The sequence below is a fragment of the Dietzia sp. ANT_WB102 genome (assembly GCF_008369165.1).
Lineage (GTDB): Bacteria > Actinomycetota > Actinomycetes > Mycobacteriales > Mycobacteriaceae > Dietzia.
Genome location: NZ_VOBA01000001.1, coordinates 2,399,447 through 2,512,140, shown reverse-complemented (window position 1 = coordinate 2,512,140; position 112,694 = coordinate 2,399,447). Strand labels below are relative to the sequence as shown.

108 protein-coding genes, 2 tRNA genes, 2 pseudogenes and 1 riboswitch (2 of these 113 running past the window's edge) are annotated in these 112,694 nt (G+C 67.4%); of the genes and pseudogenes, 49 read left to right on the top strand and 63 right to left on the bottom strand.

The window, feature by feature from the left end:
• The 16 genes and pseudogenes from FQ137_RS11595 to FQ137_RS11520 form a co-directional block, all read left to right on the top strand.
• On the top strand, nt 1-1,183 hold the 3' portion of the coding sequence (locus tag FQ137_RS11595) for a glutamate decarboxylase (RefSeq protein ID WP_149292517.1). Its footprint begins 218 nt before the window's first position; the window shows 1,183 of its 1,401 coding nt (coding positions 219-1,401); the start codon falls outside the window, past its left edge; the stop codon is at nt 1,181-1,183.
• A gap of 473 nt (nt 1,184-1,656) precedes the next feature.
• A pseudogene (locus FQ137_RS11590) lies at nt 1,657-2,391 on the top strand (pseudouridine synthase); the annotation flags it as partial.
• A complete protein-coding gene (gene cmk, locus FQ137_RS11585; protein ID WP_149292515.1) occupies nt 2,388-3,107 on the top strand; it encodes a (d)CMP kinase in 720 nt (239 codons plus the stop codon). The pseudogene FQ137_RS11590 and the gene cmk, both read left to right, overlap by 4 nt.
• Nucleotides 3,104-4,561 carry a ribosome biogenesis GTPase Der gene (der, locus tag FQ137_RS11580; RefSeq protein WP_255584069.1) on the top strand — a complete coding sequence of 486 codons (1,458 nt, stop codon included), beginning with the start codon at nt 3,104-3,106 and terminating at the stop codon, nt 4,559-4,561. Before cmk ends, der begins: the two co-directional genes overlap by 4 nt.
• A 71-nt stretch (nt 4,562-4,632) precedes the next feature.
• Nucleotides 4,633-4,706 (top strand) — tRNA-Pro (locus tag FQ137_RS11575).
• A gap of 159 nt (nt 4,707-4,865) precedes the next feature.
• Nucleotides 4,866-6,005: a hypothetical protein gene (locus FQ137_RS11570; protein WP_149292514.1), complete on the top strand. Its 1,140-nt coding sequence runs from the start codon at nt 4,866-4,868 to the stop codon at nt 6,003-6,005.
• A gap of 116 nt (nt 6,006-6,121) precedes the next feature.
• Complete coding sequence (gene secA2 / locus FQ137_RS11565) at nt 6,122-8,389, top strand: accessory Sec system translocase SecA2 (RefSeq protein WP_255584166.1); 2,268 nt, start codon at nt 6,122-6,124, stop codon at nt 8,387-8,389.
• Entirely contained in the window at nt 8,386-9,150 is a 765-nt protein-coding gene (locus FQ137_RS11560; protein ID WP_149292512.1) for a CDP-alcohol phosphatidyltransferase family protein, read from the top strand. The genes secA2 and FQ137_RS11560 overlap by 4 nt, the downstream gene beginning before the upstream one ends.
• Before the next feature lie 47 nt (nt 9,151-9,197).
• Nucleotides 9,198-9,602 carry a glycine cleavage system protein GcvH gene (gene gcvH / locus FQ137_RS11555; protein WP_149292511.1) on the top strand — a complete coding sequence of 135 codons (405 nt, stop codon included), beginning with the start codon at nt 9,198-9,200 and terminating at the stop codon, nt 9,600-9,602.
• Between the two features lie 121 nt (nt 9,603-9,723).
• On the top strand, nt 9,724-10,143 hold the full coding sequence (locus tag FQ137_RS11550; protein ID WP_188064989.1) for an FHA domain-containing protein: 420 nt from the start codon (nt 9,724-9,726) through the stop codon (nt 10,141-10,143).
• Complete coding sequence (locus tag FQ137_RS11545) at nt 10,140-10,874, top strand: MerR family transcriptional regulator (RefSeq protein WP_149292509.1); 735 nt, start codon at nt 10,140-10,142, stop codon at nt 10,872-10,874. Before FQ137_RS11550 ends, FQ137_RS11545 begins: the two co-directional genes overlap by 4 nt.
• An 81-nt stretch (nt 10,875-10,955) precedes the next feature.
• Nucleotides 10,956-11,456, top strand: coding sequence for a bifunctional nuclease family protein (locus tag FQ137_RS11540; RefSeq protein ID WP_149292810.1), 501 nt, complete (start codon nt 10,956-10,958; stop codon nt 11,454-11,456).
• 248 nt (nt 11,457-11,704) lie between these two features.
• A complete protein-coding gene (locus tag FQ137_RS11535; protein WP_149292508.1) occupies nt 11,705-12,346 on the top strand; it encodes a MerR family transcriptional regulator in 642 nt (213 codons plus the stop codon).
• Nucleotides 12,347-12,380: 34 nt separating this feature from the next.
• Nucleotides 12,381-12,477: riboswitch (glycine riboswitch) on the top strand.
• Between the two features lie 178 nt (nt 12,478-12,655).
• Nucleotides 12,656-15,535, top strand: a complete 2,880-nt coding sequence (gene gcvP / locus FQ137_RS11530; RefSeq protein WP_149292507.1) for an aminomethyl-transferring glycine dehydrogenase — start codon at nt 12,656-12,658, stop codon at nt 15,533-15,535.
• Nucleotides 15,536-15,584: 49 nt separating this feature from the next.
• Entirely contained in the window at nt 15,585-16,409 is an 825-nt protein-coding gene (locus tag FQ137_RS11525) for a hypothetical protein (protein WP_149292506.1), read from the top strand.
• 26 nt (nt 16,410-16,435) lie between these two features.
• Nucleotides 16,436-17,284 (top strand): alpha/beta fold hydrolase, encoded by an 849-nt coding sequence (locus FQ137_RS11520; protein WP_149292505.1) that lies wholly within the window; start codon nt 16,436-16,438, stop codon nt 17,282-17,284.
• 13 nt (nt 17,285-17,297) lie between these two features.
• Here FQ137_RS11520 and FQ137_RS11515 read toward each other — a convergent pair whose 3' ends face one another.
• Together FQ137_RS11515 and FQ137_RS11510 are read right to left on the bottom strand one after the other, a co-directional pair.
• The gene (locus FQ137_RS11515) at nt 17,298-18,854 is read right to left on the bottom strand and encodes a fatty acyl-CoA synthetase (RefSeq protein WP_149292504.1); all 1,557 of its coding nucleotides are present in this window, start codon (nt 18,852-18,854) and stop codon (nt 17,298-17,300) included.
• A 43-nt stretch (nt 18,855-18,897) separates the two neighbouring features.
• The gene (locus FQ137_RS11510) at nt 18,898-19,146 is read right to left on the bottom strand and encodes a hypothetical protein (RefSeq protein WP_223146500.1); all 249 of its coding nucleotides are present in this window, start codon (nt 19,144-19,146) and stop codon (nt 18,898-18,900) included.
• A gap of 114 nt (nt 19,147-19,260) precedes the next feature.
• Between FQ137_RS11510 and FQ137_RS15705 the strand changes: the two are divergent.
• A pseudogene (locus FQ137_RS15705) lies at nt 19,261-19,314 on the top strand (SEC-C metal-binding domain-containing protein); the annotation flags it as partial.
• A 39-nt stretch (nt 19,315-19,353) separates the two neighbouring features.
• A complete protein-coding gene (locus FQ137_RS11505) occupies nt 19,354-19,644 on the top strand; it encodes a YchJ family protein (protein ID WP_370452389.1) in 291 nt (96 codons plus the stop codon).
• Here FQ137_RS11505 and FQ137_RS11500 read toward each other — a convergent pair.
• The 7 genes from FQ137_RS11500 to FQ137_RS11470 all read right to left on the bottom strand — a co-directional run bounded on the left by FQ137_RS11500 (nt 19,641) and on the right by FQ137_RS11470 (nt 26,931).
• Complete coding sequence (locus tag FQ137_RS11500; RefSeq protein ID WP_149292502.1) at nt 19,641-20,177, bottom strand: hypothetical protein; 537 nt, start codon at nt 20,175-20,177, stop codon at nt 19,641-19,643. The genes FQ137_RS11505 and FQ137_RS11500 overlap by 4 nt on opposite strands.
• A 55-nt stretch (nt 20,178-20,232) precedes the next feature.
• Entirely contained in the window at nt 20,233-21,213 is a 981-nt protein-coding gene (locus FQ137_RS11495) for a hypothetical protein (protein WP_149292501.1), read from the bottom strand.
• 86 nt (nt 21,214-21,299) lie between these two features.
• Complete coding sequence (locus FQ137_RS11490; protein ID WP_149292500.1) at nt 21,300-22,115, bottom strand: NUDIX hydrolase; 816 nt, start codon at nt 22,113-22,115, stop codon at nt 21,300-21,302.
• Between the two features lie 131 nt (nt 22,116-22,246).
• Complete coding sequence (locus FQ137_RS11485) at nt 22,247-22,867, bottom strand: TetR/AcrR family transcriptional regulator (protein WP_149292499.1); 621 nt, start codon at nt 22,865-22,867, stop codon at nt 22,247-22,249.
• Nucleotides 22,864-23,322 carry a DUF3817 domain-containing protein gene (locus tag FQ137_RS11480; RefSeq protein ID WP_188064915.1) on the bottom strand — a complete coding sequence of 153 codons (459 nt, stop codon included), beginning with the start codon at nt 23,320-23,322 and terminating at the stop codon, nt 22,864-22,866. The genes FQ137_RS11485 and FQ137_RS11480 overlap by 4 nt, the downstream gene beginning before the upstream one ends.
• A gap of 85 nt (nt 23,323-23,407) precedes the next feature.
• Nucleotides 23,408-25,954, bottom strand: coding sequence for an RNA helicase (locus FQ137_RS11475; protein WP_149292497.1), 2,547 nt, complete (start codon nt 25,952-25,954; stop codon nt 23,408-23,410).
• 26 nt (nt 25,955-25,980) lie between these two features.
• Complete coding sequence (locus tag FQ137_RS11470) at nt 25,981-26,931, bottom strand: PAC2 family protein (RefSeq protein WP_149292496.1); 951 nt, start codon at nt 26,929-26,931, stop codon at nt 25,981-25,983.
• 296 nt (nt 26,932-27,227) lie between these two features.
• Here FQ137_RS11470 and FQ137_RS11465 point away from each other — a divergent pair, with 296 nt between their 5' ends.
• Complete coding sequence (locus FQ137_RS11465; protein ID WP_149292495.1) at nt 27,228-28,352, top strand: DUF4192 domain-containing protein; 1,125 nt, start codon at nt 27,228-27,230, stop codon at nt 28,350-28,352.
• 11 nt (nt 28,353-28,363) lie between these two features.
• On the opposite strand, the gene galE is transcribed toward FQ137_RS11465, so the two are convergent.
• Entirely contained in the window at nt 28,364-29,344 is a 981-nt protein-coding gene (galE, locus tag FQ137_RS11460; RefSeq protein ID WP_149292494.1) for a UDP-glucose 4-epimerase GalE, read from the bottom strand.
• The gene (locus tag FQ137_RS11455; RefSeq protein WP_149292493.1) at nt 29,341-30,030 is read right to left on the bottom strand and encodes a metal-dependent transcriptional regulator; all 690 of its coding nucleotides are present in this window, start codon (nt 30,028-30,030) and stop codon (nt 29,341-29,343) included. The genes galE and FQ137_RS11455 overlap by 4 nt, the downstream gene beginning before the upstream one ends.
• Nucleotides 30,031-30,258: 228 nt before the next feature.
• On the opposite strand from FQ137_RS11455, the gene FQ137_RS11450 reads away from it, so the two are divergent.
• On the top strand, nt 30,259-31,491 hold the full coding sequence (locus tag FQ137_RS11450; protein ID WP_149292492.1) for an acetoin utilization protein AcuC: 1,233 nt from the start codon (nt 30,259-30,261) through the stop codon (nt 31,489-31,491).
• A gap of 97 nt (nt 31,492-31,588) precedes the next feature.
• Complete coding sequence (locus tag FQ137_RS11445; RefSeq protein WP_149292491.1) at nt 31,589-34,339, top strand: bifunctional GNAT family N-acetyltransferase/acetate--CoA ligase family protein; 2,751 nt, start codon at nt 31,589-31,591, stop codon at nt 34,337-34,339.
• Between the two features lie 205 nt (nt 34,340-34,544).
• On the opposite strand, the gene FQ137_RS11440 is transcribed toward FQ137_RS11445, so the two are convergent.
• The 4 genes from FQ137_RS11440 to FQ137_RS11425 form a co-directional block, all read right to left on the bottom strand.
• A complete protein-coding gene (locus FQ137_RS11440; RefSeq protein ID WP_149292490.1) occupies nt 34,545-35,513 on the bottom strand; it encodes a sigma-70 family RNA polymerase sigma factor in 969 nt (322 codons plus the stop codon).
• 161 nt (nt 35,514-35,674) lie between these two features.
• Nucleotides 35,675-36,112: a D-aminoacyl-tRNA deacylase gene (gene dtd / locus FQ137_RS11435; RefSeq protein WP_149292489.1), complete on the bottom strand. Its 438-nt coding sequence runs from the start codon at nt 36,110-36,112 to the stop codon at nt 35,675-35,677.
• Nucleotides 36,109-37,704 (bottom strand): methyltransferase, encoded by a 1,596-nt coding sequence (locus FQ137_RS11430; RefSeq protein WP_149292488.1) that lies wholly within the window; start codon nt 37,702-37,704, stop codon nt 36,109-36,111. The genes dtd and FQ137_RS11430 overlap by 4 nt, the downstream gene beginning before the upstream one ends.
• Nucleotides 37,701-38,219 (bottom strand): DUF3099 domain-containing protein, encoded by a 519-nt coding sequence (locus FQ137_RS11425; protein ID WP_149292487.1) that lies wholly within the window; start codon nt 38,217-38,219, stop codon nt 37,701-37,703. The genes FQ137_RS11430 and FQ137_RS11425 overlap by 4 nt, the downstream gene beginning before the upstream one ends.
• Nucleotides 38,220-38,277: 58 nt before the next feature.
• Here FQ137_RS11425 and FQ137_RS11420 point away from each other — a divergent pair, with 58 nt between their 5' ends.
• Together FQ137_RS11420 and FQ137_RS11415 are read left to right on the top strand one after the other, a co-directional pair.
• Nucleotides 38,278-38,523 carry a DUF3039 domain-containing protein gene (locus FQ137_RS11420; protein WP_149292486.1) on the top strand — a complete coding sequence of 82 codons (246 nt, stop codon included), beginning with the start codon at nt 38,278-38,280 and terminating at the stop codon, nt 38,521-38,523.
• Nucleotides 38,516-40,357 (top strand): DEAD/DEAH box helicase, encoded by a 1,842-nt coding sequence (locus FQ137_RS11415; RefSeq protein WP_188064913.1) that lies wholly within the window; start codon nt 38,516-38,518, stop codon nt 40,355-40,357. The genes FQ137_RS11420 and FQ137_RS11415 overlap by 8 nt, the downstream gene beginning before the upstream one ends.
• A 141-nt stretch (nt 40,358-40,498) precedes the next feature.
• Here the strand turns inward: FQ137_RS11415 and FQ137_RS11410 are convergent, their stop codons facing one another.
• Both FQ137_RS11410 and ppgK read right to left on the bottom strand, forming a co-directional pair.
• Nucleotides 40,499-41,890 carry an RNA polymerase sigma factor gene (locus FQ137_RS11410; RefSeq protein WP_149292485.1) on the bottom strand — a complete coding sequence of 464 codons (1,392 nt, stop codon included), beginning with the start codon at nt 41,888-41,890 and terminating at the stop codon, nt 40,499-40,501.
• A 178-nt stretch (nt 41,891-42,068) separates the two neighbouring features.
• On the bottom strand, nt 42,069-42,914 hold the full coding sequence (gene ppgK, locus FQ137_RS11405; RefSeq protein WP_149292484.1) for a polyphosphate--glucose phosphotransferase: 846 nt from the start codon (nt 42,912-42,914) through the stop codon (nt 42,069-42,071).
• Between the two features lie 159 nt (nt 42,915-43,073).
• Here ppgK and FQ137_RS11400 point away from each other — a divergent pair, with 159 nt between their 5' ends.
• Entirely contained in the window at nt 43,074-43,949 is an 876-nt protein-coding gene (locus FQ137_RS11400; protein ID WP_149292483.1) for an inositol monophosphatase family protein, read from the top strand.
• On the opposite strand, the gene cei is transcribed toward FQ137_RS11400, so the two are convergent.
• Nucleotides 43,939-44,577, bottom strand: a complete 639-nt coding sequence (gene cei / locus FQ137_RS11395) for an envelope integrity protein Cei (RefSeq protein WP_149292482.1) — start codon at nt 44,575-44,577, stop codon at nt 43,939-43,941. The two genes, FQ137_RS11400 and cei, sit on opposite strands and share 11 nt — an antisense overlap.
• 203 nt (nt 44,578-44,780) lie before the next feature.
• Here cei and FQ137_RS11390 point away from each other — a divergent pair, with 203 nt between their 5' ends.
• A complete protein-coding gene (locus tag FQ137_RS11390; protein WP_149292481.1) occupies nt 44,781-45,083 on the top strand; it encodes a DUF4193 domain-containing protein in 303 nt (100 codons plus the stop codon).
• Between the two features lie 31 nt (nt 45,084-45,114).
• On the opposite strand, the gene FQ137_RS11385 is transcribed toward FQ137_RS11390, so the two are convergent.
• Complete coding sequence (locus tag FQ137_RS11385) at nt 45,115-45,621, bottom strand: DUF3093 domain-containing protein (protein ID WP_149292480.1); 507 nt, start codon at nt 45,619-45,621, stop codon at nt 45,115-45,117.
• Between the two features lie 54 nt (nt 45,622-45,675).
• Here FQ137_RS11385 and dut point away from each other — a divergent pair, with 54 nt between their 5' ends.
• From dut to FQ137_RS11365, 4 genes are all read left to right on the top strand, one after another.
• Complete coding sequence (dut, locus tag FQ137_RS11380) at nt 45,676-46,155, top strand: dUTP diphosphatase (RefSeq protein ID WP_149292479.1); 480 nt, start codon at nt 45,676-45,678, stop codon at nt 46,153-46,155.
• Between the two features lie 79 nt (nt 46,156-46,234).
• Entirely contained in the window at nt 46,235-47,092 is an 858-nt protein-coding gene (locus FQ137_RS11375; protein ID WP_149292478.1) for a DUF3710 domain-containing protein, read from the top strand.
• Nucleotides 47,093-47,261: 169 nt separating this feature from the next.
• Complete coding sequence (locus tag FQ137_RS11370) at nt 47,262-47,522, top strand: hypothetical protein (RefSeq protein WP_255584038.1); 261 nt, start codon at nt 47,262-47,264, stop codon at nt 47,520-47,522.
• 113 nt (nt 47,523-47,635) lie between these two features.
• Nucleotides 47,636-48,271: a DUF3159 domain-containing protein gene (locus FQ137_RS11365; RefSeq protein WP_149292807.1), complete on the top strand. Its 636-nt coding sequence runs from the start codon at nt 47,636-47,638 to the stop codon at nt 48,269-48,271.
• A gap of 89 nt (nt 48,272-48,360) precedes the next feature.
• Here the strand turns inward: FQ137_RS11365 and FQ137_RS11360 are convergent, their stop codons facing one another.
• From FQ137_RS11360 to FQ137_RS11350, 3 genes are all read right to left on the bottom strand, one after another.
• On the bottom strand, nt 48,361-49,260 hold the full coding sequence (locus FQ137_RS11360) for a hypothetical protein (RefSeq protein WP_149292476.1): 900 nt from the start codon (nt 49,258-49,260) through the stop codon (nt 48,361-48,363).
• 177 nt (nt 49,261-49,437) lie between these two features.
• Nucleotides 49,438-49,962, bottom strand: a complete 525-nt coding sequence (locus FQ137_RS11355; RefSeq protein ID WP_149292475.1) for a carboxymuconolactone decarboxylase family protein — start codon at nt 49,960-49,962, stop codon at nt 49,438-49,440.
• On the bottom strand, nt 49,959-50,555 hold the full coding sequence (locus tag FQ137_RS11350; protein WP_149292474.1) for a peroxiredoxin: 597 nt from the start codon (nt 50,553-50,555) through the stop codon (nt 49,959-49,961). The genes FQ137_RS11355 and FQ137_RS11350 overlap by 4 nt, the downstream gene beginning before the upstream one ends.
• A gap of 152 nt (nt 50,556-50,707) precedes the next feature.
• Here FQ137_RS11350 and FQ137_RS11345 point away from each other — a divergent pair, with 152 nt between their 5' ends.
• Nucleotides 50,708-51,643, top strand: a complete 936-nt coding sequence (locus tag FQ137_RS11345) for a hydrogen peroxide-inducible genes activator (RefSeq protein ID WP_149292473.1) — start codon at nt 50,708-50,710, stop codon at nt 51,641-51,643.
• Nucleotides 51,644-51,650: 7 nt separating this feature from the next.
• On the opposite strand, the gene FQ137_RS11340 is transcribed toward FQ137_RS11345, so the two are convergent.
• The 3 genes from FQ137_RS11340 to gndA are packed head-to-tail and all read right to left on the bottom strand — an operon-like array spanning nt 51,651 to nt 55,392.
• Nucleotides 51,651-52,595, bottom strand: a complete 945-nt coding sequence (locus FQ137_RS11340; RefSeq protein WP_149292472.1) for a hypothetical protein — start codon at nt 52,593-52,595, stop codon at nt 51,651-51,653.
• Nucleotides 52,592-53,872: a DEAD/DEAH box helicase gene (locus tag FQ137_RS11335; protein WP_255584035.1), complete on the bottom strand. Its 1,281-nt coding sequence runs from the start codon at nt 53,870-53,872 to the stop codon at nt 52,592-52,594. Before FQ137_RS11335 ends, FQ137_RS11340 begins: the two co-directional genes overlap by 4 nt.
• 47 nt (nt 53,873-53,919) lie before the next feature.
• Entirely contained in the window at nt 53,920-55,392 is a 1,473-nt protein-coding gene (gene gndA / locus FQ137_RS11330; protein ID WP_149292470.1) for an NADP-dependent phosphogluconate dehydrogenase, read from the bottom strand.
• Nucleotides 55,393-55,688: 296 nt separating this feature from the next.
• On the opposite strand from gndA, the gene FQ137_RS11325 reads away from it, so the two are divergent.
• Nucleotides 55,689-56,453, top strand: a complete 765-nt coding sequence (locus tag FQ137_RS11325; protein WP_149292469.1) for a hypothetical protein — start codon at nt 55,689-55,691, stop codon at nt 56,451-56,453.
• Between the two features lie 89 nt (nt 56,454-56,542).
• On the top strand, nt 56,543-56,959 hold the full coding sequence (locus FQ137_RS11320) for a PaaI family thioesterase (RefSeq protein ID WP_149292468.1): 417 nt from the start codon (nt 56,543-56,545) through the stop codon (nt 56,957-56,959).
• 79 nt (nt 56,960-57,038) lie between these two features.
• Here FQ137_RS11320 and FQ137_RS11315 read toward each other — a convergent pair whose 3' ends face one another.
• Nucleotides 57,039-58,472, bottom strand: a complete 1,434-nt coding sequence (locus FQ137_RS11315) for an NAD(P)/FAD-dependent oxidoreductase (protein WP_149292467.1) — start codon at nt 58,470-58,472, stop codon at nt 57,039-57,041.
• 229 nt (nt 58,473-58,701) lie between these two features.
• Between FQ137_RS11315 and FQ137_RS11310 the strand changes: the two genes are divergently transcribed.
• A complete protein-coding gene (locus FQ137_RS11310) occupies nt 58,702-60,042 on the top strand; it encodes a class I SAM-dependent methyltransferase (RefSeq protein WP_149292466.1) in 1,341 nt (446 codons plus the stop codon).
• 9 nt (nt 60,043-60,051) lie between these two features.
• Nucleotides 60,052-60,531, top strand: coding sequence for a nitroreductase family deazaflavin-dependent oxidoreductase (locus FQ137_RS11305; RefSeq protein ID WP_149292465.1), 480 nt, complete (start codon nt 60,052-60,054; stop codon nt 60,529-60,531).
• Between the two features lie 99 nt (nt 60,532-60,630).
• Here the strand turns inward: FQ137_RS11305 and FQ137_RS11300 are convergent, their stop codons facing one another.
• Nucleotides 60,631-61,113: a MaoC family dehydratase gene (locus FQ137_RS11300; protein ID WP_149292464.1), complete on the bottom strand. Its 483-nt coding sequence runs from the start codon at nt 61,111-61,113 to the stop codon at nt 60,631-60,633.
• Nucleotides 61,114-61,177: 64 nt separating this feature from the next.
• Between FQ137_RS11300 and FQ137_RS11295 the strand changes: the two genes are divergently transcribed.
• Nucleotides 61,178-61,945, top strand: a complete 768-nt coding sequence (locus tag FQ137_RS11295; RefSeq protein WP_149292463.1) for a thioesterase family protein — start codon at nt 61,178-61,180, stop codon at nt 61,943-61,945.
• Between the two features lie 152 nt (nt 61,946-62,097).
• Here FQ137_RS11295 and FQ137_RS11290 read toward each other — a convergent pair whose 3' ends face one another.
• Nucleotides 62,098-62,598, bottom strand: a complete 501-nt coding sequence (locus FQ137_RS11290) for a DUF309 domain-containing protein (RefSeq protein WP_149292462.1) — start codon at nt 62,596-62,598, stop codon at nt 62,098-62,100.
• Between the two features lie 271 nt (nt 62,599-62,869).
• Between FQ137_RS11290 and FQ137_RS11285 the strand changes: the two genes are divergently transcribed.
• A complete protein-coding gene (locus tag FQ137_RS11285) occupies nt 62,870-63,226 on the top strand; it encodes a hypothetical protein (RefSeq protein WP_149292461.1) in 357 nt (118 codons plus the stop codon).
• 218 nt (nt 63,227-63,444) lie between these two features.
• Here FQ137_RS11285 and FQ137_RS11280 read toward each other — a convergent pair whose 3' ends face one another.
• The 3 genes from FQ137_RS11280 to FQ137_RS11270 form a co-directional block, all read right to left on the bottom strand.
• Complete coding sequence (locus tag FQ137_RS11280) at nt 63,445-64,470, bottom strand: alpha/beta fold hydrolase (protein WP_149292460.1); 1,026 nt, start codon at nt 64,468-64,470, stop codon at nt 63,445-63,447.
• Nucleotides 64,471-65,175: 705 nt separating this feature from the next.
• Nucleotides 65,176-66,666 carry an amidase gene (locus FQ137_RS11275; protein ID WP_149292459.1) on the bottom strand — a complete coding sequence of 497 codons (1,491 nt, stop codon included), beginning with the start codon at nt 66,664-66,666 and terminating at the stop codon, nt 65,176-65,178.
• 56 nt (nt 66,667-66,722) lie between these two features.
• Nucleotides 66,723-67,082 carry a peroxiredoxin gene (locus FQ137_RS11270; protein ID WP_149292458.1) on the bottom strand — a complete coding sequence of 120 codons (360 nt, stop codon included), beginning with the start codon at nt 67,080-67,082 and terminating at the stop codon, nt 66,723-66,725.
• Between the two features lie 127 nt (nt 67,083-67,209).
• On the opposite strand from FQ137_RS11270, the gene FQ137_RS11265 reads away from it, so the two are divergent.
• Nucleotides 67,210-67,926 carry a helix-turn-helix domain-containing protein gene (locus FQ137_RS11265; protein ID WP_188064910.1) on the top strand — a complete coding sequence of 239 codons (717 nt, stop codon included), beginning with the start codon at nt 67,210-67,212 and terminating at the stop codon, nt 67,924-67,926.
• 17 nt (nt 67,927-67,943) lie between these two features.
• Here the strand turns inward: FQ137_RS11265 and FQ137_RS11260 are convergent, their stop codons facing one another.
• Nucleotides 67,944-68,420: a hypothetical protein gene (locus FQ137_RS11260; RefSeq protein ID WP_255584027.1), complete on the bottom strand. Its 477-nt coding sequence runs from the start codon at nt 68,418-68,420 to the stop codon at nt 67,944-67,946.
• Nucleotides 68,421-68,480: 60 nt separating this feature from the next.
• Here FQ137_RS11260 and FQ137_RS11255 point away from each other — a divergent pair, with 60 nt between their 5' ends.
• On the top strand, nt 68,481-68,927 hold the full coding sequence (locus FQ137_RS11255; protein WP_149292456.1) for a MarR family winged helix-turn-helix transcriptional regulator: 447 nt from the start codon (nt 68,481-68,483) through the stop codon (nt 68,925-68,927).
• A 9-nt stretch (nt 68,928-68,936) separates the two neighbouring features.
• On the opposite strand, the gene FQ137_RS15635 is transcribed toward FQ137_RS11255, so the two are convergent.
• The 4 genes from FQ137_RS15635 to FQ137_RS11230 form a co-directional block, all read right to left on the bottom strand.
• Nucleotides 68,937-69,974 (bottom strand): GyrI-like domain-containing protein, encoded by a 1,038-nt coding sequence (locus FQ137_RS15635; protein WP_304506053.1) that lies wholly within the window; start codon nt 69,972-69,974, stop codon nt 68,937-68,939.
• A gap of 54 nt (nt 69,975-70,028) precedes the next feature.
• Nucleotides 70,029-72,383: an excinuclease ABC subunit UvrA gene (locus FQ137_RS11240; RefSeq protein WP_149292455.1), complete on the bottom strand. Its 2,355-nt coding sequence runs from the start codon at nt 72,381-72,383 to the stop codon at nt 70,029-70,031.
• Between the two features lie 67 nt (nt 72,384-72,450).
• Nucleotides 72,451-74,163 (bottom strand): alpha/beta-hydrolase family protein, encoded by a 1,713-nt coding sequence (locus FQ137_RS11235; protein ID WP_255584024.1) that lies wholly within the window; start codon nt 74,161-74,163, stop codon nt 72,451-72,453.
• Nucleotides 74,160-74,576, bottom strand: a complete 417-nt coding sequence (locus tag FQ137_RS11230; RefSeq protein ID WP_255584016.1) for a hypothetical protein — start codon at nt 74,574-74,576, stop codon at nt 74,160-74,162. Before FQ137_RS11230 ends, FQ137_RS11235 begins: the two co-directional genes overlap by 4 nt.
• A gap of 96 nt (nt 74,577-74,672) precedes the next feature.
• Here FQ137_RS11230 and FQ137_RS11225 point away from each other — a divergent pair, with 96 nt between their 5' ends.
• The gene (locus FQ137_RS11225) at nt 74,673-75,017 is read left to right on the top strand and encodes an RNA polymerase-binding protein RbpA (protein WP_149292453.1); all 345 of its coding nucleotides are present in this window, start codon (nt 74,673-74,675) and stop codon (nt 75,015-75,017) included.
• Nucleotides 75,018-75,098: 81 nt separating this feature from the next.
• Here the strand turns inward: FQ137_RS11225 and FQ137_RS11220 are convergent, their stop codons facing one another.
• Genes FQ137_RS11220 through FQ137_RS11210 form a run of 3 tightly spaced genes read right to left on the bottom strand, consistent with a single transcriptional unit; the run spans nt 75,099 to nt 78,364 of the window.
• Nucleotides 75,099-75,863, bottom strand: coding sequence for a polyprenol monophosphomannose synthase (locus FQ137_RS11220; RefSeq protein ID WP_149292803.1), 765 nt, complete (start codon nt 75,861-75,863; stop codon nt 75,099-75,101).
• Between the two features lie 15 nt (nt 75,864-75,878).
• Complete coding sequence (lnt, locus tag FQ137_RS11215; protein ID WP_149292452.1) at nt 75,879-77,465, bottom strand: apolipoprotein N-acyltransferase; 1,587 nt, start codon at nt 77,463-77,465, stop codon at nt 75,879-75,881.
• Nucleotides 77,465-78,364: an amidohydrolase gene (locus tag FQ137_RS11210; protein WP_149292451.1), complete on the bottom strand. Its 900-nt coding sequence runs from the start codon at nt 78,362-78,364 to the stop codon at nt 77,465-77,467. The genes lnt and FQ137_RS11210 overlap by 1 nt, the downstream gene beginning before the upstream one ends.
• Nucleotides 78,365-78,433: 69 nt before the next feature.
• Between FQ137_RS11210 and FQ137_RS11205 the strand changes: the two genes are divergently transcribed.
• On the top strand, nt 78,434-79,366 hold the full coding sequence (locus FQ137_RS11205) for a hypothetical protein (RefSeq protein ID WP_149292450.1): 933 nt from the start codon (nt 78,434-78,436) through the stop codon (nt 79,364-79,366).
• A gap of 27 nt (nt 79,367-79,393) precedes the next feature.
• On the opposite strand, the gene FQ137_RS11200 is transcribed toward FQ137_RS11205, so the two are convergent.
• Both FQ137_RS11200 and FQ137_RS11195 read right to left on the bottom strand, forming a co-directional pair.
• On the bottom strand, nt 79,394-80,635 hold the full coding sequence (locus tag FQ137_RS11200) for a cobalt-precorrin-6A reductase (protein WP_255584015.1): 1,242 nt from the start codon (nt 80,633-80,635) through the stop codon (nt 79,394-79,396).
• On the bottom strand, nt 80,632-81,411 hold the full coding sequence (locus tag FQ137_RS11195; protein ID WP_149292449.1) for an SDR family NAD(P)-dependent oxidoreductase: 780 nt from the start codon (nt 81,409-81,411) through the stop codon (nt 80,632-80,634). Before FQ137_RS11195 ends, FQ137_RS11200 begins: the two co-directional genes overlap by 4 nt.
• Before the next feature lie 63 nt (nt 81,412-81,474).
• On the opposite strand from FQ137_RS11195, the gene FQ137_RS11190 reads away from it, so the two are divergent.
• A complete protein-coding gene (locus tag FQ137_RS11190) occupies nt 81,475-81,882 on the top strand; it encodes a PPOX class F420-dependent oxidoreductase (protein ID WP_149292448.1) in 408 nt (135 codons plus the stop codon).
• 22 nt (nt 81,883-81,904) lie between these two features.
• On the opposite strand, the gene FQ137_RS11185 is transcribed toward FQ137_RS11190, so the two are convergent.
• The gene (locus tag FQ137_RS11185; RefSeq protein WP_149292447.1) at nt 81,905-83,011 is read right to left on the bottom strand and encodes a Xaa-Pro peptidase family protein; all 1,107 of its coding nucleotides are present in this window, start codon (nt 83,009-83,011) and stop codon (nt 81,905-81,907) included.
• Between the two features lie 80 nt (nt 83,012-83,091).
• Between FQ137_RS11185 and FQ137_RS11180 the strand changes: the two genes are divergently transcribed.
• Nucleotides 83,092-84,021, top strand: coding sequence for a 5'-3' exonuclease H3TH domain-containing protein (locus tag FQ137_RS11180; protein WP_149292446.1), 930 nt, complete (start codon nt 83,092-83,094; stop codon nt 84,019-84,021).
• A gap of 96 nt (nt 84,022-84,117) precedes the next feature.
• Here the strand turns inward: FQ137_RS11180 and FQ137_RS11175 are convergent, their stop codons facing one another.
• The 10 genes from FQ137_RS11175 to FQ137_RS11130 form a co-directional block, all read right to left on the bottom strand.
• Nucleotides 84,118-86,778 (bottom strand): RNA helicase, encoded by a 2,661-nt coding sequence (locus FQ137_RS11175; protein ID WP_149292445.1) that lies wholly within the window; start codon nt 86,776-86,778, stop codon nt 84,118-84,120.
• A complete protein-coding gene (gene tatC, locus FQ137_RS11170) occupies nt 86,762-87,823 on the bottom strand; it encodes a twin-arginine translocase subunit TatC (RefSeq protein ID WP_149292444.1) in 1,062 nt (353 codons plus the stop codon). Before tatC ends, FQ137_RS11175 begins: the two co-directional genes overlap by 17 nt.
• 13 nt (nt 87,824-87,836) lie before the next feature.
• A complete protein-coding gene (gene tatA, locus FQ137_RS11165) occupies nt 87,837-88,271 on the bottom strand; it encodes a Sec-independent protein translocase subunit TatA (protein ID WP_149292443.1) in 435 nt (144 codons plus the stop codon).
• A 108-nt stretch (nt 88,272-88,379) separates the two neighbouring features.
• The gene (locus FQ137_RS11160) at nt 88,380-89,348 is read right to left on the bottom strand and encodes a YafY family protein (RefSeq protein WP_149292442.1); all 969 of its coding nucleotides are present in this window, start codon (nt 89,346-89,348) and stop codon (nt 88,380-88,382) included.
• A complete protein-coding gene (locus FQ137_RS11155; protein ID WP_149292441.1) occupies nt 89,345-90,313 on the bottom strand; it encodes a YafY family protein in 969 nt (322 codons plus the stop codon). Before FQ137_RS11155 ends, FQ137_RS11160 begins: the two co-directional genes overlap by 4 nt.
• A gap of 10 nt (nt 90,314-90,323) precedes the next feature.
• A complete protein-coding gene (gene pafA, locus FQ137_RS11150; RefSeq protein ID WP_149292440.1) occupies nt 90,324-91,730 on the bottom strand; it encodes a Pup--protein ligase in 1,407 nt (468 codons plus the stop codon).
• 6 nt (nt 91,731-91,736) lie between these two features.
• Entirely contained in the window at nt 91,737-91,913 is a 177-nt protein-coding gene (locus tag FQ137_RS11145) for a ubiquitin-like protein Pup (RefSeq protein WP_149292439.1), read from the bottom strand.
• An 81-nt stretch (nt 91,914-91,994) separates the two neighbouring features.
• A complete protein-coding gene (dop, locus tag FQ137_RS11140) occupies nt 91,995-93,491 on the bottom strand; it encodes a depupylase/deamidase Dop (RefSeq protein WP_149292438.1) in 1,497 nt (498 codons plus the stop codon).
• The gene (arc, locus tag FQ137_RS11135; RefSeq protein ID WP_149292437.1) at nt 93,488-95,188 is read right to left on the bottom strand and encodes a proteasome ATPase; all 1,701 of its coding nucleotides are present in this window, start codon (nt 95,186-95,188) and stop codon (nt 93,488-93,490) included. The genes dop and arc overlap by 4 nt, the downstream gene beginning before the upstream one ends.
• A 123-nt stretch (nt 95,189-95,311) precedes the next feature.
• A complete protein-coding gene (locus FQ137_RS11130; RefSeq protein WP_149292436.1) occupies nt 95,312-96,151 on the bottom strand; it encodes a tRNA (adenine-N1)-methyltransferase in 840 nt (279 codons plus the stop codon).
• A 58-nt stretch (nt 96,152-96,209) separates the two neighbouring features.
• Between FQ137_RS11130 and FQ137_RS11125 the strand changes: the two genes are divergently transcribed.
• Together FQ137_RS11125 and FQ137_RS11120 are read left to right on the top strand one after the other, a co-directional pair.
• A complete protein-coding gene (locus FQ137_RS11125; protein ID WP_149292435.1) occupies nt 96,210-97,121 on the top strand; it encodes a RecB family exonuclease in 912 nt (303 codons plus the stop codon).
• Nucleotides 97,121-97,888 carry a thioesterase family protein gene (locus FQ137_RS11120; RefSeq protein ID WP_149292434.1) on the top strand — a complete coding sequence of 256 codons (768 nt, stop codon included), beginning with the start codon at nt 97,121-97,123 and terminating at the stop codon, nt 97,886-97,888. The genes FQ137_RS11125 and FQ137_RS11120 overlap by 1 nt, the downstream gene beginning before the upstream one ends.
• A gap of 76 nt (nt 97,889-97,964) precedes the next feature.
• Here FQ137_RS11120 and hisG read toward each other — a convergent pair whose 3' ends face one another.
• The 5 genes from hisG to metH all read right to left on the bottom strand — a co-directional run bounded on the left by hisG (nt 97,965) and on the right by metH (nt 104,055).
• A complete protein-coding gene (gene hisG, locus FQ137_RS11115) occupies nt 97,965-98,816 on the bottom strand; it encodes an ATP phosphoribosyltransferase (protein WP_149292433.1) in 852 nt (283 codons plus the stop codon).
• 49 nt (nt 98,817-98,865) lie between these two features.
• The gene (locus tag FQ137_RS11110) at nt 98,866-99,129 is read right to left on the bottom strand and encodes a phosphoribosyl-ATP diphosphatase (RefSeq protein WP_149292432.1); all 264 of its coding nucleotides are present in this window, start codon (nt 99,127-99,129) and stop codon (nt 98,866-98,868) included.
• Nucleotides 99,126-99,842: an HAD family phosphatase gene (locus FQ137_RS11105; protein WP_149292431.1), complete on the bottom strand. Its 717-nt coding sequence runs from the start codon at nt 99,840-99,842 to the stop codon at nt 99,126-99,128. The genes FQ137_RS11110 and FQ137_RS11105 overlap by 4 nt, the downstream gene beginning before the upstream one ends.
• A gap of 73 nt (nt 99,843-99,915) precedes the next feature.
• Complete coding sequence (locus FQ137_RS11100; RefSeq protein WP_149292430.1) at nt 99,916-100,440, bottom strand: hypothetical protein; 525 nt, start codon at nt 100,438-100,440, stop codon at nt 99,916-99,918.
• Nucleotides 100,441-100,494: 54 nt separating this feature from the next.
• On the bottom strand, nt 100,495-104,055 hold the full coding sequence (gene metH, locus FQ137_RS11095; protein WP_149292429.1) for a methionine synthase: 3,561 nt from the start codon (nt 104,053-104,055) through the stop codon (nt 100,495-100,497).
• Between the two features lie 50 nt (nt 104,056-104,105).
• Between metH and FQ137_RS11090 the strand changes: the two genes are divergently transcribed.
• Nucleotides 104,106-105,032, top strand: coding sequence for a PAC2 family protein (locus FQ137_RS11090; protein ID WP_149292428.1), 927 nt, complete (start codon nt 104,106-104,108; stop codon nt 105,030-105,032).
• A 40-nt stretch (nt 105,033-105,072) separates the two neighbouring features.
• On the opposite strand, the gene mshC is transcribed toward FQ137_RS11090, so the two are convergent.
• The 5 genes from mshC to FQ137_RS11065 all read right to left on the bottom strand — a co-directional run bounded on the left by mshC (nt 105,073) and on the right by FQ137_RS11065 (nt 109,372).
• Nucleotides 105,073-106,326, bottom strand: coding sequence for a cysteine--1-D-myo-inosityl 2-amino-2-deoxy-alpha-D-glucopyranoside ligase (gene mshC, locus FQ137_RS11085; protein WP_149292427.1), 1,254 nt, complete (start codon nt 106,324-106,326; stop codon nt 105,073-105,075).
• A 25-nt stretch (nt 106,327-106,351) separates the two neighbouring features.
• On the bottom strand, nt 106,352-107,134 hold the full coding sequence (locus FQ137_RS11080) for an SCO1664 family protein (protein ID WP_149292426.1): 783 nt from the start codon (nt 107,132-107,134) through the stop codon (nt 106,352-106,354).
• Nucleotides 107,131-107,718, bottom strand: coding sequence for a DUF3090 domain-containing protein (locus FQ137_RS11075; protein WP_149292425.1), 588 nt, complete (start codon nt 107,716-107,718; stop codon nt 107,131-107,133). Before FQ137_RS11075 ends, FQ137_RS11080 begins: the two co-directional genes overlap by 4 nt.
• A gap of 40 nt (nt 107,719-107,758) precedes the next feature.
• Nucleotides 107,759-108,463 (bottom strand): histidine phosphatase family protein, encoded by a 705-nt coding sequence (locus FQ137_RS11070; RefSeq protein WP_149292424.1) that lies wholly within the window; start codon nt 108,461-108,463, stop codon nt 107,759-107,761.
• Between the two features lie 63 nt (nt 108,464-108,526).
• A complete protein-coding gene (locus FQ137_RS11065; RefSeq protein WP_149292801.1) occupies nt 108,527-109,372 on the bottom strand; it encodes an undecaprenyl-diphosphate phosphatase in 846 nt (281 codons plus the stop codon).
• 174 nt (nt 109,373-109,546) lie between these two features.
• Between FQ137_RS11065 and FQ137_RS11060 the strand changes: the two genes are divergently transcribed.
• Together FQ137_RS11060 and FQ137_RS11055 are read left to right on the top strand one after the other, a co-directional pair.
• Nucleotides 109,547-110,578, top strand: a complete 1,032-nt coding sequence (locus FQ137_RS11060; RefSeq protein WP_149292423.1) for a hypothetical protein — start codon at nt 109,547-109,549, stop codon at nt 110,576-110,578.
• 48 nt (nt 110,579-110,626) lie between these two features.
• On the top strand, nt 110,627-111,694 hold the full coding sequence (locus tag FQ137_RS11055) for a quinone-dependent dihydroorotate dehydrogenase (RefSeq protein ID WP_149292422.1): 1,068 nt from the start codon (nt 110,627-110,629) through the stop codon (nt 111,692-111,694).
• Between the two features lie 3 nt (nt 111,695-111,697).
• On the opposite strand, the gene FQ137_RS11050 is transcribed toward FQ137_RS11055, so the two are convergent.
• The gene (locus FQ137_RS11050) at nt 111,698-112,240 is read right to left on the bottom strand and encodes a YbhB/YbcL family Raf kinase inhibitor-like protein (protein ID WP_149292421.1); all 543 of its coding nucleotides are present in this window, start codon (nt 112,238-112,240) and stop codon (nt 111,698-111,700) included.
• A 187-nt stretch (nt 112,241-112,427) separates the two neighbouring features.
• Here FQ137_RS11050 and FQ137_RS11045 point away from each other — a divergent pair.
• A tRNA-Leu gene (locus FQ137_RS11045) sits at nt 112,428-112,513 on the top strand.
• A 78-nt stretch (nt 112,514-112,591) separates the two neighbouring features.
• Nucleotides 112,592-112,694, top strand: the 5' end (the start) of a protein-coding gene (locus FQ137_RS11040) for a TfoX/Sxy family protein (RefSeq protein WP_149292420.1). Its footprint extends 260 nt past the window's final position; only the first 103 of its 363 coding nucleotides appear in the window; the start codon lies at nt 112,592-112,594; its stop codon lies beyond the right edge, outside the window.

Genomic DNA, 112,694 nt, shown 5'->3' with positions numbered 1-112,694 from the left:
GGACGATTTCGCTCAGCGAATCTACGCCGAGACAGCTGATAAAAACATGATCGACAAGGACGAATATCCGGCCACGGCCGCGATTGAGGACCGCTGCTGGCGGATTCTCGCCGACCTGTGGCACGTTCCAGACGTCGACGACACGATAGGGACATCGACGGTCGGCTCGTCCGAGGCGTGCATGCTCGGCGGTTTGGCCCTCAAGCGGCTCTGGCAGGAGCGGCGTCGATCCCGGGGGCTCTCCGTTGAGAAGCCGAACCTCGTTCTGTCTGCCGGCGTGCAGGTTGTCTGGGAAAAGTTCTGCAACTATTGGGACGTCGAGGCGCGCTACGTTCCGGTGACCGAGGAACACCTCGTCCTCGACGGCTTCGAACTTGAGAAGTATGTGGACGAGAACACGATTGGAGTGGTTGCCATTCTCGGCCAGACATACACGGGACTATATGAACCGGTGAAAGAGATCGCAGCCAAACTCGACGAGATCCAGGCGTCGATGGGCCATGATGTGAAAATTCACGTCGACGGAGCGTCGGGTGCGATGGTTGCGCCGTTCTGCCAGCCTGACCTGGAATGGGACTTCAAGATCGAGCGAGTCAACTCGATCAGCACCTCCGGGCACAAGTACGGCTTGGTTTATCCGGGCGTGGGGTGGGTCGTGTGGCGTAATAAGGCGGTCTGTCCGGAGAGCCTGATCTTCCGTGTCAGCTACCTCGGCGGTGACATGCCGACACTGGCACTGAATTTTTCGCGCTCGGGTGCCCAAGTGCTGCTGCAGTACTACCAGTTCCTGCGTCTCGGTCGAGAAGGATTCCGTGAGGTGCAGCAGGGGTCGATCGACGTCGCGACCTACCTATCCTCGGAGATCGGCGCGATGGGGCCGTTCGAACTCGTGAGCAAAGGCGACACTATCCCGGTATTCGCTTGGAAGCTCAAAAAGGGGCCCCGCAACTGGGATCTCCATGACCTTGCCGACAGATTGCGTATGCGTGGCTGGCAGGTCCCCGCCTATCCCATGCCCGACAACATGACGGACCTAGTCGTGCAGCGAATAGTAGTGCGACTCGGCTTGAGCCGCGACCTCGCCGAACTGCTCCTCAGCGCGATCAGGGAAGAGGTCGACTTCCTCGAAAGGCTCGATGCGCCGATCCCCCGTGAGGCGCAGCGAACTAACTTCACCCACTGAACGACGCGCCGGTCTGCCGGCGGCGTGATCGAGACTCGTGCCCCTTTTTGCGTGCGCGCCGTGATGTCGTGCATCGGAGGGAATCGTGGTGCGCGTGGACGAACTCGAGCGAGGCGGTGTCCGAAGGCACTGCTCCGAAATTTTCACAGCGCTACGATCGGGTTGTTGAGGGCGAGGGCTGAAGGCGGAAGCCGCCATTGACTCGCCAGCTCGGGGGATCCTATATAGGAAGACCGAGCCATTTCTGCAAGGATCAGTGTCGGCGTATCTCGACGAGCGCTATGACATCGTCCCGTGAGGACCGGATGTCACGATCGTCGACTGGGAAAGCGACCAGTCCGCGATACATCCACGGAGTTCACCGGGGAAGATGACGGGATACAGCTTTCCACTAGCGGCCGGAGCAGACTTCGGCCCCACCACCGAAAACGAAGAGATGTGAAGTACCAATGACTGAATCCGCTGGCCGAGACGGCGCACCGGTCCGCCTCCAGAAGGTCCTGGCCCAAGCCGGAGTCGCCTCCCGCCGGGCTTCCGAGGAACTCATTGCCCGCGGGCGGGTGGAGGTCAATGGCAAGAAGGTGCGCGAGATGGGCGTGAAGGTCGATCCCGCCACGGCCGTCATCCGTGTGGACGGGACCCGCATCGTCCTGGACGACACCTTGGTCCACCTCGCGCTGAACAAGCCCCGGGGTTACCACACCACCATGTCCGACGAGATGGGCCGGCCCTGCGTCGGTGACCTCGTGGCCGACCGTGTGGACGCCGGGCAGCGACTGTTCCACGTCGGACGCCTGGACGCCGAGACAGAGGGCCTGCTCCTGGTGACCAACGACGGGGAGCTGGCACATCGCCTCATGCACCCGTCCTACGAGGTGTCGAAAACCTACATGGCCACCGTGACCGGCGTCGTCGGCAAGGGAGTGAACAAACAACTTCGGGACGGGGTGACGCTCGAGGACGGGCCCGCCAAGGTCGACCAGTTCTCGGTCCTCGACATCCACGACGGACGCTCGCTGGTCAAGGTTGTGCTCCACGAGGGGCGCAAGCACATCGTCCGGCGACTACTCGCCGAGGTCGGGCACCCGGTCGAGGCGCTCGTCCGGACGAGGTTCGGGGCCGTCTCCCTCGGGGACCAGCGCGCGGGGACCTTCCGCAAGCTCAACCGCAAAGAGGTCTCCGACTTGTACGGGGCGGTCGGACTGTGACCGCCTCTCCCGCTCGTCGACGCATCGCGATCGACGGCCCCGCCGGCACCGGTAAGTCCACTCTCGCCCGCGCGCTGGCCCGCCGGATCGGTGGCGCCTACCTCGACACTGGTGCGATGTACCGGGTGGCGACGCTGCAGGTCTTACGCGCTGGGATCGATCCCGAGGACGCCGTCGCAGTAACCGCCGCGACCGTCAACCTGCCACTGGAGATCGGGACCGACGCCGGGGCCGAGCGCATCCTGTTGGACGGTGAGGACGTCAGCGATGAGATCCGCACCGCCCGCGTCACGGCCGACGTCTCGGCGGTCTCCGCCGTGCCCGAGGTCCGCGAGAACCTCGTACTCCTGCAGCGGCGGCTGGCCTCCAGCGGAGGAACAGTGGTCCTGGAGGGCCGGGATATCGGTACCGTTGTCCTCCCGGACGCCGAGGTGAAGGTCTACCTCACCGCCAGCCCCGAGGTGCGCGCCCGGCGTCGAACCGATCAGGACCTGGCCGCCGGCCGAGAGGCGGACTACCAGGACGTATTGGCGGCCGTCATCGAACGTGACCGCAAGGACTCCACGCGAGCCGCGAGCCCCCTGCGGCCCGCCGACGACGCCGTCGTCATCGACACCTCAGATCTCACCCTCGATGAGGTCCTCGACCGACTGGTCGCGCTCGCCGAGGGCACTCACGCGTCGCACGGCGCCGCGGCAGAAGGGAACGCACTGTGACCAGCAACGAGGATTTCGACCTGCCCACGGGGCCCGGTGAGGAGACCATCGAGGACGGCTGGAACGACGACACCGACTGGGAGTCGATCGCCGCGGAGTTCGCCGATGATATCGGGGCGGTGACCGAGGGAGTGGAGATCCTGCCCACCGTCGCGATCGTGGGCCGTCCCAACGTCGGCAAGTCCACCCTGGTAAACCGCATCATCGGCCGTCGCGAGGCCGTCGTCGAGGACGTCCCTGGCGTGACTCGCGACCGGGTCTCCTACGAGGCACTGTGGAATGGCCGAACCTTCATGGTGCAGGACACCGGAGGCTGGGAGCAGGATGCCAAGGGCATGCATCGCTCCATCGCCCAGCAGGCCGAGATCGCCATGGGAACCGCCGACCTCATCGTGCTGGTCTGCGACGGCACAGTGGGCATCACTGCCGCGGATGCGACGGTGGCCAAGAGCCTGCGTCGGTCCGCCACCCCGGTGATACTCGCCGTCAACAAGGTGGACAGCGAGAAGGCGGAAATGGAGGCGGCCGAATTCTGGTCCCTCGGACTGGACCAGCCCTACGCCATCTCCGCCGCACACGGGCGCGGCACGGCGGACCTGCTCGACGAGGTCTTGCGGCAGTTGCCGACCAAAGCGAGGATGCGCGAGGCCACCGATGTACCGCGCCGCGTGGCGCTGGTGGGGAAACCCAACGTCGGCAAGTCGAGTCTGCTCAACAAGCTCACCGGTGAGGAGCGCTCGGTGGTCGACAATGTCGCCGGCACCACCGTCGACCCGGTCGACTCCCTGGTGGAACTCGGCGGACGAACCTGGCGATTCGTGGACACCGCCGGGTTGCGACGTAAGGTCAACCAGGCCTACGGGCACGAGTATTACGCCTCATTGCGCACCCGTGGCGCGATCGAGTCCGCTGAAGTGGTCGTGCTCCTGCTCGACGCTTCGGAGCCCATCACCGAGCAGGACCTCCGGGTGATCTCCATGGTCTCCGATGCCGGCCGCGCCCTGGTGATCGCCTTCAACAAATGGGATTTGGTCGACGAGGACCGGCGGTACGACCTCGACAAGGAGATCGATCGCGAGCTGTCCCGAGTGCTGAGCTGGGCCCACAGGGTGAACATCTCGGCCAAGACCGGTCGTGCGGTGGCCAAGCTGGTGCCAGCGATGGAGACGGCGCTGGACTCGTGGGACAAGCGGATCCCCACGGGGCCTCTGAACACGTGGATGAGCGAGGTGGTCGCCGCCACCCCGCCGCCCATGCGTGGTGGTCGCCTGCCGCGAATCAGGTTCTGTACCCAGGCCACCACCCGGCCCCCGACGTTCGTGTTCTTCTCCACGGGCTTCCTCGAGGCCGGCTACCGACGTTTCCTCGAACGCCGCTTGCGGGAGACCTTCGGCTTCGACGGCTCCCCGGTCAGGGTGAACGTGCGGGTCAAGGAGCGTCGACAGCGCAAGTGACCTGCCGATTGGAATCCGGCGGAACCGGTGCGCTAGTCTGATCCAGTCGCCGCGCGAAGCGTGGCGGCGGACGGGCTGTGGCGCAGCTTGGTAGCGCACTTGACTGGGGGTCAAGGGGTCGCAGGTTCAAATCCTGTCAGCCCGACACAGATCAGGGCCGGTTTCCCGGAGGGGAGCCGGCCCTGAGTCCATTTCGGCGACATGACGGACCTGGTGGTGGGAACACCGTCCCGATGCCGGCCGTTGTAGACGGTAGATATCCCGTGAGGAGAGGCGCGTGACGAGCGCGCGGGCGAGGAGGGGCATGGCCGACGAGCGCACGCCGCAGACGGCGCGGGACCGGATCGTGTCCGATATCGACCGGATGTGCCGAGGGGAGGGGCAGCCCCCGGTGGCGGAGTTGACGGACAGGGCGGCGCTCCTCGTCGCGTGCGGATTGGTCGAGCCGCGGATCGGCGACGTCGTCCTCGGCCGTCTCCACCGCAACCTGCCGTTTCCTACTGTGGGTGGTTTCCACCAGGTGCGGATCATCGAGGAGCAACGCCACGACCTACGGCGGATACTCGGCACCGCTGTTCCGTCCGTGCTGCGGGTAGCCCTGCGCACGCGGCTGGCAGACCTCGACCGGAAGTACCTCGTCCTGCGGACCGGGTTCACACGCGGTTCTGGTGTCTGGGCCTTCCGGATAAAGGACATCCGTGCCGACCGCAGACGCGGGGTACACCTCGACACCGATGACCGCGGCCGACTCTTCGATGCACTGGCCTCGACCCCGACGATGGCGCCGGTCCCACTGGTGCCCAGGACCCTCGGGGAGCTCGGTACGGTCGCCGCAGCGTACGGACAGCGCGAGATGGGCAGGGTCGTCCTGCCGCAACGGGTCCAGTCGGTGGTTTCCTCCCTGCCGGCGGTGCCCCGGATCCGGGCGGATCGTCGCCGCATCCCGGAGATGTACACGGCGATGCTCATGGAGGTCGGCGGCCTCTACGACCGGCTGCAGGGCGCGTACGCGCGAGGGGGCCGCGCCGTGGAGGAGATCCGTCTGCAGTTTGACGCCGAGACAGAGGTGGTCGGGCTCTCCGGCGACTTGTGTCGTCTACGTGAGGCCGCCGCTTCCGCGGGGACTCCACCGGCGAGTGACGGTTTCACTACCCTCACCGGATTGGGCGCCGCCATCGACGCCGTGTGGGCAGAGGTCGTGGAACGCGGGGTCGCTTTCCGCGAACTGGTCGAGTCGGTCGAATCGCGGGCGGACACCGTGGTGGCCGACGCGGAGCGTATGGCAGGCATCGCGCGCGACAACGGAATGCGCCCGCCGTCCGCGCCGAACCGGCCGACGGCTGCGGAACTCGCCGCCGAGCACCTCGCAGCCCGGGCGGGGGACCGCATGCTCTCGACGGAGGCGATGCGGAGGTTGCGAGGCCAGATCGACCCGGAGCGCTAGACGGCGCGACCGGCGGGGCACATGCCCGACCGAGTCCCGCCTGCGTACGGTGGGGGTAACTGTTCGTGACCGGAAGGACTCCACGCGTGGGACTGGCCAACCGCTTCTGGAAGCTCATGGGCTCCACCCAGGGACGCGACACCTCGCGCGCGCAGAGCGCCGTCGAGGCCTCGCACGGCTTCGACGAGTGGGCGTCGGGACTGCGCGACGAGGAGTTCGCGGACACCGCGCATGGCCTGCAGCTCCTCGGCGATTCGCCTGAAGACCTCGCCCGGTTCCTCGCACTGGCCAGGGAAGCCGCCACCCGGACGGTCGGCCTCAGGCCGTTCGATGTCCAGCTCCAGGGTGCGCTGCGGATGTTCGCCGGCGATGTCGTGGAGATGGCGACCGGCGAGGGCAAGACCCTCTCGGGGGCGGTGGCGGCGGCTGGCTACGCCCTCCAGGGGCACACCGTCCACGTCATCTCCGTCAACGACTACCTCGCAGCCCGGGACGCCCATTGGATGGGGCCTATGTTCGAGCTGCTGGGGTTGTCGGTCGGCCACGTGACGGAGTCTTCGACTCGCGAGGAACGACGTACCGCCTATGCCTGCGACGTCGCCTACGGTTCGGTGTCGGAGATTGGATTCGACGTCCTCCGCGAGCAACTGGTGACGAACCCGGTCGACCTCATCTCGCCGACGACCGACGTCGCCCTGGTGGATGAGGCCGACTCGGTGCTGGTGGACGAGGCGCTAGTTCCGCTGGTCCTTGCAGGCTCGACCTCCGGGGAGGCTCCGACAGGCGAAGTGCTGGCCGCGGTACGCAAGCTGCGCCCCGGACGGCACTACGAGACCGATTCTGAGCGCCGCAATATCTTTCTCACCGATGACGGTGCCGAGGCGATCGAGACCGAACTCGGCATCGCCGATCTCTACGACACAGAGCATGTCGGCACGACCCTGGTCCAGGTCAACGTCGCGCTCCACGCGTGCTTCCTCCTGCGTAGGGACGTGGACTACATCGTCCGCGACGGACGGGTACAGCTCGTGAACGCCTCACGGGGTCGGGTTGCCGAGCTCCAGCGTTGGCCGGACGGGCTCCAGGCTGCGGTAGAGGCCAAGGAGAGCGTCCCGGTGTCCGAGGCAGGCCAGATTCTGGACAGTCTGACGGTCCAGGCGTTCATCGGGCGTTACGACAAGGTGTGCGGGATGACCGGTACGGCGCTGGCGGCCGGCGCACAGTTGCGAGAGTTCTACTCCCTGGGCGTGTCTCAGATCGACTCCAACGCACCGAACATCCGGTTGGACGAGGCCGACCGTACCTACATCGACACGGACAGCAAGACCCGCGCGTTGGTTGAACACATCGCGGCCGTCCACGCCACCGGCCAGCCGGTCCTGGTGGGCACCCACGACGTGGCTGAGTCCGAGGAACTGGCTGCCAGGCTCGCCGAGAAGGGGGTCGAGTGCTCGGTCCTCAACGCCAAGAACGACGAGGAGGAGGCTGCCATCATCGCCGAGGCGGGCGACGTCGGGCACGTCACCGTCTCCACTCAGATGGCCGGCCGCGGGACGGACATCCGGCTCGGAGGGTCGGACGAGATCCGGCGCGACGAGGTCGTGGCGCTCGGCGGGTTACACGTAGTGGGCACCGGGCGACACCGGACCGAGAGGCTCGACAACCAGCTCAGGGGCCGGGCTGGACGTCAGGGCGACCCGGGGAGTTCGGTGTTCTTCGCGGCCATGGACGACCCCGTGGTGACCTCCGCGCTCGAGCCCGAGAAGATCCCGGCCTCACACGACAAAATCACCGGGCTGCTCAAGGGCAACCGTGGGCGTGACGCCGTCGATCACGCGCAACGGGTGAACGAGGGGCAGATGCTCGAAATCCACGCCAACACGTGGCGCTACAGCAGACTCCTCGCCGAGCAGCGTGACATCCTCGCCGAGCGACGGTCCGCACTGCTGTGCACGGATAAGGCGTTCGACGAACTGACGGCGCACGATGCGGAGCGGAGTGCCCACTTGGTTCGGGAGCACGGCCGTGACGCCGTGGTCCAGGGGTGCAGAGAGATTATGCTGTGGCATCTGGACCGGGGATGGGCGCGACATCTCGAGACGATGAACGACGTCCGGGAATCGATCCATCTCAGGGCACTGGGGCGCGAGAATCCCCTCGACGAGTTTCATCGGATCGCGATTGACCACTTCCGGGATCTCGCCGCCGACGCGGTCCTCGAATCCGAGGCGACCTTTGCCGAGATCGAGTTCACCGACTCCGGGGTGGATCTCGAGGCCAACTCGATGGCGCGGCCCACATCGACATGGACGTACATGGTCCATGACAACCCGATGGCGGCCGGTGGAAGCGTCTTCTCCGGGATGATGTCGACATTCCGATGAATTCGTCACGCGACGGTAGACGGGAGACCGACCTCCGCGAGTGGCGGACTGGAGAGGGCAGAGTCCTGGGCGCCAGGATCCCGCCTCCGCAAGACGGACACCTCTCCGCGGCGGTGCCCCCCGGTCTGGGCCCCGAGACCCAGACCCGGGTGCCCGCGATCAGCGACAGGTTCTGGACGCTGCCCAACGCGATTTCGCTGGCTCGCATCGCACTGATCCCCGTACTCATCCTGAGCATCCTGGCGTGGGACGACCCGCCCCTCGCACTATGGCTGCTCGGGGTCCTGGTCATCTCCGACTGGCTCGATGGCAAGATCGCACGATTGTGGAACATGCGTTCAACCTGGGGTGAGCGACTGGATCCGATCGCGGACCGGATCCTCGTGGCCACTGTCCCGGTGACTTTCGCGGTGGCGGGTTATATCCCCGTGTGGATCGTGGTGGTGCTGGTCGCACGGGACATCCTGCTGGTCACCACGCTCCCGGTCTACCGTCGGCGGGGGATCGATCCCGAGGTCATGTACCTGGGCAAGGCGGCCACCTTCGCTCTGTTCTGGTCGCTTCCGTTGCTGCTCGCCGGCCATGCCGGTGTGCCGGGAGGTCAAGCCCTCGAATTGGTGGGGGAGGCATGTCTGTTCTGGGGCGTCGGCCTGTACGCCTGGAGCGGGGGTATCTACGTGTGGCAGGCGTGGAGGATTGCGCGAGCGGTTCGCCCTCGTGGGGCCCGATCGGCTGATGTCGGGACGTCCGACGGTGTGTAATGTCGCCAGGTGGAATTCGAAGTGAGCCATTCGAGAAGGGCACGTCAGTGAGCGATCAGAACATCCCCGAACAGCTCCGGTACACCGATGAGCACGAGTGGGTCGAGCGTGTGTCGGACACCCGGGTGCGTGTCGGGATCACCGAATACGCCCAGTCCAAGTTGGGTGACATCGTGTTCGTCCAGCTCCCGGACGTCGGCGGCGAGACCGAATCGGGTGAGCCTTTCGGAGAGGTCGAGTCGCCCAAGAGCGTGTCAGATCTCTACGCCCCGCTCAGCGGCAAGGTCGTCGAGGTCAACACGGCGCTCGAGACCTCGCCCGAATTGGTCAACTCGGATCCGTACGGTGAGGGGTGGATCGTCGTTCTCGAGATCGCCGATGTGGACGACCTCGAAGCCCAGCTCGAGCAGACGTTGGACTCGGACGGGTACGCCAAGATCACTGCGGGCTGAGCGGGCCGTTGTCGCCCCCCTGGCCCCGCGCTGGGCAAGTCCGACATAGAATCAACTGCACCGCACGGTGAGCCCTTCGGGGCTCGGACGAGGAGATACGAACGTGACCGAGAATAAGAACATGCCCGAGGCGACCGCCGAGACCACCTCCGTGTTCCGTGCCGAACTCCTCAACGAGTCCGACCAGCAGGCGGCGCAGTCCGACTCGGCGGTCACCGGCATCGAAGGGCTCCCGGAGGGGCAGGCGCTGCTGGTGGTCAAACGTGGCCCCAACGCAGGGTCGCGGTTCCTTCTCGACCAGGACGCGACCTCCGCCGGACGCCACCCGGACAGCGACATCTTCCTCGACGACGTCACGGTGAGCCGACGTCACGCAGAGTTCCGTAGCGAGGGCGAATCCTTCACCGTCGTCGACGTGGGTTCGTTGAACGGTACCTACGTGAACCGCGAGCCCGTCGATTCGGCGTCGCTGTCCAACGGCGATGAGGTGCAGATCGGCAAGTTCCGCCTGGTCTTCCTGACGGGTACGCCCGGGCAGTGACCGCCGCCGGACAGGGCGCCCCGAAGGAAGAGTATCTCTCTATCGGCGGCGTCATCGCACTTCTGAGTCCGGAGTTCCCGGACCTGACGGTGTCGAAGGTCCGGTTCCTCGAGAACGAGGGGCTGGTCACCCCTGAACGCACTGCGAGCGGATACCGGCGCTTCAGCGTCGAGGATCGCGAGCGACTGCGGTACGTCCTGACGGCCCAACGCGACCGGTACCTGCCGCTCAAAGTGATCAGACAGGAACTCGACGCCCTCGACGCAGGTATCGCCGACGGGTCGACGGCTGCGTTGCGGCCCCGCCCCGGGGAGGATGGCGTCCCGGGCTCCACCCCGGACGACTTTCGCAGCGACTCCCTGAAGAGGCTTACCCGGGAGAATGTGGTCGAGCAGTCCGGGGTGGACGCGGCCCTGGTCGACGCCTTGATCGATGCCGGTCTGATCGCCACGGGACCCGGCGGATTTTACGACCCGGAGTCAGTCTTGCTGGCGCGTACTGCACAGGAGCTCGCCGCGCATGGGGTGGACGTGCGCCATTTGAGGGGCTTTCGTACTGCGGCGGATCGCCAGACCGGGTTGATCACACAGATCGCCGGCCCGGTGGCCCGCCAGGGCGATGCCGATGCCCGTGATCGCGCCGCGGAGCTGGCGCGGGAGATCGCGGCGCTGTCGGTGTCGCTTCATTCGACTCTGGTGACCGTCGCCGTAAGGCACGCTCTCGAGTCCTGATGGGCGTAGCGCCCGCCCGCGGTGAACCGGATCGGGGCTACCCTTGGAGACGTGGGAGAGGCGGAAAAAATGGGAAAGAACATGCGAGAGGTCGACATCGTCGGCGTCCGTTTCGAAGAGCCGGAGTACGCGCCCGTATTGATCCTGCACGAGAAGGATGGCGGTCGCTACGTTCCGATCTGGATCGGCGCAGCCGAAGCTGCGGCGATCAGCCTCCAGCAGCAGGGTGTGCAGCCGAGCAGGCCGCTCACTCATGACCTGGTGGCGACACTGCTGGACACGTTCTCCCATCCACTAGAGCAGGTGGAGATCGTCGGAGTATCCGAGGGAACGTTCTTCGCGGAATTGGTGTTCGGTTCAACCCGGGTATCCGCCCGCCCGTCCGACGCGGTGGCTGTCGCGCTGCGGACCTCCTCGCCGGTACTCGTCAGCCGAGAGGTCCTCGACGAGGTCGGAATCTCGCTCGTGGAACAGGGCGAGGAAGAGGTCGAGGCCTTCCGCGAGTTTCTCGACCAGGTGAGCCCAGACGACTTTCTCGGCGGGCCGGATGCACCGGAAGAGCCAGGCGGGACGGCCTCCTAGTGCGTCTGACCTGGAACTTTGCTTTTCCCTATGGCCACTCCAGTACCAGTTGCCAGGTCAGGCCGGACTCTCAACTTCAACTTGAGGTTGAGGTTTACCGCGTGTCCTATTGATCGCGACCCTCGGCGGGCATAGCGTTGCCCCCAGTGAACTACACCGATGGTGTTCACGCGTCCAGGATCCGGGCTCCGAAGCCCGGTACCGTGCCGCCATGTTCGTGGCGACACCCGCAGCTTGAGGGAGCAATCGTGGCCGACCACACCCGGGTCTCGGAGCCGTCCGTCGCCGATACGAACACGGAGGGCCTCTTCGGGGGCCCAGAAGAGGGCACCCAGGGGTCCTTCGACGAGGTGCAGCCCGGACTCTTCCCCGATGATGGGATCCCGGACGGCACGAGCGGGTACCGGGTACCGATCGCGTGTCAGATCGCCGGGATCACCTACCGCCAGCTCGACTACTGGGCCCGCACCGACCTCGTGGTGCCCTCCATCCGCAACGCGGCCGGCTCGGGCAGTCAACGCTTGTACTCGTTCAAGGACATCCTGGTCCTGAAGATCGTCAAGCAATTGCTCGACACCGGGATCTCCCTGCAGAACATCCGGAAGGCCGTGGACCAGATCCGCTCACGGGGGGTGGAGGACCTGGCCACCATCACCCTGTTCTCCGACGGTCGCACTGTGTTCGAGTGCACCTCCAAGGAGGAGGTGTTCGACCTTCTGCAGGGTGGCCAGGGCGTGTTCGGTATCGGCATCGGGGGCGCTATGCGTGAACTCGCCGGGTCGATCGCCGAATTCCCCGCGGAGACGGTGTCCGAGGACGACATCGTGACGCCGGTGGAGGACGAGCTTGCGGCACGCCGGCGCGCTCGCGCCTCACGCCGCACGGGCTGATCGGCGCCCGTGGTCTAGACTCGGCCGTGCGTTCACGCGACTCACGGGAGAGCTCCGCGGCCTCGGCCGCGGGCGCCGAAGGAGCAACTCCTCTCCGAGAATCTCTCAGGCACCCGGACCGTGCAGTCGTCGAACGCCTCTGGAGAGCGGTGGAACCGACCACCCGCCCACGGGGAAAGCTGGGGCCGAAAGCGCGGGCCCGGTGAATCTCTCAGGCGCCGGCACCCGTCCGGTAGGGGACAGAGCGGAGAGGGCAAGACCGGCCCGCCAGCCGCCCTTCCGGGCGGCCCCGCCTTCGAGGAGCACCCTGTGACGACGTCCCCCCATACCGCCCGGACCGGTGGCGAATTCGTCGCCCGCCACCTGGGTCCCGACGCCCCAGGCTTGGAACGCATCCTGGACACCATCGGGGTGAACTCGTTGGACGAGCTGGCCCAGCGGGCCGTCCCCTCGGTGATCGTGGACAAGGTGGGCTCGGACGGCCGCGCGGAGGGGATCGACGCGCTGCCTGAGCCGCTCTCGGAGGCCGACACCCTGGCAGCGTTGCGCGAACTCGCGAACCGCAACTCCGTTGCCGTATCAATGATCGGCCAGGGGTACTACGACACCCTCACCCCACCGGTGCTGATCAGGAACATCATCGAGAGCCCGGCGTGGTACACGGGGTACACCCCGTACCAGCCGGAGATCAGCCAGGGCCGTCTCGAGGCGCTGCTCAACTTCCAGACGATGGTCTCCGACCTGACCGGTATGGACATGGCCAACGCCTCCATGCTGGACGAGGGGACGGCTGCTGCCGAGGCCATGACGATGTTGCGCCGGGCCAACCGCTCCTCCAAGAGCTCCCGCTTCGCCGTCGACACCGACATCTTCCCCCAGACAGCGGCCATCCTGGCCACCCGCGCTGAGCCCCTGGGCATTGAACTGGTCTCCGCGAACCTGGTCGACAACGGGCTGCCGGAGGGCGAGTTCTTCGGCGCACTCGTGCAGACCCCTGGTGCGTCCGGCCGTGTCGCCGACGTAGCCAAGCTCATCGAGCAGTGCCACGAGCGGGGCACCATGGTCGCCGCGGGTGTCGATTTGCTCGCGGCGACTGTCCTGACACCGGCGGGGGAGAAGGGGGCGGACGCCTGCTTCGGTACGACCCAGCGTTTCGGGGTGCCGATGGGCTTCGGCGGTCCGCACGCCGGTTTCCTCGCATGCCGCAGCCCACACGCCCGCAACCTTCCGGGTCGTCTGGTCGGGGTGTCGACCGACGCAGACGGGCGGGTCGCGTACCGGCTCGCTCTCCAGACCCGCGAACAGCACATCCGTCGCGAGAAGGCGACCTCGAACATTTGCACCGCCCAGGTCCTCCTCGCCGTCTTGGCCGCGATGTACGCGTCCTACCACGGTGCGGAAGGTCTCACGGCTATCGCCCGTAGGGTGCACGCCCACGCCGAGTCATTGGCGGAAGGTCTGCGTTCCGTCGGCGTCGAGGTGGCCCACGACGATTTCTTCGACACGGTGCTGACACGCGTGCCGGGACGCGCCGACGAGGTGCTTGCCGCGGCCGCAACGCGCGGCGTGAACCTGTGGAAGGTCGACGACGACACTGTGTCGATCGCCTGTGACGAGGCCACCACCTCGGAGCACGTCGCAATCGTTCTCGAGGCGTTCGGCGGGAATGGCGGATCGGTGCCCGAGCTCTCGGTTGATCCTGCCTATGGCGATCGCACGAGTGAGTTCCTGCAGCACGAGGCGTTCCTGCGCTACCGCACCGAGACGGCGATGCTGCGGTACCTGCGAGCGCTCTCGGACAAGGACATGGCCCTGGACCGGACCATGATCCCGCTCGGATCATGCACGATGAAGCTCAACGCCACGACCGAGATGGAGCCGATCACGTGGCCGGAGTTCAACCGTCTCCACCCGTTCGCCCCGGCAGACCAGAACTCCGGGATTCGGGAGCTTGTCGCGGACGTCGAGAAGTGGCTCGTTGACATCACCGGGTACGCGGCGGTCAGCCTGCAGCCCAATGCCGGTAGTCAGGGCGAGTACGCCGGCTTGCTGGCGATCCGCGCCTACCACCGGTCGCGCGGTGAGGAGAATCGGACGGTGTGCCTCATCCCGTCGTCCGCCCACGGAACGAACGCCGCCTCCGCGGTCATGGCCGGGATGAAGGTGGTCGTGGTGGCGTGCCGTGAGAACGGCGACGTCGACGTGGATGATCTGCGCGCGAAGGTCGACAAGTATGGCTGCGATCTGTCGGCGATCATGATCACCTACCCCTCAACCCATGGTGTGTACGAGCACGACATCGAGGAGATCTGCGCGATCGTCCACGATGCCGGTGGCCAGGTCTACATCGACGGTGCCAACCTCAACGCGCTCGTCGGGGTGGCGCGTCCGGGGCGGTTTGGGGGTGATGTGAGCCACCTCAACCTGCACAAGACCTTCTGTATCCCCCACGGCGGCGGTGGACCCGGTGTGGGGCCGGTCGCGGTGGCGGAGCACCTTCGGGAGTTCCTACCCGGGCATCCCCACGAAGAGGGCCTCGGTACGGGTGGCGTGGTGTCCTCGGCCGCTTTCGGTTCCGCATCGATCCTGCCCATCACCTGGGCGTACATTCGGATGATGGGCGCGGACGGCCTTCGCCGGGCTACGCTCACCGCCATCGCCAGCGCCAACTACCTGGCCCGGCGTATTGGGGAGCACTTCCCGGTCCTGTACTCCGGCGAAGGCGGGTGGGTCGCCCACGAATGCATCCTCGACCTGCGCCCGCTCATCGACTCGGTCGGAATCTCGATCGACGACGTGGCCAAGCGTCTCGCCGACTTCGGATTTCACGCCCCCACCATGAGCTTCCCGGTGCCCAACACCCTCATGGTCGAGCCGACGGAGAGCGAGGACTTGGCCGAGTTGGACGCGTTCTGCGATGCGATGGCGGCCATCCGGACCGAAATCGACCGGGTCGCCGCCGGTGAGTGGACGGTTGAGGATAACCCCCTTCGGGGCGCACCCCACACGGCCGAGAGCGTGTCCGCGGACGAGTGGAGTCACGCGTACCCGCGCAGCATCGCCGGTTATCCCCTCGGATCGAGCTGGCGCCCCAAGGTCTGGCCGGCAGTCCGCAGGATCGACGGCGCGTACGGCGACCGGAACCTGGTCTGTTCCTGTCCTCCAATGGACGCCTTCGCCCAGGACTGATACCGCACCGGGGCCGGCGTTGTCGTACCCCCATGGCACCGTGCGGGGCATGACGATGACCGGACCCCACCCAGCTCCCGCTCTCCCGGCGGCGTGTCGCGACTGGTGCCGCGCGCAGCCCCCGGCACTCTTGGTCGCGGACGAGTACGTCGAGATCGATCTGGACCGGTGGAACCTGCGACTCGCGGAGAAGAGTATCGACCTCCGCTTGGTCGCCGGGGGCCCAGACGGGGGACGGGTTGAATCTGGGTCCGGTTACCTCCGCAGGAGTGATCTGTGGGCGGCTGGTCGCCGCGCGCGGGGGAGCCTGGAGGAGTCCGTTGTCACCCTGTACATGTGTGCCGCCTGGCTCTCCGGTCATCCGCTGCGTTCGGGTGTGCGGCGGGGACTACCAGACTTCCGGGTCGCCGATCGTGGCGGACACCGGCGGGAATCCGTCTCCTCTCACGGGTACCCGCTCGTACTACACGAGGTCGTGGACTGGCTCGACGCACCGACGGAGGCCATGAACCTCCTGCGGCACGGGGCGCCCTCAGGCCGGCCGGGCCGCGACGTTCCGGATCTGGGGTACCCGTTGGCGTCGTTGTACCTGTCGTCCTTGGGCATGGCGTGGGGAGCGCCGGAGATCGTGCCGGTGGATCCGGCAGGGATCGGCACCCTGATCCACGCGGGCTGGACCGAGATCGACTCAGCCTCCCGGCTGACCTCACGGCGCTATCAACACTATCTGGACGTGATCGCCACGTGGGCGCACGAGGCGGCAGTGGACCCACTGGTGGTCGAGATATGGCTCGTACAGAACTGGCACGACCGACGGGAGTTGGTCGTCTCCGACGTCTCCGCCCGGGCTCATCGGGGAAGCCGCCCGCGATGATTGCGGGGCACGCTAGGGTCCGCTTCATGGAACCCCGGAGAACCACCGCAGACGTCTCGGCGGGCACCCTCGATGTCTTCGTCTGGGAGCCGGACCGTTGCGCGGTCGACGCCGGTGACGCTCGAACGGTGTTGGCCTTGCACGGATTCCCCGAGTCGGCGTGGGAATGGGAGAAGGTCGCGGAGATTCTGGCAGGTCAGGGCGTCCGGGTGGTCGCCCCGATGCAGCGTGGATATTCGCCCGCTGCACGCCCGGTGGGCGTGCACAACTACGCCATTGAGCACTTGGCAGCGGACGCCCTCGACGTGGCGGACGGACAAGGGCTCGATCGGGTGCATGTCCTGGGACATGACTGGGGCGCATCGGTGGCGTGGTGGCTGGCCGCGTACCACCCCGATCGGGTCGCCAGTCTCACGGCCATCTCCGTCCCGCATCTCGCCGCGTTCTCCGCCGCGATCGAATCAGATCCTGACCAGCAGGCTAGATCGGCCTACTTCGGATTGCTCCGGCAGGAGGGCAAGGCCGAGGACGTGCTTCTTGATGGCGACGCCCACCGGCTGCGCGCCATGTTCGACGGGCAGGTCCCGGCGAGTCTGGTCGCCCGGCATCTCAATGTGCTCGGGGAGCGCTCGGCCTTGACCGCAGCTCTCAATTGGTACCGCGCAATGCGGCGGTACGACCTCCCCGACGTCACAGTTCCCACCACATTCCTGTGGGGCGGGCAGGATCCCGCGATCGCGCGCAGCGGGGCCGAGGCGACGGCGGCGCGGGTGACGGGTGACTACCGTTTCGTCGACCGCGACGATCTCGGTCACTGGCTACCGGAACAGGACCCCGCGTGGGTGGCACGCGAGGTCTTCGCCCGGGTCATCTGACCGAATAGGAATGTCAGCCCCCCCGCAACTCGCGTTTGAGCAGCTTGCCGGACTGATTACGGGGCAGCTCGTCGACGAACACGACCCGTTTGGGGACCTTGAACGGCGCAAGGTGCTCGCGGGTGCCTGCGATGATCTCGTCCCCGGTCGCGTGGGCCCCGTCCTTGAGGACGACGACCGCGGTCACCGCCTCTATCCACTGTGGGTCCGGGGTGCCGATAACCGCGACCTCGGCGACCCGCTCGTCCCGATACACAGCGTCCTCGACCTCACGTGAGGCCACCAGTACACCGCCGGTGTTGATGACGTCCTTAATGCGATCTACTACCTCGAAGAATCCCTCGGAGTCGCGCACCACGAGGTCTCCGGAGTGGAACCAACCATCTCGGAACGCCTCCTGGGTGGCATCCGGTTTGTTCCAGTAACCCCGGCACAGCTGCGGCGACCTGTAGACCACCTCGCCCCGCTCCCCATCGGCGACCTCGGCGCCCGTCTCGTCGACGACACGGGCGTCGACGAAGAATACGGGCCGCCCGGCGCTCGCCGGGCGTGCGTCGTGCTCGTCGGGTCGCAGGACACACGCCAGTGGACCGATCTCCGACTGCCCGAAACAATTGAAAAACCCGAGTTTCGGGTACTTCGCACGCAGTCGTTCGAGCACGGTGACCGGCATGATCGAGGCGCCGTACTGCGCCTTGCGCAGGCTCGACAGGTCACGTCTATCGAGATCGGGGTGGGACGCGAGCGGCACCCAGACCGTCGGGGCGAGGAAGAGCGACCCGATCCTGTCCTGCTCGATGCGGCGCAGGATCTCCGGGATGTCGGGGGCCGCCATGAGATGCACGGTCGCACCCAACGAGAGGTACGGCATCGCGAACACATGCATGGCGGCTGAGTGGTATAGCGGCATCGTCACCAGCGGCGCGTCGTCGGCGGCGAGGTCGAGCGAGAGGATGCAGCTGACGTACTCGTGCGCGAGAGCTGAGTGGGTCATCATCGCGCCCTTGGGCCGGGAGGTGGTGCCCGAGGTGTACAGGAGCTGGGCCAGATCGTCTCCGGATGCGGGAGAGTCGACTGGCTCGACCTCTCGGCGGTCCAATGCGGCACCGAGCAGTGTGCCATCGACGGGCTCGCCGGCGGCGGGGTGCAGTGACAATGTCTGGATTGACGGCAGCGTCTCCACCACTGCGTCGAGCGTTGGCGCCTGCGCGGGGTCGACCAGCACTAGCGTGGCCCCGGAGTCCGCGAGAAGGTATTCGAGTTCCCCACCGGTCAAGGCGTAGTTTACGGGGACATGCGTGAAACCAGCCCGCGAGCACGCTATGAAGCCGATGAGGTAGGCATCGGAATTGACCCCGTATGCGGCGATTCGCGCACCCTCGGCGAGCCCGCGGTCGGCGAACTCTGTCGCGACACGGTCGACGGCTGCGTCGAGCTCGGAGTAGGTCCAGCGGCGGTCTGCGAACGTCAGGGCGACCCGGTTGGGGAACCGTGAGGCGGATCGTCGCAAGATCGCGTCGATCGTCCCTGCGCTGGCTGTCGACAGGGTGGGGAGCGGTGACGTTGTCATGGTCCGACTCTATAGCGGATTGCGACGACGTTCACCCTGATGGTCAGTCGTCCGATCGGAGCAGATCCAGGACGGCCGGGGGGATGTCGCCGCTGGCCTCGCGCGGGGTCCACGGCTCGCTCGGGACCCACTGGGACCCGCATCCGCGGCACGCGAACAGCGGCTCGCCCCGCCGCTCGACCGGGGTCGCGTTCCAATTGCACAGGTCGCGGCAGGAGCGCACGCGCAGAGGTGCCAGGTCGGGGTCGACACGATGCCGCGCAAGCGAGCGAAGGGTGGGGAAGGTAGACATGTCACCTGCGAGGATAGCCCTGCCGCGCAGGCGGGGGGTAGCCACGCGGTAGGCGATGGTGGGGCAGAGCGGCGTCGGTAGCCTGGCCGAACCGCCGGGGAACGGAGTCGAGAAATGAACACATGCCCGTGTGGCAGCGCAGACGGGTTCAGGACGTGCTGTGGTCCACTTGTCGAGGACGGTGTTCCCGCCCGGACCGCGGAGGAGTTGATGCGGTCGCGGTACACGGCATTCGTGCTGGGCCGCACGGACCACCTGTGGCGCACATGGCACCCTCGGACCAGGCCGATGTCGGTTGAGGCGTCGGACGTGGAGTGGACCGGCCTCACGGTCGTGGATGTGGTCGCCGGGGGTGAGGGCGACGACGACGGGGTGGTCGAGTTCGAAGCCCGGTACACCGGGGCTGAGGGGCCGAACGTGATGCGCGAGCGGTCGCGTTTCGAGCGCAGGGGCGGACGATGGACCTACGTGGCTGGTTCTGACCCGGCGAGCGATTAGGACCGCGTCGGGTCGTCCGGCTGGCGGGTGACGATGATCGACCCGATCGTGCCCGGGGTGGTCAGGTCGATCCGGCCAATCCGGACACCTTGGGGCACCGTCCAGGCCACCATGCCCCGGACCTCCTGACCAGGGGCGGTCAGGACCGACGGGACCAACGGGTCCTCGACAGTCCCCGCGGGGTTTTCGATTCGGTCGAAGGGCTTCCCCGAAGGATCGAAGGCGGAGAAGTCGGCGGGGCCCAGCTCGGGCTGCCCGGACGACTGCACGGCGCGTACATCCACCACGAGCACCGATTCGGAGTAAGCAGAAGACGGAACGATCCGCAGGTTCGAGACGGTGACGGTGGCGTCCCACATCTCGCCGGAGACCGGGAACGGGCGGTCGAACTGCTGGGATGAGGGCAGGGGGTCCGTGGCCTCGGTGGTGAGAGCGGGAACACCACGTTGGTCCTCGCCGGAAAACGTCGGTGAGCAGGCACTGGTTAAGACGGCCGCGGCCGTGATCACGGCGGCGAGGACGGCGCGACGCATAGGGCGCTCCTGTGGCGGGATTGTGCGCCGGGCCCGTCCCGGCAGTGGACTGATCTTACGTCCCGCCCGAGTCGGGATCGTCAGAGGCTCGCAGGTCCCGCCAGAATTTACCCGCCACCCGGCGGGCCAGATCCGGGTAGACGTCGTCGAGTTCCGCGGAGATCTCGGCCAACTGGATCTTGAAATTGACCGGCACGAACACCCTGTCGACGAATTCCGACTCGGCGATGATCGACTTGCCGTCGAACACGTACCGGCACCACAACGAGTCGCGGTTGAGGATCGCGACCTCGGTCTCCGCGGCGGCAACATCCTCCACCGCTGACACCAACGGACTGCGGAACACGATGAGCGGCAGGGATCGGTGGGCGCGGACGAAAAGCACGACACACCCGGCGGGGACGGTGAACACGTCGTGCTCGTCGGCTCGTACTCGTCGCCGGTAGACCTCGGCGAGGGCTGCCCCCACTGCCCGGGTCGCCTGGTCCGGGTCGGTGATCGGCTGTGGACGGAAGTCATCATCGTCGACGGCCGGGCTCACAGCTTCAACAAGGGTTCCGTCCGCCGCGCCCGACTCGAGCAGTGCGGCGTCGTCCTCGTCTGTGTCGGTGACGTCTTGAAGGAACACCGGGTGGCGTATCCCGAAGACCTGCTCCAGGGTGCCGGCCACGAGGTGGGCCAGCTCCCGCGCCCTGTCCGTCGGTAGGGCGACGCGGGGGCCTACGGGGTGGTCGGGTTGACCATCCGAGTCGGCGGCCCGCCACCCGAGCGCCGCGAGCTGGGCCAATTGTGCGGGACGCAGTGGGGTGGGGGCGTCCTCGGAGCCGCCCCCGGAGACCTCGGCGTCGACCTGCCCGGGTGTCACGGCGGCGAAGCGGATATACGGCGTGTGGGCGGAGGGCGCGCCGACGACGGGCACCGCCAGATCGAAGGTGGCTCCGGTGACCAGATCACGCAAGAGGGCGGCCAGGCGGGAGGCGAACCGATCCCACCCGGCCGCGATCGACGCGTCCACGTCGAACTCGAATGCCGGCATGCAACGCAGTCAACCACCGAGCCGCCGTCTGCGTCAGCGGTTCGCCGGTGTCCGGCCCGCCGGGATGCGCCTCCCGGTCGCGTCGATCACCCCTCGACCGGCGGGTGCCCGGCCTGATAGTCCGCCCAGTACTCGTCGGAGCCGTCGAAACCGACCCTGACGCCACCGCGGTGCTCAATGATCTCCGGTTGGATCGGAGCGATTGCGCGCTCAGCAGCCAGGGCCGAGGCGACGTCCGCGAACTCCGCGAGGTGGCGCAGCTGGGCCCAGGTCGGCGGCAGGAGCATCGAGTGGCCACTGCGGAAATCCCCGAGCAGGTCCACGGGGCGGGCCCACATTGTGAGGTCGACCTCGGTGGTCTGGTCGTCGGGTTCCTGTCCCGCGGGTAGGGCCGCCAGAAAGAAGCGGGTGTCGTACCGGCGCTTCTCCACCGCTGGCGTGATCCAATGGTCGAACGGCCGGAGGCGATCCGCGGCCAGAGAGAGCTCCTCGCGGGCGAGGAAAGCGCTGAACGACAGCTCGTGGGCTTCGAGTTCGGCCCGGGCCGAGTGGTAGCTCGCGGCATCGGAGACCGCAGTCCCGTCCAGATGGTCCGCGAGCAGGACTCCGCACTCCTCGAACGTCTCGCGGGCGGCTGCGCAGACCAGACGCCGCGCCCGGGGCTCATCGCATCCGAGGCGTGCGGCCCACCAACTGGGGGCAGGTCCGGTCCAGGCGAGGTCCGGGTCGTCGTCTGCGGCGTCGACACCTCCGCCCGGGAACACGGTCATCCCGCCGGCGAACGCCATCCCCTTGACGCGGCGGGCGACGAACACCTCCGGGCCGACGGCGGAGTCGCGGATCACCATCACGGTGGAGGCGTCCTTGACTGAACTGGCGATGGTCTGGTCAACCTCGGTCATGAGGTCAGTGTCGCCCGACGGGCTTGCGGGCCCGGCACCGGGGTCGGCAACGGGCGTGTCAGCACCCGAGCGTGTCAGCACCCGTGCGCGGACGGATCTTGTCAGAACCGAGTTATTCGGCGGTCAGGCGGTCAGGCGGACTCGGTCGCGGCCGGGGGCAGGACTCCATAGAGCACGTGGCGGACCTGCTCCGTGAGTGCCGCGCGGCTGTTGCTCGCGGGGGACCGCTCCACCCCACACCGCACGATGGTCATGTAGAGCACGTCGAACACGGTCTGGGCCGGCCCGGCGAGACTGTCCTCGGTGGTCGAGGAGTCCGAGTGTCCGGCGAGGACGACGGCGATGAGCTCGCGTAACTCCTCCAGGATGCGCTGGGCTTCCGCCCGGTGCGGACCGGGCTCCCCGAACAGGGTCTCCCGGTGGTAAGCCGCGATGTTCTCTGGCTGCCGGTCGAGCGCTACGAGGAGCGGTTCGCACAGTGTGACGAGGTCATCGACCGGGTCCCCGGTGTCGGGGACGGTCTCGACCATCGCGCGGAATTCCTCGTTGGCGACCATGCACAACAGTTCGCCCTTGGACCGCGCATATCGGAACAGTGTCCCCGTCCCCACCTCGGCGAGATCGGCGACCTCCTGGGTAGTGACCGTGGAGTAGCCGTGTCGGGAGAATAGCTCCAAGGCGGCTGCGTAGATGCGCCGCTGCTTGTCGGCTTTGTTCAGCTCGCGGCGCCCGGGTTCGCGGCTCCGGGTCACGAGAACCACTCGGTCGGAGGTCCGGCCATCAGGAGCAGCGAGAACACGATCGCCACCACTACCAGCGTCACTAGCAGCGCCACGATCGGTGAGCGGAGAGCGAAAGCCAGGGTGCGCTCGGGAATCGTAGTCGGGGCATCACCACCCGGGCCGACGCGCCATGGGCCTTCGATCAGTCCGCGGCGCTCCACCGATCGCTCGAACGGGACGGTCGCGTAGGGGATCACGGCAGATGCCAGGCCGAGGACACCGGTCCCGGTGGTCCAACGCTTGTCCGTCCAGACCGCGACCGTGGCCACGGCGTAACACAGGAACACGAATCCGTGGATGCTTCCGCCGACCATGGTGGCCCAGTCGAGCCCGAAACCGTACTTGCCGATCATCCCCAAGATCAGCAGGGTCCAGGTGACCACCTCCGCCAGCGCTAGCCTCTTGTACAGGATGCGGGGGGTCACGGCTGTCCTCCATCGATCGGGTCGGGGTTCGTCGCACATGGTACGGACTCGGGCCCCACTGACCGGGTCCAGGTCGGCGACGGGTTCATCCGTGGAGGATGAGGGAGGCGAAACGCACCTCGCCGGCCTCGTCGCTGGCCGCAAGGTCCACCTCGCCCTCGATCGCCCAGCCATGGTCACCCTCGGGGTCATCGAGGACCTGCCGGACGCGCCACGTACCTGTGGCGACGCCGGGACCTGTTTCCGTGATGGTGAACAGTGCGGGACCACGGGCGGCAGGACCGGTGCCGATGGAGTCGTACTCGTCCCAGTAGGCGTCGATCTCGGAGTCCCAGTCGGGGTGCTGGGGCACGTCGGTGTCGAGTTCCGTCAACCGGCCGATGTCGTCGCGGGACAGTAGTTCGACCCGGCGGAACATCGCGTTACGCACCATCACCCGGAACGCCCGCAGGTTCGCGGTGACCGGCCGCGTAGTCCCGGCGGATTCACCGAACGCGAGCTCGGCCACCTGGGCGGACGATACGTCCGGGTCGGTGAGCAGTTCCCACTCGTCCAGCAGGCTCGAATCCACCTGACGGACCAGTTCGCCCAGCCACTCCACGAGATCCTCGAATTCCTCGGAGCGTCGGTCGGCGGGGACGGTCTGTCGCAGTGCCCTGTAGGCGTCGGTGAGGTAGCGCAGTACCGCGCCCTCGGAGCGGCCCAGCCCGTAAGCCGACACGAGGTCCGAGAACGTCATACCCCGTTCGACCATCTCGCGGATGACCGACTTCGGTGACGGTTCTATCCCGGCGACCCACGGATGCCCTGCGCGGTAGGCGTCGTAGGCGTCGGCGATGAGGTCAGCGAGCGGCTTGGGCCAGGTGATGTCCTCGACCAATTCCATGCGCTCGGAGTACTCCACCCCGTCGGCCTTGAGCGCGCCGATCGCCTCTCCGCGGGCTTCCCGCTGCTGGGCGTACAGGATGGGCCTGGGGTCGTCGAGAACGGCCTCTATTACCGAGACGAGGTCCAACTCAGGGGTGAGCGAATCCGGGTCCAGGACCTCCATCGCGGCGATCGCGAAAGGTGCGAGCGGTTGGTTCAGAGCGAAATCTCGTTGCAGGTCGACGGTCAGCCGGACGTGCCGCCCGTCGTCGTCGGGCTCGGCGAGCCGTTCTACGATCCCGGCAGCTTCGAGACCGCGGAACAGCTCTATCGCCCTCAAGATGTGCTGACGTGTCCGCGCGCGGGTCTCGTGTGAGGACAACAGCAGGTGTCGCATGTGGTCGTAGCAGCTGCCGGGTCTGGAGATGACGTTGAGCAGCATCGAGTTGCTCACCTCGAAGCGGCTGGTGAGCTGTTCCGGCTGGGCGCCGACGAGTTTGTCGAACGTGGACCGGGACCAGTTGACAAACCCCTCGGGGGGCTTCTTCTTGCCCGCCTTGCCCTTCTTCTTGGGGTTGGCGGCGGCCTTCGCGGCGGCCTTGGCGTTCTCGATCTCGTGCTCGGGGGCGAGCACCACCACGAACCCCTCGGTGTCGAAGCCCGCTCGGCCGGCGCGGCCCGCAATCTGGTGGAACTCGCGGGCTTTGAGCACTCGCTGACGGCGGCCGTCGAACTTGGTCAGGCCAGTGAAGAGAACGGTGCGGATAGGGACGTTGATCCCCACCCCGAGGGTGTCCGTGCCGCAGATGACGGTCAGCAGGCCGTCCTGGGCGAGCCGCTCGACCAGCCGCCGGTACTTGGGGAGCATCCCCGCGTGGTGGACGCCGATGCCGTGGAGCAGGAGCTTGCGCAGGGTACGGCCGAAGGCAGTGGTGAATCGGAATCCGCCGATTTCCTCGGAGACGGCGGTCTTCCGCTCTTTGGTCGCCACCGAGAGCGAGGTCAGGGCCTGGGCTTGTTCGAGTGCGGCGGCCTGGGTGAAGTGGACGATATAAACGGGGGCCTTGCCGTCGCGTAATAGCAGTTCGACCGTCTCGTGGACACCGCTCAGCTCGTATTCGAACGACAAGGGGACGGGGCGTTGAGTACCACCGATGTGCACGCACTCCCGGCCCGTGCGTCGGCGCAGGTCATCACAAAGCCAGTCCACATCGCCGAGGGTCGCGGACATGAGCAGGAACTGCACGTCGGGCAGCTCGATGAGCGGCACCTGCCAGGCCCACCCCCGGTCCGGCTCGGAGTAGTAATGGAACTCGTCCATGACCACTTGGCCGATTTCGGCCGCCCCGCCCTCGCGCAGCGCGATGTTGGCGACGATCTCGGCGGTGGCGCAGACGATGGGGGCGCCGGCGTTGACGGAAGCATCGCCGGTAAGCATGCCTACGTTCTCGGCGCCGAACACCTCGCACAGTGCGAAGAACTTCTCGCTGACAAGAGCTTTGATGGGGGCGGTGTAGTAGCTGCGGACGCCACGTGCCATCGCCGAGAAGTGGGCCCCAAGGGCGACGAGTGACTTTCCGGACCCGGTGGGAGTCGCCAGGATGACGTGGCTGCCAGCCGCGATCTCGAGGACGGCTTCCTCTTGCGCTGGGTAGGGCGTCAGCCCCCGGTGGGCTGCCCACGCCACGAACGCGTCGAACACCGCCTCGTCGTGAAGGTCGGCTGGGACGTCGTCGAGGTCGGCGAGAAGTTGGGGCAGATGCACCGGTCCGAGCCTAGTCGCCGGGTCGATCAGCCTTTCATCTCCGGTCCGTGGCCGGTCTCGTCGTCCTCGGCATGTTGGGCCAGGAACCGCTCGAACTCCGCACCGATCTCGTCGCCGGAGGGCAGCGGCTTGCCGCCGGGGTTGAGCGAATCGGAGCCCAGGCGGGTCTCCATGAACTCGTCGTACTGCTTCTCCATGAGTTCGACGGCCGTGAGGACTTCCGGATTGTGAGCGATCTGAGCGTTGACCTGATTTGTGAACTCGTCAGCGGCCTTCTCCAGCCCGGCAGTCGGCAGTTCGAGTCCTCCCAGGCGCGAGACGTTGTCGACCAGATTGAGCACAGCGGCAGGGTAGGCAGTCTGGGACAGGTACTGCGGAACGTGGACGGTGAAGCCCGCGGACGGGATACCGTGCTCGGCCATCCGAAGCTCAAGTAGTGAGGTCACATTTCCGGGAATGGAGAACTCACCGGGCCAGGCAGTAAACCCTCGGATGAGGTCTACATCGCTGGCGTGGGCGCTCGCGTTGGTGGGACGGGTGTGCGGGACACTGAGCGGCATCGACCCCAGGCCGATGGACATGCGAACCCCGAATGCGCCCGCTAGGTCGATGACGGAATTGGTGAACCCGTCCCACTTGAGGTCTGGTTCTAGTCCAGACAGCAGGAGAAATGATGTGCCGTCGGAAGCCTTGACGGCGTGCATCTGGATCGTCGGCTCGTCGTAGCCGGCGAAGCGGTCGAAGGAGTACTTCAGCTGGGGGCGGCGGGACCGGTAGTCCACCAGTTCGTCTACATCGAACTCGACGATCAACTGCGAATCGAGGGTCTCGCGGAAATGCTCTGCGACGCCCTGGATCGCCTGCCCGGCGTCCGAGAAGCCCTCGAGTCCGTGCACGAGGATCGGCCCTCGACCGTCCTTGGAACGCAGGTCGGGAACGGGTTCGATCATTCGGTACAGATCGCTGTGCCTGGCCATGTCGACTCCTCTCGTCACCACACCCCGTCCGTCGGGAGTACGGGGTTGCCCGGTCGTCCATCGCGGACGTGGGCTCACACCTGAGTCAACGACAATGCGGCTGGGTTGATTCCCCGTGGCTTGTTCGCTGGCCGTTTCCCACATCCCTGCCCGCCTCCACAGCCACGCGCGCGAAACGGCTTCCGCCGCCTGTGGGCGCGGCTGTCATCCCCGAGGGTGGGACCGGTGCGCGGCACCTGCGGACCTGGCCCCGGCACGGAGTTCAGGACGCGCGAGTGATGAGACGGATGGGGACGATGACAGCTGGCGAGTCGATCAGTGATGACGGAGCAAGCGGACGGGCGACGGTGGTGATCACCTCGCCGGAGGAGTTGATCGCGTCGATACCGGCGATGCTCGGGTTTCCGCCCGGCCCAGGGTCGGTGGTGGTGATGTGCGGAGAGATGGCGGACGGGGGACAGGGGCCGGTCGTCCGGATGGACGTCGACGGCTTGTTGGAGGCCGGGCGGGGTGATCCCGACGACGATGAGCTTAGAAATGGTGTCGACGACGATCCCGGCGAGAGTCCCGACGACGGGGACGCGAGAGGTCTTCGCCCCGCGATCGACCCCGGCCCCGCGCGCGGTCTTGCCCAGTTCTGTGCCCGGGAGGGTATCGGGTCCGTCCATCTGGTGGTGGTGCAAGAGGACTGCGTAGAGGACTATCTCGCGGGCCTCCGCGCAGAGGACGCGGCGTCGGCGTTCGAGTACTGGCTGGGTGCGGTGGGGACCGAGGTCGCGGCGGCGTACGGGGTCGGCGAGTTCGCCGAGGGTGCGCCGTGGGTGGATCTGTTCGGGATGGTACGCGGTGTCCAACTCGATCCCGATTCCACCCAGATCGCGGCGGTCCACGCCTACGACGGCCGGGTCAGGGCTGGCTCGCGCGACGAGATCGATTGCCTGTACCAGGCGCGTGACTCCGATGCGTGCGATGTGGATCCTAACGAACCGGGGCCGGAGGGTGTGGTCGGGGCGCGTGTGGTGACGGAAGCGGTGAAATACCACGACGACGCCGCGCGCAGGTTGGAGATGGGGGAGAAGGTCGACGACGACGAGCTCGCCGGGATCGGGCGGGACATGCTGGTGATCGCTGTTCGTGATGAGATCTACCGATGTCTGGCGCTACGGGGCCTGGGCGACGGCGACGGCCGTCGGCTCCTGTGGTGGGAGGTTGCACGCCGGAGGCCGGGGCGCGAACGCTCGGTGGCGCTGCTGTTGCTCGGTGCGGCGGCATATTTCGCGGGGAGCGGGGTTCACGCCTGGTCGGCGTTATCGGCATCCCTCGACGCCGACGACGGGAACTCTTTGGCCCGGCTTCTGCTTCAGAGCTTGCACGCCGGACTGACACCGGAGCGACTCAGGCGAGTCGCGGCGGTCGCCTGAGTCGCTCTGGATCAGCGCGGAGCCGAGTGGGCGCGGTCGCCGAGGGCCCCGGTGAATGCCCATGCGTCCTCGACGATCGTGCGTAGGTCTGTGCGGGAGGGATTCCACCCGAGTTCCGCGATCGCTTTTGCGCTGGAGGCGACGAGCACAGCCGGGTCACCGGCCCGCCGCGGGGCAACGACGTCCGGAATCGGGTGGCCGGTGACGTCCCGGCAGACGTCGATGACCTCACGGACGGAGAAGCCCTCACCGCTACCCAGATTGAGCACCCGGTGGATGCCGGGCGAGTTGGTCTCCAGTGCCAGCACATGGGCGTCCGCGAGGTCGGCGACGTGGATGTAGTCGCGGATACACGTGCCGTCGCGGGTGGGCCAGTCGTCGCCGAAGACCTTGATGTCGGCGCGGTGGCCGAGGGCCACCTGCAGGACGAGGGGGATGAGGTGGGTCTCCACCACCCGGTTCTCGCCCGCGCCACGGTACGCCCCGGCCACGTTGAAGTAGCGCAGGCTCGTCGCGGCGAGGCCGTGCGCGGTCGCGTACGAGGTGATCGCGTGATCAATCGCGAGTTTGGTGGCCCCGTAGGTGTTGGTCGGCCGAGTGGGCATCTGCTCGGTGATGGGGACCTGCTCGGGCTCGCCGTACGTCGCGGCGGTGGAGGAAAACACCAGATTGCCCACCCCGGCCGCCCGCATGGCGTCGAGGAGAGCCAGGGACGTGACGACGTTCCCCTGCCAGTACTCCTCCGGCTTCTCGACGGACTCGCCGACGAGTGAGCGCGCGGCAAAGTGCAGAACGCCGTCGAACGAGGAGTCGAGGACATCCGGGGCGCGGTCGGCCACGTCACCTTCGACGAAAGTCGCACCCTCGGGAATTCCGTCGAGGTTGCCCGTGGACAGGTCGTCGAGCACGACAACGTCATGGCCGCGCTCGATCAGGACCGTTGCGCAGACCCCGCCGACATACCCGGCGCCGCCGGTGACGAGGAGCTTCACGAGATGATCTCGACCTGGATCGCGTGGGCGTGGTCGCCATCCAGCTCGACCGTGTGGCCCTCCCCGGAGTCGAGCTCGACGAGGTGCCCGCGGCGGGTGGCGGTCACGGTCTTGAGCGGCTCGACTCCGGCGGCCCGGAATTCGGAGATCAGTTCGGTGTCGATCTGCACGTTCTCGCCGATCGCCCGGATCCGGACCCGATGCGGCACGTCACTCTCCAGAGCCGAGAGCCTGACCTGTTTCGGATCTTCCAGGGCGGAGGCGGGATACCCGATCCGCTCCAGCCCAGGGATGGGGTTTCCGTAGGGAGAGGTACGGGGGTCGTCGAGGACCTCGATGAGGCGCCGCTCGACGTCGTCACTCATCACGTGTTCCCACCGGCACGCTTCGGCGTGGACCTTCTCGAGCTCCAGCCCGATCACGTCGACCAGGAGTCGCTCGGCGAGGCGGTGCTTGCGCATCACGTCCACCGCGAGATCTCTTCCCGTCGCGGTGAGCTGGAGATGTCTGTCGGGGGCCACCAGAACCAACCCGTCGCGCTCCATCCGCGCGACGGTCTGGCTCACAGTAGGTCCACTCTGCTCGAGACGTTCCGCGATGCGCGCCCGCAGCGGGATCACGCCTTCCTCCTCGAGCTCGTAGATTGTGCGGAGGTACATCTCGGTGGTGTCCACCAGGTCCTTCACGGTGCAGTCCTCCACGTTCACTTCTTCGACAGGTGTTGTTCGCCCGGCAGACGAGAGCGCCGACCGAGTTCCGACACCGAGCTTACCGTCGGGTTACCTACCGGGGTGGAGAGCGGACGATCCGGTGCGGGGTCCGGCGCCACCCGCGTAGATTCGGCGGTGACGTGCCCCACTGATCGCCGGGGTGCTCGGGCCGGGAACGACCCGGCCCATGGGAGGGCGGTGGAGATGGCCGGGATCGGGGATGGCGTTGCGGCGAAGGTCGTGTGGAGTCCGTCATTGCTGGAGTATCGGCATTCCGCCGATCACCCCATGAGTCCGCGGCGACTCGACCTCACGATGTCGCTGGCGACCGAGCTCGGAGTCCTGCAGGGCGTCGAGATGCTGGACCCGGGGTCAGCGAGCGATGACGAGCTCCTGCGTGTGCACACGTCCCGCTACATCGATGCCGTCAAGGCCGCTGGCGACCTGCCCCCTGGCGAGCACGTCGGGATGAGCCACGGGCTGGGGACTGCGGACAACCCGACATTCCCCGCTATGCACGAAGCCAGTGCCGCGGTTGCGGGCGGCACCCTGGCCGCAGCCCGGGCCATCGCCAGCGGGGCCGCGATACGAGCGGTATCGGTCGCCGGTGGGATGCATCACGCCATGCCCGCCGCGGCGGCGGGGTTCTGCGTCTACAACGACGCAGCTGTGGCTATCAGCTGGCTGCTCGACAACGGATACGACCGTGTCGCCTATGTGGACATCGACGTCCACCACGGGGACGGCGTCCAAACCGCCTTCTACGAGGACCCGCGGGTCCTGACCGTGTCCCTGCACCAGCATCCCGCCACCCTGTGGCCGTCGACGGGCTGGGCATCGGAGACCGGCGTCGGCCGAGCCGAGGGCACCGCAGTCAACCTGGCGTACCTCCCCGCGGTCACCGATGAGCTGTGGCTGCGGGGTTTCCACGCCGTGGTCCCGGGTGTGCTGCGGGCGTTCGAGCCCCAGATCATCGTCATGCAGGCCGGGTGCGACTCGCACCGTGAGGACCCGCTCGCCGACCTGTCGTTGACCGTCGACGGGCACCGGCGGTCCTACCTGGATGTCATCGCGTTGGCTGACGAGCTCTGCGAGGGCCGCCTGATCGCTATCGGCGGCGGTGGTTACGAGTTGGTGCGGGTGGTCCCGCGGTCGTGGACGCACCTCATCGCCGCAGTGCTGGGGGTCTCGGTTGACCCGACCACGGCGATCCCGGAAGGGTGGCGGTCCGCGGCTGGCCGGTTCACCGTCCCCGACCGCGTGCCACTAACCATGGGTGACGGAGAGGAACCGACCTTCGCCCCGTGGGAGCCCGCAGGAGCTGACCGCGGGGCGGAGATGGACCGCTCTCTGGCCAGACTCGACCAGTCGATCCTCGATACCCGCCGATCGGTCTACCCCCTACTGGGATTAGACCCGGACGATCCCCGGGATTGATCACCGCGCCGCTCACCCGGCGGCGCTCACCCCGCGACGACACCGCCCCTTCGACCCTGCCCTCTTCGACCCCGACCCACAGTCCCTGGAGGACCCCATGGCGCACCCCGGCGACCGCGCGAACGGTGACACGGCGACCGAGACCCCTACCGACTCCACCCCGGCGGTAGACCCGCCCGAGCACGCCTCGACCGACACCTCGGTCGAGGAGTACCCGGCGGGCTACCCCCACGAGTGGGCTGCGGACGTGCTCGGCTCCGACGGGAGGGCAGTGCGGGTCAGGCCGATCCTGCCCAACGACGCCGAGAAAATCTCCCGGTTCCACATCAGCCTGTCCGATCGCACGCGCTATTTACGCTACTTCGGGTCGCACGATGTCCTGTCCGAGCGGGAACTGGACCGGATGACGAACGTCGACTACCGCGACCGGATGGCGTTCGTCGCCGAGCTGGGCGCGGAGGTCATCGGCATGGCGATCTATGAACGGTTGCCGAACTCGACTTTCGCGGAGGTTGCCTTCACGATCTCGGATCAGCACCAGGGACGCGGACTGGGGTCGATTTTTCTCGAGCACCTGGCCGGTGCGGCAGCCGAGTGCGGAATCGACCACTTCGAGGCCGAAGTGCTCTCGGAGAACAGATCGATGATCCAGGTGTTCCGGCGGGCCGGGTACGAGATCTCCCGCTCTTTCGACGGCTCCACACTGCACCTCGAGTTCGCGATCGACCCCACCGAAGCGCTCACGAACGTTCGGAATTCGCGGGAGGCGGCGGCGGAGGCGCGGAGTCTGGCGCGAGTCCTCAACCCCGGTTCCGTCGCAGTGATCGGCGCCTCGGACCAGGTGGGCAAGATTGGCCACACAGTATTGCGCAACCTCATCGGGAGCGGCTTCTCCGGACCCGTCTACCCCGTCAACTCCGACGCTCGGTCGGTGCAGTCCGTACGCGCCTACGCCAGCGTCCGGGACATTCCGGATCCCGTGGACCTCGCGGTCGTGGCGGTGCCGGCCGCGTCGATGTCGGAGGTCCTCGATGACTGCCTGTCAAAGGGGGTGTCAACGCTCGTCGTCATCTCCGCGGGATTCTCCGACGTCGGTAGCGCCGGGGTCGTCTCCGAACGACGCCTGGTCAGCGAGGCGCGGGCCCACGGGATGCGAGTGGTAGGCCCCAACGCGCTCGGGGTGATCAACACCTCCGCCGATGTCCAGCTCAACGCGACCCTGGCCGAGTTCGTCCCTGGTCCCGGCCGCACAGGGTTCTTCTGTCAGTCGGGTGCGCTCGGTATCGCCATCCTCGCCGCAGCGGCGCGGCGCGGCCTGGGGTTGTCGACGTTCGTCTCCGCAGGCAACCGCGCCGACGTCTCCGGTAACGACCTACTGCAGTACTGGGACACCGACACGGCGACCGAGGTGGTGCTGCTCTACCTGGAGAGCTTCGGTAACCCGCGCAAGTTCTCAAGGATCGCTCGGCGCGTTGCCCGCAACAAGCCGGTGGTGGTGGTCCGTCGCGCGGTTGACGACCTGGAGTCGGGAGTCGAGGGGCTCACCGCGAACGCTATCGGTGGGCTGTTCCGTGACTCGGGCCTGATCCAGGTGGACTCCATCACCGACATGTTCGACACCGCAACGCTGCTGGCCTACCAGCCGCTGCCCGCAGGTGGTCGTCTGGGAATCGTCGGCAACTCCTCCGCGGTCGGACGCCTCGGTGGGGACGCCGCCCGTCAGCAGGGCTTCACCGTGGCGCATTCGGTCGACCTGGGGGCCAGCGCGTCTCCCGACGAGTTCCGCGACGCGATCACGGACGTTCTCAAGCGTGACGAGGTGGACTCCGTGCTCACGGTGTTCGTGCCCCCCGTCGCGACGGAACCCGACGCGTACGCCGAGGCGATCCGTGCCGCGGCAGGCGAGAGCACGAAGCCGGTGGTGAGTACGTTCCTCGCCGGAGAGGGGCTGCCGGAGGGACTGACCGTGACCGACGAGTCCGGGGTGGCGGCCCGCGGCTCCATACCGTCCTACCCGTATCCGGAACGGGCCGTGTCCGCACTCGTGCGTGCCCGACGGTACGCCGAGTGGCTCGACAAGCCTGCCGAGGAGCCGGCCAAGTACGAGGACATCGACCGTGCCCGCGCACGGGAGTTGGTGGATTCACTGTGCCAACTCCATGCCGGGACCGAGTCATTCGAGCTCACACAAGGCCAGGTCCGCGCACTGTTGGAGTGCTACGGGATCGACATCGTCGACTATCGAGTCGTGACCGATGTCGAGCAGGCCGTGATGGCCGCCGACGAACTGGGATACCCGGTGGCAGTCAAGGCGATGAGTGACAGATGGCGGACCCGCAGTGACCAGTCCGGCGTGCGACTCGACCTCGTCGACTCCGCCGCGGTGCGCCACGCCTTCGCGTTCCTTCAGTCCACCACCGGCTCGCGGGCCCTGCACGTGCAGAAGATGGCCACCAAGGGCGTCGCCGTCACCATCCGGGTAGCCGACCACCCGATCTTCGGTTCCCTCATCTCGTTCGGGCTTGCCGGCATGCTGTCGGATCTGCTCGCTGACCGGGCGTTCAGCACACTGCCGATCTCACCCGGTGAGGCGGCGGCGCTACTCGACCGGCCCCGTGCCGCAGCGATCCTCGACGGCTATGCAGGCGACGCGGCGGTCGATCGAGGCGCGCTGGTCGAGCTCATGGGGCGCGTCTCATGCCTTGTCGACGACATACCTGAGATGCGCCGACTGTCGGTGGACCCGGCGCTCGCCGAGCCCGACGGCCTGGCCGTCCTCTATGCGACGGTCAGGCTGGGCCCGCCGCCCAGGTTCAGCGGCGATGAAGGTCCCCGCCGACTGCGCTAGCAATGAGGCCACCGAGCGACCAGGCCCGCCAGGCGTACACAGCGCGTGGGGACGCCGCGTATCGCGGGCGTACCGAGCAGCCCGGCCCCGAACGGAAGGAAGGGCCCCGCTTGTCCTGATGGGGGAGAGGCGGGGCCCTGAGGTCCTGAACTCGCGGTGCCGTGGGCTCGCGAGAATCCGGGGGTTCGTGATCAGGCGCGTGCGATCAGACGGCGTAGGACCGGAGCTTGTCGGCGCGCCGACCTTCGCGGAGCTTGGCCATGACCTCGCGCTCGATCTGCCGGACCCGCTCGCGAGACAGCCCGAAACGTTTACCGATCTGGTCGAGGGTGCGGGGCTGACCGTCGTCGAGGCCAAAGCGCAGCGTGATGACCTGCTGCTCGCGTTCCTCGAGGGTGGAGAGGACCGCGCGAACATCGGAATGCATCACGTTGGTCACCACGGTGTTCTCGGCACTGGTGGCTTCGGCGTCTTCGATGAAGTCACCCAGCGGTGCCTCCTCGTCCGCGCCGACCGGCATGTCCAGACTCACCGGGTCACGCGAGTGATCCAGCAGTTCCTCGATCTTGTGCGCGGGGATCCCCGACTCCTCGGAGAGCTCGTCGAGGGTCGCCTCGCGGCCGAGTTGCTGGTGAAGCTCGCGCTTGATCCGGGCGAGCTTGTTGACCTGCTCGACGAGGTGGACGGGCAGTCGGATAGTCCGTGACTGATCGGCCATGCCGCGGGTGATCGCCTGGCGGATCCACCAAGTGGCGTAAGTGGAGAACTTGAAGCCCTTGGCATAGTCGAACTTCTCCATTGCACGGATTAGCCCGAGGTTGCCTTCCTGGATGAGGTCCAGGAGCGGCATCCCGCGGCCCGTGTAGCGCTTGGCCAACGAGACCACCAGCCGGAGGTTGGCTTCGAGCAGGTGGGCACGGGCAGCCTCGCCCTCCGCGACGACCACCTTGAGGTCGGCCTTCCTGACCGGACCCAGACGCTTCTTGGTCTCCAGTAGGTGCTTGGCGTAGAGACCGGCTTCGATCCGCTTGGACAGCTCCACTTCGTCCTCAGCGTTCAGCAGTGCCGTCTTGCCGATACCGTTGAGGTAGACACGGACCAGGTCAGCGCTCGGGCTCTGACCATCCGGTTCCGCCTCCGTCCGACGGTCCGATCGGGTGGTGGCTGACGTCATGTCTCCTCCTCCTGCCGGCTTTGTGACGAGGCCGGCTTTCGGTTGCTGGTGGACCGATCAGGCCCGTGGCCGGGTCACGGTCACGTACTTACACAACGGCGGGAGCGCCGGGATTGTTCCCGGGCCGATGATCTCGGTCACGATCGGTCACGAACACCGCGCTAACCGGAGCCGGGGGTCTCCACCAGAACAGTGACCGGGCCGTCGTTGACGGAGTGGACCTGCATCATCGCGCCGAAGACTCCCGTGGCCACCTCGAGTCCACGCTCCCGAAGCCCCCGCACGACGGCATCCACCACAGGTTCGGCCACTTCACCTCGTGCAGCCCCCGACCACGACGGGCGCCGGCCCTTGGCGGTCGAGCCCATGAGGGTGAACTGGCTGACGACAAGTATCGGGGCGCCCACTTCCGCGGCGCTGCGCTCCTCCTGCACGATCCGCAGCTCCGAGATCTTGCGGACCATCGTCGCGACGTCGGCCTCGTCGTCGTCCTTCGCCACCCCGAGCAGCACCAGCAACCCGGGGCGCGACAGGGCCCCGACGACCTCGCCCTCCACAGTCACCGAAGCCTCGGTGACCCGGGACACCACCGCCCTCATCCCGCCGTCTCCACCGGCGCGGCGGCGGCGACCCCCGGGGGGAGGAGTCCCGACACCCCGACGGGAACGATGAACCCGTGGATGAACAGGTCCGCGACCACCCGTCGGACCGGGACGGCGAGGACGTCCGGATCCTCCCCGGCGCCCACCGCGGCGAGTACCACCAGGTCCTCCAGCGGCAGCGCACCGGTCCGCGCCCCCCGCAAGACGCTCGCCGTGAGGGGGTCAATCTCGTGCCGCCATCGAGCGCCAGTGACGCGCTCCACCACGACCGTCGATGGGCCCGGGGAGCCCCCGGCGTCAGGCCCGGCGGGGCCGAGGGCTTCCGAGACGTGCAGGTGGACATCCGGCGATACGGTGAAGACCGTGGCATCCAGTGCGCGGTCCTGCCCGCCGAGTCGCTCCGTAGCCTCTCGCAACCACGCGGTACGTGCGAAGTACGCCTCCGCCTCATCTCCGAGGCCCTCCCCGAACTGATGGGTGAGGTCCTCACACAGCACCGACGATGGCCCGTTGATCCGCCGCAGGTAGATATACCCGAAGCCGACCCCAGACACTCCCTCCTCAGCGAAGTGGTCCAGCCAGGCGCCCGCCGCACGCGAGTAGGCCCCGTCGCGCGTGTCCATGCCCTCGTCGGTGAGCCAGGTCCATACGTAGAGGCCGGGGTCGGATGCGTCGCGCCTGACGACCCACGCGTCCACCCCTTCGGCCGGCACCCACGACGCGACGTGAGTCCGCCAGTCGGTGTCCTCCCTTTCCACCCACGACGCCAGCAGGACCGCGGTGCCTCCGTCCACCAGATGGTCGGGCGCGCCCGACACGACGGTCCGGCTGGCACCGTCGAGTTCCAGACCCGATTCGCGGTAGGAATGGCCGGTCTCGGGCGGGCCCACCACGAACGGGGGATTCGCGACTATGCGGTCGAACCGGCGCCCCGCAACGGGCTCGAACCACGGGCCGCGCAGGAGTTCGGCCTGCTGCCCGTTGATGGCCAATGTGGCGGCCGCCAGCTCGAGGCACCGCGGGGTGATGTCGGTGCCGGTAACCGAGCGGGCGGTTTCCGACGCGTGGACCATCTGGATCCCGCATCCGGTGCCTAAATCCAGGACGGACTCTGCGGGGGAGGTGGGCGTGACACGCAGTAACGAGAGCGTCGCCTCTCCCACTCCAAGCACGTGATCGGGTCGGGTCGAGGTGTGGACCATCGATCCGTCGACGTCCGCGAACACCCAGCGGGTTCCGTAGCCCGTGTCCACTGGGCGGAGGTCGATCGCCGCACGAACCGAGGCTCCGTCGTCGACCGCGCTCCACAAGCCGGCGTCGACGCCGGCCCGCGCCGGGACCCCGGGCAGCACCGCGGCCACCTCAGATTGGGGGAGTGGGTCACCCAACACGAACAGTCGGACGAGCGATCCGACCGCACCCGCCCCGAGTGCATGACGGCGTACCACCGCGGCATCGGATCTGCCCAGCGACGAGACCGCTTCCGGCCCCAGTGCCCGCTCCAGCCCCTCGACCGTGTAGTCGTGCTGACGGAACGCCTCCGCCAGCACGGGGGCGAGGTCGGCGAGCGTCGGGGTCGGGCTGGTCACTGGTCGGGGTCGCTCTCGTTGGTGGATGGGGTGGGGTCGGTCGGGGTGGTGAAGTCGGTGGGGGCGGAATCGTGCGCCCGGGAAGCCCGGGTGGTCTCGTCCGGACCGAGGCGGAGCTCTCCGGTGCCGGGGCCGCCAGCGCGTGCGGACGGTCCGTCGGTGCCGGTGAGGCTGGGTGGCAGAGAGTACGGGGTGTTCGACGAGAGTCGCCCCGCCGAGTAGGTCCGTGCCTGCCCCTTGGGGAGCGGAGGCCTGTCGTTGGCGCCGATGACTGCGATCCAGGGGATAGGGATGGACCCCGCCACGATCGCCAACGCTATCCACGGATTGTGCCAGAGCGCCAGCGATCCCGCGGCGAGGAAGAGGGCGGGAATCCGCACGCTCATCAGTAGGAAATATCGCTTCTTCCGGGCCGCGAGTTCGTCGTGATACGACTGCCGCGCGCCTGTGATGAGGACGGGTCTCGAGGTGTCGTCCCGATCCCCGGATCGTTGACGGCGGAAGTCGGGTGCCATGGGGCCCAAGGTACTCCGGCGTTGGCGCCACGACGGTGGGGTGCGGCATCATGAGGGGGTGAGCACCACCCGGACGAAGACACTCGAGCGTCCCGAGGTCACGACGACCGAGGAGACGCAGGACGACGCACCCAAATTCTTCCACTACGTGGATAAGAGCAAGATCGCCGAGAGCGCGGTCATGGGCACCTACGTGATCGCCCTGTGTGGTGAGGTATTCCCCGTCACCCGCTCCGCAAAGCCCGGATCGCCGGTCTGCCCGGAGTGTAAGCGCGTCTACGAAGCTCTGAAGCCTGGTGAGTGACCCCGGCGCGGTCCCGGGCCCAGACGAACAGACCGCAGAATCCACAGCCTTACCGGCCGGGGGCTCGTCGCTGCGCGCCTGGCAGCGCACCGCCCTGCGCAAGTACCTCATGGCGCGTCCGAAGGACTTCCTCGCCGTGGCGACACCGGGGGCCGGAAAGACGACGTTCGGACTGAGAGTCGCCTCCGAACTGCTCGCAGACCGCACTGTCGACTCGATCACCGTGGTGGCCCCCACCGAACACCTCAAGTACCAGTGGGCTGCTTCCGCTGCGCGGGCCGGCATCGCCCTGGACCCCGAGTACTCCAACACCTCGGGTGCCCTCGCACCTGAATTTCACGGCGTGGTGGTGACGTACGCCCAGGTAGCGGCACACCCGTTCAAACACCGGGAACGGACCGCTTCCCGACGCACCTTGGTGATCCTCGACGAGATCCACCACGGCGGCGACGCCAAGAGTTGGGGAGACGCGATTCGTGAGGCGTTCGAGGACGCGGAGCGTCGCTTGTCGCTGACCGGTACACCTTTCCGGTCCGACGACAGTCCAATTCCGTTCGTCACCTACGAGCCCGACGGCCAGGGACACCAGCGGTCCAAGGCCGACCATTCCTACGGTTACGCCGATGCACTGGCCGACGGCGTGGTCCGCCCGGTGGTGTTCCTCGCGTATTCCGGAGAGGCCCGGTGGCGCAGTAACGCGGGTGAAGAGTTCTCGGCCCGGCTCGGTGAGCCGCTCAGTGCCGACCAGACGTCCCGCGCCTGGCGTGTTGCCCTCGACCCCCACGGTGACTGGATGCCAGCGGTTCTCCAGGCCGCGCATACCCGGCTACGGCAGATCCGCGCCGGCGGCGTCCCTGATGCGGGCGGACTCGTCATCGCCACCGATCAGGAACGAGCGCGGGAGTACGCGGCCCTGCTCACAGAGATCACCGGCAGCACGCCGACACTCGTCCTGTCCGACGACCCCACCGCCTCCAGCAGGATCGGCACCTTCGCCGACTCCACCGACGAGTGGATGGTCGCAGTCAGGATGGTCTCAGAGGGCGTCGACGTGCCGCGCCTGTGCGTGGGCGTGTATGCCACCAGTGCGTCGACCCCCCTGTATTTCGCTCAGGCGATCGGGCGGTTCGTCCGGTCTCGCCGGCCCGGCGAGACCGCGTCGGTGTTCCTGCCATCCGTTCCCGTGCTGCTCCAGCTGGCTTCGCAGATGGAAGCACAGCGAGACCACGTTCTGGGCAAGCCGCACCGGGAGGACGGCCTGGAGGACGAGCTGCTGGCGCAGGCCAACCAGCGACAGGACGAGCCCGACAACGCGGACGAGGAAGACAAGGGGTACATCTCCCTCGGCGCCGACGCGGAGCTCGACCAGATCGTCTATGAGGGGTCGTCCTACGGCACGGCCACATTCGCGGGAAGCGAGGAGGAGGCCGACTACATCGGGCTACCCGGCCTGTTGGGCGCCGACGATGTGAAGGCCCTGCTACGGCAACGCGAGAAGGAGCAGATCAAACGCACCTCCGCGCAGTCTGCGTCCGGGGCCGGGTCTGTCGCGGTCGTCGGTGCCGACCCGACAGTCTCCGGTGCGACGATTCCCGGTAATGCCGCCGGTCCCGGCGCGCACGCCGGCGCCGCCGCGGAGCGGGTGGCCTCCGCTGCGGAGCTCAAGGATCTGCGGCGTCAGCTCAACACCCTCGTGTCGGTGTACTCAGGCCGCTTGGGAAAGTCGCACGGTGCGATCCACTCCCAGTTGCGCAACGCATGCGGCGGCCCGCCAGTGCCAATGGCCTCGGCCGAGCAGATCCGCGAACGGATCACCTTGCTTCGCAGCTGGTAGCTAACGGGGTTGCGGGGGCACTCACTCTGATTGCGTCGGACACTCCCGGACGCCCTGACGGGCCGTAGCCAGCCACCCTTCTGGCAGATGACAGTGGGCCCTCGCCGAATTCTCGGCGAGGGCCCACTGTGCGTGGCCAGGTCAGTCCAGGTAGTCCCGCAGCACCTGGGAACGCGACGGGTGGCGCAGCTTCGACATCGTCTTGGACTCGATCTGCCGGATGCGTTCGCGCGTGACCCCGTAGACCTGCCCGATCTCGTCGAGAGTGCGCGGCAATCCGTCGGTGAGGCCGAAGCGTAGCCGCACCACGCCCGCCTCACGCTCAGACAGTGTGTCGAGGACGGAACGGAGCTGGTCCTGCAGCAGCGTGAAGCTCACGGCGTCCACGGCCACCACAGCCTCGGAGTCCTCGATGAAGTCACCGAGTTGCGAATCGCCCTCATCACCGATGGTCTGATCGAGCGAGATGGGCTCCCGGGCGTACTGCTGGATCTCCAGCACCTTTTCGGGAGTGATGTCCATCTCCTTGGCAAGTTCCTCCGGGGTGGGCTCGCGGCCCAAATCCTGGAGCAACTCGCGCTGGATACGGCCGAGCTTGTTGATGACCTCCACCATGTGCACCGGGATGCGGATGGTGCGGGCCTGGTCGGCCATGGCCCGAGTAATGGCTTGTCGGATCCACCAGGTGGCGTAGGTCGAGAACTTGTAGCCCTTGGTGTAGTCGAACTTCTCGACAGCACGGATCAGTCCGAGGTTGCCCTCCTGGATGAGGTCCAGGAACGCCATACCGCGGCCGGTGTAGCGCTTAGCCAGCGAGACGACGAGTCGCAGGTTTGCCTCGAGCAGATGGTTCTTGGCGCGGACGCCGTCCCGCTCGATCCACTTGTAGTCGCGGCGCTGGGCGGTGGTGAGCTTCTCGCCCCGCTCGACAACCTGCGCCATGAACCAGGTGGAGTAGAGGCCGGCCTCGATGCGCTTGGCCAGCTCGACCTCTTCCTCAGCGTTGAGGAGGGCGACCTTGCCGATCTGCTTGAGGTAGGCGCGTACGGAGTCCGCCGAAGCAGTCAGTTCGGCGTCCTTGCGCGCTTGGCGCAGTGCCTCTGACTCGTCCTCGTCCCAGACGAAATCGCCGGACGCCTTGTCCTTGGCGGTGGGCTCTTCCTTGGTCTCCTCGTCGGCTTCGACGTCCTCGACATCGACCTCGACGTCCTCAAGCTCTGCTGTGTCCGGCTCGATTTCCGGGGCGTCGGTCTGCTCGTCATCAACCTGGACGCCGTCGACGCCCTCAGGCTTCGTCGGGGAAGCGGTCTTCTTAGCCGCCGTCTTCTTCGCCGCCGTCTTCTTGGCGGCAGTCTTCTTCGCGGCCGTCTTCTTGGCCGGGGCCTTCTTCGCGGCGGTCTTCTTGGCCGCCGTCTTCTTCGCGGGCGCCTTGCGCGCGGCGGTCTTCTTGGCGGGGGCCTCGCCGGTGACCTCGGCGCCCAACGGATCGCCGCTCGCCGCGGAATCCGAACTGGTGGTCTTCGTGGCTGCCACAAACGCCCCTTCACAACCGGTTACTTGATGGGAATCGGGGAGCGATGCCGCCTTCTGCAGACACTCGAGCCGTCCGCCTTGCGGTACCGGGCCCGTCCCCGGCCGGTACGTGTTCCCGGCATGGGCCATTGTAACGAGATTCCGCCCGGGGGGTCGCACCCGGCGGGGTTGGTCAGGGTCAGACACCGCCGTCTGGTAGAGCCCCGCTGAGGTCGAGGACACCCGAATGCCCGGCTGCATACAGCGCCGCACCGATGATCCCGGCATCGTTGAGCCGGACCGCGGGTCGCACGGGGGTGCGGTTCTCCAGCAGCGGGAACCACTCGTCTGCGGCCTCGCTGACCCCGCCGCCCAGCACAAACGCACGGGGCCACAGCAGGTCCTCGATCGAGCGCAGGACGTTGGACACGTGTGGGGCCCATTCGGCGAAGCTCAGCCCGTCGCGTGCTCGAACTGCGGCGGAGGCGAGGTGCTCGGCCTCGTCGAATCCACGGCCGGCGATGTCCTCGACGATCAGGTGCCCGAACTCGGAGTTGGGTAGGAGCTTCCCGTTGAGAAGGAGGGCGGAGCCGATGCCTGTACCGAACGTCAACAGGATCACCAGTCCGTCGACGCCCTCTCCGGCGCCGTAATGCACTTCGGTCAACCCGGCGGCGTCGGCGTCGTTGAGCATGAGGACTGGGCGGCCGGGAAGGTGCCGGTCGAACAACTCGCCCACGTCGCACCCGATCCACGACTTGTCGATGTTGTGGGCGATCCGCGCCACACCCTCGTGGATGACGCTCGGCAGGGCGATCCCGACGGGACCTGCCCAGTCGAATTCCTCGACCATCTCGCTGATGGCTCCGGCGATCGCGTCGGGCGTGGCCGGTTGGGGGGTCGACCGCACGAGCCGGTCGCCGATGAGCTCGCCCTGTGTGAGGTCGACTAGCCCCACCTTGATCCCGGTGCCCCCCACGTCGACGCCGAGGCCAGTCGGGGTGTCCCGTAGGAGGTTGGTCGCGGAGGGAACTGGAATGGACATGTCGGGCTCCTGGGTGGCGGGCCGTGGGCGTGGGTCGTCAGGTGCCCGGGCCGTCGGGGCACGATGGGCGTGGGGCGACTGCCAGGGTATCTGTCGGTCGCACCGCCCGGCGGGTTCATCACCGCAGTGGAACAGGAATACGACGACGAGGAGCTAGACATGACGGAGCGGGGATCGGGCGCGGCGGTCGGCCGAACTGGCCCGGAGTTCATCGACGAGTTGCGCGCGCTCGCGGAGCGGTTGGCCACATCCGGCGGTGACGTCGCCCGGCGGATGCTCGCCGAGTTCGGGCCTTCTGGCCTGGAATCGCGGGCGAAGACGTCGATGACGGACCCGGTGACCGTCATCGATACCTCGGTGGAAACGCATCTGCGCGAGGAGATCGAATCGTCCCGGCCGGGAGACCGGGTACTGGGTGAGGAGGGCGGCGAACCGAGCCGTGCCGATGCAGGACCCCCTGGCGGGGGCGGTGTGCGCTGGGTGGTCGACCCGGTCGACGGGACCGTCAACCTGCTCTACGGCATTCCGTTCACGGCTGTCTCGGTGGCCGCGGAGGTGGACGGCTTCGTGGTGGCGGGGGCGGTGCACAACATCGTCACCCGCGAGACCTGGTCCGCAGGACTCGGCCGCGGTGCGACTCTGCGGGTGGTCGACGGTGCAACCAGATCGCTACGGGGATCGGGGTGTGAGGATGTGTCGCTGGCCCTTGTGGGTACCGGGTTCGCCTATGACCCCGAAATGCGAGTCGAGCAGGGGCGAGTGGTGTCGGGTCTCCTGCCGCGCGTGCGAGATATCCGGAGGTGCGGATCGGCGGCGCTGGATCTGTGCATGGTGGCGGGTGGCCAACTGGACGCCTACTACGAGCGGGGTCTGAAACCGTGGGACTACGCCGCTGGCGCTCTCGTCGCGAGAGAGGCTGGTGCAGTGGTGGCCGTGTCTGCCGACGACGGGGTTCCGACCACCGCTGCGACGCCCGGCGTGGCGGATGATTTCCTGGCGCTTCTCGCAGACCTTTCGGGCGCGGTCAGCAGCTGACGGTGCGCGCGGCGTCCAATTCGGCGGAGATTGGCTGGCGTCCGACCTTGAGTTCGTCGAGTGCGCCCACGGCTGCCGCCGAGTCGGACAGCCTCGAGAAGATGGTGCCCAGGGCAAGATCGACCGTGTCGTCCTCGCGGCCGTCGGCCACCAGTTGCATGCACGGTGCCGCGAGTGAGAGTGATCTCGCTGTCGCCTTTCCCGCGTCGCCGTAGCGGATCTGCCCATGGCACTCGAGTGCCTGCCCGTAGACCGGATCGTTGCCAATGGCATCCGAGCCCGCGGTCTGGAAACCGCGTTCGGCGAGTTGCGCGGCGACGGCCCCGGCCTGACCGCTCTGTCCGTTCGCGTTGAGTACGCGTACCCGGGTCTCGTTGAGTGTGGCCGGATCGATCCCGTCCAGCGCGTCGGCGGGTTGTTCGCGCAGTCCAACATCCTCGGCCATGGGTGTCAGAGGACAGGCTGCTGCCTGCGTCGCGGCGTCGTTGCCACGCAGGGCGGCGGCCCAGACTAGGGCTCCCAGCGCCAGCACAACCACCAAGAAAACGACATAGGCGGAACGCAGAAGTTGGAGCCCCCGCGTGGGGGTCGGACTCGGCGTCGCCTGGGTGCTGAGGTGGACGACCATGAGGGCCTTTCCTGCAGGTGAACGGGGTGCGAGCCGCGGCGGGCCCTGGCTCACCACTGTAATCGTCGGGTACTCATTGTCTCGGTCGGCGCACTGGCAGTTTCGGCGGATGAAAATGCTGGGATATTCCGTTACTATGCGTGCGCTGGTCGCTCCACGACCGATTCGCGCGCCCCCCACACTGACCCGCAGAAAAGAGACTCATGGCAACCGACTACGACGCCCCCCGCAGGACCGAGGCCGACGAGCTCACCGGAGATTCGCTGGAGGAGCTGAAGGCCCGCCGAGTAGAGGGAGCCACCGGCGAGGTCGATGTGGACGAGACGGAGACCGCCGAGTCCTACGAGTTGCCCGGCGCCGACCTGTCAGGCGAAGAGCTCACCGTTCGAGTCGTGCCGAAGCAGGACAACGAATTCACCTGTGGCGAGTGTTTCCTGGTGCATCACCGCAGCCGTTTCGCCGAGGAGCGTGACGGGATGCCGATCTGCGTGGACTGCGCTGGTTAGTCTGTACCTTCGCGGCGGAGGCGGCCGGCGGTCAGCTGTAGTGGTTGTCCGGTAGCGCCGCCGCGAGCCCCTCGGGGTCACGAGTGCTGATGAGCCAGTACGGAGTGGGATCCATCGGGTCGTCGAGGACCACGATCACCATCGTGGGAATGTATCCACGGTGGACTACGAAGGCCTCGGGATCGAGCTGCCGACCCATGGCGGCTTGTTTGGCGGTGGCGGGAACCACCGCGCTGCGGGCGATGGCGTCGAACGGCAGGCGGGCTCGCCCCGCGTACAGGGTCCCTCCTCCCTGCCCGTCGGACTCGACCTCGATCCTCGCTCGGCCGACGGAGATGAACAACCAGGCGAGCAGGGCGGGGACTACGACCACCAGCAGCCACATCCACCATCGGGCGCCGATCATGAGTGCTTGGGCCACCACGACGATGGTGACCGCGGCGAGCAGTACCCACCACCATGCCGGGACGCGGAGGGATTCCGAGTGGACCGGACGTGGCGCTCGGTCGGGCGGTGGGCGGAGATCTTCTTCGGTCACGACTTCAAGAGTATCGAGCAACCGGGCCGGACCCGGCAGGAGGGCGGAAGCGCCATGAGCAATCCGAACGACGCGAACGGAACCGGCGGGGTGCTGCGGGTACGCCGTCTGGACGGCGGCCTTCCCCTGCCCGTCCGGGCGCACGCCACCGATGCCGGTATTGACCTGCACGCCGCGCACGAGTGCGAGTTGGCGCCGGGACATCGAGCCCTCGTGGGGACGGGGGTCGCAGCAGCGATTCCCGTCGGCTTCGTTGGCCTGATCCATCCACGGTCCGGACTGGCCGCGCGCGCAGGATTGTCGATCGTCAATTCGCCGGGCACGATCGACGCCGGATACCGCGGGGAGATCAAGATAAACCTCATCAACCTGGACCCCTCCGAACCGGTCCACATCGGGCGCGGCGATCGGATCGCCCAGCTCCTGATCCAGCGAGTCGAGCTGTGGCAGGTGGTCGAGGTTGACGAGCTCGACGAGACATCCCGGGGCGAAGGCGGCCACGGATCGACTGGCGGACACCACCGCCTGACCTGACCGGCGCCGACCTCGTTGGGTAGCGTCGATCGAGACGGTCCCGTTCGGGACCGGGTCGCACGGGGAGAGGATTTCCACCATGTTCGGACGAAAGAAGCCGGTGACCGGGGCTCCCGACACCACCGCGGCCGCCGAGCAGGAGTCGCAGGCCCCGTCCACGACGGGCCCCCTTGACCGCTCGTCAGTCGGTGACGTCGCCGGTTACTACACCGCGCTCGGGTGGGGCCACATCGACCTCGGATCCCTGGTCATCGGCGTTCCACAGGGTCGGGACCTGAACGTCGCACTGGACCCGAACGGCCAGCCCGAGTTCCATGTGGTCACCCAGGTTTCGAGGGTCATTCCACGGGCGTTCGCCGCGCCCAAGTCAGCGGGCCAGTGGCGGGCGATGGTCACCGGCATGCGTGAACAGCTCGAGCAGCAGAGCGACGACGTCTCGGTGGTGGACGGTCCGTGGGGGCGCGAACTGGTGGCGGTTCTGCCGGGGGCGGTATTCCGTGCGATCGGCGTTGACGGCAACCGGTGGACGGCTGAGGTTCGTGTCATGGCAACTCCCGAACTTGCGGAACAGGCTGCGGAGGAGGGGCGCGAGGTCTTCCGACACCTGCTCATCAACCGTGGAGACGGTCCGATGCCGGTCCGCGAACAGCTCGCGCTGACTATTCCGGACGAGATCCAGCAGGCGCTGACGCAGGCGCAGTCCCAGCTTGCTGCCCAGCAGCAGGCCCAAGCCTTCCAGCAACAGATGGCGGCCGGCCAGGACGGCCAACCGTCGGCGCAATCCCAACAATCACTCGGCCCTCAACCCCAGAGCCCACAACCCCAGAGCCCCCAGGCGCAGCCTGCCGCTCCGGCGGCGACGGGCGGTGCGCCCGGGTCCCCGCGTAGGGAGGGAAGCGCAATGGATCGCCTTCGCAGCGGGGACGATGACCTGTGACGAACGCTGATCAGCGACTCGGGAGCTGACCGTGCCGTTACCGAGAACGCTCAAGAATCTGACCTCCCGGCTGACAGATCCGGTCGAGCTCCTCGACGCAGCCGATCTCGCGGGGCGGGTTCACCGCACGGGATGCGCGCATGTCGCGACTGTCTCGCGGGGGGATCACGTGACGCTCACCGGGCGCATCCGCACGGTGGAGACGTGCGGGGGAGAGGACTTTCTGGGTCTCACCGCAGAAGTCTTCGACGGCACCGGGGCAGTCGAAGTGTGTTGGCTCGGGCGTCGCACCATCCCGGGGATCGACACGGGACGGTTCGTCCGCGTCATCGGACGGGTCGGCATGCGGCACGGACACAAGATCATGTACAACCCGCGCTACGAGCTGCTAGACGAACAGCCTCGCCCCGAGCGGGGAGGAATCGCGTGACAGAGCCTCTACCGGAGGCAGGGGCATCCGACGCCGGTGCAACTCCGGACGAATCGGGAGCTCCGCGCAGGAAGGCCGCGTTCGGTGATCCCGACGCGTCCCTCATCGATCAGATGGGCGGAATCCGGGGACTGGTCTACTCGTCGATCCCGATCCTCGTTTTTGTTCCTATCAATGGATTCTGGGGCCTGACGACGGCCATCTGGGGCGCGCTTGGCGTCGCCGTGGCGATGCTCGCCTGGTCGCTAGGACGTCGGGAAAACCCGCAGCCGGCGATCTCGGGATTCCTCGGTGTGGCAATCTGTGTGTTCATCGCCTGGCGGACCGGGGACGCGAAGGGGTACTTCCTCTACGGCATCATTACCCAGGCCGTGTACGGCGCGGCCTTCGCAATCTCGGCGTTAGTCCGCTGGCCCTTGGTCGGGGTGATCTGGGGTTTTCTTGACGGAAGAGGGATGGCCTGGCGTCGCATCCCCTCGGCCCGTCGCTGGTATACCGTGGCGACGTCGTTCTGGGCAGGACTTTTCGCGATCCGGGCCGTCTTGCAGTACGCGCTCTACCTCAATGATGAGGTCAACTGGTTGGGCGCTGCGCGTATCGGAATGGGATGGCCATTGGCTCTCGTGGCGTTCCTCGGAACGATCTGGGCGGTCCGGCGGGCGTCCGTACACGAGAAGGGATCGGAGTATAAGTCTGTCCCGGACACCGGGGCCTGTGCCGACCCAGAGGACGGCGCTGGCATGCCGTGACGCCGCGCACCTCGACGTGACAAAGCCCCGACTACCGAAAGGTCATCGGGGCTTCGTTCTCCTGCGGTGACGGGGCCGTTCTACAGAGTTCAGACCACCGCGGTCGCAGCGCGAGAGAAGTCGCTCGGGCCAGTGATCATCCGGTACGCGTAGACCGAGGCGAGTGTGGTGACGGGGATCGCCACGAACAGGCCGACGAGCAAGGCCAGCGCGCCCACCAGGATGATGAGGACGTTGAGGACGGCCAACCCGAACAAGCTGCCCGCGTCAGACTTGATCGCGTTGAAACTCGATACGACGGCGTCGGTGGCGGTCATGTTGCGGTCAATGACGAAATACTGCGTCCAGTAGAGAAAGAATGCCACGACGACCGCGCCGATGATCAGGGCGAAGACGCCGATGACCGTGGCGATTCCCACGAGGATCGCGGCGACGACGAACCATCCGAAGTTATGGAGTTTGAAGAAGTCGCTGATCGCGGGCTTGTGCCCGTCCACCTCGAGAAGGGCGCCGCGGACGACGAATGCCTGGAAGAGCATGCCCACGAGGAAGGAGAGGATTTGCGCGAAGAGCACCACTGTCGCGGAATCCGAGTTGGCGAACTGGCCCGCGATTCCGCTGACCACCATGCTCGCCAGCGTGATGAGAACCCAGGGTAGCGGGTTGTTCTTGAACATCTGCCACCCGGCACTGACGGCCTGGGTCGGTGACACCTTGCGCATGAGCGGGCCCCCGCCGGGACCGCCGTGGGCGTACTGCCCGCCGTAGGCTGGGTCGCCGAATGGCTGCTGGCCATAACTCTGCTGACCGTAACCCTGTTGCCCGTACCCCGTCTGGCCGAATCCCTGGTCTCCGTAACTCTGCCCGGGGTAGGGCTCGTAGCCGTATCCCTGCCCCTGGTCCCCGTAGCCCTGGCCCCAGCCCGGCTGGCCTGAACTGTTCGGATCGTTCGGGAAGCCGTCCCCTGTCGGGGTACCTCCGGTTGTCATGACGTCTCCAGATCGTTAGGTGCGCCGCCGGGGAGTTCCCCGAGGCTATAGCTGAACCTAGTGCCGAGAAGCCATGTGTGGGAGGGGCAACTCGCCGTCCGCTTCACATCCCAGGGAGACGACTGGGCCCCGCTGACATGATGTCAGCGGGGCCTGCAGTCACCGAGACGGTGTGAATCAGAGGTTCGCGTCGATCTCGACGGCCTGTGCGACACCGGAAATCGTGCTGGCGATCTTCACTGCCTCCCACGCCTGCTCCTTGGTGACGCCCTCCTTGCGGATGACGTCATCGTGAGCAGCGGTGCAGTTCTCGCAGCCGTTGATCGTGGACACGGCCATCGACCAGAGTTCGAAGTCGGCCTTTTCCACGCCTGGATTCGCGATGATGTTCATCCGCAAGCCCATGCGGACCTGGGTGTAGTCGTTGCCCAAGAACTCTTTGGCGCGGTAGGCGACGTTGTTCATCGCCATGATCGAGGCGGCGCCGAGAGCGGCGTTGAAGGCCTCATCCGACAGGTGCTCGCGTGCCTCGTCGGCGATCTCCGACAAGACGGTCGCCGACCGTGTGGCGGCGGCGGTCGCGAGGAACGTTCCCCAGAGCTGTTGTTCGCTCAGCTCGGTCGAGCGCGCCAGTGACCCTAGGTTGAGCTTGAGATCCTTCGCGAACTCGGGGAGTCCGGACTTCAGGTTCTCGATGCTCACTTAATGCCCTCCTGCAGCATTTCCATCTTGTCGATGTTCTTGGTGGGGTCGTTCTTCTGCCAGTTGCAGGCGCAGACCTCGGACGACTGGAGAGCGTCGAGGACGCGCAGCACCTCGTCGACGTTACGGCCGACGGCGTCCGGGGTCACCGAGACGAACTGAATGACGTTGTCCGGGTCGACGATGAATGTCGCGCGATCGGCGACGCCGTCCGCGTTCTCGACTCCGAGGGCGCGGATCAGCTCGTGCTTGATATCCGACAGCAGCGGGAACGGCACGGTCTTGAGGTCGTCATTGGTCGCGCGCCAGTTGAAGTGTGCGAACTCGTTGTCGATCGAGCCCCCGAGAATCTGCGTGTCGCGGTCCTGGAAGTCCTCGTCGAGCTTGCCGAACGCGGCGATCTCAGTCGGACACACGAACGTGAAGTCCTTCGGGTAGAAGAAGATCACGCGCCACTTGCCCTCGTAGGACTGGTTGGTGATGGTCTCGAAGTAGTCCTCCGGCTGCTGGGCGTTAACGGCCCGCAGGTCACCGCCCTTGAGCGCGGTGAGTTCGAAGTCGGGAAACTGATCGCCGATGGTGAGAAGAGCCATGTGATCCTCCTGAGGATATGCCTGTGTCGGACGTACATGATCAACTATGCCCCACAGGTCGTGAGAGGTAAAGTCGATGAGAGGAAGATCACCCATAGGTTGTCGCAAAGAATCATCGACTTTTAGCTATTGATGGGCCTAAACTCATCGGCATGGCCGATCAGCGGTTCGTTCCGAGTCTCATGCAGCTCCGAGTGTTCCTCGCCGTGGCGGAGAGACTCCACTTCCGGAGCGCCGCTGAGGAACTCGGCATGAGTCAACCCTCGCTCTCTCAGGCACTTGCCACCCTGGAGGACGGCCTCGGTCTCCACCTCATCGAGCGCAGCACTCGCTCTGTCCTCGTCACGCCCGCTGGCCACCGGCTCCTTCCGTACGCACGGGCTGCGGTGTCCGCAATGAACGCGGTGGCTGACGCGGCGGCGGGAAGTGACGGTCCGTTGTTCGGCTCGCTGCGAATAGGGGTCATCCCGACGGTAGCGCCCTATCTGTTACCAGGGTTGCTCCCCGCGCTGGGTGAGCGATTCCCCGACCTGCTGCCGAGAGTCGTCGAGGACCAGACGGCCAGGCTTCTTGACGGTCTCCGCAGCGGCGTGATCGATCTGGCGATAATGGCCGTTCCCACCGACGCTGCGGGCGTGGCAGTTACGCCGCTGTACAACGAGCCCTTCGCGCTTCTCGTGCCCGCAGATCACGAACTCGCGGGTCAAGATGGCTTGCCGTTGGAGATCCTCGTCGACCAACCGCTGCTTATGCTCGACGAGGGGCACTGCCTGCGGGAGCAGACCGTGGAACTGTGCCGACGGGTCTCCGCCCCCGTGTTGGGTCGAGGGGAGTCGCGTGCCGCATCTCTCAGCACCGCCGTTCGGTGCGTGGCGGGCGGTTTGGGAGTGACGATCGTTCCCGAGTCGGCAGTCGGTCCCGAGACACAGGATCCTGGGATCGCTGTGGCGAGGTTCGCTGACCCCGTCCCGGGTCGGACAATCGGGTTGGTTCTCCGTACCGCCACGGCGGGCGGGGAGGCCTATGCCGAGTTTGGTCGTGTCGTGACCGAGGTCGCGGTTGACCGGTTTGACGCGACCCCGGTGTGACAACCTTTCAGCTCGCATCCGCGGTCGCGCGGCGGTCTGAAGAAGCTGACACGATCTCCAGCAGATCGATCGCGGCGAGGAACCTCGACCTGAGGGACTGCGTGCGTTCCATCCAATCCTTCTGAAAGGCGACGAACTCGCTCCGGCCCGCGCTGGTCTCAACGCGGATCGGCTGCAGACCCCAGGCGGAAAGATCGTAAGGGGACGACCGCATGTCCACCTCCCGTGCGTCGAAGGTGGCGCGGAGACAGTCGAGGAGGAGTTCGCCCGGTGCTCCCGCCTCCAGAGTCGCGGTATGGGCGTAGATGTCCATGCCTGCGTGGAGACAGGCCGGCTGCTCGAGGCGAAGCTGGTCGTCACGGGTGAGCAGAGTCCGGTTGAGGGGAGCCGCAGAATCGGTGAAGAAGCGGAACGCGTCGAAGTGCGTGCACTGCAGACGCGAACCGCGAACGACCTCGTCGATCCGCTCACGAGGCAGTCGCAAGGGCGTTTGGCCGTGTCGGACATCGTCGCGACGGGCACGGTAGAGCATCGCCCATTCGTGGAGGCCGAAGCAGCCAGTGGCACCCCGACGGGTCGCGGTGGCCGCGACCACGTCACGTGCCCGGACGATCCGGGAGCCGCGTCGCCGCCACACTGAGTCGGCGTCGACGACGAGCCCATCCCGGCCTGCCGCGGTGGCCCGGCGGTAGTGGCGCCACTCGCGCCGCTCGCCCAGGTGCGCGTTCTCCAACAGCACGCCCGGGCCCGGGTGCCACCGCCGGATGGTGGCGACGCTCGTACTGTAGTAGGTAAAAACGAAATCGACGACTGGGTGAGGCTCGCCCCTGCGACGTCGCTCCAGGTGCTCCGCGGTCAAGAGGTCGACCTGCTCATGGTGGCGTTGTTCGCGGAGTCTCCAGAGATCTTCCGGGACGACAACCGGGAGAGTCGCTCGCTGGTCCGAGTTCATGGGCTCTTCTTGCGCTTGGGGCGGTGCACTCGGGACTGTGCCGGTCTCCGCGGCTGGGAAGGGCGGCGCGACCGCGCCGCCGGGGCGGGCGCACGCCGTACGGGCGGCACGGCGACTGGCGGGCCGAAAAGCCCGTCGATGTTCAGCTCCGCGGTTGTCCGGGAGGCATCGACGATCTCGACGGTCATGCCGACCGAGCGCGCCTGGCTGGCGACCTTGTCCACGTCGTTCGGTCTGAGTACTGCGGCGACGACCCCGGCGTAGGTGTCGCCGCGGCCAGTGCGTCCCGAACGATGCACGAGGTCGTCTATGGAGTGAGGGGGGCCAATATGGATGACCTGTCCGATACCGTCGATGTCGAGGCCGCGCCCCGCGAGGTCGGTACTCACCAGGACTCGAACCGCCCCGGAGGCCAGGTCGGCGAATGCGGCTGCCCGGCGGGTGGGGGAGGCGGATCCCGCGACGCCGGCCGCGCTGACGCCGGTGTCGGAGATGGCCGTTCGCAGTCGTTCCACGGCGTCCCGTCGCGGGACGAAGAACAGTCCTCGGGTGCACCGCGCCGCTACGCGAACTGCCAGCCCGTACGGGTCCGTAGTCGAGAGAATGACCAGTCGACGAGGGGCCCCGGGGGCGGCAGCGTCGCGTCGGGCGCTCGCCACTGAGCCATGGGGTGAGTGCTCCACGCGGTGAACGCGCAGATTCGGGCGGAGTTGACTGAGAATCGCCTCGGTGGCGGCATCCGCTGTGGCGGTGGTCGCCAACAAGCTCGCAGCGGCGCAGTGGGCGAGCAGCGCTTCCGATTGCTCGACGAACGAAGGGCCAAGGAGTTGATCGGCCTCGTCGAGTACCACCACGCTCACCTGGCCCAGGGAGAGAGCCTTGGAACGGACCAGGTCGGCCAGGCGTCCGGGGGTGCCTACGGCCACATCGACAGGCGCGATGAGCGTACGACGGTCGTGTTTGAGGGGTCGCCCCCCGACGAAGGTCGCGACCTTCAACCCGGCGCCCGAGCACACCTCGGCAAGTACCTCGGCGTTCTGCTCCGCGAGTTCACGAGTCGGGGCAATGATCACGGCGCGGGGTCGGCCGGTCAGACTCGGTGAACCGGCCAGGCGATGCGCGACCGCGACGGCGAACACGAGAGTCTTGCCCGAGCCGGTGGGGGCGACCGCCAGGAGATCCTCGCCGCCAACTGCGTCGGCGAGGGCTGCAGCCTGGATCGGGGTAGGCGTGCCGGTAACGAGAGCTGTGACGGCATGTCGGATCGGGACCGCCACCCCGAGCTCGTCCAGGAGGCGGCCCAATTCACCGGGCCGCGGGCCGGTCAGATCCGCACCTCCGAACGGTCGCCGCTCCACAGGGTGTGGTAGCTGCCTTCGCGGTCGGTCCGCTGGTAGGTGTGCGCACCGAAGAAGTCACGCTGCCCCTGGATGAGTGCGGCCGGCAGGCGCTCGGTCCGGAGACCGTCGTAGTACGCCAACGCGGCAGAGAACCCCGGTGCAGGGATCCCGGCGGTGACTGCGGTCGTCACGACCCGGCGCCAGCTGTCCACGCAGTCGGACAGGGCCTCGGCGAAGTACGGCGCAGCCAGGAGGGTCGGGAGGTCCGGGTCGGCGGCGTACGCCTCACGGATGCGGTCGAGGAAGGTTGCCCGGATGATGCACCCCCCACGCCAGATGGTCGCGAGATCTCCACGGGCGACGTCCCACCCGTACTCGGCGCTGGCGGCCGTGATCTGGTCGAATCCCTGGGCATAGGCGATGACCTTGGACGCGTAGAGCGCGCGGCGGACATCCTCGACGAACTCCGACCCGAGCTCGGACGGTGTGGACAGCGCACCGGACGGCAGTTCCCGTCCCGCATCTCGCTGGGGGATCGAACTGGACAGTGCGCGTGCGAAGACAGCCTCGGCGATCCCGGTGACGGGTACCCCGAGGTCGAGGGCGGACTTTACGGTCCACCGTCCGGTGCCCTTCTGTCCGGCGCGGTCGACGATCACGTCGACAAGTGGCGAGCCGGTCTCGGCGTCGACCTGCGAGAGCACCTCCGCCGTGATCTCCACCAGGTACGAGTCCAGTTCGCCGGTGTTCCACTCCTTGAAAACCTCGGCCATGGCCGCGGGCTCGATCCCGGCGACGCCGCGGAGGAGGTGGTATGCCTCGCCGATCAGCTGCATATCCGAGTACTCGATGCCGTTGTGGACCATCTTGACGAAGTGGCCGGAACCGTCATCGCCGATATGCGTGCAGCAGGGCACCCCGTCGACTTTCGCCGAGATGTCCTCAAGCATCGGTCCGACAACCTCGTAGCTGGACGCCGGTCCCCCCGGCATGATGGATGGCCCCTCCAGCGCCCCCTCCTCGCCGCCGGAGATCCCCGCGCCGATGAATCGGATCCCGCGCGCGGCCATGGCCTTCTCGCGTCTGATGGTGTCAGTGAAGAGGGAATTGCCGCCGTCGATGATGATGTCGCCCTCATCGAAAGCGTCAGCGAGGGCCTCGATCACGGCGTCGGTGGGCGCTCCTGCCTGCACCATGACGAGGGCGCGCCGAGGCGTCTTAAGCGCGGACGCGAATTCTTGGATCGTTTCGGCGCGAACGAAGTTGCCATCGGTGCCGTGTTCGCCGAGCAGGGCGTCCGTCTTGCCGGCGGAGCGGTTGTGTACGGCGACGGTGTAGCCGCGGCGGGCGAAGTTGCGGGCGATGTTCGAGCCCATGACGGCGAGACCGGTCACCCCGATGTCGGCGCTTCCGGTGGAGACCGAGGTGGACGTCGCGCCTTCGCGTTCAATACTCATGGGTTCAGCGTAGTCGACGCCTCCAGGATGGTCGGACCTGCGGTGATGGGATTTCGCACCCGGCGATCCCCTGAACGAATCCTGTGAGTTTGCTGACGGGTCACCCGTGCACTGAGTGCACCGTTTGTCAGAATCTGTCGAGTTTTCTTGGTTACAGACCGGGTTGTGTTGTAACACTTAATACCGGCCGGATGACCTGGGCCACTGCGATTCGGGGGGTCGGACCGCGGTACTGGGGCAACATTTTCAGGACGGACCGGCCACGTATGGGGAATCGACTAGGGGGAAGACCAAACATGACCGGCTCAACGCTGCCTACACAGCTGACGGGGACACGCACTGTTTTCGACGACACGGTCGAGGTGCTCGGCGGCTTCCGTGCCGGCTATCCGAAGTTTTACTCGATCGCCGATCTGAAGAGGCAGTCGCGCCGGCGGTGGGTGCCGCTCGAGCGAGCCGTCGACGGTGGGCGGGTCGAGCTTATGTTTAGGAACCACTTCGAGGATTCCGGCGACATCCGTTTTTCGACCTACCTGGTCGCCGAGGCCTTCACCCACGGCGTCCTCGGCAGGGCTGTAGCCAGCTTCGTCACGATCGGCAGAGTGTGGGACACCGGGGCCGAGAACTTGGCGGTGAGGACCGACATCGAGGGTGGACTCGACTGGGCAGGTGTCCGTGACACCACTCTGAGGGTGCTGCCCGACGACCCGGTTGCGGGTTCTCCTGACACCGTGATCCTGCCCTGTGAGCAGGCGTTGGCGCAATGGCTCGCCTGCCGGTCCCGCTCAACTCTCACGACAGTGTTCGACGGGCTGTCAGAGGTGAGCAATTGCAGTGTGGAGACGCTGTGGTCGATGGCAGGCGAGTGCGTCCTGGGCGCTGCGACGATTGTCCCCACTTTCGCCGGCACCAGCCAAGAGGTCGGGGACCGACGAGGGCAGATGGTCCTTCAGGCACTGCACGACTCGGGGCTGGCGGTCCGCAAACGCAGCCGACTCCCGCGAACCCCTGGTGCTGGCCCGATCCCGGTGCGGGACCGAGGCCGGCGCTCCGTGCGCTGACTGCCGTCGGGCCTGCGGAGGGTTTCCGCGCTCGAGGGTAACGTTCCCTCCCGAAAGCCCGGATACGCCGGGCCGGGGAAAGGGGTCGGATGTCCGACGCGGATCGCAGTGAATTCATCGACCTGATCCGGGCCCATTCCGGGACCGGTTTCGGAGGCGGTATCGGGATGGAATACACCGAGGTGACACCCGACAAGGTGGTTGTCACGGTACCGGTGGGCCCGCATCTTCACCAACCCTACGGAATCGTCCACGGCGGCGTGTATTGCGCGATCGCGGAAGAGGTCGCCAGTATCGCCGGAGCGGTGTGGCTTGGCGGCGAAGGCAAGGTCGTTGGCGTCAACAACTCGACCGACTTCCTGCGCGCGGTCACGGAGGGCACTCTTACGGCGACCGGGACACCTGTCCATCGCGGGCGTTCCCAGCAGCTCTGGCGGGTCGAGATCCAGGACGACCACGGGCGAATGGCAGCGGTCGGGCAGGTCCGGCTCGCAAATCTGCAGTAGCCGGAACCGAAGCCCCGTCTGTTGAAGGCAGAACGCGCCCGGCGGATTCCCCGCCGGGCGCGTCGTGCTGTACTCCCGCTCAGGTGGCAGTGGCAGAGGACGACTCCCGCGCCTCGACACGAGACTGCTCGGCGGACCGGAGCGCGGCTGCTTCATCCGCAGCCACCCGCTCGATGGCCTGGCGAGCGTAGACCCACTGTTTGGTGGAGGTCAGCTGCGAGCGGTGGTCGCCGCCCATGTGCATCCCCCACGAGAACATTGTGGTGATCCGGTTCTTGAAGCCGATCAGGTAGGCGAGGTGCACGACCAGCCACATGACCCAGGCGATGAATCCCGAGATCTCTATGGGGCCCATCTTCACGACCGCACTGTAGCGCGACACCGTGGCCATGGAGCCCTTGTCGAAGTATTTGAACGGTCGCCGCTCGGCCGGGGTACGTCCCTTCTCCACCTCGGCCATGATCTGTTTCGCGGCATACTTGCCGCCCTGGATGGCGACCTGTGCGACACCGGGCAGGTTGTCGAGACTCATCATGTCGCCCACGACGAAGATCTCGGGGTGGCCGGGTAGTGACAGGTCCTTGTTGACGAGCACGCGACCGGCGCGGTCGATCTGCGCATCGGTCTGGTCCGCGAGTTGCTTGCCGAGGGGGCTGGCCTTGACCCCGGCGGACCAGATCTTGCACGAGGCGTCGATCCGGCGAACCGATCCGTCCGGGTCTTTGACCTCGATGCCCTGATAGTCAACGTTCGTGACCATCGCGTTGAGTTGGATCTCGACGCCCATCTTCTCGAGACGGGCGCGGGCCGCGTTGCCGAGGTTGTTTCCGAATGGTGGTAACACCGCGGGGGCAGCGTCGAGGAGGATCACGCGGGCGGAAGCCGGGTCGATGCGCCGGAAGCTGTCTTTGAGGGTGTGCTGCGCTAGCTCAGCGACCTGGCCGGCCATCTCGACACCGGTGGGCCCAGCGCCGACGATGATGAAGGTCAGCAGTCGGCGGCGCTCCTCCTCGTCATCGATCACTTCGGCCTGCTCGAAGCAGCCGAGGATGCGACTGCGTAACTCGAGTGCGTCGTCGACTGTCTTCATGCCAGGCGCCCACTGCTCGAAATGGTCGTTTCCGAAGTAGGACTGGTTCGCGCCCGCGGCGACGATCATGCTGTCGTATTCGAGTTCGAAGTCGATGTGACCTGCTGAGGCGTGGATCTTCTTGCCGGCCACGTCGATTGTGTCGACGTCGCCGAGGACCACGGTGGCGTTCTTCTGGTCGCGCAGGATGAGCCGCGTCGGCGGGGCGATCTCGCCGACCGAGAGGATGCCGGTCGCCACTTGATACAACAGCGGCTGGAAGAGGTGGTGGCCGGTCCTGGCCACGAGGGTCACATCGACGTCCGACTTGGCGAGCTGCTGGGCGGCGAACAACCCGCCGAAACCGGAGCCGATGATGACGACGCGGTGCCGGCGGCCAGCCGGTGTGCTGGCTGTGACCTGGTCGGTTGCGGGCTCGGTCATGGCGGCTCCTGATGAGGCTGGTCTGGTGTGACGGGCTCGGTGGCCTCGTTGGTCTGGGGCCCGCGCGGGATGACGCCGGGCACAAGATCCCAGGATAGTGCTACGCCTGACCCTGTGCACACATCGCCGCACCACAGGTGGGTGCGGCGGCCCCCCGACGCGCCTGCCCGGGCGGACGCCCAGGCGGCGGTACCGTCCACCTGACGTGAGGCCCACAAGGAGGGACAGGGTGGTCAGAGTCGAACCGCAGACCGTCGACCTCGAGCGCTGGCCTGCGCTCGCCCCACCGCCCGGGTCGGGGGGACAGACGTCGGGGCTTATCGCGCAGGCGCTTCGTCGTTCGGCGCGCGAACTCGGTGTGCGGATTGACTACCCCGATTCCTCCGCGGCCGGCGAATACGACGCCCCGGTGCGAGTGGTGCTCCGCGAACCTGATCATTTCTGGGCTCGGTTAGCGGACGCAGGGGTGGTGGGGCTCGGAGAGTCGTTCATGGCGGGTGATTGGGCCACGTCGGACCTGTGCGCCGCTGTCGCAGCGTTGGCTCCATGGGTCGCGACGAACGCCGACTGTGCCCACCCCGGTGAACGTGCGTACGGCCGGGACGGCCGTGGCACCGCCAGCGGGGGGCGCCGTCGCCGCGGGTCGGCCAATGTCGAGTTGGGGGACTCGATCCCGGGCGCGCTGACCTCCCTGTACACGGACGAAACCATGTCGACCTCGGGCGCCGTGTTCGCATCCGGGGCGCGGACCCGTGTCCGGCTGGACGACGGCACCGATGTCGTTCACCTGGAGGCACCGGCAGCGCTACCCCGTCGCTCGGACCTCGGTGACGCCCAACGTCGGTCCGCCGACAGTTTGCTTACCCTGTCCGGGGTCGGGGCGGGAGCCCGCGCACTGGTGGCTACACCGGGATGGGGAGAGTTGCCGATGCGCGCGGCAGAGCGCGGGGCGCATGTGCGGACAATGACGTGGTCTACGGAGAGACTGGCGGCCCTCGGGTCTCGGTTCACCGCTGCAGGTCTGGACGAGGATATCTCGCTGTTCCTCGGGGCTCCGTCAGATATCACCGGTGCGGTCGACGCCGTTGTCGCGGTTGACCCCGGTGTGACGGCCGGTGACGCCGGGCACGCCGAGGTGATAGCCACTGCAGACAGAGTGCTCGGGCCGGGAGGGCGTCTGGGGGTTCATACGACGGTGTCACCGGGCCGGCCCACCCCCGCGGTCATGGAGTTGGCCGCGTGGGGATCCAGATACGTTTCCGATGCCGGGCCGCCGGTGCCGTGGTCGGAGCTGGTAGAGATGATCGACCGCGCGCCCAGACTCACCTTCCGGGGAAGGGTGGAGATGACCGCGCACCATGCCGAGACCGTGCGCCTGTGGTCGGAGACATTCGCCCACCGAGGCAGGGATGCCGCCGCGCTGGGTTTCGACGCCGTCTACCGGCGAATGTGGGCGTTCCACCTCGCGGCAGTGGAGGCGGGCCTGCGTAGTGGATGGGTTGAGTCTGTCCAGCTACTCGCGACAGCTGGTGAGCCGGTCGGGCGGCGAGAGGACTGGTCCACGACATAAGGTTCGTCTATGGGCAATCTTCTCACCCCGATCGCCGTGTGGTTCGGGCGTCAGGACGCCACCAAGGACAACTCGCACCTCGTGGTGACGCTGGATCGACGACTCAACCGGATCTCCCGTGGCCGGGTGCCGCTCTTGCGACTCGCGGGACTGCCCACTCTCACCCTGCATGTTCCCGGCCGTAAAAGCGGAGCGCTACGCAGTACACCGCTGCTGTGTGCGTCCTGGGGCAACGGTCTGATCATCGTCGGTTCGAACTGGGGTGGGCAGAAGACGCCGGTATGGGTCCATAACCTCCGGTTTGCCGGCGACGGGGAGGTTGCGATCTCGGTCTACGGAACTCGGATGGCCGTGGACGTGCGGGAACTGGACGTCGACGAGCGGCGAGACGCATGGTCCGTGGCGGTGCGGGTGTGGCCGAACTATGAGATCTATGCACAGCGCACCACTCGGGAATTGCCCGTCTTCCACCTCACCCCCCGGCTGTAGTCGCGGGGAGGGTGGTCCCGAGCCTGCGGGAACGCGGGCCGGATTCGGCGGAAGTGCGGTTCGTCGCCCCTGCATTCCCGGCGGCGAGGCGGCGCGGTGTCAGTCGCGGCACGCGACCATGTTCATCGCCGTGGCGGTCAGTATCGGGTCCCCGTCCTGATTGATCAGTGTGACATCAGTCGTGAGTACACCGCGGTCAGGCTTAGTCCGCGAGCGACGCACTCCGGTGGTCTCGCAGAGCAGAATCAGACGGTCGCCCGGTCGGAGCGGACGCACCCACCTCAGCTCGTCGATTCCTGGTGAGGCGAGACTCGCCACACTGGTGAGGTAGTTGTCCGCGAACAGGCGCATCATCAATGCGGCCGTCTGCCAGCCACTGGCGATGAGCCCGCCGAAGGGGCCGGCTGCCGCGGCGTCGGGGTCGGTGTGGATGGACTGTGGGTCGTAGCGGCGAGCGAACTCTATGATCTCGTCGACATCCACCGATTCCTCGCCGAATCGGTACCGCGCGCCCTCCGTGTAGTCCTCTAGATACCTGTCGTCGAGCGGGGCGGTGAACTCGTCGAACGTCTCGTCTTGCATCGTTTCTCCCAACACTGGTGTGTACGCTTTCAGTTAATCATCACTCACTGACTGGAGGATGGCGATGGCGTATTTCGAGCGTCTCGGACCAGGCTCATTCCGCCCGACAAAACACGTCAGCGGGGCGTGGGACGAGTCGATGCAGCACATCGGGCCGGCGCTCGGACTGCTCGTCCATGAGGTCGAGCGCGATCTCGCCGCCCGTCGCGACGATCCCATGATCATCTCCCGCCTGTCCTACGAAATATTGGGCGTCGTCCCGATGGATGCAGTGGACGTGGAGATCGAGGTGATCCGGCCGGGAAGAACCATCGAACTGGTGGAGGCCAACTATGGACACTGCGACAGGGACGGGATTCGGCTGCGGGCCTGGTTGCAGCAGCCCCGCGATACCACCGAAGTTGCTGGTCACGGCTTTGATCCCATCCCCGCGCCGGATGAGATGCAACCGTGGGACCCCACGACGCTTTGGGGCGGCGGCTACCTCGCGTCCGCCGAGGTGAAACGCATATTTGATGGGCCAGGTAGAGCTCGCTATTGGGTGCGTACCGACGTTCCGCTCCTAGCAGGTGAGGAGATCAGCACCCTCGCGCGGGTGGCTGGCCTGTTCGACATCGCCAACGGGATGGCGGTCCGCGCCGATCCGAAGATGGTGCGATATCCGAACATCGACCTGGGGGCGCATCTGGTGCGAGTACCGGTCGGGGAGTGGATTGGATTCGACACACGAGTGACGTTTGGTTCGGGCGGTCTCGGACTCACTGCCAGCGTGATTCACGACCAGAACGGTCCGCTCGGCACGGTGTCTCAGTCGCTTACGGTTCGGCCGTAACTTCGCGAAGAGAGGGATCAAGCGAAGATAGGAGCTCGAGGACCACGATGATCGGCGCGAGTGCAGCACCGGTTTGGACGAGCTTTACCACCGCCCGAACCTACCCCTCGGAGTGGGGAGGGGAGCAGGCTCAGATCTTTACCGCCGACCAGTCAATCAGTGATCTGAACTGTCAGGCGAGGCATCAACCGATCTGGCGTGGGAACGCCGCCCCGTCGGAGTTCGGCGGCGAGTTGCTCGGCGTAAGAGGTCAGCCCGCGCGTATCAATTCCGTACGGAGCGGGAGGACTATTGATCTTGATACGTTCTGCCGCACGCTCGAGTAGCGTCAACGCGCCCTTGATGTTGCCGCGCTGAACGTGGGTAATGCCGACGGCTAGTTGGGCCAGGCCCTGCCAGAGGGTGCGCTCGGCGTCGGGGCAACTCTTCCAGGCGCCTTCGAGCACTTCGTGCGCATTAAATGCGAGGCCACGATTCAGCAGGTCCTGCGCCCAGGCCAACGAATCATCGGGGGTCAGTTCGAGATCCTCGGGAATGCGCTCGACCCCGATGCTTCCCGGCGGGAGTGGGCGGCCAAGTTTGTCGCGGGGACGTGAATTCCGCGCGCGCCCGTCAGCATCACGATCTCGCTGCCTGCCCTCCGAGCTTTGCATATGGCCATCGTCTCATCCGTCGTTCATATAGCGCACAACGGCCAATATACCGGTAGGGGCGCGGGGAAAGTTGATAGCGGATTCAGGCCTCATGTCGAGATCTTTGCCATGAGACTGACGCACTGATCGAGACCGTGTCCCCGCCGTCAGCACTTTTCGCGGGGCCGACCTGGCAGGTTGGCGTGGGATCGTGACCGTTTTTGAGGATTAGCCCTAGGCGGGGTGCCGGATCAGGCGTAGCGTGAATTCACCCAGAGACAAGGTGGCACATATGTCCATTCACGCCAATTGGGCTGGAATTCTGTATCCGTCGATCGTCGCGGTCGTTGGCGCCGCGGTGTTTGTCGGTGCTGCTGGGGTTGCGTCTGCCAACGTCGCACCGGGTCCGTATACGTCGACAACGGTGTCGGCAGGCAGCGTTCTCCTTGCGCGGGACGCCCGTGTCGAAGATCAGGAACTTGTCCTTATCGGGCGGTATCCGATCCATCCGACAGAGGCTGGCGGCTACGTGGATCTGTTCCCAGGGCACCGTGTGTTTCTTAACAGCGATGGAAAAGGTGGCTACACGGGGCCCGCATTCCTGGGTCCGTTCCTCATCGGTGAGATCGTGTTGACTCCACGCGGCTGATCGGAAGGCCGGGAGAGGGATTCTGCGCACGTCCTTTCGCCGAAGCACGCGGGTCAAAAGTTGCGGGCGGCACTGTTCGCGTGGCGAGTTGACGGTGTCGCGGGGGAGGATCATCTGAGGAGCTCGGCGGTATCGGTGCCGCGGGAGGGCGCTTCGTTGGTGACGTCGGTCTTCGCTGCCAGGCGAATATGGCGAGGATGAACGACGAAAGTCGTGTGTCAGTAGCTAGCCACTGCTCCTCGTGTCGGCACTGCTCCAAGTGCTCCGATGATCGGCGTGGTTGGCCAGCAGCGGGGTGCGACCGTCGTTGCCGGGTCCAGCGCGTTAAGCATCAGGTCTACGGTTTGGGGATCGGCGTACAACGCAGCGTGATCCGCGCCATTCTGTCGACACGTGTCCTGAAGAACGTGTGTCGTCACGTTCGGGTAGTTCCCTTTGGGGAAGCTCATGGCAGGCGGCACGAGCCCGTCGAAGATCGAGGCAATCAGGGTGTATCTGGTGCCATGGTGGAAGGGGGAGCCACCGGCGAACAGCTTTTGACCTGTTGGGGAGTGTTCGTTGACGTCGAGTAGTGACGGGAACGGCATCGGTAGCGGGCCGTCGGGCACCTCTCGAGAGACTTGGGCCGCCAGACCCTCGAAATCCACCACGGGGGCGAGAGAGGCGAGTCCCGGGAGCCCCTCGGCGGATCCACCACCGGCGAAGCCGCCGATCGAGACCACGCCGTCGATCCGGCCCGGGCTGGTCACTTTGGCCAGGTGCATTCCCACGGTCACGCCCAGGGAGTGGCCCACCACTTCGGCTTTCTCGGCCCCTGTCGCATCGAGAACGCGGTCAAGATAAGTGGTCATTTCGTTGACGTGGTCGGTCAGTCGTTGGGTCGCGCCGATTCCGGGGAACAGTGGGGTGGCGCCGTAGGTGGGCGCGAACACGCAGTAGCCCTCGTTGAGTAGTGACGGCGCTATCGTGCCCCAGTTGTTGACCCCGTTGGCGCCCGTTCCGTGGAGGAGGATCACCGGACGTGGGTGTTGGGGGGAGGGCTGGCAGGACCAGTCGTCGACGCCGGGCCACGGCTGCTCTGGGTGCGTGATCTGGTAGATCCCACCCATTTCTGCTGTATAAGTGACCGGCTGGGATAGCCGAGTGGCGGGGTCGGTTGCCGAGGCGATCGGTGCGGCGACCAGCGAGGCGGTTGCTGCGGCCACAGCCGCGACGAAGGTGACGGCAAAGCGGGCACGAGGCATTAAGTGTCTCCTTGTCGGCACCCATGACAGCGCAATGTGATTGGTGTCACTTTATTCGGCAATGCTCGTTCTCGGGGCAACTACCGTGTGCAACAAGAGGTCGCAGGTTGCAGCGCCGCCCACCATTCGGCCATCGGCCGCCGGTCACGGTTCAATAAGCGCCGAAACGCGGGTCCGGCACCTGTTCACCCGCAGGTCACGGGGTCTGTGGGGCATTACGGGCGAGCGGCAGTTCGGGGAGGGGTCGCGTTCGCGAAATCTACATCTCGGCATCGCTTACTTTACATAATGTAGATTATCGGCACTTCGGGAACGGGGGTTATTTCAATCCTCGACCATCCGTTTGGTTTATTGCTCCGAATGGTCAGTGAGGCGGCACCGTGTCGCTCGCTAGAGAAAGGTACGTCATCATGCGCGGATCGGTCGAGAACGCTTTCATGTTTATCCACAACCCCCTCGTGGATCTGTACAAGTGGCTCCTCAGTGTCCTTCCGGCGGACATGGCCTGAAGTTTTCGGCGACGCGGTGTCGCCATACTGACTCTGAGGCCCCGGGTCGCGGACGTAGTGAATCAAATTCGCGAACCCGCCCGGGGCCTCACGGCATCGGTCCACCGCCGCTCCTCTGGAGTGCTTGTCCGGGCACCCTTGTTTCGACACAGTGACGTTTCAGGCTGGGTTCGTCCGGTGGACGAAGTTCCCGAGCTCAACAGTCGCTGAGTGCCGGATTCCTGTCGGACCACGGCGACGACTGCTCGAGTTGGCCGGCCAGTCGCAGTAGTGTCGCTTCTCCTCCGAGCTGCGCGGTGAAGTGCACTCCCATGGGTACGCCTAGCGAAGTCCAATGCAGCGGGAGCGACATCGCCGGCCGACCGGTCAAGTTGGCCAACTGCGTATACGGCACCCAGCTGAGGTTGGCATTGATGAGTGACTCCACGAAACCCGAGTGGCGCAGCAGTGATGCTGTCCGCGTCGCGAGCAACGCGGCCGCTCCGCGGCGTGCCAGCGGCGGGGTGTCGAGAGCGCCGATGCGAGGCGGTAGGTCGGCCAGCGTCGGCGTCATGAGCAAGTCGTAACCGTCGAAGAAGGTGGTCAGTTCGCGAACGTACTGGTCCCGCCGCATCACGGCGTCGAGGTAATCCACGCTGCTCTGCGCCCTGCCGAGTGCCGCCACGATCCGCGTATCCGTCTCGAAGTCGCGGTCGGCGCACCCCGTCCGGCGTTTGGTGTCCTCGACCGACCACGCGAGATACGCGAACCAACTAGTGAGGAAATCTCGTGCCAACGCGAGGTCGTCGACGGGCTGTGCGTCCAGGATCTCCACGTGATGTCCGAGCTCCTCAAGCTTTCTGGCAGCGTTCTCGACTGCAGTGAGGGCCTCCGGATGGGGTTCCGAATTGATCGACGACGCGGTACAGACCCCGATCCGCAGCCGACCCGGGTCCGCTCCGACCTGTGAGAGGAACGACTCAGTCGGCGTGGCGGGAACGTACGGGCCGCCCGGCTCCCCGCCCTTCAGAACGTCCAGCATCGCAGCGGTGTCGCGGACCGACCGCGAGACGACACCGTTGGTGGCGGCGCCGTGCATCGCCTCCCCGCGCAACGGGCCCATCGGCACCAGTCCACGGCCGGGTTTGAGGCCCACGAGACCGCAACAGGCGGCCGGGATGCGGATGGAGCCGCCGCCGTCGCTCGCCCCCGCGACCGGGACGATTCCGGCCGCGACCGCAGCGGCGGACCCGCCCGAGGACCCGCCAGGGCTGCGACTGATGTCCCACGGGTTCCTGGCGGGGCCGAACAGTTCGGGCTCCGTGACTCCCTTGGCCCCGAACTCCGGGGTGTTGGTCTTGCCGAATATGACCAGGCCCGCGTCCAGCCACCGCTGCACCACCGTCGCGTGTTCGACTGCCGGCACTCCGGCCAGCGGGCGGGAACCCCCGCTGGTCGGCGAACCCGCATAGTCCTGTCCGAGATCTTTGAGGAGGAACGGCACCCCGGCGAACGGGCCCGTCAAGTCCCCGGCCACCCGGTCACGGGCCGTTCCGTCCATTCGGTGGACGATAGCGTTGAGTCCCGGGTTGACGCTGTCGGCGCGCTGAACTGCTGTATCGAGGAGGTCGACGGGGGTGGCCTCGCGTCGTCTCACGAGTGCGGCGAGTCCGAGGGCGTCGTGACTCCTGAACTCATCGAATCGCATGGGGTCGGAGTTTACGCAGCGCGATCAGCGACCGGACCGGTTCGGCGTGGTCCGGGTCAGTAACTGAACGTGGTTGCCCCCTCCCCGATCCACTCCCACATGGGCACGGTCCCGCCCTTGGTCGCCCCATCGATGAGGGGGCTGTCGGTCAGCTGCTTGGCATCCACGCAGATCGGGCACACCAGATAGGTGCCACTCGCGGCCACGTACCGGGCCATGAGGCTCTCGATCGACGGACAACCCTGGCAGGCGGTTCCGGTCGCGACCCCCCGCACAGCGAGCCGAACCGCCTCCTTGGTGAGGAACATAAGGGTCGGTCGGCCCGATTCGGCGGCCCCAACCGCGACCAGAAAGGCGACGGTCACCTTCTCCGCGTCTTCGAGCCCGGTCGTCAGCGATACGACTGCTCTGTTCATCTCCCCTGCTCCTTTCGTCCACGCGCCGGATACGCGATGCGACACTGCAAGGAGACCACCGCGGGAGCAGCGCGCACACTTCGCGATGTGTAGTGACGCCGGGCCTCCGTGGGTCTACCGTGGACACATGAGCGGCTACGGGCAGTTCTGCCCCGTCGCAAAGACTGCGGAACTCCTGTGTGAGCGATGGGCTCCGCTGATACTCCGCGAACTGATGGGCGGTTCCTGCCGATTCGGCGAAATCCAGCGAGGGGTTCCGCTGATCTCACCGAGCCTGCTGTCCAAGAGGCTGCACCAGTTGGTGTCCGCCGGCGTGGTGGAACACCACGGAGCCGGGCGGGACAGCACGTACACCCTCACCACGTCGGGCTGGGAGCTGCACCCCGTGATCGAGGCTATGGGCATCTGGGGGCAACGCTGGGCGCGGAGCAGGTACACACCTGATGAGCTCGATCCGTCGTTCCTGATGTGGGACATCCGCCGGATGCTCCGTCCCGCCGGACTGGCCGACCGCCGGATCGTCATAGAGATGTGGATCCGCGACGGCCCACCCCGCAGGACCACCTACTGGATGGTGGTGGACGACGCGATCGACCTGTGTCTGGTCGACCCCGGCCTGGAGGTTGACCTGCGAGTGAACTCCGACCTGCGGACCCTGACGAGGATCTGGATGGGAGACACCGTCATGCGCGACGAGATCGGTGACGGCCGGGTCGAACTCTGGGGTCCGCCGGAACTGACGGAACGGTTCCCCGCCTGGTTGGGATGTCATCCGATCCTGGGGGGCGTCCGAGAGGCGGAGTCGTCAGTCCGCGGCGACGACGGGCCCCGGGGTCCGGGTTGACGTGCGTGCGCTGGTCCTCACGCGTTCCGGTTCCGCCAGGAGCGCCAGGCGCCAGTGGACCACAGGGCCCATGCCACGAGTGCCGGCTGGACGAACAGTCGGACGAGCCGTGCGCGGTCGCTGTCGAGCCCGAATGCGTCCGTGCCCGTGACGTACTGCGAGATGTTCCCAGGGAAGATGGCGGTGAAGAACGCCGCCGTCACGCCGCCGACCGCCGGACGGAACCGGGTCGGTGCCAGGACGAGTGCCGCCCCGAGTCCGAGTTCGACCACGCCGGACGCGACGACGACGAAGTCCGAGTCGAGCGGAACCCACGTCGGCACCTGCGCCTGGAACTCCTTGCGCATGGTCGTCAGGTGGCCGGTCCCCGCGCCGAGGAGTGCGGCGCCGAGGGCCCACCGTCCGACATGACGAACGATCTCTCCTGTGCTGCGCGGTCGGCGCGAGGGCAGACGGGATTCCGGGTTCGTCTGGGTTCGGTCAGATGTGTTCATGGGGTTAGTGTTGCGCACAACTTAGTTGGGCGCAACCCAGTCGTGGGCCATAATTAGGCAATGGATGCCGACCTCCGCCTGGAAGAGCAAGTGTGTTTCGCCCTCTACGCCGCCTCCCGCGCCTCGACGTCGGCCTACCGGCACGCCCTGGCATCGGTGGGCTTGACCTATCCGCAGTATCTCGCCCTTCTCGTGCTGTGGGAGGAGGACGGACTGACGGTCCGGCAGCTCGGGGACCGGCTCCTCCTCGACTCGGGAACCCTCTCCCCTCTGCTGGCGCGACTGGAGCATAGCGGCCTGGTCGCGCGATCCCGCTCCGCCGGCGATGGCAGGAGTGTCCACGTCCACCTCACAGAGGCCGGTGGGAGGCTGCGCGCGGAAGCGGAGACAATCCAGTGCTCCCTGCTCGATAGGGTGGATATGCCTCAGGAGGACCTCGTCCAGTTGCGGACTCTTGCCCAGCGCCTCGTGACTTCTCTCGAGAACACCGACCGGGCCGAGTGCTAGTCGCCTCGGCTAGGTGAAGCTGACGGGCTGGCGCAGGATCGTCTTCAGCTTCGCGGGGTCGACCCTGCGGGGGTCCGACAGGTAGATCTCGTGATGGCGCCCCGACGGAACGGCGCCGTGTGCGGGGATAACTTCCTCGTGCATCCGCGCGATGGCCGGGCCCTCGTCGTCGTAGGGGCCCACGTGCAGCGTCTGCACCGCGGGTCCCTCGGCGTATTCGGCGAACCGCACCAGCTCACGGGCGTCCGGTACCTTCGTCGCCACCTTCTCCAGTCCGGCGGACACGATGTCCGGGGTGATCCAGTCCGGCTGCCAGATCATCATGGTCCAGCTCCAGGCGGCCTTGTCCCGTGCCGTGAACACCCGCAGGTCGTCGGCATGCCAGAGGCCCTCGAGCGGGCCCACCATATGGATCCGCCCGGCCTCGGACCGGGCAACCGCCCGAACGGCGTAGGACGTCGCGTACAGGGCCTCGACGGCGGTCCGGTACTCCGGTGCGGTATTGGGATCGCCGCGGCCATTGACCACGAGGTACCCCATCGGCGACACCTCGACCAGGTCGAATCTGCCGACCTTGCCGTCGTAGAGGTTCCTGCGCGCTTGTTTGATGTCGTAATTGGACGGGTCGCCGACCATGCAGGCAGGGTACGCCGATCCGGCCTGCAGTTCCTCGATCCGGCGTCGGTACACCGCGGTCAGCTCGTCCACGTACCGGCGATCCCACCGGGGGGTGATGTGCTTGCTGCAGTTGGCGTCGGTGGCCACCACGTTCACTACTATCGCGAGCTCCACACGGCCGGAGTACTGCTTCTCCCCCATGGCCCGGAGCCGGTCGATCAGCTCGGGGTCGGCGTCCGGCTCGACCGTCCGCGCGTGACCGAAGACCTTCAACCGCCGACGGGTCGGGTAGTCGACGAAGAGCAGGCACACGCGTCCGTCGTGATCCACGTTGCCCGTGGAGACGTACTGGTGGTTGCCCGGGAACTCGGCCCAGGCGAGGGTCGCGTCGTCGACCACGTGCACCCCGTCGACATCCGTATACGGCACCAGTGCCGGCGAATGGGGGCGACGCTCGGCTGAGCGCGCACTGCGGGTCCCGGTCTAACGCAACGCGGTCACGTATTGCGCCAAGTGTTCGCCGGTCAAGGTTGCAGCATCGGCTACGAGGTCGGACGGAGTTCCCTCGAACACGATCCGGCCGCCGTCGTTCCCTGCACCGGGGCCGAGGTCGATGATCCAGTCCGCGTGGGCCATCACCGCCTGGTGGTGTTCGATCACGATCACGGACTTGCCGGAATCTACCAGTCGGTCCAGCATCTCCAGGAGCGTCGCGACGTCGGCCAGGTGCAGGCCGGTGGTCGGTTCGTCCAGGACGTAGACCTCGGCCTTGTCGGCCATCTGGGCCGCGAGCTTGAGTCGTTGGCGCTCGCCACCGGACAGCGTGGTCAGGGGTTGGCCGAGTCGGATGTATCCCAGTCCGACTTCGCGGAGCCTGACGAGAATCTTGTGCGCGGCGGGGATCCGCGCCTCTCCCCCGGCGAAGAACTCCTCGGCCGCGGCGACGGACATCGCCAACACCTCGCCGATGTTCCGGCCGCCGAACCGGTACTCGAGGACCTCGGCCTGGAAGCGCTTGCCCTCGCAGTCGTCGCACGTCGTGGCGACGCCGGCCATCATCGCGAGGTCGCTGTAGACCACGCCTGCGCCCTTGCAGGTGGGGCACGCGCCCTCGGAGTTCGGGCTGAACAGCGCCGGTTTGACGCCGTTGGCCTTGGCGAACGCCTTGCGGATGGGCTCGAGCAGCCCGGTATAGGTGGCCGGGTTGCTGCGTCGAGACCCTCGGATGGCGGCCTGGTCGATCGCCACCACCCCGTCGCGAGGGGACACCGAACCGTGGATGAGTGAACTCTTGCCCGATCCGGCAACTCCGGTCACCACGCACAGCACCCCGAGCGGAATGTCCACGTCCACGTCGCGCACGTTGTGTGCGCTCGCGCCACGCACCTCGATCACCCCGGTCGCCGACCTGAGGGCCGGCTTGAGCAGGGCCTTCTCGTCCAAATGCCGGCCGGTGATGGTGTCGCTCCTGCGGAGTCCGGTGACCGAACCCTCGAAGCAGATCTGTCCGCCCTCCGAACCAGCGCCGGGGCCGAGGTCCACTACGTGATCGGCGATCGCGATGATCTCCGGCTTGTGCTCGACCACTAGTACCGTGTTGCCCTTGTCGCGCAGTCGCAGCAGCAGTTCGTTCATGCGCTGGATGTCGTGGGGGTGGAGCCCGATCGACGGTTCGTCGAACACGTAGGTGACGTCGGTCAGCGCGGAGCCGAGGTGACGGATCATTTTGACCCGCTGTGCCTCGCCGCCTGACAGGGTGCCCGCAGGGCGGTCGAGCGACAGGTATCCCAGACCGATCTCCACGAAGGAGTCGAGCGTGTGCTGCAGGGAATCAAGGAGCGGCGCGACCGTCGGTTCATCGAGTCCGCGCAGCCACTCGGCAAGGTCGGTGATCTGCATGGCCGCGACGTCGGCGATGTTCATCCCCCCGATCCGGGAGGACCGGGCATCCTCGCTCAGCCGGGTTCCGTCGCACTCAGGGCAGGTGGTGAACACCACTGCGCGTTCGACGAATGCCCGGATGTGGGGCTGCATCGCCTCGACGTCTTTGGCCAGCATTGACTTTTGGATCTTGGGGATGAGGCCCTCGAAAGTGACGTTGATGCCTTCGGCCTTGATCTTGACGGGCTCTTTGCGCAGTAGATCGTGCATCTCCTGCTCGGTGAAATCCATCACCGGCTTGTCCATGTCGAAGAACCCGGAGCCGGAGTAGATACGGCCGTACCAGCCGTCCATCGAGTACCCGGGGACGGTGATGGCGCCCTCGGCTAGAGACTTGGAGCGGTCCAGCAGGGCGTCAATGTCGAAGTCGGATACCGACCCACGGCCTTCGCATCGGACGCACATCCCTCCGGTGATGGAGAACTCGGCCTTTTGCCGTGTCCCGTCAGCCTTTTTCAGCGTGCCTACGCCCGAGGCTGACGCCACGTTGAAGGAGTACGCCTTGGGCCCGCCGATCTTCGGCTCGGCGAGACGGCTGAACAGGATGCGTAGCATCGCCCCGGTGTCGGTGGCGGTCCCGACAGTGGAACGGGGGTCGGAGCCCATCCGTTCCTGGTCCACGACGATCGCCGTGGTCAGCCCCTCCAGTACGTCGACATCCGGTCGCGCGAGTGTGGGCATGAAGCCCTGGAGGAACGCACTGTAGGTCTCGTTGATCATTCGCTGCGACTCTGCCGCGATGGTCGAGAACACCAGAGAGCTCTTGCCGGATCCCGAGACGCCGGTGAAAACGGTGAGGCGCCGCTTGGGCAATTCCACATCGATCGATCTGAGATTGTTCTCCCGCGCGCCGACGACGCGGATCATGTCGTGCGTGTCCGCCGCGTGGGGGCTCATCCCGGGTCTCCTCACCCTGTCCGTTCAGGTGCAACGTTAGACCGTGGGTCCGGGGCGGGAAAGTGCGTCAACCGCGGTCCTGTTGTTCCATGGCGATCGCGTGCAGTCGGGCGAACCGCTCGAACTCGTCGTCGTCCCATCCCGCGCGGCCCGTCGCGGCCGCCCACCCGTCGAGGATCTGCCGATCGTAGAGGTGCCCGTACCCCTGTGACCCGCCGATCGCGTTGCCGAGATCGGCGGTGACCTGGAAAAGGGTCACCACGGGCATGTAGACCATGCCGGGATGTCGACCCTTGCCTGGCGGCTCGGCGAGCCATGCGGGGCGGTTGAACAGCAGGTCCGGGGTCCACCACACCACCGGGTCGGTTGCGTGTTGGACGTACAGAACGTGCGGCGGGATCCACGGGGTGTCGTCGTCACGGAACTCAGCGGGATTCTCGGAGAATCGCACCAGCAGCCCGTCCGCGTACACCGGCTCAGTGACCGGGGTTCCCGGGTCACGCCGCTCGACCAACGAGTGCCAGATGTGGTTTGAGTTGGGCGGTCCGAGCCACAGCACCCCGTCCACGGTCGCCCGGATGTCGCGAATGCCAGAGAACGCGGCCTCGCCGGCCTGGGTGCCCAGACTCTCGCCGTAGACGTACAACTTCGGTCTCGGCCGCTCCGGGGGCAGCGAGTCGCGCCACTCCACCACCGCCTCGATCAACGACCGACCCGCCGCCTCCGCCTTCTCGCGGTCGGCGAGGAACGAGATCCAACTGGGCAGATACGAATACTGGGTGCCCACTATCGCCACGTCGCCGCCGGAGAGAAGCTCGATGGCCTGCGCGGCGTTCGGGTTGATCCACCCGGTGCCGGTGGTCGGGGCGATCACCACCGTCTCGCGCTCCCACGCCCGGGTCCGCTCCAACTCGGCCACCACCAACGCGGAACGCTCGTCGTGGGACGGCGCGGATTCCAGGCCGGCGTACGCACGGATCGGCTCGGACGCGTCCTCCCCCAGCAATTCGCTCAACCGCTCCGCGTCGAGTCCACCACTGACGAACCTCCGGCCCTGCAGTCCCAGGTCTGCGAATTGCACGAACGAGCCCGGTGACCCGGAACGCTCGGGTGCCGCCGGTGGCCGCGAATTGGGGAGGTCCTCGTCGTTCTGACTGCTGAAGATCCGGTTGGCGCCCTCGAAGAACAGGCGCGGCACGACACCCTGGACGATTCCCAGCGCCAGCATGGCCACCACCATGACGCCCGCGAGCCGGGCGGTGTACTCCCCCATCCCGAACCGGTGGCCGACCACGCGGACGAGCCACCGGTATCCCGCGCGGATCACGCGGGCCGCAACGAGCAATGCGACGAAGGTCCCCAGGGCGACCCACGGGATCTTCATGTAGTCGGCCCACGGAGGTCGAGGTGACTCGACCAGGTCCGAGACCTGGTCCTGCCACCGGATCGCGGTGGCGGTGGCCGTGATGAGGTAGACGACGAGGAGGTACGGCGCGGACAGGCGGGCAAACGTGAGGAGACGGTCACCGACAGCGAGGACGTCGGGGTGGAGGCTGATTCGCGGTGCTACGACCCGCCTCCAGAGGGCCCGTAGGGCCACGCCGAACCCGTACCCCACCAGCATCGATACACCGGTGACCAGTCCCTGGTAGTTCCAGGCGCGCGGCAGCAGCGAGGGCATGAGTGAGACCCATGCCGCCAGCGCGGCCACGACGAGGCCGGTGACGGAGAGCCGCCACCGGTCCCACCACACCTGGAGCGTCGAGATGACGGTGTTCACCGCAGCCGCTCGGCCCGTCTCGCGGCCGCGACAAGGTCGTCGGACATGCGCGCGAGTTCGGCGGGGTCCTCGCCCTCGGCGATCGCGATCTGCAGGTCCTCGCATGCGCAGCGCAGCTGGAACATTCGGTCCATCAGGTCGGTCGATTCGACCTCCGAGAGCACGACCGTGCCTTCGGGCAGGTCCTGCATCCGCAGGGAGCGACGCTGCTCATAGGCCCGCTGACGGCACGATCGTCGGCAATAGCGGCGTCGGCGGCCGGCCCCACCCTCGTCCACTGGGCGCCCGCACCAGGCACAGGACGCCTCGCCCCTCCGGGGCGCGGCCGGATCGGGGCGGGCGTCGGGTTCCACGGGTGTGAGGCTACCCAGCTCGGCCCCGGAGTGGCCCGTGGCGTCAGCACGTGGGAACATTTGGGGGTTCCTCTGGCGTTGATACAGGCAGGAACCACGCAGCGTCGTGTCTATCCGCACGTATTGACGCAGACGAACACGGCAGAAGGAGTTCGCATGGCAGATCGAGTCCTCAGGGGCAGCCGCCTCGGTGCGGTGAGCTACGAGACCGACCGGGACACAGACCTCGCGCCCCGACGTATGGCCCGGTATCAGACCCCCAATGGTGAGGTCTACGAGGTCCCGTTCGCCGATGACGCCGAGATCCCCGGCACCTGGATGTGTAAGAACGGCCAGGAGGGCCAGCTCATCGACGGTCCCGCGGTCGAGGTCAAGAAGGGCAAGCCTCCGCGCACCCACTGGGACATGCTGCTCGAGCGTCGCTCCCTGGAGGAGCTCGAGGACCTGCTCAAGGAGCGGATGGACCTGCTCAAGAAGCGGCGCCGCGCTGGCGCGCGTTAGACGGTCCCCACTGGGCCCCACCCGGTGACGAACGCCCCGGCCCCGCTCAGCGCGGGCCGGGGCGTTCGTCGTTTGGTGGGGTCAGCGGCCGAGGAGTGCCTGGAGTTGGGCGCGACGCTTTTCCCAGCCCCAGCGGGCCACATTGACCGCGGCCTCGCGGAAGATCGACTCGCTCATCTTGGACTGGCCAACAGTGCGTTCGGTGAAGGTGATGGGCACCTCCACAACCCGGCGGTTGTTGTTCAGCAGGCGCCACGTCATGTCGATCTGGAAGCAGTAGCCCTTCGACTCGATGGAGCCGAGGTCCAGCTCTGCCAGAGCGTCAGCACGGTACGCGCGGTATCCGGCGGTGATGTCCTTGATTCCCACGCCCAGCATGATGCGGGAGTACACGTTGCCGCCGCGGGAGATGACGTGCCGCTGCCATGGCCAGTTGACCACCGCGCCGCCGGGGACGTACCGCGATCCGATCGCCAGGTCTGCACCAGTGTCGACGGCCTCGAGCATCGCAGGTAGCCGCTCGGGAGGGTGGCTGCCGTCGGCGTCCATCTCCACGAGCACGGTGTAACCGCGCTCCAGTCCCCAGCGGAACCCGGCGATGTAGGCGGCCCCCAGGCCGTCCTTCACCTTGCGGTGCATCACGCTGATGCGGCCGCGGATGTCGTCGGCGGCGAGTTGGTCCGCTACGTCTCCGGTGCCGTCGGGACTGTTGTCGTCGGCGATGAGGACCGACACCTCGGGGGCTGCGGCGAGCAAACGTTCCACGACACCGGGAAGGTTCTCCCGCTCGTTATAGGTCGGGATGATCACCAGCGTGCGCGCGGACGGCACGCGGTCATCCGGCATCGTGGGTTCGGTCACTTACTTCTCCTCGGTTCGGGTCGCGGGTCGTTGCCAGGTGCGGACCAGCGCCCATGTCAGTGCGACGAGCCCGATGAGACAGCACACCGTCTGCAGGATGCCGCCCAGTCGGGTTGCTATCGTACCGGCCCCTCCCACCTCGACCTGCGCCGCCAGCACTGCTGGCTCGAAGATGCCGGACTCTGCGCGGACAGTGCCGTCAGGCCCGATCACGGCGCTGACGCCGCTGGTCGCTGCGATCAGCACGGGCACGTTGTGCTCCACGGCTCGAACCCGGGACATGGCCAGTTGCTGGTAGGTCATGGGTGAGCGGCCGAAGGTGGCGTTGTTGGTGGGGACGGTGAGGATCTGCGCGCCGCGGGAGACGGGCTCGCGGGCGGCGGTGTCGAAGGCCACCTCGAAACAGATTGCCACTCCGAGGTCCACCCCGGCCGCGGTGACGAGCCCGTCGCCATCGCCGGGGACGAAGTGGCCCGCGGTCCGGGCGATCGGGAACAGTGCTTCGAGTGGCTCCCGCAGCGGGAGCCACTCGCCGAACGGCTGGATGTACTTCTTGTCGTGGCGGTCCACAACCGGGTCCCCGGAGGAGCGGCCGTCCCACACCAGGTAGGAGTTGGTGGCCTCCCGGCCCTCGCCGGTGGGCAGGACGGTGCCCACCAGGATCGGCGCCTCCAGACGTCGGGACAGCGCGCTGATCTGGGCACCGGCGAGACGGTCGGACAGTGGCGAGATGTCGGAGGCGTTCTCCGGCCACAGCACGATGTCCGGTGGCGTCTGGCTCCCGTCCTCGACGTCGTCGGCGTACTCAGCGGTGACGCGCAAGTGGTTCTCCAACACCGCGCGGCGTTGGGCGTTGAAGTCCAGACCGAGACGCGGGACGTTGCCTTGGATCGCAGCGATCTCGACGGTTTCGGTGGGCTCGCCGCCGGTCCGGGCGAGGGGCGCGGCGACGACGAGCCCCACGGTCACCAGTGGCACCGCCAGCAGGCTGGTGACGGCGCGAAGGGGCCGTTTCCTCCGCGCGAGGAGGAGGAGCGCGGCGCCGATCGTCGCGCCCACAGAGGCCACGACGAACCCGAGTAGTGGGGTGCCGCCCAGCGAGGCCAGGGGCAACAGTGGACCGTCGGCCTGTCCGAACGCCAGTCGACCCCACGGGAAGCCGCCCCACGGCCAGGAAGAGCGGATCCACTCCCACAGGGACCACCAGCCGGCGACCCCGAGCACGGCGCCCAGCGCGCGTGGGCCCACACGCGCCCCGGGGCCGAGCCCGGTGCGCAGGATGATCGCGGCGCCGGCGCCGAATGCCGCGAGGTACAGCGCCTCGACCAGAGACAATCCCCACGACGCGTAGGCACCCACGTACAGACCCACCCACGGGACCAGGAGCAGGAAGAACACGAGTCCGGAGGTGAACCCGAGGAGCGCGCCTGTGCGCGCCCGGATCGCGGTGCCGCGGTAGGGGGCCAGGACGACGACGAGGAGGGCGATCGCGAGTAGCGCGGTCCACCACAGTCCGACCGGAGGGAACGACGCCGCCAGCAGAGCCCCGGAGGCGGCCGCGAGCGGCAGCCCGAGCAGCAGTGGCATCAGACTGCGGGGTCGGCGGGTAGGCCGTCCACCACGAGCGCGTGCAGAACGGGGTCGGGGCCGGTGAGGTCTGGCATCGGCGGGACACCCGAGCGGGGGTCGGTGGACCACCGCTGGACGGCGTCGTCGGCGGCGACCACGGCCAACTGCCCGGTCTCCCACCGCGCGAAGGTGGCCGGGGCACCTGGTGTGAGCGTGCCCGCCATGCCGTCTCGTGCGCCGGCGGCTCGGCGGGCGCCCCGGGTGGTCGCAATGAACGCTGCCCGCGGTGACAGTCCCCGACCGCCGTCCACAGAGGTCAATGCGCGGAGGGTGTCCCACGGCCGGACCTCGTCGCCGACCCGCATCGACGCGGCCAGAGCGACCCCGGAGGCGGCGATGCGCACGAGGTCTGTACCGGTCAGGTCGTCGACGAGCGGTCGCAGGACGATGACGGTGCCCACGGCGGCCAGCGAGGCGAGTGTGTCGTCGTCGATGACCCCGGCCCCGCCGACGAGTACAGGGATACATCTGGCGACAGCCGGCCCCCCGAGTTCCGCGGCGAGGCGGGTGAGCTCGGCGGCGAACTGTGTCGGGTCTTCGTCTGGACCGAGCACCACCCGCTGCCCCGCGCGCACCCGCTCCTCGACCGACTCCGGGGCGTGGGCGGCGGGCAGATCGGCGGGCACCACTCCTCGGGACGCCGCGGCTGTGAGGTCTAGGCGCTCGGGAAGCAACTCGACGAACGCCGGTGCCACCCAGTCCCCTTCCAGGTCGATCCGCTCGGCGTCCGGGAAGAGTGCGGGCCCCGGAGTGTCGGAGCCGGCCCACACGATGAGCCCGTTCTCGTGGGCCAGGGCGGTTGCGTCTCGTGAGGCGGGCGTGAGCACGCGGCCCCCGGTGGCCAGGAAAGCGGTCATGGGGCCGATTATCCCCGAGTCCGGACCGGCGGCCGGGCCGCCCACCCCCCGCGCCTACGCTTGGCTCCTATGACCGATACCCACGGGGCCAGCTCACCCCGTCCCGGGGGAGCACTGCGTTTTCCCGGCGGCAGGCTGAGCCACCACAACTGGACCGCCCTGGCTGCACTCGCCGCCGGACATCGGGGCGACGTGCAACTCACGACGGGTGGAGGCACCCGGATTGTGGGCGCGGACCATGGCCCTGTCGCGGTCGCGGCGCGGGATCTCGCGGCTGCAGGTTTACCGTCTCGCATCTCCCACCCGAGGGGCCGAGACATCATCGCCTCCCCCCTCGCCGGGCGCCTCGACGGCCGGCGGGAATTGGGTGATCTGCCCGACCGGCTCAGCGCGGCCCTCGTCGACCGCGACGAGACCGAAGCACTGGGCGAGCAGATTCTGTTCGGGATCGACGACAGTTCGGGCGACGTCTTGGCGCACTCCCCGGACCTGGCGGTCGCTATCGACGGAACCGACGGCAGCGTGCATTTTCACGTCGCGGGCCGTGAGGTCCCTTACCGGGCCGAGGTGGCCGACGCGGCGACCGTGTTGGTCGATGTAGCGGCGCGATTCGCCAGTTCGGCCGGACCTGAGCGGGTGCCCCGGTCCGGCGCGCTGCACCAACTCGTCGTCGACGCCCTGGGTTCCCACCCCCGCACCATCCCCGTCTCGGATGCCACTCCGGGCGCCACTCCCGTCACCGCCGTGGTGGTCCCGCGGGTGGGGTGGATCGACACTGCAGACGGGCTCGTCAGTCTGCTCGCGGTGGTCCCCGACGGCGTCGTCCCCGCCCGGCTCGCCGAATTCCTCGGCGCGGTGGAGCGCCCGAGCACCATCTCCTCCGACCGCGTGATCGGCCTGCACGAACTCACCGAGGACATGGCCGAACAGGTCGTGCGAGTGCTGGCCCCGATGGGGATGATCTTTGACGCGGAGTCGCCCTGGGCGACCGGCTCAGCGTGAGGTGTGACCTCCGCGTGAGGTGGGATCTCAGCGCGAGCCGAACCGCTCGACCAGCCAGCGGGCGGCGTCGTCGACAGAGTGGACGGTTTCCGGTGCCGTCGGGGCTTCGGGACGCTCCACCATCACGACCGGGATACGCAGGTCGCGGGCTGCCGCGAGCTTGGCGCCGGACGCGGATCCACCGCTGTTGCGGGTGACCAGGACATCGATCCGGTGCCGGGACATCAGTGTCCGCTCGGAGTCCACACCGAACGGCCCCCGGTCCAACACCAACAGGTAGCGGTGCGGGAGTGCACCGGGCGGCGGCTCCGAGCACCGGATGAGATACGACCCACGGGTGTCGCCGGCGAACGCCGACGCGCCCTGCTTGCCCACCGTGAGCATCGGTCGGCGGAAGCGTTCCCGCACTACGTGGGCTGCCGTCCGCATGTCCGGGACCTCGATCCACTCGTCGCCCGGTTGCTCGGTCCACGGCGGGCGGAGGAGGCGGAGCAACGGCGTGCCCGTCTCGCGTGCGGCGCCGACCGCGGAGGCGGAGATCTCGTCCGCGAACGGGTCGGTGGCGTCGATGATGGCACTGGCGCCGTTCTCCCGCAGCCAGAGCGCCAGCTCCTCAGCGCCGCCGAACCCGCCGATTCGCACCTCTCCGCGCGGCAGCCGCGGGCGGGTCACCTTCCCCGCCAGCGAGGTCACCACCTCCAGTCCGGCGGTGGCCATGAGATCTGCCAGCCGGCGAGCCTCGCCGGTGCCCCCCAAAACCAGGATCAGGCCCGGCGACCCACCCGGCATCGCAGTTTCGGGCTGGGCGACGGGCGACGGCTGAGCGGGCAGCGGCGGAGCATGCTGCGACGGGGGCTGCGGCATCGGTTGCAGATCCGAGGTGGCGGCGGCCGGGGCGCCAGCCCGGACCCCGGGGACGAGCTCCCAGGGGATCCCGACGGCGTCGAGGGCACGCGTCTGCGCCGGGACGTCGGGGTGTTGCGTGGGGTCGCCCAGGTAGAGCCGGACGACCCGATCGCCCCGGTCGAGGGCCTCGCGCATCCGCGCGACCGCGTCCGCCGGCCTCAGGTCGCTCGCGTCGATTACCTGGGCAGTGGGCGGGCACAGTCCCAGCGCCGCCGGGCTGACCGTGTCCCGGTCGACCAGCACGGTGCCGCTCATGGCGATGAGCCGGGACGCGCGAACGGTGAGTAGATCGACGGGACCGGGGCCGGTGCCGACGAGGTGGACGGCCGCCGGGTCCGCGTCCGGCCGGGACGGAGCACTCACCGTGGCATCCGCCTCCAGATCGGCTGCGGAACGAGCCTCGCGACGGCGAACATCACGCGCAGCTGCCACGGGATCCACACCACGCCCGCCCGACGGGAGAGCACCCGGTCGACGACGGCGTCCGCCACCTGGTCCGGCGTGGAGGAAAACGGCGCCGGGTCCATGCCCTCAGTCATCCGGCCGGTCACGAAACCCGGCCGTGGGATCACCAGCGTGACCCCCGTGCCGTGCAGGGCGTCGGCCATGCCGGAGGCGAACCCGTCGAGCCCGGCCTTCGCCGAGCCGTAGACGTAGTTGGCGCGCCTGACCCGTTGCCCGGCGACCGAGGAAAACGCCACGAGCACCCCGCGGCGACGGCGCTTCATCCGGTCGGCGAGAACCGTGAGCAATGCGGCCTGGGCCACGAAATCGGTGTGAAGGATACGCGCGGCGGCCAGTGAATCGCGCTCGGCTACCTCCTGCTCGCCCAGGATGCCGAACGCCAGGACGGCGACATCGATCTCCCCGATCCGCGTCTCTATGTCCTCCACGACTGCGGCGTGCGAGTCGAGGTCGTCGGCGTCGAAGTCCACGTGCTCGACGGCTGCCGCACCCGCAGTCAGGAGCGGGGCGGCGAGGCCGGCCGCGTCGCGCCCGGGCCGACTGGCGAGCACGATCGTGCGGCCGGGCGCGAGGCGGTGGGCGACGGCCAGACCGATCTCACTCCGGCCGCCGAAGACCACTACGACCTCACCGCCGGGTCCGGACCGGGACGACGGGGCTGCGGGTGTGGGCATGCGCCCAGTCTCCCACGCACGTCGCCGCGCTCCACGTCGGCTCACTGTGGCAGTCTCGGCTTTATGTCCCACTCGATGGCAGCGCTCTCCGACGAGGCGCACCAATTCCTGTCCGAGTACCACCTCGGCAGCCTGACCACGATCCGCCCCGACGGCTCGCCCCACGTCGTCGCCGTCGGGTTCACGATCGACACGGAGGGCGGTCTAGCCCGGGTCATCACCCGGCGGGGTTCGCAGAAGGCCCGCAACGCCAAGCGCGGAGGACGGGCGGCGGTCTCCCACGTCGACGGAGGCCGGTGGCTCACCTTCGAGGGCACCGTCCACCTGCTTGAGGACCCGGCCTCGGTCCGCGAAGGCGAGCGCCGCTACGCGATGCGCTACCGCGAACCGAGCCCGAACCCCGAGCGAGTGGTGGTGGCGATCGAGGTGGACCGCGTCCTTGGCTCCAAGAAGATGTTCTCCGGCGCGTGAGTCGAGCCCGCGGGCTCGCGGACTAGAGGACCCGCAGGCCGCGTTCGCCTGTGTTGAGATCGCGCCGTCCGTCCGCGGTGACTGCCACGATGTCCTCCAGCCGCGCGCCCCACGACCCCGCGGTGTAGATGCCGGGTTCGACGGAGAACGTCATCCCGGCTGTCAGCACCGTATCCGCGCCGGGCGCGACGAACGGCGGTTCGTGCAGTCCCACACCGATCCCGTGACCGGTGCGGTGAATGAACAGTTCCCCGAGTCCGGCCGCAGCGAGGTGCTCACGGGCTGCGGCATCGACCTCGCCGATCGCGATCCCCGGGCGGACGGCCTCACGCGCCAGACGCTGCGCTTCCTGCAACACCGCGTACGCCTCGGCGATCTCGGCGGGGGGCTGTCCCATCGAGTAGGTACGGGTGCAGTCGGAGTGGTAGCCACTGGGCAGCGGACCGCCGATGTCCACCACCACGATGTCGCCGGTCTCGATCACCCTGTCTGACACGCCGTGGTGGGGGTCGGCACCGTTGGGTCCCGAACCGACGATGACGAACTCGGCATGCGCGAGCCCTTCGGCCTCGATGGCGGCGGTGATGAGCTCGCCCGCCTGCGCCTCGGTCCGGCCCACCTGGAGGAACTCCCCCATCCGGGCGTGCACTGCGTCGATACGACGAGCTGCCTCGGCGAGCTCGCCCACCTCGTACGCGGTCTTCACAGCCCGCACATGGTCGATCACCTCGGAGGCCAGGATCACCTCGCCGTCGACGCCATCCTGGAGCGGTACGAGGTGCAGCGCGGGGAGGGCGGTGGACACCGCCACCCGCCCTGCGACCATCCCGGCGACGAGCGGCACGGCGTCGGTCCCGTCCGACCACGGGTGGACGGTCGCCCCCACGCGGTCTGCCGCACGGCGGGTGATGTCGGTGAGTTCGAGCGACGGCAACACCAACAGCGGCTCTCCCCCAGCGACCGGAACGACCATCGCAGTGAGCCGCTCGTGGGAGTCCATGCGCTCGCCGGTGAGGTACGACATGTCCTCGCCCGAGTACACCACCACGTGGTCGATACCGAGCTCCCGGGCGCGATCGCGGACAGCGGCAAGACGGTGCGAGTGGATCTGCGTGGAGGTGCTGTTCATGTCCTCCACAGTAGGCCCGCGGCGACTACCCTGACGGGGCAGCAACTCACTCCCGACCCGACGACCCCCGAGGAGGCGCGGTGTCCCAGGGCCCGCTCATGGTTCTCGACAGTGCTGGCCTGTGGTTCCGTGCGTTCCACTCCGTGCCCGAGAAGATCACCGGACCCGACGGTACCCCGGCCAACGCGGTGCGCGGCTTCTGCGACATGGTGGCCGTGCTCGTGGAGGAGTACTCCCCGACCGGCCTGGTGGCCGGACTGGACCGGCAGTGGCGTCCGGACTGGCGGGTGGAGTTGTTGCCGTCGTACAAGGCGCACCGCGTGGGCGACGACGGCGAGGAGGACGCCCCCGCTTCGCTCGGCCCGCAGGTCGAGTCGATCCGCGGACTTCTCGGGGCGGCGGGCATCACCCAGGCGTGGGCGGAGGACGCGGAGGCCGACGATGTGCTGGCTGCGCTGTCAGCCCGGGATCGCGAGGTGCTGGTCGTGACGGGCGACCGCGACCTGTTCCAGCTGGCCTCAGGGAGCACGACCGTCGTGTACGTGGGAGCGGGGATGCGAAAGCGTCTGGCATACACCCCGGAGGTCGTCGCGGAGCGCTTCGACCTGCCCGCAGGTGACGATGCGCGCGTGTACGCGGACTACGCAGTCCTGGTCGGAGACGCCTCGGACGGGTTGCCCGGCGTGGCGGGGATCGGCGCGAAGACCGCCGCGAGCCTGCTGCGCGAGTTCGGCGACCTCGACGGAATCATCGCCGCCGCGGGCGATCCGGGATCTGCGCTGACCACCCGCCAGCGCACCGCGATCATCGAGGGGGCCGACTACTTGACTGCCGCACGTGGCGTGGTCCGTTTGGGTAGTCACGCTTTCGAGGTGCAGTTCGACGGCGATGCCGACGGCCGCCGTGGAAACGTTGACATTGCGCGGTTGGAGGCGTTCGGCGAGTCGACTGGGCAGGCCCGCGCGATCGGGCGGCTGGTCGAGGCGACGCAGCGGCTCGACTCCGTCTGACTCCCCGGTGCCGCCGGATGCCGCGTCCCGCTGCGCCGCCCCCCCAGTCGCCGATTGGTCAGCTCGCCTCAGGTTTCCCGGGGTAGGTCCAGGTGATCAGGCCAGGTGGTCGAGCACCACGCCGCGACGCAGGGACCCGACCGCGGACCGCGCGGTGCGGGCGAGCTCCGGTTCGGCGACCTGGCCGATCTGGGCGAGGACATCCACGACGAGGCGGGCGGACCGGACGAAGTCGCCGGCGGTGAGTTCGACGCCCTCCTGCCACGAGGCGGCGAGGATCGAGGCCAGTGCGCCGCCGGAGACCCAGTGATGCAGGACGGGCGCGAGCCCGGCGTCGAGGTCCGGAGTCGTGGGCAGGCGGTGTGCGCGTTCGATCTCGGCGACATCGCCGGCGACCCGTTCCGTCTCCGCCAGCGCGACCCGCAGGGTCTCGTCGGAGGGCTCGCGTACCGCGGACTCTGTCCGAGGGTGAGCCACGACGGTGGCGATGACCGCCGCGAGGCCGGCAGCATCGAGGCCACGCCAGACTCCTCGTCGCAGGCATTCGGCGACGAACAAGTCCTGCTCGGTGTGCACTCCGGCAAGGAGCCGCCCGGCCTCTGTGGCACGGAGGGTGCCGTCAACCTTTTCGAGGTAGCCGAGGCCACGGAGCAGGTCGACGATGCGACGGAAGCGGCGGGCCAGCGAATCAGCGTCGGCGTCCACCTCGGCCGTAAGGGCGGTCACGTCGGCGTCGGCCCGGGCCCAGCGCTCGTGCAGGCGGGCGAGTTTGTCGATCGTCGGGTCGTCGTGCATCGGATGCTGCCGGAGCGCACGGCGGGCCGCGGCGATCCGCGGATCCTTTCGCATCTGCTTGCCGCCGGAGTTCTTTATCCGGCCCTTGGCCTTGCCCCGCAGGTGTTCCATTCGCTGGACCAGCGCCCGCTTGGCACGCCCGTCCAATTTTCGTCGACCCTTGGGAAGGTCCACCCGGCCCACCGGCACGGGTGGTGAGACGAAATCGTGTTGGCGCAGCCAGCCGGTCCACCCGGTGTCGGTGAGGCAGAGCAGCGCGGGGTCCGATTGTATGTCGGTGCGGACCTGCAGCACGGTCGCGACCAAGCCGAACCGCTTGCGTCCGACTGTGATCACCGAACCGGCGGTCTGCTTGAGCATGGCTGCTCGCACGGACGCGAGCCTGTCGTCTCGGGTCGATTTCTCGGCCTTGCGTTCCAGGCGGCTGAGTTCGGCGCGCAACCCCATGTACTCGTCGAGGTCCTCGTCTCCCCCGGCCTCTTCGAGCGAGGCTCGCATCCGGTCCCGTTCGTCGGACCGGCGCTCGATGGCGCGGGAGCGGGACACCAGGGTGCGGTCGGTCTGGAACTGGGCGAACGAGCGGCCGATCAGGGTGGTGGCCTCCTCGACGCCGAGTTGCTCCACGAGGTTGACCGCCATGGAGTAGTCGGGGGCGAACGCACTGTGGAGGGGAAAGCGCGGCGTGTCGACGAGTGCGGCGAGGGCGTCCAGATCGAGGTCCGGTTGGTCGAGCACCACTGCGGTGCCCTTCGTGTCTATACCCCGCCTGCCGGCCCGGCCGGTGATCTGCGAATACTCCGCGGAGGTGAGCATCGCGTGGGTGTCACCGTTGAACTTGGTTGTCTTTTCCAGTACCACGGCGCGGGCCGGCATATGGATACCCAGCGCCAGCGTCTCGGTCGCGAACACCACCTTGATCAACCCCGCGGAGAACAACTCCTCCACGACGGTGCGGAACATCGGGAGCATGCCTGCGTGGTGCGCGGCGAGCCCGTTGACCAGCCCGGCGCGGAACGCGGTGAAGTCGAGGGCGTCGAGATCGTGTTGCGGAACCTCTGCACAGGCGGCGTCGACGTGGGAGGCGATACGACGGGCCTCCTCGCCCGTGGTGAGTCGGAGGCGAGCCCGACGCATCTGTGCGACCGCGCCGTCGCACCCCGCCCTCGAGAACACGAAGTAGATGGCCGGCAGGAGTCGTTCGTCGTCGAGTTTCTCGATGACGTCCTGACGCCTGGCCCACTGTGCGCGGGATCGGGTCGCGACCCGCTCGTCGTGGTACCCGCCACTGGTCCGCCTGCGCTGGTCCGCAGCGGCCCGGATGGGCACGAGGTCGCCGTCGGTGTAGAGCATGTGGGCCAGCGGTACGGGACGGTGCTCGGACAGCACCACCGCGGTGTCACCCCGGATCTCGGTGATCCAGTCGCCCAGTTCGTCGGTGTTGCTCAAGGTGGCGGACAGCCCAACCAGGCGGACGGCAGGGTCCAGGGTGAGGATGATTTCCTCCCACACGACGCCGCGCGAGCGGTCACCGAGGTAGTGGATCTCGTCCATCACGACGCAGTCCAGATCGTGCAGGGCCGATGACCCGCCGTAGATCATGTTCCGCAGGACCTCGGTCGTCATCACCACGATGGGGGCATCTGCATCAATGGAGTGGTCACCGGTGAGCAGTCCGACGTTGTCCGGGCCGAATCGCCGGCGGAACTGCCGGAACTTCTGATTGCTCAGCGCCTTGATCGGGGTGGTGTAGAAGCAGCGCCCGCCCCCCGCGAGAGCGCGATGGGCAGCGTACTCGCCGACGAGGGTCTTTCCGGACCCGGTGGGGGCGGACACGAGGAGATTGCGCCCGGCATCCAGCGCGGAGAACGCCTCCAACTGGAACGGATCCGGTGAGAAGCCCTCCCCCGTGAGGAAGCCCTCGAGGAGTTGGTCGGTGTGGGGTTGGTCAGGTGATGTCGTCATAGAGTGAGCCGCCACGGGCGGGGGCCTGGAGCGGTCGGGTGTCGCCGGATGCGCGGGAGGCAGCGACCGGAGGGGGGGTGATAAGCGGAGTGGGGCGCTCGAGTGGGCCGGATCCCCCGACGCCGTCGGCAGGGCCGAGGGGTGAGGCGGATTCATCATCGACCTCAAGCCAGTCGGCTCGGGACTTGTTTTTGCGCTTGTCGTGCAGCCGGGCGAACTGGATAGCAGCCTCGACGAGCACGCAGACGGCCACCGCCAGTGCCAGCATGGAGAACGGGTCTTGCCCAGGCGACGCCACGGCCGCGAACACGAAGATGCCCATGACGATTCCGCGGCGCGATCTGGCGAGAACCTCGTAGCTCAGGACCCCGGCGACGTTGAGCATCGCCAAGAGAAGTGGGATCTCGAAGCTCACCCCGAAGATGAGGATGAGGTGGATGAGGAAACTGAAGTACTGCGTGCCCGAGAGCGCAGTGGTCTGGACGTTGTCACCGATGGACAACAGGAACTCGAGGGCGTAAACGATCACGATGTAGGCGAGCACGGCCCCGCCGATGAACAGTAACGCCGCCAAGATGGTGAAGACGACCCCGTAGCGCTTCTCGTTCTTGTGCAGGCCCGGGGTGATGAACGCCCAGATCTGGAAGAGCCAGACGGGGCTGGCGAGCACGATGCCAGCGGTGGCGGCCACCTTGAGGCGGAGCATGAACTGCTCAAACGGACCGGTGGCCAGCAGGCGACACTCATCGCCGTTGCCGCCCAGCTGCATCCGGGCGCCCGGGGGGATGTCGCAGTAGGGGCCGGTGAGGATCTCACCGAGCGACGGGATACCGAGAAAGCCGTTGCCGTACCACCAGAAGCCGAAGCCGAGTGTCACCACGATCGCCGTCATCGCGATGAGTAGGCGATTGCGCAGCTCGTAGATGTGCTCGATCAGCGGCATGGTGCCGTCGGGATTGCGGGGTCGGCGGCGGCGCTTGGACAGCAGTCGACCGGCGCCGCCCTTACGGGTGGCGCCGGCGTCGGCGGTCTCGGTCTGCGTCATGGGCGTCGGCGGCCTACTGTCCCTGCAGTCCCTGGCCGCCGTTGTACGGGGCGGTCGGGTCGGTGCTCTGCGGCTGGCCCGGCGCCGGAGTGTGCGGCGGAGCCGGCGGCTGGTACGGCTGTTGCGGCGCCTGCGGGTAGCTCTGCCCCTGGGCTTGACCCTGCGCCTGGTGCTGCGGGGGCACCTGGGGCTGATATTGCTGTGGCTGAGCCGAGGGCTGAGCCTGCGGCTGCACGTAGTGGCCCGGGTTCGGCTGCGCCTGGGTGAGAGCCTGCGGCTCCTGGTTCCCGGCCGGATTGTCGTCGTTCTGCATCTCCTTGATCTCGGACTTGAAGATGCGCATCGACCGTCCGAGGCCGCGGGCAGCGTCCGGGAGCTTCTTCGAACCGAAGAGCAGGAGCACCACCGCGAGGACGATGAGCCAGTGCCAGATGCTCAACGCACCCATGTCAACCTCCGTTTGTGTGACAACGTGCCCATGCTACCGCACGCACTCCAGTCGCGGTCACTGTAGCGCCCCCGGAAACCGCTCGCTACCTGGCTGTTTGACGGGTATTCACGCATCCGTCGCCGAAGATTCTCCGGCCGCCGCCGTGTAGACCTCCAGACCCTCGACGGCGCGGCGTGCGACCTCGGCGGCCAGGCCCGGATCGGTCGCCCGAACGACGTCTGCGTGGCCGAGAAGGAAGCGGAGCAGCCACGCACGGTCGTGGTAGGCGATCTCCACGTCGACATCGCCGTCCGGGCGGCGGACCACACTGTGGAAACGGAATTCGTCGAGGAACCATGCCGCGGTGGACGGGACACGGGCCTTCTCCACGCGGATGTCGCCCTCGCCGTCATCCTGGGGCTCAGGGCCCAGCGCTCGGCGCGGTCCCACCTCCTCCACCCCGCTCATCCGGTCGGTCCGAAAAGTCCGCCACTGCCCGGACTCACGGTCCACCCCGTGGACGTAGGAGTGACCGTCGGCGACAGACAGTCGTGCAGGATCCACGACCCGGGTGGTGGAGGTGTCGGAGCTGGCCGAGTGGTAGACGAAGCGTAGCGCACTGCCGTTGTGGACGGCGGTGCGGACGACGTCCGCGTCGGCATCGACCGTCTCGTGCCGGGCGTCGAACCCCGCGGCGCGTTCGTCGGCCCCGGTGGCGGACCGCAGTGTCGTCAGCAGGTCGCGCAAAGCGGCCTGGTCGATCACCTCCGGCTGGTCCAGAAACACGGCCAGGCCGGTCTCGAGGGTGATCGCTTCCGCGGCCGTCAGGCGAACCGGACGGTCGATTCCGGCGGTGAACGTCACCTCGACCATCTCGGCGTCATCGAGGTCTTCGGACGAGAATGCGAGGTCGATCAGGTCACCGGGCCCGTAGCCGGGCAGACCACAGGACCACAGCTGCCACAGTGCTGCCCGGAGTTGTTTCTCGGTCAGTCCAAGGTCGCGAGCGGCGTCGGACACCGGTACCGCGCCCCGGGTGTGAAAGTACGGGACGACGCTGAGCAGCGTGGCCAACGGGACAGCGCGGGTGCTCATCGGGCGGCCTCCTCGGCGGCGGTGAGGATTGACACGACCCGGACGCGAAGCTCCGCCGGACGCAGCGCAACGGCGTCGGCGCCCTGTGCAGCCACCAGCGCGGACAACTCTCCCAGCGGAGCGGCGACCTCCAGATCGGAACCGGGCCTGCCGAACCGCTCCGCGGGGGTCTCGGACCGGGCCATGGCCCGCAGTTCCGCTGCGTGCCCGTCGGCGGCCCAGACCGTGGCCTCCAGCAGGGGGTTGAGCCGGGTGACGGTGTCATCCAGCAACGCCAGGACCCGCTCGGTGGGCGGGACGGGAACGGTTCGCGCGACCCGGCCGAGCCGAACGTCGGAGATTCGGACGAGCCGGAACGTGCGGGGCTCGCCCCGGTCGAGATCGTGGCCGACGAGGTACCAGTGACCATGGCGGGAGCCGGCCCACCAGGGCTCGACCCGCCGGGCAGCGGGATCGGCGGCGCCGGCGGGGGTGTGCGAGAACGTGACCGTCGATCCCTCCGCGATCGCCTCGGCGATGAGAGCGGCGGTCGCGAGCTCGGCAGGGTCGGTTACCGAGACCGTCGCGGCGGCATCGTGCACCGGGTCGATTCCCGCCGCCGTGAGCTTGGCCAGCGCCCCGTCAGCGCGGGCGGCCCGCTCCCCCTCGCGCCACACCTCGGCCGCGATGGCCAGCACGCCGGCCTGCTGCGGCGTGAGGGCGATGTCTGGCAACTCGTAGCCGTGGGCGGGGATGCGGTACCCGGAGGGCGAACCGGGGGCCAGCGAGGCGCCTTGCTCGAGGGGGACGCCGGCGTCGCGGAGTTCCCGCTTGTCGCGCTCGAACATCCGGAGATAGGCAGCGTCGTTTTCGCAATCGTCGTATCCCTGGACCATGCGGCGGATCTCGCCCGCCGACAAGAACGCGTTGGTCGACCGGAGGCAGATCACGAGGTTGACCAGACGTTGGGACTTCGAGGTGGGCACGCCGCAGACGCTATCGTTCGAGGGCCGCGATGAGATCGTCGACACGCGGATCATCATCGGCGAACGGGTCCGTGAGGGCGACGGTGGGCAACGTGCCGTCGGAGACCTTGAGGTGGACCCAGTCCACGGTGAAGTCGCGCCCGGCCTGCTGGGCGGCCGTGATGAACCTCCCACGCAGCGCCGCGCGGGTGGTGTCGGGGGCGACGGTGCGGGCCCGCTCCACCTCGGACTCGTCCACGACGCGCGAGACGAGTCCGCGGCGTTCCAGAACCGAATGCAACCCGCGGCCGGGTCGCACATCGTGATAAGTCAGATCGATCTGGGCCAGCCTGGGGTGGTCGAGGTCGACGCCGGTCTTGTCCTGTACCTGTCGGATGAGTCGGAGCTTGGCTGCCCAGTCGATGTCGGCGGCGATCGCATCATGGTCCCCGGACTCGACTGCGTCGAGCACCTTCTCCCACAGCGCCACGCACCGCTCGACGTCGTGGCGGTCGTCGCGCTCCCACCCGCCGGCGGCGAGGTATCGGTGGACCGCGGCGAGGAATTCCCGTTGGATCTCCAGCGCCGTCATGGTGGTGCCGTCGGTCATTGCGACGGGGCGGCTGCCGGTGAGATCGCGGCTGATCTCTCGGATCGCCCGAACCGGGTGCGCGACGGCCATCGGCCGCAGGTCGATGCCGGCCTCCACCATCTCCAATACGAGTCGGGTGCTGGCGACCTTGAGCAGCGTTGTGGTCTCGATCATGTTGGAATCACCCACGATCACGTGCATGCGCCTGAACCGGGTGGAGTCGGCGTGCGGCTCGTCGCGGGTGTTGATGAGCGGCCGGGAGCGGGTGGTGGCGGAGGAGACGCCGTCCCACATGTGCTCGGCGCGTTGGGAGAAGCAGAACGTTGGCTCCTCGGTCTCCCCCAGTCCGACACCCGCCGGGGTGCCCGGCAGGATCTTGCCGGCGCCGCAGATCAGCTGTCTGCTCACGAGGAACGGCAGGAGGGTCGTGGCGATGCTGCGAACCTGGGTTGCGCGGTCGAGCAGGTAGTTCTCGTGGCACCCGTAGGAGTTGCCCATCGAGTCGGTGTTGTTTTTGAACAGGTAGACCTTGGCGTCGATCCCCTCGGCGGCCAACGATTTCTCGGCGGTCCGCGCGAGGTCGTCGACTATCCGCTCCCCCGCCCGGTCGTGGGCGACGATCTGGCGAAGGCCGTCGCATTCGGCGGTCGCGTACTCCGGGTGGGAGCCCACATCGAGGTAGAGACGGGAGCCGTTCGCGAGGAAGACGTTGGAGCTGCGCCACTGTTTCACCACGGGCCGGAAGAAGTAGCGGGCGATCTCGTCGGCGCCGAGAGATCGGGCGCCATCACCGCCGACGCTGGTGATCCCGAACTCCGTTTCGATCCCGACGATGCGACGGATCATGGCGGTCTACTGCCCGCCCTTCTGGACGTAGGACTTCACGAACTCCTCGGCGTTGGTCTCGAGGATGTCGTCGATCTCGTCGAGAAGCGAGTCGGCCGAAGTGGTGTCTGCAGCCTTGACGACCTGGCCGGCCTCATCGTCGTCGCCGCCGGGGCCTCCGGTGTTCTTCTGAATCTGGGACATGGTGTGCTCCTGTGTTTGCGAGGCGGTCCGTACTTGAAACGGTCCAAATTCACGGTGGTCGGTAATCGGTGCGGCGGGCTATCAGTGGGGCGCGTGTCCGACGGGTCCGTCGGGACTGAGGTAATCCGGGTGGGCGTCGCAGAACTCCCGGCTGCCGGTGTAAGGGTCGGTGAGGTCGACGTGGCGTTCCTGTCCGCGGGAGTCGACGACGACGACGAGGTCCCACCCGGCGGCCCGGACACGGTCGCCGAGTTCTGCGAGGAAGCGTCCCCTCGCCCAGGCCCGCGTTCTCTCGGGCGGAGCCGTGACGGCGGACTCGACCTCGTCAGTGGTGGTGAGCCGACGCATCGCACCCTTGGCGACAAGACGGTTGTAGAGGCCGCGTTCCGGGTCGATGTCGTGGTACTGGAAATCAATGAGAGCGAGCCGGGCATGCTCCCATCCCAGTCCGTCCCGCGCGCGGAAACCCTCGAGCAGACGGAGTTTGGCCGGCCAGTCCAGACGGTCGGCACACGACATGGGGTTCTGTTCCAGGGCGTCGAGGATTTCCCGCCATTCGGCGAGGACCTCGGCAACCCAGTCCGGCCGTCCGGCGCCGTCGCCGATGAGCTGCGCGACCCGGTCCAGGATCTCGCGCTGCAGGCCGATCCCGGTCAGAGCGCGACCATCGGGCAGCGGCACCGTGGCGGTCAGCGACGCGTCGTGGCTGATGGTGTGCACCGCCTCGACGGGGTCGACGGGCAGGAGGTCGGAGAAGTCGACACCCGCCTCGATCGCGTCGAGCACCAGGCACGTGGTGCCGATCTTGAGGTACGTCGCCAGCTCGGACATGTTCGCGTCGCCGATGATCACGTGCAGGCGCCGCCACGTCTCGTCGGACGCGTGCGGTTCGTCGCGGGTGTTGATGATCCCGCGGCGCAGGGTGGTCTCGAGCCCGGTGAGTACCTCGATGTAGTCGGCGCGTTGGGACAGTTGGAAGCCAGCCTTCTCGCCGGACTGCCCGATCCCAACGCGTCCGGCGCCAGAGAACACCTGCCGGGACAGCAGGTGTGGCGCCAGGCTCACTGTCAGGGCGTCGAAGTCGACGTCGCGGCGGACGAGATAGTTCTCGTGCGCGCCGTACGAGGCACCCTTGCCGTCAACGTTGTTCTTGTACAGCTTGAGCTCGGCGTTGCCCTCGGTGGCCGACGACTCGATCCCGGCCCGGTGCATGATCAGCTCGCCGGCCTTGTCCCAGATCACCGCGTCCAGGGGAGAATCGACCTCGGGCGCCGAGTACTCGGGGTGGGCGTGGTCCACGTAGAACCGAGCGCCGTTGGTCAGTACCCGGTTGGTCACCCCGAACTCGCTGGGGTCGTAGGCCCGCGCCGCTCCCAGGTCGAAGCCGCGTGCGTCCCGCAGGGGGGACTCGGAGTCGTAGTCCCAGCGGGTTTCGTCGGCTCCCCCGGCGGTCTCGCCGGGGTCGGTGTAGGCCTTGATCACCTGGGTGGAGCTGACGACCGAGCTGAGCAGGGGCTGGCCGACCGCGACGATGCCGAACTCGATCTCGGTGCCGATGATCCGGCCACGCGCGGTCACTGGGACGCTCCCCTGTTGGGGACGGAGACCTCGACGACGCGCTCGCCGCGCACGCCGGCCAGGCGGGCCCACTCCTGGGGGTTGGAGGTGTTGGGCAGGTCAGCGCTCTCGGCGAACTCGGCATCGACCGCGTCGAGGAAATCGTCCGTGGTCAGGCCCTGCCCGCTCCCGTGGACGATGTCCTTGATCGCCAGCTTCTTGGCGCGGTCCACGATGTTGCGCAGCATCGCTCCAGAGGTCAGGTCGGCCAGATACAGGGAGGACCTGCGGCCCGACGCGTAGATCAGGTGCACGTAGGTGGTGGACGCGTCGCGGGTGTAGAGCCTGTCGACGATCCTGTCGATGAGGCCACTCACGTGCGACTGGCCGTCCGTGTCCCCGACCTCGGCCGGGTCGAAACGCAGATCGGGGGTGATGTATTTGGCCAGGATGTCGGCTGCGGCGTCACGGTCGGGCCTGTCGATCCGGATCTTCAGATCGAGACGACCGGGGCGCAGGATGGCCGGGTCGATCATTTCCTCCCGGTTGGATGCACCGATCACGATGACGTTGCGCAGGTCCTCCACGCCGTCGATCTCCGCTAGCAACTGCGGCACGATCGTGGTCTCCATGTCCGAGGACACCCCGGAGCCGCGAGTGCGGAAGATCGAGTCCATCTCGTCGAAGAACACGATGACCGGGTTACCCTCGGTCGCCTTCTCGCGCGCCCTCTCGAAGATGGAGCGGATGTGTCGCTCGGTCTCGCCGACGTACTTGTTGAGCAGTTCCGGGCCCTTGATGGAGAGGAAGTACGAGTTCGGATAGCGCCCGTCGGACACATCGTCCCCTCGGGAGACCGCCGCCGCGCGGGCCAGCGAGTGCGCGACGGCCTTGGCGATGAGTGTCTTCCCGCATCCGGGCGGGCCGTAGAGCAGGACGCCCTTGGGCGGGGACAGGTGGAACTCGCGGTACAGGTCGTGGTGGATGAACGGCAGCTCGATCGCGTCACGGATCTGCTCGATCTGCGGGCCGAGACCACCGATGTCCGAGTACTCGACCATCGGGATCTCCTCGAGCAGGAGCTCGTCTACCTCGGCCTTGGGCACGACCTCGTAGGCCACGCCCGCCTTCGGGTCGACAAGCACCGCGTCACCCGGGCGGACCGGGGCCGGGTGCTCGGCCGTGCGCCCGCCCCGCAGCGCGGCGGCCAGCACAACGATGTGCTCCTCGTCGTTGCCCATCACGACGCGGGCGCGGACGCCATCGGCGAGAACGTCGCGGAATACCGCGGTGACACCCGTGACGGGCAGTTCACCGGAGACCTCGAGGACGGTCATGGCCTCGTTGAGGCGCACGGTCACGCCAGCAGTCAGCTCGCCGACATCCAGCCCGGGGACGGTCGTCAGCCGCATCCGCCGGCCGGCGGCCATAACCTCCACAGTGTCCGGGTCGGTGGGCGCGGCCAAGACGACGCCGTACGTGTTGGGTGGGTTACCGAGCCGTTCGACCTCGCCCTTGAGGGTCTCCAGCTGGTCGCGGGAGTCCTTGAGCAGCTCCGCGAGACGGATGTTGCGCGCGCCGAGGGCATCGATCTTGACCGCCTTCTCGCGATCCGTCCGGGCCCCCTCGTCGACGGCCTTGCGCAGCCGCGTGAGCTCCGCCCGATCGATCTTGACCCGCTCGTCACCCTGCTCCGCCGGGGAACGTCCCTCGGTCACGCGATCACCTGCCCTCCTGGTCGTCGACGAGTCGCCTCGTCGTCGTCCCCTCCACCCTATCGGCCGCCCACCAGCGCGGGTGCCCGCGAGGCCACGCCCCGGACTGACCCCGCCCCAGGAAGGTCAGCCCTTGCCGCTGCGCCTCTTGGGTTTAAGGGTGGTCACGCCCTCGGCCAGTCGGCGCGCAGTCACCAGGAATGCCGTGTGGCCCTGCATGCGGTGTTCGGGACGCACGGCCAGTCCGACCACGTGCCAGCCGCGGTTGATCGACTCCCACGCGCGCGGCTCCGTCCAGCACTGCTGGCGACGCAGCGCCTCGACGACGTCCGACAGCTGCGTCGTTGTGGCGACGTAGGCAACCAGCACTCCGCCGGGGACCAGCACCTCACTTACCGTTGGCAGGCATTCCCAGGGCGCCAGCATATCCAGCACGACGCGGTCGACCTGGCCACCCAGCGCCTCGGCGGACGTCTCGGCGAGGTCAGCGACACGCAGGTCCCAGTTGTCCGGGTGCTCGCCGTAGAACGTCCGAACGTTGCGCTCGGCGTGCTCGGCGTGGTCCTCGCGGATCTCGTAGGAGAACACCCGTCCTTCGGGGCCCACGGCGCGAAGCAGCGAGCAGGTCAACGCGCCGGACCCGGCGCCGGCCTCCAGTACCCGGGCGCCGGGGAATACGTCACCCTCGTGGACGATCTGCGCCGCGTCCTTGGGGTAAATCACCTGCGCGCCCCGCGGCATCGACAGCACGTAGTCGGTGAGCAGCGGTCGCAGTGCCAAATAGCTCGCGTCCTTGGTCGAGGTGATGATCGACCCCTCCGGCGCGCCGATCAGGTCATCGTGGCGCACCGCCCCGTGGTGGGTGAAGAACTCGGCGCCCTCGACCAGGACGACCGTGTACTTCCGTCCCTTGGCGTCAGTGAGTTGGACGCGGTCTCCCACGACGAACGGACCGGATCGCTGCACAGGACCTCCAGGGGGACATTCAGGCCGGTTGTCCGACCAGTTGTCTACCCTGCCAGGTGTGACAGATCCCCTCGAAATCGGTGGCATCTCGGCGGCGGGCGACGTGCCCGTACCGGAACGCAAGCCTCTCGCTCTGTCGGCCTCGCGCGCCGCGGACTTCCGGCAGTGTCCATTGCTGTACCGGCTGCGCGCCGTGGATCGGATCCCGGAGCCCAAGACGCGCGCACAGGTGCTTGGCACGGTCGTCCATTCAGTGCTCGAAGAGCTCTACGGGCTCGAACAGTCCGAGCGTGCGCCGGACCGCGCGGCCGCGCTGGTTCCCGCCGCCGTCGAGCACTTCTATGCCGCCGAGAACGGAGCCGAGGTGGTGCCCGACTCCGAGCGACCCGGGTTCGAGGCAGAGGTGGCCGGCCTGGTCTCGGCCCTCTACGGCGTCGAGGACCCTCAGCGCTTCTCCCCCGCTGCCTGCGAGCAGTACCTGGTCACGGCCACGTCCGCCGGAACCCCGTTGCACGGCTTCCTCGATCGTGTCGACGTCGCCCCGACCGGCGAGGTCAGGGTCGTGGACTATAAGACCGGCAAGCCCCCGAACCCCCGCTATCAGCAGCAGGCGATGTTCCAGATGCGCTTCTACGCGCTGATGTACCAGCGAATCCACGGTGTGCTCCCAGCGCAGCTCAAGTTGATCTACCTCAAGAACGGCAGTTGGCTCACGTTCACGCCGGACCACGCCTCACTCATCGAGACCGAGGCCTCGTTGGACATGCTGTGGTCGGAGATCGAACAGGCAGGTGAGACCGGGGACTTCCTACCCCGTACCTCTCGCCTCTGCGACTGGTGCAATCATCAGGACCGGTGCCCGGCGTTCGGCGGTACCCCCCCGGATTACCCGGGATGGCCCGGGACGCGCGTGGTGCCGGTCGGAGCAGACAACCTGCTGTCAGGTCAGGGAGAACCGAGGAGTACATGATGACGGAGGCCTACTTCGAGCCGCTGGGAACCGACGACGGCTGGGAGGTCTTCAGAGCGACCCCGCACACGGTCAGTGCCTGGGGTCCCGATTTGCAGCACGGGGCCCCGCCCTCCGCCATCCTCACCCGGGCCATGGATCGCCTGGATCCGACTGCTGATACCCGTATCGCCCGGGTGGCAGTCGATCTGCTGGGGCCGGTGCCGTTGGGTGAGTTGCGGACCCGGGCGCGCGTGACCCGGCCGGGTCGGCGGATCCAGATGATCGAATCCGAGCTCGAGGCGGGCGGGCGGATCGTCGCGCGGGCGAGCGCATGGCGGATGCTCATCAGCGACACCGCGGATATCGAACAGACATTGGACCGGCCCCGCGAGCTTCCGGGCGCCGACTACAACAGCGAATTTTTCCACCGCTGGACCAGCGGTTACATCGATTCTCTCGAGCTTCGTGGTGCCGAGGACGGCACCGTTTGGGCGCGACCGACGATGCCTCTGGTGGCCGGTGAGGAGACGACCCCTGCCGAGCACGTGATGTGCGTGGCGGACATCGCCAACGGCGTCGGTGCGGTCCTCGAACCGGAAGAGTGGCGATTTCTCAACACGGACCTCGTGACGCATCTGCACCGCCGACCCGTCGGCCAGTGGATCGGCGTGGCAGCGCAGGCGTCAATCGGCCCCGACGGCGCGGGTGCGACTTCCGGAACCCTCTTCGACGAGGTCGGCGCAATCGGACACACCCTTCAGGCGCTTCTCGTCGAACGGGTCTGATCACAGCCGATCGGGTGGAGGATGACTTGACCCGGTCGGCCCAGGCCATCCGATCGGCTCACCCCACTGCTTCGAATTAGCCCATCCGGCAGGAACGGATGTCGGTCGCGATGATCGACTTCGCGCCGGCGGCCGCGAGCTCATCCATGATCGAGTTCACCTTCTTGCGGGGAACCATCGACCGGACAGCGATCCACGCCGGGTCGGCCATCGGAGAGACTGTGGGCGACTCGATCCCGGGCGTGATCGCCGAGACCTCGGCGAGGAGATCCCTGGGGCAGTTGTAGTCCAACATCATGTATTGCTGCGCGAAGACCACGCCCTGCAACCGCGCCCTCAGCTGAGCCATCGGCGCGGTCACCTCGGCGTCCGAACGGGAGATCAGCACGCCCGCGGAGTCACACAGCACGTTCCCGAATGCCTCGAGCCCGTGGACCTTCAGGGTCCGTCCAGATCCCACAACATCGGCGATGCAGTCCGCCACACCCAGTTGAATCGAGATCTCCACGGCGCCGTCCAGCCGGATGACCTCAGCTTCGATACCCCTCTGCTGGAGATCACGACGGACGATATTGGGATAGGAGGTCGCGATCCGGGCGCCGGCGAGCCGATCGGTGGTCCAACCCGCCCCGGCGGGACCCGCGTACCGGAAAGTGGAGTGCCCGAACCCCAAATCGAGCTGCTCGTCGACCTCGGCCATGGAATCCGCAGCCAGATCACGACCGGTGATCCCCATCTCGAGGCGGCCAGAACCGACGTAGACGGCGATGTCCTTGGGGCGGAGGAAGAAGAACTCGACGTCGTTGTCCGGGTCGATCAGGGTGAGGTCCTTGCTCCCCTCGTGACGCCGGCGGTATCCCGCCTCGGCGAGCATCTCGGATGCGGACTCGGACAGGGCGCCCTTGTTGGGCAGTGCGACACGCAGCATGACGGCGGCTCCGGGATCTGTGAGCGTAAGGGTGGACGTGGGTCGAGGTCTAGAGATGTCGGTAGACGTCCTCGAGGGCCAGTCCGCGCCTGAGCATCATGACCTGGGTCCAGTACAGAAGCTGGGAGATCTCCTCCGCGAGCTCGTCGTCTGACTGGTATTCGGCGGCGATCCACACCTCGCCAGCCTCCTCGATGACCTTCTTGCCCAGATGATGCACACCCTTGTCGAATGCAGCGACGGTGCCGGAGCCTTCGGGTCGCGCGGTGATCCGCTCGGACAGCTCGGTGAACAGTGAGTCGAAGGTCTTCACATGCTCGATTGTCCCACAGCCGTACGAGCGGGTGTGCCGGAGGTGAGGGCGTGGAGACCCGCAGTGTCGACCCCCTCCAGGGTCGTGTGGGTGTGGGCCCCGACGACGTCAGGCTGGCCATCGGTCGACGGGATATAGAGAACCCGGCACCCGGCGGCGACAGCAGCGGTCGCGCCCGTCACCGAATCCTCCACCGCCACGGTCGCGCCGGGCTGCACCCCGAGGCGGGCACACGCGAGGAGGTACGGGTCCGGGGCGGGTTTGGCGTTGGCGACCATGCACCCGGTGACAACCACGTCGAAGCGGGAGCGATTGATGAATTCCAGAGGCACCACCGCGACGTCGGCGGTGGTATTGGTGACCAACGCGACCGGCATTCCTGTCGAGGCGACATCATCGAGAAGCTGCTCGGCGCCCGGTCGCCACCGCATGTCGGTGCGCATCAGCTCGGTGACACGCGAGTTGAGGCGGTGAGCGAGGCGGTCAAATTCCTCCCCCTCGATCCGACGCCCGGTGTACTCGCTGAGGATCTCGAAAAACCCGTGGAGCGAGTTGCCCAGCGTGCGCTCGCGCGTCGTGTCGTCGAGGGGGCGGCCCATGTGCTCGGCGAGTTCGTACACGGCGATATCCCACAGGCGTTCGGTATCGACGAGGGTGCCGTCCATGTCAAGACACACGGCGGCCGGAGCGAGGTCGGGAGAGGTGCTGGTCACGGCCTACTGTCTACCTGAACAATGTGGACCGGGGGTGGCGAGCGTGACCTTCGGGGAGCAGGTCGCCCCGTTCTCAGCAGTCTCGCGGCGGCACGATGAACCGCTCGGTGTGGGTGGCCGAGGCGAATGGCGCGACCGAGCCCGGCGCGAACGTGGGTAGCGCGGATTTGCTGGTGGTGATGGTGACCGCCACCCACCCGCGCCCGGTGAGCGTGGCACCGGCGCCCACCTCCGGCCCGGTCGACTGGACGGTCTGCGTCCCCCGGACATCGGTGTCGATGTTGTGCCAGTCCACCGTCGCCGAGTTGAACGGGAACATCGCGGCTGAGAAGTCGAACGAGTTGACGTGATGATCGAGGTCCCGGGCATTGGCGGCGAACGCTTGATGGAACTTCCCGTCGCCCCCCAGCAGGCAACTACTGAAGACCCCGAAGCGGATGGTGTGTTCGCCCCCGAGTGGATAAGGCAGGCGCATGTCCCACGCGGGAGAGTCGTGCCAGACCTGGGCGGAGGCGGCCGGGGACGACGCCACGGCCGCACCCCCAGCGAGCAGTGTTGCCACGCAGGCGATGCCAGCAGATCTCCGGACGGTGGTCATGGTGACTCCCTCTGGCTCTCGGATGTGATGCTGCCCGCCCCCGCCCGGACGGAATCAGACGTTGAAGTACTTCGCCTCCGGGTGGTAGAGCACGAACGCGTCCGTCGACTGCTCCGGGTGCAGCTGTAGCTCCTCGGAGAGCTCGACCCCGATGCGTTCGGGCTCGAGCAGGTCGACGACCACCTTGCGCGACTCCAGGTCCGGGCAGGCGCCATACCCAAAGCTGTATCGGGCACCCCGGTACTTGAGGTTGAAGTACTCCTCGATGTTGTCCGGGTCCTCGTCCGAGACCGAGCCCTCGGGCAGGCGAAGTTCGTCCCGGACCCGCCGGTGCCAGAACTCGGCCAGAGCCTCAGTGAGCTGTACGGACAGGCCGTGGACCTCAAGGTAGTCCCGGTAGTTGTCGGCGGCGAACAGCGTGTTGGCGAAGTCCGCGATGGGCTTACCCATGGTGACCAGCTGGAACGGCAGGACGTCCACGACTCCTTCCGCCTCGCAGCGCTCTCTGGAGGCCACGAAGTCGGGGATGGCCAGGAAGCGGGAACGCTGCTGGCGCGGGAACGCGATCTTGTGGAGGACCTCGGCATCCGGGCGCGGCTCGGCGAGCACCCAGATCTCGTCCCCGACCGAGTAGGCCGGGAAGTAGCCGTACACGACGGCAGAGTGCGACAGGATGTTCTCGGTGGTCAGCCTGTCGATCCACGCGCGCAGGCGAGGCCTCCCCTCGGTCGCCACCAACTCCTCGTAGTCGGGCCCATCCCCGCTGCGTGTGCCCCGAAGTCCCCACTGTCCGAAGAACAGCGCGCGTTCGTCAAGGTGACCGGCGTAGTCGGCCACCGGGATACCCTTGGCGATCCGGGTCCCCCAGAACGGCGGGGTCGCGATGGGCTGGTCGGCCGCGACATCCGATCGCTCGGGGACCACGACGGGCTCGGCCTCGGCCGCGCGCTTGGCCGCGATCCGCTCACTACGGGCGCGGCGCTCGCGCCGCTCTGCTGCCTTGGCTGCGGATTCTGAGGACTGCGACATCGGGACACCGGTCCGCTTGGCCGTCATCACCTCGTCCATCAGCCGCAGACCTTCGAACGCGTCCCGCGCGTAGAACACGTCGCCCTGATACATCTCGGCCAGATCGACCTCGACGTAGGACCGAGTCAGCGCGGCGCCGCCGAGCAGGACGGGAAACTCCCCGGCGATGCCCTCCGAGTTGAGCTCGGCCAGGTTGTCCTTCATCACCACTGTCGACTTCACCAACAGGCCGGACATACCGATCACATCGGCCTTGTTCTCGCGGGCAGCCGAGATGATCTCCGAGACCGGCTGCTTGATGCCGATGTTGACCACATCGTATCCGTTGTTGGACAGGATGATGTCCACGAGATTCTTGCCGATGTCGTGCACGTCGCCCTTGACTGTCGCCAGCACGATGCGACCCTTGCCGTCCTCGTCGCTGGCCTCCATGTGGGGCTCCAGGTGAGCGACCGCGGCCTTCATGGTCTCCGCTGACTGCAGGACGAACGGCAGCTGCATCTGTCCGGAACCGAAGAGCTCACCTACGGTCTTCATTCCTCCGAGCAGGTGCTCGTTGATGATCTCCAGAGGGGGGATCTCCGCCATCGCGGCGTCGAGGTCCTGCTCCAGCCCCTTGCGCTCGCCGTCGACGATCCTCGCCGACAGTCGCTCCATGAGCGGCATCGCCGCGAGCTCAGCTGCTCGTGCGTCCTTCGCACCGGCCGCGGACACACCCTCGAACAGTTCCATGAAGACCTGGAGGGGGTCGTAGCCCTCTCGGCGACGGTCGTACACCAGGTCAAGGGCGACCTCCCGCTGCCGGTCGTCGATCTTGCTCATGGGCAGGATCTTCGAGCTGTGTGCGATCGCCGTGTCGAGACCCGCCTGGATGCACTCGTGCAGGAACACCGAGTTCAGAACCTGGCGGGCGGCCGGGTTGAGGCCGAACGAGATGTTCGAGAGCCCGAGTGTCGTGTGGATCTTCGGGTGGGACTCGGTGAGCCGGCGGATCGCCTCGATGGTCTCGATGCCGTCGCGGCGCACTTCCTCCTGGCCGGTCGAGATCGGGAAGGTCAAACAGTCGATGATGATGTCTTCTTCCGCTACCCCCCAGTTCCCGGTGAGGTCGGCGATGAGCCGTTCAGCGATCTCGACCTTACGGTCTGCCGTACGCGCCTGTCCCTCCTCGTCGATGGTCAGGCCGACGACAGCGGCGCCGTGGCGGGAGACCAGTTGCATGATTCGCTGGAACCGGGAATCCGGCCCGTCACCGTCCTCGTAGTTGACCGAGTTGACCGCGCAGCGGCCACCCAGCTTCTCCAGACCGGCCTCGATGACATCGGGTTCGGTCGAGTCGAGCATGATCGGCAGTGTCGAGGACGTGGCGAGCCGACCTGCCAGCTCCCGCATGTCCCCGGAGCCGTCCCGGCCGACGTAGTCGACACAGAGGTCGACCATTTGAGCACCGTCGCGCATCTGTTCCTTGGCGATGTCCATGCAGGTTTCCCAGTCCTCGGCGAGCATGGCGTCGCGGAACCGCTTGGACCCGTTGGCGTTGGTGCGCTCGCCGATCATGAGAATGCCGGCGTCGGCACGCAAGGGGGTCGACGTGTACAGCGATGCGACCGCGTTGATGGGCTCGACCCGTCGCTCGGCCTTCTCTCGAGCGAGTACCTCGTCCCGTAGGCGCGTGATGTGCTCCGGAGTAGTGCCGCAGCACCCTCCCACCATCGACAGCCCGAACTCGGAGACGAAGTCGGCCACCTGGGGCGCGAACGCCTCCGCGCCCAGGGGGTAGACGGCGCCGTGCTCACCGAGCTCCGGTAGGCCGGCGTTGGGCATGACCGACACCGGGATCCCGGCGTGCCGGGACAGAAACCGCAGGTGTTCGATCATCTCGGCCGGCCCGGTGGCGCAGTTGAGACCGATCATGTCGATGCCGAGTGGCTCCAACGCGGTGAGGGCCGCGCCGATATCCGAACCGAGGAGCATGGTGCCGGTGGTCTCGATGGTGACGTGGGAGATGATCGGCAGCCGTCGCCCAGCCGCGGCCATCCCGTCCTGACAACCGAGTACCGCGGCCTTGACCTGGAGCAGGTCCTGGCTCGTCTCGATCAGGTAGGCGTCCGCGCCGCCTCGGGCGAGTCCCTCGGCGGCCTTGGCGTAGGCGTCCCGCATCTCCTCGAAGGTGGTCTGCCCGAGAGAGGGCAGCTTGGTGCCCGGCCCGAGAGAGCCCAGCACCATCCGCGGCGTCCCGTCCTCGGACGGGCCCATCTCGTCCGCGACCTTCCGGGCGATCGCCGCCCCCTTCTCTGCGAGTTCGCCGATCCTGTCGACGATGTCGTAATCGCCCAGGTTGGATAAGTTGCAGCCAAAGGTGTTGGTCTCCACCAGGTCGGCGCCAGCAGCGAAGAACGCCCGGTGGATGTTCTCCACGACGTCCGGGCGGGTGGCGTTGAGGATCTCGTTACACCCCTCCAGGCCCAGGAAGTCCGAGTCCACGTCGAGGTCGACGGCTTGCAACATTGTGCCCATCGCGCCGTCACCGATCAGTACTCGCCGACGGGCGGCATCCAGTAAGGGCGAATCGAAATCGACAGACATGAGCCCCAGTGTATGGGTGCCGTGCAATCGGACGAACGTAGGCTGTACTGATGACTGTCCAATGGAGTCCCGACGGGCATCTCGATTTGGAGAGCCCGGTGATGATCGTGGCCTTCGAGGGCTGGAATGACGCCGCCGACGTGGCGACCGGCACCATCGAACACCTGGCGCTCAACTGGGAGGCCCGCCAGATCGCCGAGGTCGGCGGTGACGAGTTCTTCGATTACCTGGAGCAGCGGCCGGTCGTCCGGATCTCAGGCGGAGTGTCGCGCTCGGTGGAGTGGCCCCGGATCGTGGTGTCTGCATGCCGCCCGGATGGCGTCGCCAACGATGTGTTGTTGGTGCGCGGGCCCGAACCGGCCCTGAAGTGGCGCAGGTTCGCCTCCGAGTTCGTTGACCTCGTCGACACTCTCGGCGTGACCCAGGTGGTCCTGCTCGGCGCCTATCTCGCGGACGTGCCGCACACCCGGCCGGTCCCCCTGACCGGCGCTGCATTCAGCCGGCAGCGGATGTCGACCATGGGCGTCGAGGCATCGGACTACGAGGGGCCCACCGGGATGTCCGGCGTACTCCAGCAACTGCTCACCGAGGCGGGTGTGCCGACTCTGAGTGTGTTCGCGGGGGTCCCCCACTATGTGGCCTCGCCACCGAACCCGCGCGGAACCGAGGCGATGCTGTCCTGGCTCGCCGAGAACCTGGGTATGGCGGTGCCGATGGACGCCCTGCGCGTACAGGCCCGGACGTGGGCCGAACGGGTCGACACAGCCGCGGGTGAGGACGAGGACCTGCGCGACTACATCCAGTCCCTCGAAGACCGGATGGACGAGGAGTCCGGGGTGACACCCGGTATCGACCCGGAGCCCGACCGTGGACGAGCGTCGGGTGGGGAGGCGATGCCCCTGGTCGACGGCGAGGCGATCGCCGCCGAGTTCGAGCGCTTCCTACGGGGCGACCGAGATGAGCCGGATCCCGGTTAATCCTGCCGCGGTACGGGTACGCGTGCTGCGCGTCTGCCGATCAATCCGTGACCGGCGGAACACCGAGCAGGGCGTCCAGCGCGTTCGCGACGGCGGTGCCGGCGGACGCGTCAGATGCGTCGCCGTCAAGCGTCGCCCGCGCCCACGCGTCGATCGCCGCGAGCGCCCCCGGCGTGTCGAGGTCGTCCGCGAGCCGCTCACGCAGAGCGCCGATCGCGGCAGCGGAGTCTGCGCCGGCTCCTCGGGCGATCGCCCTGTTCCAGGTCTCGTATCGGGCGCGAGCGTCCTCGAGCAGTCCCTCGGACCAGGACCTGTCGACACGGTAATGCCCGGCGAATAGCCCGAGCCTGATGAGCGCCGGATCAACGCCCTCCTCCCGCAACGCCTGCACGCGCACGAGGTTGCCGAGCGACTTGCTCATCTTTATTCCGTCCAGCCCGATCATCGCGGCGTGGACGTAGAAGCGAGCGAAGGGCTGCTCCCCCGTCGCGGCCTCGGCGTGCGCCGCAGAGAACTCGTGGTGGGGGAACGCCAGATCGCTACCACCGCCCTGGATATCGAACTCCATCCCCAGGCGGTTGCGGGCGATCGCCGAGCACTCGATGTGCCACCCGGGTCGGCCCGCCCCCCAGGGAGAGGGCCACGACGGCTCGCCGGGCCTCTCGACGCGCCACAGGAGTGCATCCAGCGGGTGCTCCTTGCCGGTTCGGTCCGGGTCGCCACCGCGTTCGGCGAAGGCGACCGTCATCTCCTCGTCGTCGTACCCCGACTCGTAGCCGAAGTCCTCCGTGGCGCGATGACGGAAGTAGACGTCGGAGTAACCGTCGACCGCGGGATCGATGCAGTAGGCGTGGCCGCGCTCAAGGAGCTCCGCCACCATGTCCACCACCTCGTCGATGGTTTCCGTGGCGGCCACGTAGTCGCGGGGAGGGATGACCCGCAGTGCCTCCATGTCCGCCCGGAACAAATCCGTCTCGCGGTCCCCGAGTTCCTGCCAGCCCACACCGTCGCGCTCGGCCCGCTCGAACAACGGGTCGTCGACGTCGGTCGTGTTCTGGACGTAGTGAACCTCGTGGCCAGCGTCGAGCAACTGACGGTAGACGAGGTCAAACGCGAGATAGGTGGCGGCGTGACCGAGGTGGGTGGTGTCGTACGGGGTGATCCCGCAGACGTACATCCGCGCGACCGGCCCGGGAGCCACGTCTCGGACCTCCCCGCTCGCCGTATCGAACAACCTCAGCGAAACGCCGGCGCCGGGGACCGAGGGGACGACAGGCGAGGACCACGAGTGCATGCGGCCGAGTCTAGAGACCGCGCGGTCAGAAGAGCGGCCAGGGTAAGGGGTAGCCGGGCCCGGGGACGGGGAAGACCCGGCTGGCGAGCAGGGCGACGACGCGCTCGGAGAGAGCCTCGACCTCTGTGGAGGAGAGCAGGTCAGACAGCGCCTCGGTGAGGTCGCCGTCTTCCGCCAGTTCGCCGCGGAGTCGTTCTAAGCCCGCAACCTCGTCGTCGGTGAAGCTGTGACCCGCCCACCCCCACAGGACCGTGCGTAACTTGGGCGCGGTGTGAAAGGACAGCCCGTGGTCGATCGCCCAGACGACCCCCTCCGAGTCAACCAGGACGTGCCCGCCCTTGCGGTCGGCATTGTTGACCACAAGATCGAACAGCGCGATGCGTCGCAGTCGGTCATCGGTGTCGTGGGCGACCACCACCTCCTCCCCCCGGTCACCCTCCCCGCGCAGCACCACAGCCCGGTTCCCTGGGACGGCATCGGCGGGGTGGACGTCGACGGGATCGTGCCCGGGGCGCTGCTCCCGATCTACCTCGGCGATCCACCGCTGGGCCATGCCCGGCCCACCCGGGCCGTGCGCCGCAACGGTTTGCGGCACGAGACCCCACCCGAGTGCCTCCGACACCGCGTGCGCGGCGATTTCCCGCGCAGCGAGGCTGCCGTCGGGGAAATCCAACAGCGGCCGCTCCCCCGCCGATGGCTTGTAGACCCAGCTGTCCCCCCAAGCGTCCACGCAGTGGTAGACCGCGTTGCTACCGGACGGGATCCGGTACAGCACGGTGAGTTCAGGACTAACCGGGCGGGTGGTCACGGGTCGATAAGCTCGGTGAGCGCTTCACCGGACCGCGGGAGATAACCGTTGAGGCGGACGCACAGGTGGCCGGTGGTGTCGATAGGTTCGCCGCACAGCGGGCACGGGGCACGGCCGGCGGAGACGACCCGCTCGCTGCGCAGCACGAACTGACGGGCTCGCTGCGGGGTGAGGAAGACGCGCAGGGCATCCGGGGCATCCTCGGCGTCCGACAGCACCACCGACTCGTCGGTGGCGGACGGGTCCATGGCCAACAACTCCACCACGACCTTGCTGTGTTCACCGTCCCAGCCCAGCCCCATGGTTCCCACCTGGAACTCAGCGTCCACGGGCATCTCCAGCGGGTCCAGGTCGTCGACAACCCCGCCGGCGGGCGGAACCGGAATGTCGGACTTGGCTGCGATCTCGTCGAGCAGGTCGCCCATCCGCTCTGAGAGGATCTGGGCCTGCTGCTTCTCGCACCGTACGGAGATGGTCCGACCCGACTCGGTGGCCTGGACGAAGAAGACCCGCTCGCCCGGCTGGCCGACCGTGCCTACCACGAACCGGGTCGGATCGCGGAACTCGTGCACTGCCCTGCTCATGCCGGTGGTCTCCTCATGGGGTGAGTGGTGATTCGGATCATCAGGCTACGTTCCCTCCGGGGACGGCGTCCGAGCTGGCGTGCCCCTTCGTGGCGTCTCCGACCCGGCCGGCCGGGTCCCCCCGCAGGCTGGTCAGGTCACCGCCGGTGTCGTTGACCCGGAGCACGAATGGCCGGTGGGGTGTGTAGCGCACCACGGACACCGACGCAGTCTCTACCACGATCCGCTGGAACTGATCGAGGTGCATACCGTAGGCGTCCGCGAGTACCGCCTTGATGACGTCGCCGTGGCTACACGCCACCCACAGCACGTCGCGGCCCGCGTCCTCGGCGAGTCGTCGGTCATGTCGACGGATGGAGGTCACCGCCCTACCCGCCATGTCGGCAAGCGACTCCCCCTCCGGGAATACGGCCGACGAGGGATGCTGCTGGACCACCGACCACAGCTCCTCCGTGGCGAGATCCTTGAGTGGCCGACCCGTCCAGGCGCCGTAGTCGACCTCCACGAGAGCATCATCGATCACTGGGTCCACCCCCAACGTCCCGGCCAGAGGTTCGACAGTCTGGCGGCACCGCATCAGCGGCGAGCGAACGACCGCCTCGACGGGCAGGTCCCCGAGCCGCCGGCACAGCTCTGCGGCCTGGGCGTGGCCGGTGTCGTCGAGGCTGACCCCCGGGGTTCGACCGGCCAACGTGAGAGCTGTGTTTGCGGTGGAACGGCCGTGCCGGAGCAGGATGACGGTCATACCGGAAGATTACCGACGACGGGCCGTGCCGGTCACGGGCCGCTGTTCGGACGGTGACCCCGGTCAGGTAGCCGGGATGGTCCCAGTGCCGAGCAGGATCATGACCAGGGCTCCGAGAATGACGCGGTAGCCCGCGAACCAGGCCAGCGAATGGTTCTGAACGAACTTCAGCAGCCAGGCGATGGCCGCGTACCCGATGACGAACGCGATCGCGGACCCTACAAGGAGCTGGATCCCACTCGCGGACTGACCCACGGACGGCGCGAACGCGTCGGGGAGGCTGAACAGGCCCGAGGCAAGGACGGCGGGAATCGCCAGCAGGAACGAGAACCGTGCCGCGGCCTCACGCGACATGTTGAGGAAGAGTCCGGCGGAGATCGTTCCTCCGGAGCGGCTCACTCCCGGGATGAGGGCCAAGCACTGGGCCAGCCCCATGACGATCGTGTCTTTCATCGTCAGTCCGTCGAGTGACTTCGCGTCAACGGGGCGGTCCTGCCTGCCCAACTTCTCGGCGAGCAGGAAAACGAACGAGAACACGACGAGCACGATCGCGGTGATCCAGAGGTTGCGCGCGGCGTCGCGGATGAAGTCCTTGCCGACGAATCCGATGAGGGCGATGGGGGCCGACCCCACGATGACGAACCACCCGAGCCGGTAGTCGGGATCATGACGATGCCCGGCGTCGAATACGCCCCGGAACCAGGCGACGAGGATGCGCACGATGTCCTTGAAGAAGAACACGAGGACGGCGGCCTCGGTGCCGAGCTGGACCACGGCCGTAAACGACGCGCCGGCGTCCTCTCCGAAGAACCAGGTGGAGAAGATTCGCAGGTGCCCGGACGAGGACACGGGGAGGAACTCGGTGAGTCCCTGGATCGCGGACAGGACGACGACCTGCAGCCAGGACATCCCTTCCACACCTGGCGCGGCGAGGACCAATGTGTTCACGGGCGTGGGTTCCTCTCGGGTTTCGGCGGATCGGACGCAGGTCGCGTCACCGCACGCCGCGAGAGTAGTTGCTCGGGCCTGAACGGCGACTGAGCACCCGGGTGGTGGACAATGGCGGAAGTCGAAAGGAACAACGTGCACCGACGTGTCCTCCGCCGTTCCGGCGTGCCCGCCGCTTTGATTGCCCTGGCGATCGGATTGACCGCCTGCTCCTCGCCCACCGCCGAGCTGGATGATCAGAATCGGGTCACCCAGGGCAATGCCTCTCCCGCGGAGTCGCCGCAGGTCTCTGGCCCGGTCGGGGGCGAGGTGGTCCCGGTCCCCGGTTCGGTCCGCTCCCTGGTCGCGGTGGGTGACCGGGTCATCGCGCAGGTTGATCTCCCGCCGTCGCTGGAGATCGGCCGCGTCGACGCCACCCGCTGGGTGGCAGAGGACTCCGTGCCCCTGCCCGCAGGAGCGGGTGAGGCCTCGGCCGCGTACGACGGCACCGTGGTGGTCCCCTACTCCGACGGGGTGGTCCTGCTGTCTGCCACCGGGCAGGTCCGCGATCTCGCCGGACTGGGCCAGGTGACTGCGGCAGCGGTGACCACCGAGGGTCGGTTGTTGACCGGCACCCCTGAGGGTGAGGTCGTTGTGCGTGATGCCGACGGCACGGAGCAGCGCCGGATCGGCGGCCTGACCTCGGTGGACCGGATCATCGTCGACGAGGACGGTTCGGTGACGGCCCTGAGTCGACCCGACACCGTGATAGCGACCATCGATCTCGAGAAGGACATCGCGGGTCCCCTCCTGCGCGCTGGCACGGGCGCAGGGCAACTCGCGGGGTTCGGCAGGGAGTCCGTGGTCGCCAGCGACACCGTTGGTGGGACCCTGCTGGTGTATTCGACCTCGCCGGTCCGGCTGCACCAGCAGTTCCCCGTCGCCGCGGCCCCGTGGGCGGTGGCGGCGGACGCGTCCCGGGGACTCGTGTGGGTTACCTCCACCGGAACGAACACCGTCCAGGCGTACGATCTCGGCGACGGCGTCGGTATCCAGCGCGCGGACATTCCGACGGTGCGCCAACCAGATTCTCTGGCGGTCACCGATTCCGGCACGGTGGTGGTGGGTTCCGCGGACGGGGAAGGCCTGCACCTCATCCGACCTACCCTCACCGAGCCCGCGAACTGATCGTCACGACGACCCACGTCCCAGCTGGGACGTCCACCGAGGAGGACCGTGTACGCACTGCTCAAGAAGGTGCTGTTCCGCTTTCCCGCTGAGCGGATCCATCATCTGGTGTTCGGCCTGCTCAAGCTCCTGACTCTGATTCCCCCATTGGGCGCCGTGGCGCGCAGGATCCTGGGGGTGCGTGACCCGGTACTCGCCCAGCAGGTGCTCGGTCGGACCTTCCCCGGCCCCCTAGGGTTGGCGGCCGGGTTCGACAAGAACGCCGCAGCCGTGGACTCGTGGGGCGCGATCGGTTTCGGTTTCAGTGAGGTCGGGACCGTGACCGCCTCTCCTCAGCCTGGCAACCCCACCCCGCGGTTGTTCCGACTGGTGGAGGACCGGGCGATCCTCAACCGAATGGGGTTCAACAACCATGGGGCTGGTAACGCCGCCAACAACCTCCGCCGACGTCGCAGCAGTGACCCCGTGGGGATCAACATAGGCAAGACGAAGGTCGTACCCGCTGAGGACGCGGTTCGTGACTATGTGGCGTCGGCGACGATGCTCACCGGACTGGCCGACTACCTCGTCGTCAACGTCAGTTCCCCCAACACGCCGGGCTTGAGGGATCTGCAGACCGTCGAGTCACTCCAGCCCATCCTTGCGGCGGTGCGTGACGTGGCCACGATTCCCGTTCTAGTGAAGATCGCGCCCGATCTGGACGACGCGGACATCGACGCTGTGACGGACCTCGTGGTGGAGCTCGGGCTGGCGGGCATCGTCGCCACCAACACGACCATCTCGCGAGGCGGCCTACGGACCCCTGCCGCCACGGTGGAGGCGTTGGGCGCCGGGGGAATCTCCGGTGCCCCAGTCGCCGCCCGCTCGCGCGAGGTCCTCGCGCGAATCCACCGTCGCGCCGGTGGCCGTATCGTAATCATCTCGGTCGGGGGGATCGAGACGCCAGAGGACGTGTGGGACCGCATCACCCACGGCGCGAACCTTGTCCAGACCTACACCGGGTTCATCTTCACCGGACCGACGCTCCTGCGCGGTACCAACCGTTTGGTGGCCAAGCGCCTCCGCCAGGGTGGGTTCCAGTCCCTGGCGGCGGCGGTCGGCTCTGCGGTGCGCTAGGCCCTACTGCTCGTAGATCCCCGTCACGGTGCCGCGGGCCAGACCCTGGCTGAACAAGTTGAACCCGACGAACGCGCACGAGGCGTCTTCACCCAGGTCGATCTGGTCGCTCACCGCATGGACGGCGAGGATGTAGCGGTGCGGCCCGTGATCGGCCGGCGGGGCGGCGCCCACGAAGCCCTTGAAGCCCGCGTCGTTGCGGACCACGACGGCGCCCTCGGGGAGTCCTGAGGTGTCGTCGCCGGTGCACGCCCCCTCGGGCAGAGCGGTGACGTCCGCCGGGATGTTGGCGACAGACCAGTGCCAGAAACCCGACGCGGTGGGGGCGTCCGGATCGAAGACGGTCACCACGTAGCTCTTGGTGCCCTCTGGGCCAGCGTTCCAGCTCACCTGCGGAGACTTGTCCTGGCCTCCCTCGACGCCCATCTTCCCACCGAGCTGCGCGGCGGACAGGGTGGCACCCTCGGTGAACGACTCGCTTGTCACCTTCAAGGCCGGTAGTTCCGGGAGTGCGGCGTATGGGTCGGGCACACGGAAGTCGGTCATCGTCATCCTCCTGCGATCGGGGCGGTGTGGAGTAATCCTCCAGCCGGTCACATCCCTGTCTACCAGCGATGACCGGGCGGCGTGGGCTGCGAGGGGACCCCGATTTGGCCCGCGGTTCGGGCATCGACTAGTGTCATTCCTCGCACGACCAAGCCGGTCACAACCGGCAAAGGTCACCAGTGTGCGAGCGCGAGTGGCGGAATGGCAGACGCGCTAGCTTGAGGTGCTAGTGTCCTATTAACGGACGTGGGGGTTCAAGTCCCCCCTCGCGCACACTGTGTCGAGACAGTAGAAGGGCCTCGGATCCGCTAGGATCCGGGGCCCGCTCTCGTTTCGAGGGAAGGTTCCCCGATGGCCAGGACACCGACTCCCCCCGCCCAGCAGCGCCTCATCGACCGCCTGCGCGATCATCTCGCGGACGAGACGGTTACCCGCGAGGTATCGATGTTCGGCG

What these genes read in the sequence shown, in the direction of transcription:
- FQ137_RS11320 (WP_149292468.1), top strand. Translation starts at nt 56,543, where the DNA reads ATGTCCGACGCGGATCGCAGTGAATTCATCGACCTGATCCGGGCCCAT.
- FQ137_RS11520 (WP_149292505.1), top strand. Translation starts at nt 16,436, where the DNA reads ATGGAACCCCGGAGAACCACCGCAGACGTCTCGGCGGGCACCCTCGAT.
- FQ137_RS11375 (WP_149292478.1), top strand. Translation starts at nt 46,235, where the DNA reads ATGTTCGGACGAAAGAAGCCGGTGACCGGGGCTCCCGACACCACCGCG.
- FQ137_RS11440 (WP_149292490.1), bottom strand. Translation starts at nt 35,513, where the DNA reads ATGACGTCAGCCACCACCCGATCGGACCGTCGGACGGAGGCGGAACCG.
- FQ137_RS11220 (WP_149292803.1), bottom strand. Translation starts at nt 75,863, where the DNA reads ATGCCGGATGACCGCGTGCCGTCCGCGCGCACGCTGGTGATCATCCCG.
- secA2 (WP_255584166.1), top strand. Translation starts at nt 6,122, where the DNA reads ATGGGCTCCACCCAGGGACGCGACACCTCGCGCGCGCAGAGCGCCGTC.
- FQ137_RS11300 (WP_149292464.1), bottom strand. Translation starts at nt 61,113, where the DNA reads ATGCAAGACGAGACGTTCGACGAGTTCACCGCCCCGCTCGACGACAGG.
- FQ137_RS11255 (WP_149292456.1), top strand. Translation starts at nt 68,481, where the DNA reads ATGGATGCCGACCTCCGCCTGGAAGAGCAAGTGTGTTTCGCCCTCTAC.
- FQ137_RS11390 (WP_149292481.1), top strand. Translation starts at nt 44,781, where the DNA reads ATGGCAACCGACTACGACGCCCCCCGCAGGACCGAGGCCGACGAGCTC.
- FQ137_RS11205 (WP_149292450.1), top strand. Translation starts at nt 78,434, where the DNA reads ATGACCGATACCCACGGGGCCAGCTCACCCCGTCCCGGGGGAGCACTG.
- FQ137_RS11515 (WP_149292504.1), bottom strand. Translation starts at nt 18,854, where the DNA reads ATGACAACGTCACCGCTCCCCACCCTGTCGACAGCCAGCGCAGGGACG.
- FQ137_RS11100 (WP_149292430.1), bottom strand. Translation starts at nt 100,440, where the DNA reads ATGACCACCGTCCGGAGATCTGCTGGCATCGCCTGCGTGGCAACACTG.
- FQ137_RS11225 (WP_149292453.1), top strand. Translation starts at nt 74,673, where the DNA reads ATGGCAGATCGAGTCCTCAGGGGCAGCCGCCTCGGTGCGGTGAGCTAC.
- FQ137_RS11260 (WP_255584027.1), bottom strand. Translation starts at nt 68,420, where the DNA reads ATGAACACATCTGACCGAACCCAGACGAACCCGGAATCCCGTCTGCCC.
- FQ137_RS11470 (WP_149292496.1), bottom strand. Translation starts at nt 26,931, where the DNA reads ATGGCCAGGCACAGCGATCTGTACCGAATGATCGAACCCGTTCCCGAC.
- FQ137_RS11270 (WP_149292458.1), bottom strand. Translation starts at nt 67,082, where the DNA reads ATGAACAGAGCAGTCGTATCGCTGACGACCGGGCTCGAAGACGCGGAG.
- FQ137_RS11540 (WP_149292810.1), top strand. Translation starts at nt 10,956, where the DNA reads ATGCGAGAGGTCGACATCGTCGGCGTCCGTTTCGAAGAGCCGGAGTAC.
- FQ137_RS11570 (WP_149292514.1), top strand. Translation starts at nt 4,866, where the DNA reads ATGGCCGACGAGCGCACGCCGCAGACGGCGCGGGACCGGATCGTGTCC.
- metH (WP_149292429.1), bottom strand. Translation starts at nt 104,055, where the DNA reads ATGTCTGTCGATTTCGATTCGCCCTTACTGGATGCCGCCCGTCGGCGA.
- FQ137_RS11240 (WP_149292455.1), bottom strand. Translation starts at nt 72,383, where the DNA reads ATGAGCCCCCACGCGGCGGACACGCACGACATGATCCGCGTCGTCGGC.
- FQ137_RS11450 (WP_149292492.1), top strand. Translation starts at nt 30,259, where the DNA reads ATGGCCGGGATCGGGGATGGCGTTGCGGCGAAGGTCGTGTGGAGTCCG.
- FQ137_RS11465 (WP_149292495.1), top strand. Translation starts at nt 27,228, where the DNA reads ATGACAGCTGGCGAGTCGATCAGTGATGACGGAGCAAGCGGACGGGCG.
- FQ137_RS11185 (WP_149292447.1), bottom strand. Translation starts at nt 83,011, where the DNA reads ATGAACAGCACCTCCACGCAGATCCACTCGCACCGTCTTGCCGCTGTC.
- FQ137_RS11230 (WP_255584016.1), bottom strand. Translation starts at nt 74,576, where the DNA reads ATGTTCCCACGTGCTGACGCCACGGGCCACTCCGGGGCCGAGCTGGGT.
- FQ137_RS11210 (WP_149292451.1), bottom strand. Translation starts at nt 78,364, where the DNA reads ATGACCGCTTTCCTGGCCACCGGGGGCCGCGTGCTCACGCCCGCCTCA.
- FQ137_RS11075 (WP_149292425.1), bottom strand. Translation starts at nt 107,718, where the DNA reads ATGAGCAGGGCAGTGCACGAGTTCCGCGATCCGACCCGGTTCGTGGTA.
- FQ137_RS11145 (WP_149292439.1), bottom strand. Translation starts at nt 91,913, where the DNA reads ATGTCCCAGATTCAGAAGAACACCGGAGGCCCCGGCGGCGACGACGAT.
- FQ137_RS11425 (WP_149292487.1), bottom strand. Translation starts at nt 38,219, where the DNA reads ATGGCACCCGACTTCCGCCGTCAACGATCCGGGGATCGGGACGACACC.
- hisG (WP_149292433.1), bottom strand. Translation starts at nt 98,816, where the DNA reads ATGCTGCGTGTCGCACTGCCCAACAAGGGCGCCCTGTCCGAGTCCGCA.
- FQ137_RS11090 (WP_149292428.1), top strand. Translation starts at nt 104,106, where the DNA reads ATGACTGTCCAATGGAGTCCCGACGGGCATCTCGATTTGGAGAGCCCG.
- FQ137_RS11500 (WP_149292502.1), bottom strand. Translation starts at nt 20,177, where the DNA reads ATGCGTCGCGCCGTCCTCGCCGCCGTGATCACGGCCGCGGCCGTCTTA.
- FQ137_RS11305 (WP_149292465.1), top strand. Translation starts at nt 60,052, where the DNA reads ATGGGCAATCTTCTCACCCCGATCGCCGTGTGGTTCGGGCGTCAGGAC.
- FQ137_RS11065 (WP_149292801.1), bottom strand. Translation starts at nt 109,372, where the DNA reads ATGTCCTGGCTGCAGGTCGTCGTCCTGTCCGCGATCCAGGGACTCACC.
- FQ137_RS11525 (WP_149292506.1), top strand. Translation starts at nt 15,585, where the DNA reads ATGACGATGACCGGACCCCACCCAGCTCCCGCTCTCCCGGCGGCGTGT.
- FQ137_RS11050 (WP_149292421.1), bottom strand. Translation starts at nt 112,240, where the DNA reads ATGACCGACTTCCGTGTGCCCGACCCATACGCCGCACTCCCGGAACTA.
- FQ137_RS11280 (WP_149292460.1), bottom strand. Translation starts at nt 64,470, where the DNA reads ATGCCTCGTGCCCGCTTTGCCGTCACCTTCGTCGCGGCTGTGGCCGCA.
- FQ137_RS11360 (WP_149292476.1), bottom strand. Translation starts at nt 49,260, where the DNA reads ATGACAACCGGAGGTACCCCGACAGGGGACGGCTTCCCGAACGATCCG.
- FQ137_RS11265 (WP_188064910.1), top strand. Translation starts at nt 67,210, where the DNA reads ATGAGCGGCTACGGGCAGTTCTGCCCCGTCGCAAAGACTGCGGAACTC.
- FQ137_RS11285 (WP_149292461.1), top strand. Translation starts at nt 62,870, where the DNA reads ATGTCCATTCACGCCAATTGGGCTGGAATTCTGTATCCGTCGATCGTC.
- FQ137_RS11365 (WP_149292807.1), top strand. Translation starts at nt 47,636, where the DNA reads ATGGGCGGAATCCGGGGACTGGTCTACTCGTCGATCCCGATCCTCGTT.
- dut (WP_149292479.1), top strand. Translation starts at nt 45,676, where the DNA reads ATGAGCAATCCGAACGACGCGAACGGAACCGGCGGGGTGCTGCGGGTA.
- FQ137_RS11295 (WP_149292463.1), top strand. Translation starts at nt 61,178, where the DNA reads ATGGCGTATTTCGAGCGTCTCGGACCAGGCTCATTCCGCCCGACAAAA.
- FQ137_RS11120 (WP_149292434.1), top strand. Translation starts at nt 97,121, where the DNA reads ATGACGGAGGCCTACTTCGAGCCGCTGGGAACCGACGACGGCTGGGAG.
- gndA (WP_149292470.1), bottom strand. Translation starts at nt 55,392, where the DNA reads ATGAGTATTGAACGCGAAGGCGCGACGTCCACCTCGGTCTCCACCGGA.
- FQ137_RS11510 (WP_223146500.1), bottom strand. Translation starts at nt 19,146, where the DNA reads ATGTCTACCTTCCCCACCCTTCGCTCGCTTGCGCGGCATCGTGTCGAC.
- pafA (WP_149292440.1), bottom strand. Translation starts at nt 91,730, where the DNA reads ATGATCCGTCGCATCGTCGGGATCGAAACGGAGTTCGGGATCACCAGC.
- cei (WP_149292482.1), bottom strand. Translation starts at nt 44,577, where the DNA reads ATGGTCGTCCACCTCAGCACCCAGGCGACGCCGAGTCCGACCCCCACG.
- FQ137_RS11560 (WP_149292512.1), top strand. Translation starts at nt 8,386, where the DNA reads ATGAATTCGTCACGCGACGGTAGACGGGAGACCGACCTCCGCGAGTGG.
- tatA (WP_149292443.1), bottom strand. Translation starts at nt 88,271, where the DNA reads ATGGGTGCGTTGAGCATCTGGCACTGGCTCATCGTCCTCGCGGTGGTG.
- FQ137_RS11400 (WP_149292483.1), top strand. Translation starts at nt 43,074, where the DNA reads ATGACGGAGCGGGGATCGGGCGCGGCGGTCGGCCGAACTGGCCCGGAG.
- dtd (WP_149292489.1), bottom strand. Translation starts at nt 36,112, where the DNA reads ATGAGGGCGGTGGTGTCCCGGGTCACCGAGGCTTCGGTGACTGTGGAG.
- FQ137_RS11325 (WP_149292469.1), top strand. Translation starts at nt 55,689, where the DNA reads ATGACCGGCTCAACGCTGCCTACACAGCTGACGGGGACACGCACTGTT.
- FQ137_RS11190 (WP_149292448.1), top strand. Translation starts at nt 81,475, where the DNA reads ATGTCCCACTCGATGGCAGCGCTCTCCGACGAGGCGCACCAATTCCTG.
- ppgK (WP_149292484.1), bottom strand. Translation starts at nt 42,914, where the DNA reads ATGTCCATTCCAGTTCCCTCCGCGACCAACCTCCTACGGGACACCCCG.
- FQ137_RS11175 (WP_149292445.1), bottom strand. Translation starts at nt 86,778, where the DNA reads ATGACGACATCACCTGACCAACCCCACACCGACCAACTCCTCGAGGGC.
- FQ137_RS11350 (WP_149292474.1), bottom strand. Translation starts at nt 50,555, where the DNA reads ATGGCTCTTCTCACCATCGGCGATCAGTTTCCCGACTTCGAACTCACC.
- FQ137_RS11445 (WP_149292491.1), top strand. Translation starts at nt 31,589, where the DNA reads ATGGCGCACCCCGGCGACCGCGCGAACGGTGACACGGCGACCGAGACC.
- FQ137_RS11340 (WP_149292472.1), bottom strand. Translation starts at nt 52,595, where the DNA reads ATGAACTCGGACCAGCGAGCGACTCTCCCGGTTGTCGTCCCGGAAGAT.
- lnt (WP_149292452.1), bottom strand. Translation starts at nt 77,465, where the DNA reads ATGCCACTGCTGCTCGGGCTGCCGCTCGCGGCCGCCTCCGGGGCTCTG.
- FQ137_RS11070 (WP_149292424.1), bottom strand. Translation starts at nt 108,463, where the DNA reads ATGACCGTCATCCTGCTCCGGCACGGCCGTTCCACCGCAAACACAGCT.
- FQ137_RS11290 (WP_149292462.1), bottom strand. Translation starts at nt 62,598, where the DNA reads ATGCAAAGCTCGGAGGGCAGGCAGCGAGATCGTGATGCTGACGGGCGC.
- FQ137_RS11345 (WP_149292473.1), top strand. Translation starts at nt 50,708, where the DNA reads ATGGCCGATCAGCGGTTCGTTCCGAGTCTCATGCAGCTCCGAGTGTTC.
- FQ137_RS11495 (WP_149292501.1), bottom strand. Translation starts at nt 21,213, where the DNA reads ATGCCGGCATTCGAGTTCGACGTGGACGCGTCGATCGCGGCCGGGTGG.
- FQ137_RS11315 (WP_149292467.1), bottom strand. Translation starts at nt 58,472, where the DNA reads ATGACCGAGCCCGCAACCGACCAGGTCACAGCCAGCACACCGGCTGGC.
- mshC (WP_149292427.1), bottom strand. Translation starts at nt 106,326, where the DNA reads ATGCACTCGTGGTCCTCGCCTGTCGTCCCCTCGGTCCCCGGCGCCGGC.
- tatC (WP_149292444.1), bottom strand. Translation starts at nt 87,823, where the DNA reads ATGACGCAGACCGAGACCGCCGACGCCGGCGCCACCCGTAAGGGCGGC.
- FQ137_RS11550 (WP_188064989.1), top strand. Translation starts at nt 9,724, where the DNA reads ATGCCCGAGGCGACCGCCGAGACCACCTCCGTGTTCCGTGCCGAACTC.
- FQ137_RS11275 (WP_149292459.1), bottom strand. Translation starts at nt 66,666, where the DNA reads ATGCGATTCGATGAGTTCAGGAGTCACGACGCCCTCGGACTCGCCGCA.
- FQ137_RS11160 (WP_149292442.1), bottom strand. Translation starts at nt 89,348, where the DNA reads ATGAGCACCCGCGCTGTCCCGTTGGCCACGCTGCTCAGCGTCGTCCCG.
- FQ137_RS11195 (WP_149292449.1), bottom strand. Translation starts at nt 81,411, where the DNA reads ATGCCCACACCCGCAGCCCCGTCGTCCCGGTCCGGACCCGGCGGTGAG.
- FQ137_RS11490 (WP_149292500.1), bottom strand. Translation starts at nt 22,115, where the DNA reads ATGACCGAGGTTGACCAGACCATCGCCAGTTCAGTCAAGGACGCCTCC.